This is a genomic window from Devosia submarina, from assembly GCF_003056345.1.
Taxonomy (GTDB): Bacteria; Pseudomonadota; Alphaproteobacteria; order Rhizobiales; family Devosiaceae; genus Devosia; species Devosia submarina.
The window spans coordinates 53458-167384 of record NZ_PYWB01000007.1; the positions used below are offsets into that span (position 1 = coordinate 53458).

The window sequence follows — 113927 nt, forward strand, 5'->3', positions numbered from 1 at the left end:
GGTCAGGAAATCTCGCAAAGGACGGAAACACCATGATTCCTATCCTCGATACCCACCTTCACCTCGTTTATCCCGACCGTTTCCAATACCCTTGGCTCGCCAATGCGCCGGCCATCAGCCGGCCCTGGACGGCCGAAAGCTATTGGGAAGAAGCCCGCCCCCTCGGTATCCAGGCTGCCCTCCATATGGAAGTGGACGTCGCAGAAGCCGACATGCTTGCGGAAACCCGCTACGTGCTTGAACTCCCCGGCATCCGCGGCGCAATAGCGGCCGCGCGACCGGAAAACCTTGATTTCCCCGCCCATCTTGAAGAACTCGCGACCATGGGCGGGGTCAAAGGCGTGCGCCGCATCCTGCATGAAGCGCCCGATGATCTCAGCCAATCCGATCTCTTCCGCCAAAACATCCGTCGCCTCGCCGACTTCAACCTGCCCTTCGATCTCTGCGTGCGCCACGACCAACTGCCGATCGGCCGGGAACTCGTCGCCCAGGCGCCCGAGGTGACGTTCATCCTTGATCACTGCGGCGTTCCCGACGTGCTCGGCGCCGGGCTCGATCCCTGGCGGGACAACATCCGCGCTATGGCCCAGATGCCCAACGTCAACGCCAAGATCTCCGGCATCGTCGCCTATTCTGGTCCCGATTGGACTACCGAGACGATCCGCCCCTATGTCGAGCACATCATCGAGTGCTTCGGCTGGGATCGCATTGTCTGGGGCTCGGACCATCCCGTAGTGACGCTCACAGGTTCGCTCACCCGTTGGGTCGATGCCACCCGCCAGATCATCGCCCGCGCCAGCGAAGATGAGCAATCGCGGCTTCTTCACCGCAATGCCGCACGCCTATACGGCCTTTAAGCCCCGCTATTAAAGGAGAAAACCATGCAGCGTTACGGCTCGGTAATTGGCCTCGATCCCGCTCAGATGGAAGAATACAAGCGCATCCATGCCGCCGTCTGGCCCGACGTGCTCAAGCAGATTCGCGCCAGCAACGTCCGCAACTATTCCATCTTCCTGCGCGAGCCGGAGAAATTGCTGTTCAGCTACTACGAATATGTCGGCACCGACCATGACGCCGACATGGCCCGCATGGCCCAAGACCCCCGCACCCAGGAATGGTGGGCCATCTGCAAACCCATGCAAAGACCCCTCGACAGCCGTGCCGAAGGCGAATGGTGGGCCAGCGCGGAAGAAGTTTTCCACGTCGACTGACCCAGGCGCATTCTAGAGCCACCGGAGGCATCATGAACGCCTCCGGTCCAAAATCTTTCCCCATCCCCAAGAAACAGCCACGCAGAACGACCTTTGCCAGCGTTCACAGCGTCGGCCTCTTGCCACCAACACTCGCATGTGAAAAGATTATTCAAATAAGAATGGCACATGGGAGGCTGCCTTGAGCATCGATTTGACCGGTCTGCGGCAAAGCTGGCCTCTGCCCAGCGCACCCAGACCCATCGTCATCATCGGCGCTGGCGGCATCGTCGACGACGCCCATCTGCCCGCCTATCGCATCGCCGGCTTTCCTGTCGCCGGCATCTACGACCTCAATGCCGAGCGCGCCCAAACCATTGCGGCAAAATGGGATATCCCAGCCTACGCGACCCTCTCCGAGGCCCTCGCAGTTCCCGGCGCGGTCTATGACCTGGCCCTGCCTCCCTCCGCCCACCTCTCCGTCCTGCCGCAATTGCCCCAAGGCTCTGCGGTGCTCATGCAGAAACCCATGGGCAGCGACCTCGCCGAAGCCACAGGCATTCTCAAGCTTTGCCGCGAATGTAACCTCGTCGCTGCCGTCAACTTCCAGCTCCGCTTTGCCCCTATGATGCTTGCGGTCCGTGACGCCATGGACTGTGGCTATCTGGGCAAGCTGATCGACACCGAAGTCCATCTAAACCTTGTCACTCCCTGGGAATTGTTCCCTTTTCTCAAGGGCATGCCACGCGTCGAGATCGCCGTTCATTCCATCCACTATCTCGACCTCATCCGCGCTTTCCTGGGCAATCCCAGCGGCATACACGCCCGCACCATGGGTCACCCAACGACCGAACTGGCCCAGACCCGGACCAGCGCACTGATTGATTTCGAGGACGGTGTCCGTACCACCCTCTCGATCAACCACAACCACCATTTCGGCCGCCAATTCCAGGACGCGTCCTTCCGCTTTGAAGGCACTGACGGCGCCGCCATGATCAAGCTCGGCCTGCTCCTCAACTATCCCCAAGGCGAGCCCGATGAACTCTGGATCGCCAGCAAAGGCGAGCAATGGCAACAGGTTAATCTTCAAGGCGGCTGGTTCCCCCATGCCTTTATTGGCACCATGAGCAACCTCCAGCGCTTCGCCGCCGGCGAAGACGATGTGCTCGTCACCTCCGTTGAAGACGCCTGGCACACAATGGCCCTGGCCGAAGCCGCCTTCCGCTCCGCCGCCGCGCCGGCAACACCCCTCGACCGCAAGCCATGACCTTCGAAATGACTAATACTCCCCTCCTTGACGGCATTGTTGTAGTCGACCTGTGCCAGTTCCTTTCCGGCCCATATGCCAGCCTGCGCCTGCAGGATCTAGGCGCGCGCGTCATCAAGATCGAGCGCCCCGATGGCGGCGATCTCAGCCGCCGCCTTTACCTCAGCGACACTGAGATCGGCGGCGACAGCACCATTTTCCACGCCATCAACCGCTCCAAGGAAAGCCTGGCGCTAGACCTCAAGAATCCCGAAGATCTAAAGGCTCTCAAGACCTTGCTGGCGCGCGCCGACGTGGTCCTGCAGAACTTCCGCCCCGGCGTCATCTCGCGGCTCGGCCTTGACTACGAAGCCGTAAAGACCATCAATCCCGACATCATCTATGCCTCGATCACCGGCTACGGCAACGAAGGTCCCTGGGTCGACCGCCCAGGCCAGGACCTGCTCGCCCAGGCCCGATCCGGCGTGATGTGGCTCAATGGCGACGACAACCAGGGCCCGGTCCCCTTCGGCCTCGCCATCGCTGACATGCTGGCCGGCGCCGCCGTTGCACAAGGCATTCTCGCGGCCCTCGTACGCCGCGGCATCTCCGGCACCGGCGCCCATATCGAGACAAGCCTTTTGGAAGTCCTGGTCGATTTCCAGTTTGAAGTGCTCACAACCCATCTCAATGACGGCCGCCGCCCACCCAGACGTAGCAATTTCCGCTCCGCCCACGCCTATCTCTCGGCCCCTTACGGCGTTTACCCCACGCGCGACGGCCATATCGCCATCGCCATGACGCCCCTGCCTAGGCTCGAAATCCTTTTGGAATTGCCTGAACTTGGCCGCTTCAGCGACCCCAAAACCTGGTTCGCCCATCGCGACGAAATCAAGCAGATCATCGCCACTCAGATCGCCACCCGCAGCACCGAGGATTGGCTCGCTATCCTTGAGCCCGCCGACATCTGGTGCGCCAAGGTTCTGAGCTGGGCCGAGCTGATGGAAAGCGAAGGCTTCAAGGCCCTCGACCTGCTGCAGACCGTAACCCGTGAAGACGACGTAGAGATCACAACCACCCGCTCGCCCCTGCGCATCAATGGCGCTCGCGCCCGCACCAATCGCGCCGCGCCCCTTGTCGGCGAGCACAGCGCGGCCATTCGCGAGGAGTTCGGCCTATGAGGCGTACCCTCAAGGGCATGACCTGGAGCCATCCGCGCGGCTACGACCCAATGGTCGCAACCTCCCGCGTCTGGAAAGAAAAGACCGGCACAGAAATCACCTGGGACAAGCGCAGCCTCCAGGATTTCGAGAGCTTTCCCGTCGAGGAACTGGCGCGCCAATACGATTTTATCGTCATTGACCATCCCCATGTCGGGCAGATTACCAAGGAGCAATGCCTCCTCCCGCTTGATGTGCCCGGACGCGACGCCGAACGCGCTGAGATGAGCGCGCACAGCGTCGGCGGCTCCTATCTCAGCTACCAGTGGAACAGCCGCCAATGGGCCTTCCCGATCGATGCCGCCGCGCAGGTCCAAGCCTTCCGCCCGGACTTGCTCGCCGCTCCCGTCCGCAACTGGAACGAGGTGATCGAGCTAGCGCAAGCCGGCCGCGTCATCCTGCCCATGCGCCCACCACATGGCCTGATGAGCTTTTTCACCCTAGCCGCCAATATCGGCACGCCCTGCGCTACGACCGGCCCTGGCCCGCTGATCGCTCCGGAAGTCGGCGCCCAGGTCATAGCGCTCCTGCGCGCAGTCACCGACCACATCGATCCCACCCAGTTCGAGATGGACCCGATCGCCGCTTCGGAAGCCATGGCGCAGCCCGACAGCCCTTATGCCATTATGCCGCTGGGCTATGGCTATCTCAGCTATGCGCTGCAGGATTTCCGCCCCAGGCGTCTCAAATTCTCCGACATTCCTTCTGCTGGCGAGAATGGCGCGGTTGGCTCAGCCGTGGGCGGCACAGGCATTGCAGTATCGGCCTTCACCAAGCATCCGGAAGCAGCAATCGACTACGCCTATTGGGTTGCCTCTGCTGAGGTGCAGAAATCCATTTACGCCCAGGCCGGCGGCCAGCCCGGCCACGGCATTGCCTGGGACGACGAAGCCGTAAACGCCCCCGTCGACAATTTCTACCGCGACACCCGCCACACTCTGGAGCACGGTTATATTCGTCCTCGCCACGACGGCTACATGGCCTTCCAGGACGCCGCTTCCCAGCGCCTCAATGTCGGTCTAAAGACCCGCGAGCCCGCCGAGAAAATCGTCGCAGACCTCAACACCCTTTTTGCGGAGAGCTTCTGATGGAACGCCCACGCTATTTCGAAGACTACGAGCTGGGCGAAACCCGTAAGACGTATGGCCGCACCATTACCGAAACCGATTTCGTGGTGCATGCCGGCCATACCGGCGATTTCTTTCCCCACCACATGGATGCCGAGGCGATGAAGGATACCCCTTGGGGACAACGCATCGCCCACGGCACCATGACTTTCGCCATCGGCATCGGGCTCACCGCCAGCGAGATCAACCCCCTCGCCTTTTCCTACGGCTATGAGCGCCTGCGCTTCCCCAAGCCTGTCTTTATCGGCGACACCATCCACACCGAACTCTCGATCACCGCCCTCGAGCCCGACCCGAAGCGCCCCGACCATGGCCGGATCGTTGAACAGGTGCGCGTCATCAATCAGCGCGGCGAAACCGTCCTCGCTTGTGACCACGTTTATCTGGCCAAGCGAAGGGCAGCATAGCCGGCTAATGTCTGTGGTGGGCTAGAGCACGTAGACTCCCACTCTGGGTGCAAGATCGCCTTCGTGGAGGTGCGAGCCTTTCTATCCCGAAGCGGACAAATTCTGGTACTTCTCCCCTCAGGAGCGACTCCCACCATTATGGGCGCCGCGGCTATCGAGGAATCTTAGTGTCTGAACAGGTTTTGGGGCAGGCCAGCAGCGGCCGGGAATATGTGCAGCCGGTGATGGCCGGGGCGCTGGCGGCGGTGGTGGGCTATGCTAGTACGTTCACGCTGGTGCTGGCAGCGCTCACAGCATCAGGAGCTTCCCCGCAGCAGGCGGGTTCGGGCCTGATGACCGTTTGCATCGCAATCGGGTTGCTCAATATTGCAGTGAGTGCGCGCGTGCGGCTGCCGGTGAGCTTTGCGTGGTCCACGCCTGCGGCCGCTTTCCTGCTGACGGCAGGGGAGCCGGTGGGCGGTTTTCCGGCCGTCGCCGGCGCGTTTCTCGTCGCCGCCTTGTTGATTCTCCTTACCGGACTGATCAGGCCATTGGCGCGCCTTGTTGCAGCTATTCCGGCGCCTATCGCCAACGCCATGCTGGCCGGCATGCTGCTGCCTCTTTGTCTTGCGCCAATAACAGCAGTCAGTGAAGTGCCGGCCCTGGCGCTCCCAATCCTTCTTGCGTGGGTCCTGGGGCTGCGCTTTGCGCGGCGCTATGCCGTGCCCATCGCTGTGGTGGTGACGGGCATTGTGCTGGCGCTCACCACGCATTTGCCGGCCGGCGCGCTCGATGGCAGCTGGCCGGCATTTGTTCCAGTGATGCCGATCTTTACCGTGGATGCAATTACCAGGATCGGCTTGCCGATCTATGTGGTGACCATGGCATCGCAGAACCTGCCTGGCCTCGCCGTCCTGCGCGCCAATGGCTTCGAACCAAAACCGGGACCCTTGTTTGTGCTGACGGGCTTGGCAAGCGGAGCATCGGCATTGCTGGGCGGGCACACCAGCAATCTTGCTGCGATAACGGCGGCTATTTGCGCAGGGCCGGAAGCGCATCCCGATCCGGGCAGGCGCTGGCCAGCGCCCATTTCGGCGGGCGCGGTTTACCTTCTGCTCGCAGGCGGAGCGAGTCTCGCAGCAGCCTTTATTGCCGCATCGCCGCCAGTGCTGATCCAGGCGGTGGCAGGCTTGGCGCTATTGTCCAGTCTTGCCGGAGCACTCTCGGGCGCCTTGGCCGACGAAGAGACGCGTTTGCCTGCCGTTTTCACATTTGTCACGACGGCTTCGGGAATCAGTGTGCTGGCAATCGGCGCACCGTTCTGGGGATTACTGGGCGGCATTGCCATTTTGTTGCTGTTGCGCAGCGACAAGGCCACGTCACGCTGATGAATCCTATCCATGCTGTTGTTCTTGCTGGAGGCGAAGGGCGGCGGCTCGGAGGGGTACGCAAGGCGGATCTGCGTGTTGGCGGCGTGCCGCTGATTGAAAGGGTCGCTCGAGTGCTCGGGGGAGTGGAGCACCCGCTGCTGATATCAACCGGTCCTCTCGGTCGCGAATGGGATTTTCCTTCTGGCCGGGTGGGTGTCAGCGATCTTGCCGGAAGCGGCGGCGGGCCTTTGGCCGGTGTTGTTGCTGCCGTTGCGGCACTCCAAAGCCGCGGCATTATCGAAGGATCTTTGGTGTCAGTGGCGGTGGATACGCCTTTTCTGCCCAATGACTTCGTCCAGCGGTTGGTAGAAGAACTCGGCCCCGCTCCTGCTGCCTATGCGAGCTGGAATGAGGCGTTTTATCCAACGAACGCTATCTGGCGCCTCGAGGCTATTGGTGCCCTGCCTGAGCAGACCAGAGAAATCGGCAGCCTTAAATTCCTTCTCACGAGTCTCGATGCCAAGCGAGTCGCCTGGGACGAGCTCCCGGAAGACCCGTTTGCCAACATCAACACGCCGCAGGACCTGCTTGCGATGGAAACAAGAGCCAAGCGGCAGGTGGACTTGTGAGGAGTTATTCACATGACATCCACTTTGGGCTTGGCAAAGCAAATCAAGTTGGGTACATGGACCTCGCCTTCGGTTCGAGGGCGCCCGATAAGTGTTCCGCGATAGCTCAGTTGGTAGAGCGTTCGACTGTTAATCGAATGGTCGCTGGTTCGAGTCCAGCTCGCGGAGCCAATCGGATTTTTCCCGAAATCCCCCCAAGATTTACCTGCCCTTGCTTCGGCAAGGCTTGCGGGTTAGGGGTGCGGCTGTTTCCAGTTTTTCGGATTTCCCCCTGATGGATACGGTATCCAGCAAGGCTGCCCCAGCCGTGCAACGCACTTCGCTCGTCATCATTCTGGCTGTCAGTGCTTCGCACCTGATCAACGATTTGATGCAGTTCCTCCTGCCGGCACTCTATCCGCTGCTCAAAGAGGCCTATGGGCTCGACTATGTGCAGATCGGGTTGATCACGCTGGCGCAGCAGATGACCGCGTCGATCCTGCAGCCGGTGGTTGGTTTTTATACCGATCGCAAGCCCAAGCCTTATGCGCTGGCCATTTCGATGGTCTTCGCCGTCGTCGGTGTTACCTTGCTCGCGACAGCGAACAGTTTTGGCTTGTTGGTGCTGGCGGCAATGGTAGGCGGCGTGGGCTCGGCCATTTTCCACCCTGAAGCTTCGCGCGTTGCGCGATTGGCTTCTGGCGGACGACTGGGGTTCGCGCAATCGCTGTTCCAGGTGGGTGGCAATCTTGGCACGTCGATCGGGCCGTTGGCTGCTGCCTATTTCCTGTTGCCGCGTGGCCAAGGAAGCTCTGCCTGGTTCGCCATCGTTGCGGTGACTGCGCTGGTCATTCTGTCCGCGGTCGGGCGGTGGTATGCGGCTCATCAGCGGGCCCATTCTGGAAAGCCGGTGATCAAGGCGGCGCAGCAGATCTTGTCGCGCAAGCGGCTGACCATCGCCTTTCTGGTGATTGGGGCACTGCTGCTCAGCAAATACGTCTATATCTCCTCCATCACGAGCTATTATAGCTTCTTCCTGATCGAGAAGTTCGGGCTGACTGCCCAGGAAGCTCAGCTTTACCTGTTCCTGTTTCTCGGAGCGATCGCCGCTGGCACCTTCATCGGTGGGCCGGTGGGAGACCGGTTCGGCCGCCTGACAGTGATCTGGGTGTCCATCGTCGGGGCTCTGCCCTTCACGCTGCTGCTGCCACACATGAACCTGACCGGCACCGCTATCGTGAGCATCGCCGTCGGCTTAATTCTATCCTCCGCATTCTCTGCCATTGTGGTTTATGCGCAGGAGCTAGTGCCCGGCAAAGTGGGCATGATCGCCGGCTTCGTGTTCGGCTTTGCGTTCGGCATCGGGGCGATTGGCGCAGCGGTGATCGGGGCGCTGGCCGACATCACCGGCATTGTCTATGTTTTCAATTTGACTGCGTTGCTGCCGTTCCTGGGCTTTCTGACCATCTTCCTGCCCCGGGCACGTGAATTGCACCCAACCTTTGAGGAGCCAGCATGAGCGACGGCACCGGACTTGATGGCGAAAGCCAGATCACCCTCACGCGAACCATCAACGCGCATGTCGATGATGTGTTTGCCGCTTGGACCGATCCTGCCTTGATCGAGCAATGGCAGGCCGACGAAGCCGAACTCGACGCGTTCGAGGGCGGGGAATACCGGTTCACCACCTTCGGCGATGAAGAGGATGCTGAAGATCATACGGTCAGCGGAGAAATCCTGCAGTTCGTTGAGAATCAGAAGCTCGTCATGTCCTGGGTGCACAAGGACCAGGAAACCGATGAGGACGATCTGATTTTCGTTCTGGAGATCTTGTTCAAGGCTCTGGATGATCGCACGCAGATTACCCTCACCGAGCGTGGGCTCGCCCATGCCGATCCGGAATCACGCATTTTCTCCATGGAAGCCTGGAGCGCCGCGCTGGAAAATCTGGCTGAGGTAATTGAATAGGACAAATCGCCTTGGGGAATCATATTCTCCGGTGCCCTGAGCAGCGCAGTAGGTTTGCTTTGGCAGCGGCCACGGAGAAATGGTGTGCCTGACTAGCCGGTTGAGGCTTGCTGACAGCATCTGTGGCACCTAGGTTCACACTCTCTCCGAATAAAAAGAATGATCCATGTCAAAGCACCAAGATCTCCTGTCCGCCATCGGCAATACGCCGCTGATCCGGCTCAATCGCGTCTCCGAACTTACGGGCTGCGAGATCTGGGGCAAGGCGGAGTTTCTAAATCCTGGCCAGTCGGTGAAAGACCGCGCGGCGCTTTTCATCATCCATGACGCTGTGAAATCGGGCGCCCTGAAGCCAGGTGGCACCATTGTTGAGGGTACGGCTGGCAATACGGGCATCGGGCTGACGCTGGTGGCCAATGCTCTTGGGTTCAAGTCGGTGATCGTCATTCCCGAAACCCAGAGCCAGGAGAAAAAGGACGCCTTGCGCCTTTATGGAGCCGAACTGATCGAGGTTCCAGCCAGGCCCTACCGAAATCCAAACAACTACATCAAGATCTCTGGCCGCCTGGCGGAAAAGCTCAACCAGGAACTGCCCGGCGGCGCCATCTGGGCGAACCAGTTCGACAATGTGTCCAACAGGCGCGCGCATGTGGAAACCACAGGACCTGAAATCTGGCAGCAAACCAATGGCCGGATCGATGGCTTTATCTGCGCCGTTGGTTCAGGAGGAACGCTGGCTGGCGTGGCCGAGGCCCTGCGGGCGCGCAGCGCGGACGTGAAGATCGGCCTGGCCGATCCGGAAGGGGCAGCGCTCTACAATTTCTATGCAAATGGCGAGCTGAAATCGTCCGGCGATTCCATCACCGAGGGCATCGGGCAAGGCCGCATAACAGCGAACCTTGAAGGGTTGACGATCGATCACCCCTACCAGATCTCCGACGCTGAGGCCCTGCCCTATATCTTCGACCTGCTGGAGCATGAAGGCCTGTGCCTGGGCGGCTCGAGCGCCATCAATATCGCAGGTGCGGTCCGCATGGCACAAGAAATGGGTCCGGGCAAAACCATCGTCACCATCCTGTGCGACTATGGCAATCGCTATGCCAGCAAGATCTATAATCCGGAGTTTCTCCGGGCCAAGGGTCTGCCAACACCACGTTGGATGGAGAATCGTTCGCCGCTCGATATTTCCAGCGTGATCGAAGCCGAGGCAAGCTAAGCCGAACGCTTTCGAGGCCATTGTGACACGGCCGCGGCCTGATATGGTGCGCGCCTGTCCAACGAGGCCAAAGCATTGATCGGCATAAGCGATATCCTTGAGACTGTGATCGCAGACTTCAGCGTGCTGGCCGCGCTGACGGGTCTGGTCTACTTGCTTGCGGCCGTGTGTGCGGTGCGCGAAATCATGATTTCGCGAACGTCGCAAGGGTCTATCGCGTGGTTGCTTTCGCTCGCCTTGCTTCCTTTTCCCACCGCCTTCCTGTACCTCATCTTCGGCTGGAAAGCGTTCGACGACTATGCAACCGACCGAATCCGCAACGGCCGAGCGGCGCGCCCCCTCAGGGCCAAGGACCTGGCGCTGATCGACCGTGAGACCAGCCATCTCTGGCCGGTCCAGGTCAAGGTTTCAGAAGTGCCGTTTTTGAACGGCAACGAGGTGGAGATCCTTGTTGATGGGCAGGCGACCTTCGACTCCATCTTCGAAGGCATAGCCCAGGCGAAACGCTATTTGCTGGTGCAGTTCTATATCGTGCGCGACGACGCCCTGGGCAAGGAGCTGGCCGAGCGCCTGATCGAGCGGGCCAATGCGGGCGTCCAGGTCTATCTGCTTTATGATGATGTCGGCAGCACGGGCATGCCCAAGCGCTACCGAAAGCAATTGCGCGATGCGGGAGTAAAGGTTGCCGGGTTCAACCAGCGCCACAAATTCCTGCGCGTCTATGGACCCACTCGGATCAACTATCGCAATCACCGCAAGATCGTCGTGGTGGATGGCGAGCACGCCTGGGTAGGCGGGCACAATGTAGGCATGGAATATCTCGGCGCAGATCCGAAATATGGTCGCTGGCGTGATACTCATGTTCGTATTTCAGGGCCCGCGACCCTCAGCTGTGCCCTGTTGTTCCGTGAGGACTGGGAATGGGCCACGGGCGAAACGCTGCCGGCAACTCCGCCGGAGACGGTAGCTACCCCGGGGGATCAGTCCGTTCTGGTGATGGGTAGCGGCCCGGCAGATAAACTCGAGGAATGCGCCATCGCCTTTACCGACATCATCGGGCGGGCACGAGAGCGGCTCTGGATCGTCAGCCCCTATTTTGTTCCTGATACAGATATCCGCACGGCGCTGTTTGCCGCCAAGCTGCGCGGCGTGGACGTGCGCATCATGTTGCCGGATCGGCCGGACCATATGATAGTCTGGCTCGCCAGCATTGCCCATGCGGACAGCATGGTTGAGCACAATGTCGATGTGTACCGCTACGTCGATGGCTTCCTGCACCAGAAGGTCGTTCTTATGGACGATCAAATTGCCACTATTGGCAGCGTCAATTTCGACAACCGCTCATTCGCCATCAATTTCGAAATCACGCTCTGGTTCACCGACAAGAAGACCATTGATGGCGTGGAAGCTATGTTGGTGGACGATTTCAAGATGTGCCGACAAGTGGGCGCCGATGAAGTCAAACAACGCGCGTTGCCCATGCGCTTCCTGACACAGGCCGCGCGCCTATTTTCGCCCCTGCTATGAGACCTGCGCCATGACCGACTTCCTGTTTCGCCAAGACAGCTATCTCCAAGCAAGTCCAGCCATCGTGACGGCTGTGACAGAGGATGGCGGATTGGTGCTGGATCGAACCGTGCTGTATGCTGCATCGGGCGGACAGCCGGGCGATATGGGTGAGATTGAGCTAGCAAATGGATCAATCATCTCGATCGTCGACAGTGTGCATCCCGGTGGCGACAAGACGCAGATCGTTCATGTGCCAAGTCCTGGGTCGGCTTCGGTGCGTGTCGGTGAGCAGGTGGTCGTGCGTGTAGATTGGGAGCGGCGCTATAGGCTGATGCGCATGCACACAGCGCTTCACCTGCTTTCAGTGGTCCTTCCCTTTCCGGTTACCGGCGGCTCCATTGGTGATGGCAAGGGGCGACTGGATTTCAGCATGCCGGAGGCGCCTGGTGATCCCGAAGCGCTCCAGGCGATGCTAAACAGCATGGTGACTGACGCGCATCCTGTTACGGAAGAATGGATCACCGACGAGCAGATGCAGCTCAATCCCGATCTGATCAAGACCATGAACGTACGGCCGCCTATGGGGCAAGATCGCGTACGGCTGATCCGCATCGGCTCGGTAGATCTGCAGCCATGCGGCGGCACGCATGTGCGTAAGACCAGCGAAATCGGTAGGCTGGCCCTTGGCAAGATCGAGAACAAGGGCAAGCAGAATAGGCGAGTGAACTTGCTGCTTGCGGACTAATCAGGCGCTGTTGGCCTCATCAGCGCACGGGCGGCGCATAGAGCAGCCCGCCATTCGTCCAAAGGGCATTTTGCCCACGTAACAGAGCCGCCCCGGTTTGTGGACCGAAGTGCCGATCATAGAGCTCGGCATAATTGCCGGCTGCACGGATTGCATCAGCCATGAAGCTGCGCTTTAGGCCAAGGGGAGAGCCGAAGTCGCCTTCTACCCCCAGGATGCGCCTGATCGCCGGATTCCGCGAGGCAGAGAGCGATTCGATGTTGAGCGAGGTTACGCCAACTTCTTCCGCGTTGATCAGGGCAAACAAGGTCCAGCGCACGATGCTGAACCATTGCTGATCGCCTTCCCGAACCAAGGGACCGAGCAGTTCCTTGGAGATGCGCTCGGGCAGGATACGGTGAGCATTGGGATCGGGCAGCCCCCGGCGAATAGCCTGCAGGTTCCGGCCCGATGCTGAAACGACTTGGCAAAGGCCATTCTGATAGGCCACGGAAAGATCGCTGACCTCTTCATATGGCACTTCGGTGTAGAGAGCCTGATTGGCGAAGAAGAATTCCTGGATGCGTTCCAGCTCTTCGCCAGCGTCGAGCACGCAGACGCTGATGTCCTCGAGTTCGAAGGCCGAAACCATGCCGAGTGACTGCGGGACCAGGAAGGACTGCCCGTCAAAGAAGGCAGTGCCGACATAGGTGGCGCCATAGAGTGTGTCGCGACGTTCGGTCCACGGGCCACTGCGCGTCAGAACGTCGACCATCCCGGTTTGCAGTGGGGCAAAGCGCGTTTCCCCGCGAAGTGAGCGAAACTCGATGAGATTCGGATCGCCCAACGCAGCGGCGGCGAGGGCGCGGCAGAAATCGACGTCGAAGCCAACCCAGCGCCCGTCAGCATCCTGTTGCGCGAAGCCTGGCGTTGGATCCGACGCGCCACAGATCAGGAAGCCACGTTCGCGCACAGTCTCCAAAGTCGACTGCGCCATTGCTGGCACGGCGAGAGCCAGCACAATCGCAATGATCGCAGCAAGGCGATCCAGCACTGTCCGTTTCAAAATCAATCAGCAATCATCCCGTTAGCCGCGCCATATTGGACAGCGTGGCTACAGGGTCAAGGCAAAGCATTGTGTGCGCCGCTGGCGGGGCAGAACGAGGCCGTTTCAGTGCAGGATCTGGCTGAGGAACAGCTTGGTGCGCTCATGCTGGGGATTGGAGAAGAAGTTGTCGGGATCATTTTGCTCGACGATCTGGCCCTGATCCATGAAGATCACGCGGTTGGCCACTTGGCGGGCAAAGCCCATTTCGTGGGTCACGCAGATCATGGTCATGCCTTCCTCGGCAAGGCTGATCATAACTTCGAGCACTTCCTTGACCATCTCGGGGTCCAGGGCCGACGTCGGTTCGTCGAACAGCATGATGCGCGGCTGCATGCAAAGTGAGCGAGCGATAGCTACGCGCTGCTGCTGCCCGCCGGACAATTGGCCGGGGAACTTGTTGGCCTGTTCGGGAATTTTCACGCGCTCAAGATAGTGCATCGCGGTCGCTTCGGCTTCAGCCTTGGGGATGCCGCGTACCCAGATGGGCGCCAAGGTCAGGTTCTGCAGGATCGTTAGATGTGGGAACAGGTTGAAGTGCTGGAATACCATGCCCACTTCGCGGCGGACTTCGTCGATACGCTTGAGATCGGCCGTCAACTCGGTTCCGTTGACTATGATTTGCCCCTCCTGATGCTCTTCGAGGCGATTAACGCACCTGATCAGAGTGGATTTTCCGGAGCCTGAGGGACCGGCAATGACGATGCGCTCGCCCCGCATGACCCGCAGATTGATGTCGCGCAGCACGTGAAAATCGCCGTACCATTTGTGCATACCGATTACGTCGATGGCGACATCGGTCTTGGAAATTTGCATGCCGGAATGGCGCGTAGGTGTCTCGGCCGTGGTTTCGCTCATTTGACTCATAACTTACCTCTTGTGCCCCGTGTCCAGACGCCGCTCCATCCAAAGGGAGTAGCGGGACATGGCAAAACAGAAAATCCAGAACATGAAGCCCGCAAAGACGTAGCCCGTCACCGCCTGGGTCGGAGATGCCCAATTTATGTCGGAGCTGGCAGCCTGCACGGTATTGAGCAGATCGAAGATGCCGACGATGGACACGAGCGAGGTATCTTTGAACAAGGCGATGAAATTGTTCACGATGCCTGGAATGACGTGCTTGATAGCCTGTGGCAGGATGATGAAATAGGTGCGTTGCCAGTACCCCAGCCCGAGCGAAGCGCCAGCTTCATATTGCCCCCGAGGCAAGGCTTGCAGGCCACCACGCACCGTTTCAGCCAGATAGGCCGAGGAGAAGAGCGTAACGCCAACCAGGGCGCGCAGGAGCTTGTCAACATTCGTGCCTGTAGGCATGAACAGCGGAAGCATGATCGAGGCCATAAACAGCACGGTTATCAAAGGCACGGCGCGCCATAGTTCGATGAACATGACGCACAAGGTCTTGATGATCGGCAGATTGGACTGCCGTCCCAGGGCAAGCAATATTCCAAGGGGAATAGAGCAAATGATACCCACCAGCGCAATGATCAGCGTGACCATGAGGCCGCCCCATTGCTCGGTTGGCACTTGGCGCAGGCCAAACACGCCCCCATTCAGCAGATAGAAGCTGACGAGCGGGAAGACCACGAAGAACAGAGCCGCATTGATGCGCTTGAACGGGGCGGACGGCACCAACAGGGGAAGGATGAGGGCAGCCCCCAGAGCAAAGACGATGTTGGGCCGCCAGTACTGATCTATCGGGTAGAAGCCATAGATGAAGAAGTTGAAGCGCGCTGCGATATAAGCCCAACAGGCCCCCGCCCCCTCGGCGCGACACTCCTCAACCGTGCCGCCGGGAAATACGGCATGCCCCACAATGAAGTTGTAGAGGGGCGGGATGGCCCAAAGGAGGAAAAGGATCCCAAGGATGGTCAGAACGGCGTCCGTTGGCGTGGCAAAAAGATTCTTGCGCAGCCAGACGATCGGCCCGTCCGTTCTGCCGGGCGCCGGCTTGGCGGGTACGAACTCGTTGCGAATAAAAGCGGTATCTGTTGTCATGGCTCTACCGCTCCACCAGGGCCACGCGGCCGTTGTACCAGTTCATGAAGGCTGAGGTGAGCAGGGAGAAGGTCAGATAAACTGCCATCGTCAGCGCAATGACCTCGATTGCCTTGCCCGTTTGGTTGAGCGTGGTGCCGGTGAACACATTCACCAGCTCTGGATAGCCGATTGCTGCACCAAGAGACGAGTTCTTGGTGAGGTTTAGGTATTGGCTGGTCAAGGGTGGCACAATCACGCGCATGGCCTGAGGAATAATCACGAGCCGCAGGCGGTCACCTTCCTTAAGACCAAGCGACTGTGCGGCTTCGGTCTGGCCATGGCTTACAGCGCGAATGCCGCCACGCACATTTTCCCCGATAAAGGCTGCCGTATAAACGGTTAGGCCAAAGACCAGGGCCACCAGCTCCGGCGGCAGCTGGACGCCACCGCGAAAGTTGAAGCGCTCAAGAACCGGCACTTCAAAGGCGAGTTGCGCTCCTGTTGCCCAATATACGAAAGCCGGAATGCCGACGGCAATCAATACGAGGAGCGGCAGAGGAAAACGTCCCTCGCTGGGCGGGCGCTCGGCTGTGCGCTCAAAGGAAATCCAGGCCATGGCAAGACCCGCCAAAGCTGACCCGGCAGCCACCAACAATGGCGGCACATCCGGGAACATTGCTGTGAGCAGTGCGTAGAGAATGGTCAGGCCGAACACAAAGGCGACGGCTGCGCGAGAAAACGGCGCAAGGCGCGTTACAGATAGAATGGCCACCAAGATGGCAGCACCGAAAATTACAGCACCAGACACGCCGGAGATCATGTTGCCTAGCAGGGTGAAGGCCAGGAGCGCAACCAGGAAGCTTACAATCGCATCGGCGACCTTGGAGGCCAACACCACGGCAGAAGGATAGCGACCAGTCGCGGTGCGGACCCGCGTGGCCCAGATTCCAACGGCAATGGTGGCGATGACCGAAAATCCAATGGCAACCAGGACCCAGGTAAACTCATGGTCAGGCATAGGCCGCGGCACCATCAATCCGCGCTGGTTGATGAAAATGTCGAGTGGCAGTTCGAACGATTGGCGTACTGCCGGCATCGCCTTCAGCACTGCGAAGTACCAAAAGAACAGCTGCAGCAGCAGCGGCAGGTTGCGGATGGTCTCGATATAGACTGTGGCGACCCGCGCGATGAGCCAATTGGAAGACAGGCGCGCAATACCAAGGGTGAAACCAAGAAGGGTCGCGAAAAAGATGCCGATAGCGGCGACCAGCAATGTGTTCAGCAGGCCCGCCAAGAACGCTTCCCAATAAAGCGACGTGCGGCTCCATGGGAACAGCGTGAAGCTGATGTCGAAACCGGCTGTGCGGAACAGGAAATCAAAGCCTGTTGTCTTGTTTTGCGCGGCCAAATTCTGAGCCGTGTTCAGCACGATCCAGCTAATAAACGCGACGACGGCACCAGCCACCAACACCTGATAAACGATGCCTCGAATTACGGGATCGTTAAGCAGGGATGCCCTTGGGGCTCTTGCGCCCATGTTGTCTTGCACTGCCATTGGGCATGCGTTCCTTAAATGCGAACCGGAGCCATCAATGCTTCACAGGCGGTACGCCGCGTCGCGCGCGCCAGCTTAGCCATTGAAGAGCAGCCGGTTGCTGCCCCTGTGTTTTGTCCACCTCAACCAAAACCGGCGCTCCTTTTGGAGGAGCGCCGGCTTTTGAACGAAGGTGTTAGCGGATCGGCGGCGCGTACTGCAGGCCGCCATTGCTCCACAAGGCGTTCAGGCCACGCTCCAGGCCAATCGGGGTGGAGGGACCAACGTTGCGCTCAAACGATTCGCCGTAGTTACCGACGTGCTTGATGATCTGGTATGCCCAGTCCTTGGTGAGACCAATCGGCGTGCCGAAATCGCCTTCCACGCCCAGCAGACGCTTGACGGCAGGATTGTCGGAGCCGAGCATTTCGTCGACGTTAGCCGAGGTTACGCCAAGCTCTTCAGCCTCCAGAAGGGCATTGTAGACCCAGCGGTTGATCTTGAACCACTGATCGTCGCCCTGGCGAACCACGGGACCAAGGGGCTCCTTGGAGATGATCTCGGGCAGGATGATGTGATCGTCTGGAACTGCGAACTTGGAACGCTCTGCAGCCAGAGCCGAAGCGTCGGTGGTGTAGACGTCGCAGCGGCCGTCTTCATAGGCCTTAACAACTTCGTCCTGATCAACGAAAACGACCGTGTTGAACTCGAGGCCGTTGGCGGCGAAATAGTCAGCGGCGTTGAGCTCGGTCGTCGTGCCAGATTCAATGCAGATAGCGGCGCCAGACAGGTCAAGGGCAGAGGCGATCTCGTCCGCCTTGCGGACCATGAAGCCCTGGCCATCGTAGTACATCGTGCCGATGAAGCTGATACCTAGGTCGGTATCGCGGCTCATTGTCCAAGTGGTGGTGCGGGACAGGATGTCGATTTCACCAGCGGACAGTGCTGCGAAGCGCTCCTGGCTGGTCAGCGGCGTGTAGCGGACCTTGCCAGCATCGTTGAAGATGGCGGCAGCGACTGCGCGACAGAAATCTACCTCCAGACCGGTCCAAACGTTATTGGCGTCGGGCGCGGAGAAGCCGGCAACACCGCCGGTAACACCGCACTGTACGTAGTCCTTAGCCTTTACGTCGTCGAGTGTTGCTGCCTGTGCAGCCGTCGCAACAAGGCCGAGAGAGGCCGCTGCTGCGAAGGTTACGAGCATTTTTTTCATTGATATTGCCTTCTTGTTTCCTGACCATGTGTCCCGAAGCTCATAAGGCTTTGCCCTCGTCCCCGGTGGCACCTCCGTCTTTGTTTGACGGTAATGATGCTGCTAAGCATGCAAGCGTCAATTAAACCGCGCGTCAAGGGCGTTGGCGGCTTGGGACAGCAAAGCTGTCGTTTATTTAGCCATGCCGGACATCTTGATGTGAAATTAAGCAGAGAGCCTAATATGAATGACGAGAAAAGCAGCACGTCGGGGCCTTCGATCGAAACCATACTGACCCACGGTGGGCGGACACCCGAGGAGCAGTTCGGATTCGTCAATACGCCGGTTTATCGTGGCTCCACCGTGCTGTTCAAAACGCTGGATGATCTGGAGGCGCAGCAACAGCGCTACCTTTATGGGCGCGCGGGCAACCCGACGACCGAGAGCGTGGAGACCATCGTCACACAATTAGAGGGCGCCTATCGCACGCGGCTCCTGCCCTCTGGGCTTGCTGCGATAACGGTGGCTCTCATGTCATGCCTGCAGAGCGGCGACGACCTGCTGATCTCAGACAGCGCTTATGAACCAGGGCGTGTCTTTGCCAACAAGTTCCTGGCGCGCATGGGCATCAGCGTTCGGTATTATGATCCGCGCATCGGCGCAGGGCTTGCCGACTTGATGCTGCCGAATACGCGCGCTGTTTTGGCGGAAAGCCCTGGCTCGCTCACTTTCGAGGTACAGGATATTCCGGCCCTCGCAGCCGCTGCCCATGCTGGGGGCGCCCGACTGATCGTCGACAATAGCTGGGCAAGCCCTTTGTTTTTGCAGCCGATCGCCCTTGGGGCTGACCTTGTGGTGCATGCTGGGACCAAGATGTTTGTGGGCCACTCCGATGCCTTTGCGGGTACGATCTCAGCAACGGAGGAGGCGTGGGCGGATGTGGAAGCCAACCGCGCAGCCCTGGGCTTTTTCACCTCGGGTGATGACGCCTTTCTTGTGGCGCGTGGACTTCGAACGCTGGCCATCCGGATCAAGGAGCATAATGAGCGCAGCGTCGCCATGGCAAGCTGGCTCGAACAGCAGCCACTTGTGCGCAGGGTGCTGCACCCTGCCCTTCCCAGCCATCCCGACCATCATTTGTTCAAGCGTGACTTCAAGGGTTCGGGAAGTCTCTTCGGCGTCGTTCTGGAGCCCGCGCCACGCGAATCGATTGCAGCTTTCCTGGATCACTTGCGTGTTTTCACCATGGGTTATTCCTGGGGCGGGTACGAGAGCCTGTGCCTGCCCGTAAAGCTGAGCAAGAACCGGACGGCGAAGCCGTGGACGGAGGAAGGCAATTTGTTCCGCCTACACATAGGCTTCGAGGGCATGGATGACCTTAAATCGGATCTGGCGGATGCTTTGGAGCGTTATGCCCGGGCACGTTGACGTCCGAAGGCAACGGTTGGGCAATGGCTTCGCTGCAATCTTGGTTCATCAACATAAATCCTTCCAGAGTGCACTTGCCCTTTGTAGCGGGACGCGCTAACGAAGCGCCTGTGATCTCGGAGTGTAGCTCAGCCTGGTAGAGCACCGGTTTTGGGAACCGGGGGTCCAAAGTTCGAATCTTTGTACTCCGACCATCACAGTTTGCTGCGTAGCGCATCGTGTCGAGGTTTTTGCATGACCGCCCGGATCTATCGCCCTGCCCGCAACGCCATGCAATCGGGCAAAGGCAAGTCCAAGAACTGGGTCTTGGTCCACGAACCTGCAGCCCCCCGCGACATCGAGCCCTTGATGGGCTATACCGGGTCGGGCGACATGCGCCAGCAGATCAAACTGTCATTCGACTCGCTGGAAGCAGCAGAAGCCTATGCCCAGAGGTATGGCATCGCATATACCGTGCAGCCGGCACACGAGCCGACGCCGAAGCGCCAGAGCTATACTGACAATTTTCGGGCCGATCGGAAGACACCCTGGACGCACTGATAAAGCTCAGCGAACGATCTCTCTTGCTTCCTCCTTTGCTTGCTTGAACTCCATAGCTTTGGAAAGTTGAACCTTTTGGTGCAGATTGGGTCGGAGGAGATCCGATATGCGCTCACCAGCTCTTTGTTTAGTTAGCCTACTAATTTGCGCTTTGGCGACAACGCCGTCGATCGCCGCTCCTGCGATGTGGGAAGTGCGCGATGGCGATAGCGCCCTCTGGCTGTTTGGATCATTTCATGTGCTGCCTGAATCCGTCGAATGGCGCACACCCTTGTTCGATGACACGCTGGCCCAGGCGGAAGCTGTTGTTTTTGAAGCGGATGTGCGGCCAGCAGCCATGATGGCCATTGGGGCGGAAGCATTCGCCCGCGGCATCTACACAGACGGGCGCCTCCTTACCGATTCCATCAACAGCGAGACCGAGCGCAAGCTCCGTGATGTGGCAGCGGACCTGAGTCTACCAGTGGGGAGCCTCCTAGCGATGCGGCCGTGGTTCGCGGCGCTGACTATTACCACCGGCGCAACAGCAGCCATCGGCTACACCTTCGAGGGCGTTGAATACATCCTGCAGCCGGAACTGCCGGCCGAAAAGCAGGTGTATTTGGAAACCGGCGCCGAGCAGCTTGATGTTCTTGCGGCTGCACCAGACGACGAACAAATTGCTCTATTCGAAGCCACGCTGAACGAAGTCGGCGGCATGGCTAAGGTCCTCGACAAGATGGTTTCTAACTGGGCTGCAGGCACGCCAGAGCGATTGGCCGATCTTTTTGTGGCAGAGACAGGCGCCTATAGTGGTGCGTTCGTGGAACGGCTGATCTATGCGCGCAACCGCAACTGGTTGCCAAAGCTCGAGACCATGCTAGCCGACAACAGCGAGGCGCTGGTGATCGTTGGTGCTGGTCACCTGATCGGCGAAGGTAGCGTGATCAACCTGCTGCAAGAAGCGGGCTACCGCGTTGTGCGCATTCAGTAGCGAAAACGCGAAAGCCCCAGCAAGTGGCCGGGGCTTCCATCTCCTTATCTGTCCAAGCCTAGACCTCGCTGAGCTTGGTCCATTTGCCGTCGTTCCTGCTCGATTCAACTGACGCGATGATAAACTGCATGCCCTCAACGCCATCGGCGAGAGTTGGCAGCAAGCCTTCATACTCAGCGCCCTCGCCGCGGATTACGGCAGCGAACTGGGAATACAAGGTGGCGAACGCTTCCAGATATCCTTCCGGATGCCCCGAGGGAATGCGTATGTTCATGGTGGAAGCTGCATTTCCGGAAATCGCGCCGCCTCGGGTCAGCAACTGCCTGGGCTTACCGAATTCGGTGAACCACATGTAGTTGGGATTGTCCTGGCGCCATTCGAGCCCGCCCTTGTCGCCATAAACGCGCAACTGCAAGCCGTTCTCGCAGCCAACCGCGACCTGGCTGGCCCAGAGCATCCCCTTCGCGCCACCTTCGAAGCGCAGCATGATGTGGACGTTATCGTCGAGTTGACGGCCTTCCACGAAGCTGTCGAGGTCAGCAGAGACGGAGTCCGTCTTCAAGCAGGTTACGAAGCGTGCCAGATTGTAGGCGTGGGTCCCAATGTCACCGATAGCTCCGCCTGCGCCTGAGCGGGCCGGATCCGTGCGCCAGGAGGCCTGCTTGTTCTCTTCAGTAGTGGCTTCGGTGAGCCAATCCTGCGGATATTCGGCCTGAACTACGCGAATATTGCCCAAGGCACCAGACGCAACGAGTTCACGCGCCTGGCGGATCAGCGGATAGCCCGTATAGTTGTGCGTGAGGAGGAACTTGGCGCCGTTCTTGGGCTGAATGGAAGCGAGCTTGCGCGCATCTTCCAGCGTCGAGGTGAGCGGCTTGTCGCAGATCACGTGAATGCCAGCTTCGAGGAAAGCCTTGGCGGGGCCGTAGTGCATGTGATTGGGTGTGACGATCGACACCGCTTCGATGCCGTCGGGACGCGCTGCTTCTGCCTGCGCCATTTCCTCGTACGATGTATAGATGCGGTCTTCGGCCAAGCCGATGTTGCGGCCGGACTCCTTGGCGACTTCTGGACGAGACGACAGCGCCCCCGCAACCAAATCATAATCACCATCGATGCGGGCAGCGATGCGGTGAACATAGCCGATAAAGGCTCCCGTGCCGCCGCCAACCATACCCAGGCGAATGCGCCTTGCGCCAGCTTCTGCCATTTTCGTTGCTCCTTAGCTCAGACCGAGGATTTTGCGGTTGGCAGCCAGATCGGTACCGGATGAGGCAAAATCGTCGAAGGCGTGTTCCGTCACACGAATGATGTGGTTCTTGATGAACTCAGCGCCTTCGCGTGCACCATCTTCGGGGTGCTTGATAGCGCATTCCCATTCCAGCACGGCCCAGCCGGCAAAGTCGTACTGCGCCATCTTGGAGAAAATGGAGGCGAAATCTACCTGGCCATCACCGAGCGAGCGGAAGCGCCCTGCCCGGTTGATCCAGCTCTGATAGCCCGAATAGACGCCCTGGCGGCCGGTCGGGTTGAACTCGGCATCCTTGACGTGGAACATCTTGATCCGCTCATGGTAGATGTCGATGTAGTCGAGATAGTCGAGCTGCTGCAGCACGAAGTGGCTGGGATCATAAAGCAGATTGGCGCGGGGATGATTGTTCACCCGCTCAAGGAACATCTCGTAGGTGATGCCGTCGTGCAGGTCTTCGCCCGGGTGGATTTCGTAACAGAGGTCTACGCCATTTTCGTCCATGGCATTGAGGATCGGCGTCCAGCGACGGGCCAGTTCATCGAAGGCTTCCTCGATCAGGCCGGCCGGGCGCTGAGGGAACGGATAAAGGAACGGCCAGGCGAGCGCGCCCGAGAAGGTCGCATGTTCGGTAAGACCCAAATTCTGCGATGCCTTTGCGGCCCAATGAAGCTGCTGCACAGCCCATTCCTGGCGCGCCTTAGGATTACCATGGACCGAAGCCGGCGCGAAACCATCCAGCATTGTGTCGTAAACAGGATGGGCAGCAACAAGCTGGCCCTGCAAATGGGTTGATAGCTCGGTAATTTCCAAGCCGTGCTTGGCAACGATGCCCTCGAGCTCATCGGCGTAGGTCTTTGACGTAGCCGCTTTTTCAAGATCGATCAGGCTGCCGACCCATGTGGGAATCTGCACACCCTTGTAGCCGTAATTGGCCGCCCAACCACAAATCGCATCGAGTGAATTGAATGGTGCTGCGTCGCCGGCGAACTGCGCCAGGAAAATAGCGGGCCCTTTGATGGTGCGCATGAATTGCTCCTCTGTAACGCTTTACGCGCCTTGTATTTGCTGGTTCGGACAGAAACAGGCGGCGAAGGCCGCCGCCGGCTTCCCATTCATCATACTTTTGACTGGCAGATGGGGCCTGTCAATGAGGTACGCACCTCTTACTTCAGTAGCGCCTGAGCATCCTCTGGTGTTAGAGGCAGCGGCCGCTCGCAAGTGGTGGAGAGCGTCAGCACCTGACCGCTCTCACCCGCCTTGAGCAGGCTCGTCATGACGTCAACGGCATGCAGCGCAACATCCAGGCCACACCGAGCGCGATAACCAGCGTCGATCGACTGCATCATGTCAGCGAGGCCAGCCGTGCGGTAATTGGCACGCGGAGTGGGCTTGTCGAGATCCTGATTGGCTTTCCCGAAGGGGTGATTCCATGGCGTAACGGTTTGGCGCTCCCCATTAAGGCCTGCCGTTACCAGATCACCGCCAAAGAAGTTCGGATCTGGCACGAAGATGGATCCATCCGTGCCATAGAGCTCAATGTTATGGTGTCCGTGAGCCGCAACGTCCCAGCTGGCGCCGATGGTGATGATGGCGCCCGAAACGAATTCCAGCACACCATGGATCGTGGTGGGAGTACCAACCTTGACGAAGGTGCCCTTGTAGGGGCCCTCGGCTGTCACCTCACGTTCCGTGCGCGCCATGTTGGTGAAGGCCGAGAGGCGCTTCACCGGGCCAAGCAGGTGAATTAGCTCGGTTACGTAGTAAGGGCCAAGATCAAGGATCGGCCCCGCACCTGGCTGGAAGAAGAATTCGGGATTTGGGTGCCAATGTTCCATGCCCCGGCTCATCACGTGCGTTGTACCGCTCATGATCTTGCCTAGCTGGCCGCTATCGATGATCTGGCGAGCCTGCTGATGAGCGCCGCCGAGGAATGTATCTGGAGCGCTGCCGACACGAAGGCCCCGATCGTCGGCTGCCTTCTTGAGCGCCATGCCTTCTTCGAGGGAAAGCACGAAAGGCTTTTCGGAATAGGCGTGCTTACCGGCCGAGATGATGTCCATCGAGACTGAATAATGCGTAGCTGGGATCGTCAAGTTGACGATCACGTCCAGTTCGCTGTTCTTAAGCAGTTCGTCGGGTGTTTGAGCCTTAACGCCAAACTCCTCAGCCCGCTTTCGGGCAGCCGCGGGAACGATGTCTGCAACGGCGCGAACCTCAAGGCCCTTGAACAGCGGAGCGAGCCGCAAATAGGCGCCCGAAATATTGCCGGCACCCATGATGCCGACGCCAAATGTCTTGGTCATCTGATCTTACTTCCAGTTCTTGGCGGCAGCGATCGAGCGGGTGGCAAAACGCACCGCATCAGATGGCTTGTCGTGTTCGGCAACGAAGTACTGAGCCTTGGTCTTGCTCTGCACCTTGGTGATTAGGTCATCCCAGTTCAGGACGCCCTGCCCCACGTCAGCCCAACCGTCTTCGTCGGCTGCTTCCCCCGCTGGAGCAATGTCTTTGACGTGAACAGCGGTAATACGGTCACCATACTTCTCGAACCATGCTACGGGGTCTGCATTGCCACGCGCGATCCAAGCAACGTCTGCTTCCCACTCGATGCTTGGCGCTGTTTCGAGGATGATCTCCATGGGCGTACGGCCCGAGGTCGTTGCCTTGAACTCGAAGTCATGGTTGTGCCAGCCGAAGCCGTAACCTTCCTTCGTGTATGTCTCGCCAGCCTTGGCGAGCATCTCAGCTAGTTCCAGCCATTTGGACTCGTCTTCGCTGCGGCCTTCAGGTCCGATATGAGGGCAGTAGATGCGCTTGATGCCAAGGGTTTCGGCGGTTTTGAGGGTCGTTTCCACATCCTGCACCTGAGCGGGACCGAAATGGCCGGTCGGCATGGTGAGGCCATTTTTCTGAAGTTCGGCGGCAAGGCCGGCTGCGTCGGCATAAAGCCCGCCATAACCTTCTACCTGCGTGTAGCCCAGCGAACTCAACTTGGCGAGAAAGTCAGGCAGCGATGGCACGTTACGGGCGCTGTAGAGCTGGAATGACAGTTCAGTCATTTGGGCCTCTTGAAATGTAGATGATTGGACGTCGCATCACGTAGATGCGTTGATATCTGATAGCGGGCGATGAATCTGGCGGGGTGAGCAGACGCAGCAGCCGAAAAGTAAGAAGGAAGAGAGATGCCGGGCACCACAATGCCCGGCTGTATCATTGCATGTTAGACCCGGTTCGTCGTTTCGGCATTGAACAGTGAGCCGCGGGCCGGATCGAAACCAACGAACAATTTCTGTCCAACGGTCAGCACAACATCGCTGTCGGCACGGAACGTAACGGAATGGCCGGCGATCTTTGTCCAGGCGAGGGTATCCGAGCCCATGGGCTCGACGATTTCGATCTCGACTTCGGTGCTGAAGGGCATGCGCTGAGCGTCTTCGCCGAGCACGATGTGCTCGGGGCGAACGCCAAGCACAGCCTTGATCTGGCCCGAGGACGGAGCAGTGAACTTGTAGTTCCCGACAGGGATCACGGTACCATCTTCTGCCGTGAAGCTGGTGCCGCTCAGGGTTCCCTGCAGGAAGTTCATCGATGGTGAGCCGATGAAGCCAGCTACGTAAAGATTGACTGGATTGTTGTAGATTGTGTGGGGATCGCTCAGCTGCTGGATTTCGCCGTTCTTCATGATGGCGATGCGGTCAGCCAGGGTCAGAGCTTCAATCTGATCGTGGGTCACGTAGATCATGGTGTTCTTGAGCCGCTGATGGAGCCGCTTGATCTCGACGCGCAGATCCGAGCGGAGCTTGGCGTCAAGGTTCGATAATGGCTCGTCGAACAGGAAGACGTCCACATCGCGCACCAAGGCACGACCAATGGCGACACGCTGGCGCTGGCCGCCGGACAAATTGGCCGGCTTACGCTGCAGGAAGGGCTCAAGCTGGAGGATTTCGGCAGCCCGCTTGACGCGGGCGTTGACTTCTTCCTTAGCCATGCCCGCCACACGCAGACCGAACGACAGGTTCTTCTCGACTGTCATCTGCGGGTAAAGCGCATAGGACTGGAACACCATGCCGATGCCACGGTCCTTGGGCTCAGCCCACGTAACGTTCTTGCCGCCGATGAATATCTGCCCGCCGGAGACGTCAAGCAGACCGGCGATGCAGTTCAGAAGGGTGGACTTGCCGCATCCTGAAGGTCCCAGCAGAACGATGAACTCGCCCTGCCCGACTTCGAGATTGAGATTGCGCAGCACCTGCACGTTGCCGAAATTGAGGGACACGTCCCGGATGGAAACACTGCTTTGCATTGGTTTAACCCTTCACCGCGCCAGCGGCGATGCCGCGCACGAACCATTTGCCGGAAACGAAGTAGACGATCAGCGGTACAGCTGCAGTCAGGATCGTGGCGGCCATGTTGACGTTGTATTCCCGCACGCCTTGCGTGGAGTTGACGATGTTGTTGAGCTGCACCGTCATGGGATAGTTCTGGGTGCCGGCGAAGACCACGCCGAACAGGAAGTCGTTCCAGATACCGGTGACCTGCAGGATAATCGCCACCGCAAAGATCGGCAGCGACATCGGCACCATGATTTGGAAGAAAATCCGCCAGAAACCAGCACCATCAACACGAGCAGCCTTGAACAATTCCTGTGGCAAAGACGCAAAGTAGTTGCGGAACAGGAGCACCAGGATGGGCATGCCGAAAACGGTGTGCACAAGGATAACAGCCCAAAGCGTGCCGAAGATCTTGAGCTGCGCCGTAATCATCACCATGGGATAGAGCATCACCTGATAGGGGATGAACGAGCCCAGCAGCAGGCAGGTGAAGAAGAACTCGGAACCCTTAAAGCGCCAATTGACGAGAGCGTAACCGCTCACTGCTGCAACCAGTACTGAAATGATTGTGGACGGCACAGTGATCTTGACCGAGTTCCAGAAACCGGGGGCAAGACCATTACAGGTCAGGCCGGTACAGGCGCTGGTCCAGGCTTTGACCCACGGCTCTATCGTGATGATTTCGAGCGGCGGAGCGAAGATATTGCCCAGCCGAATCTCCGGCAGCCCCTTGAGTGACGTTGTAATCATCACATAGAGCGGCAGAAGGTAGTACATGGCGGCAACAATGATGATGCCGTAGATGATGATACGCTTAGGGTTGAACCCCTTGCTTGGACGAGGCCCGGAGGGCTCGCCGACCGCTGAAACATTGGCCATGAGTTCCTCCTAATGAGCCTTCTTGGGACCGAATTCGATGATCATCCACGGGATAAGGATGACGAAAACGGCTAGCAGCATGACCGTGGAAGCAGCCAGGGCCTGCCCCAGATTGCCGGCGGTGAACATGTAGTTGATGACGTACTTGGCAGGCACTTCCGAGGAGAGGCCGGGACCGCCATTTGTTAGCGCCACGACGAGGTCATAGGTGCGGACGATGCCTGAACCAACGATGACGAGGGTTGTCACTATGACCCCGCGCATCATGGGAAGTACGATCTGAAGATAGGTGCGCCAGGTTGGAATGCCGTCAACGCGGGCAGCCTTCCAGATTTCCCCGTCAATGCTGCGCAAACCGGCAAGCATCAACACCATCACGAACCCCGTGCCATGCCATGTGCCCGCTATCAGCAGAGCATAGAGCACCATGTCAGTGTTGGTGATCCAGTCAAAGGTAAAGCTGGTCCAGCCCAAGCCGCGGATGGTGGACTGAAGGCCCAAGGTTGGGTTCATGATCCACTGCCAGACAAGACCGGTCACGATGCCGGACAGGGCGAATGGATACAGGAAAATGGTCCGGAAACCGTCTTCGAAGCGGAGCTTCTGGTCCATCAGCACCGCAAGCAGAAAGCCGACGACCATTGTGAAGACAAGGGAGAAGATGCCGTAGGTAAGAAGATTCGTTGCCGAAATCTTCCAGCGCCGGGCAGAGAACAGGCGCTCATACTGAGCCCAGCCCACGAAATCACCGTTCGGCAAGGAACGTGAGTCGGTGAACGAAAACCAGACGCTCCACAGCGTACAGCCGATGAACACGATCAGGACAATCGCCACCATGGGTGACGCGGCGATCTTGGCCGTAATATTCCTGACAAAAATATTGTATAGCAGACCAGGTGGCTTATCTGCTTCCACCGGCCGACTCACAGCGCCGGAGCGCCCAATGTCGGTCATTGCGCTTCCTTTGAAGAATACATGCGCCAGATGGGCAGTTGCTCACCGCCAACTTAAACGCGAATTGGGGGCCGCCGAAGCGGCCCCCGTGTTTTTCAAGCCTATGGCTTAGTCGGCCGACTCGATGATCGCAGCGTACTCTTCGATGTAGTCATCAACCGAGTAGCTCTTGTCAGCGAAGAATTCCTGGTTGAGGTCGTCCAGCTGCTGCTGGGTGTCGCTCGAGTTCAGGGTTTCGCCGGATGGCAGCAGGCCTTCTGGGCTTTCCAGAATGGTGATAGCCTTCTTCATGCAATCGTTTGCTGTGGACAGGTCGATGTCCGTACGGATCGGCATGGAGCCCTTCTTCAGGTTGAATGCAACCTGGGCTTCCTTGCTGACCAGCAGCTTGGCAAGGGTGGTCTGCGCATCGAGCACGTCCTGCGCGGTGCCTTCTGGCAGCACGGGGAAGTAGAAGGCGTCGCCGCCACCTTCGATGCGGTCAGTCAGGCCCAGGCCCGGCAAGCAGTCGTATTCGACCCCCGGAGTTGCACCAGCAACTGCAAATTCACCCTGGATCCAGTCGCCGTGGATGTTGCCAGCAGCTTCGCCAGCAAGCAGCTGGTTCGCCACGTCGCCGAACTGCGGCACGACTTCAGCAGGATCCACCACGTCGCGCAGAGCTGCCCAAGCTTCGGCAACCTTGCGGAATTCGGGGCTACGGACGGCCTCTGCGTCATGATCCTTGTTGATCTTCATGTAGAGATCAGGACCACCAACGTCGGCCAGCAGAACGCCCGGAATACCGTTCAATGCCCAGCCAGCAGCCAGACCGAAGGGAACCACACCAGCTTCACGCAGGGCAGGCCAGGAAGCTACGTATTCGTTCCAATCCTTCGGAACGGGCTGACCAATCTTTTCGTAAGCGCCGGTCGAGAGCCAGAGCCAGTGCCACGAGTGGATGTTGACCGGCACGCAGTAAATCTTGCCGTCATAGGTGCAAGCATCGAACAGGCCTGGATCGGCGTAGAAGTCCTTCCAGCCCTCTTCTTCAGCAAGCGGGGTCAGGTCACGAATGAGACCGGCCTGAATGAGACCTTCCGCATCGCGGCCGGTGTTCATCTGGGTGGCACCCATAGGGTCGCCGCCAAGGATGCGGCTGATGATAACCGGGTTTGCACCGGTGCCCGAGCCAGCCAGGGCGCTATCCACCCAGGTATTGCCGGTTTCGTTGAACAGGCGAGCGAATTCGGCAACAGCGGCCGACTCACCGCCAGAAGTCCACCAGTGGGTGACTTCAAGTTCTGCTGCCATAGCAGCGGTCGAGCTCATCATGGCAGCAGCCATCGCGGCCACTACGGTAAACTTTTTCATATATATGTCCTCCCAACGATCACCTGGAGCGAATTGCTCCCGCGAAGCGGCCAGCTGCAAGGTTGCCTTCTTGTGAAGCATCCCGAGCTAGCTGCATGTAATCGATTGCAAGACGATCGTCGAAAAATCTATGCAATCGATTGCATTACTTTCACCTAGCTCTTGCGGGCCTGTCAAGATCGTTTTAGACAGAAGGTGCAACTAAGGGTTAAGGGGGCGCTGTTGGAGCGGGAAACAGCCGAGAAAGCGCCAACAATCCAAGACGTTGCGCGAATTGCACAGGTCTCTGCAGCAACAGTTAGCCGGGCTCTGTCGCGGCCTGAACGAGTCACAGACGCGACCCGCAACAGGGTGTCCGAGGCTGTTCGGATCACCGGATATACGCTGAACCAATCTGCGCGTTCGCTCCGCTTGCGAGCAGCTAGAGCCATCCTTGTTGCGCTGCCAGATATCGGCAATCCGTTCTTTTCCACAGTGCTCGATGCCATCGAGCGCGAGGCCGCGCGACGCGGCTATGGCGTTCTGGTCGCAAATAGGTTCGCTCGCGATAACACCGATGCTCTGCGAGATTATTTTCTTTCCAATCGAGCGGACGGGCTCTTGCTGCTGGATGGATCAGTCGATGCCGAGCAATTAGCAGCCTTCACGCGAGCGCCAATCAACTTGCCGCTGATCGTGGCGTGTGAGTCAATTCCCGGCGCTCCTTTTCACACCGTCATCACCGACAATTTCTACGCCGCAAAACAGGCTGCGCTCTATTTGCTGCAGTCTGGACATACCCGAATCGGACACATTAAAGGCCCGAAAGGAAATGTTCTAAGCAGCGAAAGAGAGGCGGGCTTCCTCGCCGGTCTGGCGAGCGCTAGCGCCGAGAGAAGGGAAGATTGGATGTTTACCGGTGGGTTCAGCATGGATGATGGCGCCCGGGCAGCCAAAGCCCTGATCGCGCTCAAGATTCGCCCGACGGCGGTCTTTGCGGCCAACGACGAAGCCGCGATTGGCTTTATATCTGAGATCAGCCGCCTCGGTCTCAAATGCCCGGACGATGTATCCGTGATGGGGTTCGATGATCTTGAGATTGCAGCCCATTTTCAGCCTCCGCTGACTACGATGCGGCAGCCGCGCGAGGCAGTCGGGCGCCTAGCGGCGGAGGCGTTGATCGATCTTATTGAAGGTGCCCCAGGCAAGATCGTGCCAAAGCAGTTTGTCCTGAGCTCCGAACTGATTGTCCGCAAAAGCACGGCCCCTCCCCCCAGCTTGCGATCATGACTGATTTTGCAAAAGCCGGTTCCCTTCCCGCCAAAATGCGCTAAATAAAAACTGCCTGTGCAGGTCCCGTAGCTCAGCTGGATAGAGCAGCAGCCTTCTAAGCTGTTGGTCGGAGGTTCGAGTCCTCCCGGGATCGCCAGGTGGAATCATGAGGGATCAGCGTGCGCCCTCATTCATCCAGCAATTGCTTGATCATTGGCAGCACGCCTCGGACCATGGTCTGGACCCCGCGCGCGTTTGGGTGAATCCCGTCAGGCTGGTTTAGTGTAGAGTCCAGCGCCACGCCTTCAAGGAAGAAGGGGTAGAGCGGAACGCCGAACTCTGCTGCGAGCGTTGGAAAGGCATGATCGAATTCTTCTACATAATCCTCGCCCAAGCTGGGGCTGGCGCGCATTCCAAGAAGCAGCACCGGGATTTGCTGTTCTTGCAGGCGCACAAGGATAGCGCGCAGGTTTTCGCTCATCTGGGCCGGTGAAAGTCCACGCAACATATCGTTTCCACCGAGACCCAGCAGAACAGCGTCCGGCCTCTCCGATAAACTCCAGTCAATGCGCGCGAGTGCTGCGGCGGATGTATCTCCCGAAACACTAGCGTTGACGATTTTCACCTCGTAGCCATCCGCCTCAAGGCTCTTTTTGAGCTGCGCCGCGAAGGCATCTTGGTCGGGCAAGCCATACCCCGCCATCAGGGAGTCGCCAAAGAGCATCAGCGTCTTAGGGGCCGCTTGCGTCGGAAGAACAGCGCTGGTTAGCATTGCGCCAAAGAGTGTGAATTGCAGTGTCTCACGCAGAATTTTGCCTATCATTGCTTTTCTTTTCCATAGCGCCGCTTAACGTATCGAGCCGCTGCCAAACCAATGAGCCGTTATGGATAGCCCCGTTGTTCAAACCCAACGCATGAACCTGCATTTGCGGTCCGGCAAAACGCCACTTCATATCCTGAAGGATATTGATCTCAGCATCGCTGCCGGCGAAGTAGTTGCTGTGATTGGACCATCGGGAAGCGGCAAAACCTCGCTCCTGATGGTACTGGGCGGGCTGGAAAGCGCTACCGACGGTTCGGTGATTGTAGCGGGAACAAACTTGTCAGGGATGGGCGAGGATGAGCTGGCCGTCTTTAGACGGCAGCATCTTGGCATACTTTTCCAGAACTTTCACCTCATCCCGTCCATGACGGCACTCGAGAATGTGGCGCTAACGCTTGAGATTGCGGAGAGCAAGCAGCTGCCCCGAGAGATCACCGCGCAAGCGGCATCCGCTTTGCAGGCTGTTGGTCTCGGACAAAGACTTGATCATCGGCCCAGCGCGCTTTCAGGTGGGGAACAACAGCGGGTCGGGCTGGCGCGTGCCATTGTCATGCGCCCTAAACTGCTGCTGGCCGATGAGCCTACAGGCAATCTCGATCAGGACACAGGCGCTCGGGTCATCGACATGATGTTCGGCCTCGCACGCGACAATAATACAGCGGTTTTCCTGATCACGCATGATCCGGCGCTCGCCGCAAGGGCAGACCGGGTATTGTTTATGAATCATGGGCAACTCACGTCCTCCAACGCGAGTGTTCCGGTTTGAACAGGACTATCGGATGGTGGCGTGTTGCTCTCATCGACCTGCGGGGGGATGTGCGGCGCTTTGCGGTGCTGCTCGCCTGCCTTGCTCTTGGAGTTGGTGTGATAGCTGCAGTTTCATCTGTGGGCGCCGCCCTAAAGGGAGCAGTTGATCGCGACGCACGGGCGATCCTGGGTGGAGATATGGAGGTGCGCAGCAATGGGCATGATGTGACGCCCGATCAGCGCGCGTTTATTGAGAAGATAGGGCAGACCGTCCGTGTTGTTGATCTGAATACTCGTGCCAATGCGGGCGAGCGCAGCACCTTGCTGAGTTTGCGGGCGGTGGGCCCAAGCTATCCCCTGCTGGGCGCGGTTGAGTTCAAAGCTGATGAGCAGGACTTGAACCTCCTGCTTGCACGTGCGGACGGTCGCCCCGGTGTGGTGATCGACGCTCAAGCTCTGACGCGACTCGGGATTGAAGTAGGAGGCGTCATCGAGATTGGCATCGAAGATTTCGTGGTGCGCGGAAGATTGGAGGCTCTTCCCGACCAAGCCGCGCAAGGTTTTACACTGGGCCTTCCGGCCATCGTTTCGGACACAGCGCTCGCTGATGCAGGTCTCGATCAAAGCGGCTCACTCAGCCGCTACAGCTACAAGATTGTGCTCCCCAACAGTGATGTGGACGCCGCAACAGAGCGTTTGTCCGCAATGTTTCCAGATGCGGATTGGGACATCCGACTACCGCGGGATGCCACAGCTAATCTAGCGCGCTTTTTTGACCTGTTTTCACGCTTCCTCACCTTGGTTGGCTTGTCTTCCCTATTGGTGGGGGGCGTTGGGGTATCCAATGCCGTTACAGCCTATGTCACGGAGCGGCAGGCTTCCATCGCGACGATGCGGAGCTTGGGAGCAACCAGTGCTCGGATCATGGTGCATTTCCTAAGCCAGATCATGGTGCTGAACATCGTTGGCGTGCTGCTGGGCATGGTCCTCGGCGCCTGCACCACTTTGCTGGCGCTTCCTCTGCTTTCCGACATGCTGGCGATAAAGCTTCCACCGTCCATCGACTTACCCTCATTGTTCACTGCGGGTGCATTTGGGCTGCTTATCGGGTTCGCCTTCGCGCTCCTGCCCCTGCGCGGCGCGCAGAAGCTAAAACCGGCGAGCCTGTTTCGTGCTGCAGGAGCACGCGAGCATGGGCTTGGCTGGCGAGAAATAGTCGCGCCACGTACCTCCGGGCCTCTACTCTTAGCTCTTGGCGCGATTGCCGCGCTAGCGAGCTTAACGACGGGTGAGCCACGCCTGGTGCTGTGGTATGCTGCAGGGACAACAGGAGCCTTTTTGCTGCTCCGTTCTGTAACTTGGCTGTTGCAGGCCATGTTACGCGCCCTGCCCCCGGCGCCCAATGCAATTGTTCGGCAGGCAATCAAGGCCGTTTACCGGCCGGGAACCCCTGCTCCAATCGTGGTACTTTCGCTAGGTCTGGGCCTTGCGCTGCTGCTGATGATCACTCTTCTGGATCAAAGCCTGCGTACGCAGATCAATGGGGCTGTAGCAGAGGAAACTCCAAGCTTCATCCTGCTGGATGTGGATCGGGAACAACTGCCGCAGCTTGATGCCTTTGCTGCAGCACGCCCCGACATCACCGAGTTTCAAGCCACTGCAATGTTGCGAGGCGTGATCCAGTCGATTGGCGGGACACAAGCCGATGCGCTAGGGCCAGTGCCGGATGATATTTCATCGATGTTCGAAGGCGATACGACCATGAGCTGGTCGCGCGAGCTACCGGCAGGGTCGATCATCAAAGAGGGTGAGTGGTGGCCTAGCGACTATGTCGGACCGCCTCTTGTGTCACTCAGTACCGAATTGCAGCGCGCGCTTGGGCTCGGACTGGGCGATGAGCTGACCATGTCGGTGGCCGGACGTCCAATTACGGCGACTATAGCAAGCTTTCGGGATATCGACTGGCGCGGAAACGGCCTCAGTTTCCGCATCCTGTTTTCGCCTGGGCTTATCGAAGGCGCTCCGCAGACCTTTATGAGCAGCATCAAGACTGCGCAGGGCTCGGAAGATGCGGTTGAGTTAGCACTGAGCCGCGACTTTCCAACGCTGACTTTCTTGCCGGTAGGCGACGCAATTGCAAGGATATCCTCTCTTCTTTCGAGCCTCGCCAATGCCGTTGCGCTGGTGGGGAGCCTGGCCGTGGTTTCCGGCGTTCTGGTTCTGGCCGGAGCAATGAGCGTGGGGCGCCGGCAGCGAGAGGCAGATGCGGTCGTCATGAAGGTACTTGGCGCGACCCGTTCGGATGTTATCAAGGCGTTTGTTGCCGAATATAGTGTGCTTGGCGCCTTGGCAGCATTAATGGGTGCCGGTCTGGGTACGGCGGGTGCCTGGGCGATCCTGACCTTTGTGCTGGAAATTCCATTTGCCATGAGGTGGAGCACGATTGCGGGCGTCAGCGTAGGTGCTATTGCCATCACGATCGGGACAGGCGTTGTGACCACATGGTCTGCTATGTCGGTGCGACCGGCACAGCAGTTGCGGGCTGAGACATTGTAGCAATCAGAAATCGAATCCGATCTGCGAGGCAGATGGCGCGCTCGTCTTCGGACGAACGGTATTTGCCTGCGCCTCCGTCCGCATCGACTTTGTAGGTTCTGCCTGCTTTACCGAGGCGACAGCCTTGAGCCACGCGCTAGCTGGCTCCAGCCGCTTGACGTGCAGCCGGTACATGTTTTCCCGCCCCGTCTTCTTTTCAGTAATCAGCTTAGCGCGCTTCAGGACACGCAGATGTCGTGAGATGGCGGGACGGCTGATCGTAAAGCTCGACGCCAGAACATGCACGGGTTGTGGGCCTTGGCGAAGGAGTTCGACAATGCGGCACCTTGTAGGATCCGCAAGCGCTTCAAAGATGGAGATGGGCGGCATTGTATGTCCGGTGTTTGGATTAGCCCCTAGTAACGATGGCTTTACAGGTCAATGCCGGCCATCCTGAGCAACGAGTTGTCACCGGAAACGTTGGACATAGGACAGCCCGCCTGACCCAGCAAGGAACCCCGATGACCACCCAACAGCCAAACTATTCCTGGTGGAGCCGCGAACAGCGACCGTACACGAGGCTGGAAATGGTTGTGGACGGCATGGTTCACGTGGTCGGCCTGCTGGTGGCGCTGGTGGCGGGTTCATTCCTGCTCAGCTATGCGATCATGGAAACCGCGCCTGAGGCGGCGCCTGCCCTTACCGTCTACCTCGTGTCGTTCGTTGCGCTGTTCGTTATATCCATGGCTTATAATCTATGGCCAGTTTCGCCGATCAAGATGCACCTTGCCCGTCTTGATCAGGCGGCGATTTTTCTCTTTATCGCGGGCACTTATACCCCGTTCCTGACGCTTATAGGCAACACGCCGGCGGGCATGATCATGACAAGTTTCGTGTGGGGCGCGTCGCTGATCGGCGTTGCGCTAAAGCTTATTGTGCCGGAGCGGTTTGGACGCTTGGCGATAGCGCTTTATCTGGCAATTGGCTGGAGCGGGTTGCTTGTATTCCAGTCACTGTCTCAAACCCTGCCAGACTCCACCCTGATGCTGATCCTGGCAGGCGGTGTGACTTATTCCCTGGGCATCTTCTTCCACCTTTGGGAAAAGCTGCACTTCCAAAATGCGCTGTGGCACATCTTTGTGGTCTGCGGCGCCAGCTTGCACCTCTGGGCCGTGATCGACTGCATGGTCATACAGCGGCTTTAACCGGCAGGTGCGGCCACCCGATCATGATCCATCTTGTCACCCGGCTTGAGCCCAATCTCGACGGAGCGCCCGCCCGGAATCTCCAGCACAAACTGTACCGGCACTTGTGAAGGAATGGACGTTGGATCCTGCGGACGCGCGTTGACGTGGATCGTGTCCACGATTCCGTCTGCTCCAACAAAGATCATGTCCAGTGGGATAAGCGTGTTCTGCATCCAGAACGAGACTTCGCGCTCTTCCTTGAAGTCGAAGAGCATGCCCGCATCGTCTGCGAGCTCGGTCCGGAACATCAAGCCTTGGGCGCGTGTCTCGGCCGTATCCACAACCTCAACATTGAAGCGGTACTCGCCGGTAGCGGTGTGCAGCGTCAATTCATTGTCGGCGGCGTACGCAGTCGCCGTACCTGCTGAGACCAAGGCGATTGTAAAAGCTGCAAAGCAGATGGCCGAGGCCAAACCCTTGGTCGAATACATGAGGTGTTCCTAGTGAGAGGACGGTGCGTCGCCCCAACCCTCTGGCCTGATTTCGGCGACCATAAGGCCCTTAGGGCCGTTTCCATAGCGTACCAGGACAAACTGGCCTGGCCGTAGTTCGGTGATGCCAAAGCGGCGCAGCGTTTCCATGTGGACAAAAATGTCCGGAGTCCCCTCACCAGCTGAAAGGAAGCCGAAGCCGCGAATGCGATTGAACCATTTCACCTCGAGCCGCACCATTCCCGATGTTGGCTCAACCACAACATGTGTGCGGGGTGGAGGAAGCTGCGACGGATGACGGGCTGTCGACTCGTCCATGGAAACGATCCGGAACGCCTGCAAACCACCGGGGCGGTTCAGCGCCTCGACAACGATTCGGGCGCCCTCATAAGCTGTCTGATAGCCGTCCCGGCGCAGGCACGTTACGTGCAAAAGCACATCTGGCATGCCGTTGTCAGGTACAATGAAGCCGAACCCCTTGCCCGCGTCGAACCATTTGATGGATCCGGAGATTTCAATCGTATCGAAGCACGCGTCCTTGCTGCCGTCAGCACTGGGAGCGGCAGCCGCTTCACGCGCTTGGCTCATCGGCTCGTCGCCATCTCCGCCTAATTTGGCCCCCATCTACTTTCAAGCCCTTTTACTCGACCCGCCGCCGCGAGCTACTGCACACCATTGTTGCACTCTGTCCGATTCAGGCTGCGTTGTTAAGCATGTCTTAGCAATTTGTTGCAGGCGCGGCAGGTTGTCCGCAGGGGCGCACCTTGCTAGGCCAAGCGTGACAACACCCGGAGAACAGCAATGAAATATCTGCACACAATGGTGCGCGTGACCGACATCGATGCAAGCCTGCGCTTTTACTGCGAGGGGCTGGGCCTTGAAGAAGTCAAGCGCACCGACAACGAGAAAGGCCGCTACACGCTGATCTTCCTGCGCGCGCCGGGCGATCAGGGCGGTGAAGTGGAACTCACCTATAACTGGGATCCCGAAACCTATGGAGAGGGCCGGAACTTCGGGCATCTGGCCTATCGGGTAAAGGACATCTACGCGCTTTGCCAGCACCTCAGTGACATGGGCGTGGTGATCAACCGGCCACCGCGCGACGGGCACATGGCTTTTGTCCGATCACCCGACAATATTTCCATCGAGCTCATTCAGGACGGCACCCTGCCCCCGCAGGAGCCTTGGGTCTCCATGCCAAATACCGGCAAGTGGTAAGAAGCTCTGACTAACTGTTCGCTAACCGTAGCGCTTAGGCGCCGGTTAGCGAAACGGATCGTATTTTAGCGATCTCTCGAAATTGGTCCCGTGTGTTGCTCCAGGGCAACATAGGTTGATCGGAGATCGCCATGATCACAGCACTTCGCACCCTCGCCACTGCCGGCATTTGCCTCACCATGCTTTCGGCATGCGTACCCATGGCCATGTTTGCCAATTCCAGTGGCGCAGCTTACGCGGGCAAACGCAACGATTGGGGCACGATCGTAGCGAGTCGCGAGGTGAATGCCTTTTGCATCTCTCCCAAGCTGCGATTCTTGATCTGGGAATTCGAAGGGCATTTTGGCCGCAAGGTAATCATGCACTCGGGCTATCGGGACCGGCAGCATAATACGGCCGCAGGCGGCGCGGACAATTCTTATCATACCAAATGCATGGCAGCCGACTTCTACATTCCGGGCGTAGACAAGCGGGAACTGATTGCCTTTGCCATGCGGACCAGCAGTGTCGGAGGACTCGGGTGCTATCCAGGTCGGCCGTTCATTCATGTCGATGTGCGGGACCGTCCGCGCGGGTATAATCGCCCCGTGACATTCTCCGGCTGTTAAAAAAACAAAGGAATAGCGCGAAGGGGGTTGCACAACTTCCCAGCCCCAACTATACGACCACCAGCGCTTAGGCGCCCTTCGTCTATCGGTTAGGACGGCACCCTTTCACGGTGCAGAGAGGGGTTCGATTCCCCTAGGGCGTACCATTCCTTTCTTCTCGGGAATGAAGTAAATAGGCGTTATTCCTCTGGTCCGCGCCCATCGTCTATCGGTTAGGACGGCACCCTCTCACGGTGCAGAGCGGGGTTCGATTCCCCGTGGGCGTACCAAGGACTGCTTCTATACATTGCTTTGGGGCTTGCTTCTGTTGATGGTTGCCGTTTTTGCTGCGCAAGACGGCTGACATGCGCAAAGCAGTCGATGTATGCGGTAGCAATGAGCGATCAGCAAAGCGGCCAGCCGCTATATCCATCAGAGGCGATTAATCCGAACGAGCTGCTCGTGCGGATTGCCGAGAATCAAGACCGAATGGCGCTTGCCGAGTTGTTCAATCTGTTCGGACCTCGCGTGAAATCGATGATGCTGAAACTGGGGACCAGTGACGCCCTGGCTGAAGATCTGGTCCAGGAAACGTTTTTGTCCGTATGGCGAAAGGCGGCGCTCTTCTCCAGCCAGCGCGGTGCCGCCAGTACGTGGATATTCACAATCGCCCGCAATTTGCGAATCGACCAGCTCCGCCGACAGTCCAACAAGCCGTACGATGACCTGGCGGAAATGGATCTTGCCAGCGACATGCCGATCGGGAGCTTTCTGGTTGAGCAAAGCCAAGTAATCGACCGTGTTGCTGCTGCCTTGAAGAACCTGTCGCCGGAACAGCAGGAGGTGGTCCGGCTGAGCTTTATACATGATCTGCCGCATGCAGAGATTGCCGTGCGAGTTGGTATCCCTCTTGGGACGGTCAAATCCCGACTGCGCCTAGCATATGAACGGCTCCGGCCCATGCTGGAGGATCTGCAATGACCGTAAAGCACCATCCCGACATCTCAACGCTGATGGCGTTCAGCGCTGGAACGCTGGACGAGCCGTATACCACTGTTATTGCCACGCACCTTGCCATGTCTGAGCAAGGGCGGGAGATCATGCACAGACTCAACGCGATTGGTGGCGCCTTGCTTGAGAGCGAGCCGGAAGCTGAAATCAAAGAGGGTGCTGTTGATCGGCTGCTTGGCTCTTTAACCGGAGAGGGGGTCCAGCCCCTGCCCCATCGCGAGCCTGCCTCCGTTCCTGCTCCGTTGCGTCCCTATCTGCCATTGGGCCTTGAAGGGGTGCGGTGGAAGTGGACTGGCCCGGGTGTCGCTGCGGCGGACCTGGCCGTTGGCAAGGATGGGAAATCCAGACTGATGCTGATGCGGGTTGCCGGCGGGCGCAGTGTGCCGGAGCATAGTCATGGCGGACAGGAACTCACGCTGATCCTGCGGGGCGCCTACAGGGATCGCTTTGGTGTGTTCGAGGTCGGCGATATTTCGGACCATGATGAGGATGTGGAGCATCAGCCTATTGCGGAACCTGGCGAGGACTGCATTTGTCTTGTTGCCGTGAACGCGCCGCTAAGCTTCCGTAGCCGTTTGGTGCGGGCGCTACAGCCGCTGTTCGGACTGTGACGCTCCAGCCTGGCGTGGCCTGGATCATTGGCGGTGGCTCGGGGATAGGGGCTGCTGTTGCGCGGCTGCTTGCTGAACAGGGGTGGATTGTCGCCATATCGGGGCGTCGGAGCGACAAGCTGGCGGAGGTAGCGGCTCGCAACGACGGTATCCGGACCTACCGGCTAGACGTGACGGATAAAGAAGCGGTCCAAGCGACCATACAGCGAATTGTGCGTGAGTTGGGGCGCATTGACCTCTTCATCTTTGGCGCTGTTGCCTCGCAGCCTATGGAAGCAGGCGACTACGATTTTACGCCGTTCCAAGCTATCGTGGATACGAATTTTCTGAGTCTGGTGCGTGCCGCCAATCCGGTGATCGCGCAGATGGAGCGACAGGGTGGCGGGCACTTCGCGGCGATCGCTTCCGTCGCAGGCTATTTCGGGTTGCCGCGTGCGGCTGCGTATTCGTCCACCAAGGCGGCCATGATCAGCCTGCTTGAAACGATGCGCACCGAACTAGCGGCGCGGAACATCAAGGTTCGGATGATCGCGCCCGGATTTGTGAAGTCGGAGCTGACCGACAGAAACGAATTCCAGATGCCGTTCCTGATGGAAACGGACGAGGCCGCGCGACGGATCGTTGATCGCTTGACCCGGACCGATGCCTTCGAGATCGCTTTTCCCCGGCGGATGGTCTGGACCATGAAAGCTCTGCGCCTGCTGCCTTATCCTCTCTTTTTCCGGATAACGGACATGATGCTGCGCAGAAGCGGGAAGTGAGTTTTATTCGGGTCGGCGATATTGATAAATACCGACATCGATGCAGCCTTCGGCAAAGCCGGCTTCGCAGTAGCTGAGATAGTAGACCCATTTACGCCTGAAGTTTTCATCGTATCCAAGCGGAGCGATCACGGGCCAGCGCTCCAGGAAGCGTTCGCGCCACAGGCGGAGCGTTTTGGCATAGGATAGGCCGAAGTTTTCGACGTTCTCGAGTACGAGGCCGTACTTTTCGCCAAACTCGCGCATCACGGTTTTGGTCAGGAGCATTCCGCCGGGGAAGATATAGCGCTGGATGAAATCCGGTCCGCTCCTATAACCATCAAAATCGCGTTCAGCGATAGTAATAGCCTGGATGGCAGCGGTACCGCCGGGCTTGAGCCGATCATGAATGGTCTGGAAATAGCTCGGCCAGTTCTCTTCACCCACTGCCTCGATCATCTCGATGGATGCGATGTGGTCAAACTGCCCCTCGGTGTGACGGTAGTCCTCGAACACCAGCTTGGCGAAATTGTCTAGTCCTTGGCGGGACATGCGTTCTCGGGCAAAGCGGAGTTGCTCGGCCGAAAGAGTTATGCCGCGCAGATTGGCCTTGTACTCGCGAGCCACTGTCTCGGCGAAGCCGCCCCAGCCGCAGCCGATTTCAAGAACGGTTGAACCTTCGGTGATTCCGGCCATGTCGGCGACACGACGGTACTTGGTGCGTTGTGCATCTTCTAGGCTCTGGTCGCCAGACTGGAACAGGGCCGAGGAATAGGTCATGGAAGGGTCGAGCCACTGACCATAGAAGTCATTGCCGAGGTCATAATGCTCGGCGATGTTCTTTCTGGAGCCTTCCAGCGTGTTGCGGCGGGACAAATGATACTGCAGATCGGCAGCTGCCTTGCGGAAGAACCCGGGATTGGCCTTGTCGAGTGTGTCGCGGTTCTGCAGGAAGAAGCGGATCAGCCCCGTAAGGTCGTCGACCTCGATGTCGCCGTTCATATAAGCCGCGGCAAATCCGACAGTGCCCCGCTGCATGGCTTCGCTCAGGACGCGGAAATTCTTGAGACGCAGAGTTGCGTGTTGGCCAGTGGACGGGTTGCCGATCGTGCGCGTGCGGCCATTAGGCAGGATCACCGTAACGCTGCCGTGCTGGGGCTGGCCCAGCAATTTCATCCCGGCAAATTCGAGGGTCCAGGAGGCAAAACGAGTCCATAGCGTAACGCCGGTAATGGTCTCTTCTACTACGGTTTTATTCATGGGGCTGCAGAGTCCAGCTATTCGCCTGAAGCGTCGTGGGCACACCCTTGAGCCACAAAAACAGCGCTTTCCAATGTATGCCCAGCGCCACTTTAACTGCCATAAAGCGAGATGCAAGCTGCACTTTTGGCCGTTTTGAGTCGATCGGGCGCGCAGAAATAGCGTCCACCTGTCAAAAATTCGGTTCCCTCAAGTGCTTGGTTTAGCCAAGTCGGTCAGGCGAAATTGCACCTGTTCCCGTCCTTGATAGTGGTCGATGGAAAGTGAGCCAGCGAAGTGGAAGGCGCTATCGGGGTTCCGGAGCAAGGCTTGGCCAATGGGAGTATTGGCAGCGCGGAAAGCGATGGCTTTCAGACGCGCGCCATCTTCCGAGGTAAGCGTGAAGCTCACGTGCCCGCCTTTTCCAACGATTTGGACGAACTTCGCGCGGTGTGCCGGAAAGGCAAAGATTGGAAGCGGATTCCCTGAGCCATAGGGTCCTGCCCGCTCAAGATCATGTACAAGATCAAGGGTTGCTCCACGTGCGGTTAACGCCGCATCGATCGGCAGGGCTGTTTTGGCTCGAGCCGAGCTGACCTGATTCAGCAAAGCATCTCCTAGAAAGGTTCTGAATGGCCCCAATTGCCCAGGCTTGATGGTGACGCCAGCAGCCATGGCATGGCCGCCGCCCTTGGCAATCAGCCCCCGTTCTACGGCCTCGATGACGGCACGACCGAGGTCTACGCCGGGCATGGACCGGCCTGAGCCGGTGCCGGTGCCATCGGGATGCAACGCAATGGCGAAGACCGGCCGTTCGAAGCGCTCGCGCAGCCTTGCGGCGATCAGACCGGCAACGCCGGGGTGCCAATTCGCCGAGGCAAGGACCAGAACGGGCGGCCCCTCCCCCGATCCGATTTCGAGCTCCGCAACCGCGGCGGCTTCCTCCACCGCCTCCACCTCAATGCGCTGCCGCTCGGCATTGAGCTCGTCCAGACGCGCGGCTATGGCAAGCGCATGGTGCTCGTTGTCGACCGTCAGGAGCTCGGTTCCCAGTGCGGCATTGCCGATACGTCCGCCAGCGTTGATGCGAGGCCCAATCAGGAAGCCAAGGTGGTACGGGTTGATCGGCCCTGACAGGCGCGCTGCCAGCGCCAACGCCTGTATGCCGTGATTGTCGCCGCGGCGGGCAATCTCAAGGCCGCGCACCACGAAGGCACGATTCAGGCCGACCAGGGGAACCACGTCACAGATGGTGGCGAGCGCAACCAGATCGAGCAGCTTGAGCAGATCTGGCAGGCCCGGAACATTCTGCTGCCGGAGTGCGCGGTTCACGGCCACCATGACCATGAAGGTCACCCCTGCAGCGCATAGATAGCCAAGGCCTGATATGTCATCCGCACGGTTGGGATTCACCAAGGCATTGGCCTTGGGTAGTTCATGGTCAGACAGGTGATGGTCGATCACCAGGACCTCGGCGCCCCTGCCCCGCGCATAGGCAATGGGATCATCGCTGGTGGTGCCGCAGTCAAGCGTGATGATCAGGCTGGCGCCGCTGTCGATCAGCTTGTCGATGGCCGCATTGTTGGGCCCATAGCCTTCAAAGATGCGATCGGGGATGTGAACCTGCGGTTCGATGCCAAAATGGCGGAGATAGCGCACCATGAGCGCGCAGGAGCAGGCGCCATCAACATCGTAGTCGCCGAAAAGGGCAATTGCCTCATTGTCGACAATGGCGCGGGCAAGGCGGTCGGCCAGTCCATCCATCGCAGTCATGGTGGATGGGTCGGGCATCAGCCCACGTATGGTGGGCTCAAGATATTTTTCGGCGTCGTCCAGGGTCACGCCGCGCGCCGCAATTACGCGGGCCAAAATCTCGGAGATATTGCTGCGCTGGGCGATGGCAGCAGCGGTGCGCCCGGTGGCAATATCGAGTCGATTGGTCCAGGTTCTGCCTGTAAGCGAATGATGGACATCAAGAAAAGGTCTGACGGCGTCCGGCATGCCACAGACCTAGGTGATTTGAATGGAATGGTCGAGAGCGATCATCAACGCGCGTGTTGCGCCTTGATCCAGCGGATAGTCTGGCTCCAGGAGCGCATAACGATCGTGCTGGTCTCGACCGAATTGCGGCGCAGCTTGATGCCGTCCAGCAGCGTGCCGTCGGTTATGCCGGTGGCGGCCACCAGAACGTCGCCCGAGGCGAGTTGGGATACGTCATAAACGCGGTTTGGATCCTTGATACCCATTGAGTACGCCCGTTCGCGCTTCGCCTGAGTATCGAGAATGAGCTTGCCCTGCATCTGCCCGCCTATGCAACGCAGTGCCGCTGCCGCAAGAACGCCCTCCGGGGCGCCACCGGAGCCGAGATAGATATCGATGCCGGTGTCTTCCGTGTTGACCGCGTGAATGACGCCAGCAATGTCTCCGTCGCTGATCAGTTTAACGGCCACACCTGTTGTTCTTAGCTCCTCAATCAAGGCTGCATGACGCGGCCGGTCGAGCACTATGGCGGCAATTTCCGAGAGGGGGACATTTTTGGCCTTGGCGAGTGCCCGGACGTTCTCGCTTGCAGTCCAGTCGATATGCACAGTGCCTGGTGGGTAATCGGCACCGATGGCGATCTTGTGCATGTAGACGTTGCGAGCAACGTTCAGCAGCCCGCCGCGCTCCGCCATGGCGAGGACCACAATGGAATCAGGCTGGTTCTTGGCGCAAAGGGTAACGCCTTCGAGTGGATCAACGGCAATATCGACTTCGGGTCCTGCGCCGGAGCCCACCGCTTCCCCGATAAAGAGGTGTTCGCATTCGTTGGGTTCGCCCTCGCCAATAACGATGCGGCCCGAGATGGCGACGCGAGCAAGCTCGCTTTTCATTGCCATAACGGCCGCCTCGTCGGCAGCCTGCTCGTTCCCCTTGCCGCGCCATTCGGCTGCCGCGATGGCGGCCCGCTCTGTGACGCGGACCAGTTCGAGGGTGAGGGTGCGATGAAGATTGGCAGGGCCTTTTGCGTCTTCGACCTTGCTCAGCTTCATAATACCTCCTCAACTGATCGGCCGGAGGCGGCCGTCAGAGCGTTTCGATCCGGATCAATTGCGGCTCACCAACGATAAACCCATCGGCAGCGATCTGCGCAAGCGATTCACGCACGGACGCTTCCAGAGTCTGCTGGGTAATCATCACCACCGTCCGGGTCGGTGATCCATCAGGCGCAACAGCTTTAGCGCTCAAATCAGACCGCTGAATGACAGAGTCTATCGAAATACCGCGCTCACCCATGCGGGTGGCGATGGCGGCAAGAGCGCCGGGCACGTCCTTGGCGCTGAGGCGGATGTAGTAGCCGCCATCATGGGCGCGCAATGGCGCTTGCCGGTAGGGCAGCAGTTCGTCGCTTGGAACGCCCAAGGGCGGAACACGCGTGCCACGGGCTATATCGAGAATGTCGGAGAGCACCGAGGAAGCGGTGGGCGGGCCGCCGGCGCCTGGACCGGCCAGGAGCAGTTCATGCACGTGGTCGGTTTCGAGCGCCACAGCGTTCATGACGCCGTCCACGCCGGCAATTGCCGAACCCTTCGGAACGAAAGTGGGGTGCACGCGCTGCTCGATTCCGTCTTCGGTGCGCTGGGCAATGCCCAGGAGCTTGATCTTGTAACCCAGTTCCGCTGCGACCTTGATGTCGTGCTGGCTGATGCTGGAAATGCCTTCGACCCGGATCTTGTCGGGCGCGATCTCGTAGCCGAAGCAGAGCGTGGAGAGAATCGAGAGCTTGTGGGCGGTATCGAAACCTTCGACGTCGAAGGTCGGGTCGGCTTCCGCGTATCCGAGCGCCTGCGCATCCTTGAGGCAATCGGCAAAGCTGATGTCCTCATTGCCCATGCGGGTAAGGATGTAATTGCAGGTGCCATTCATGATCCCGAATACCTTGGCGATGCTGGCAGAGCCGAGGCCCTCGCGCAGGGTCTTGATAACGGGGATACCGCCGGCGACGGCGGCTTCGAAACCAAGTTGAGCGCCTGATTCCTCGGCCATCTTTGCGAGGGCCACGCCATGCTTGGCCAGCAAGGCCTTGTTGGCAGTGACTACTGGGCGACCCATCTCAAGAGCTGCCTTGACGGCTGCAAATGCAGGGCCGTCCTCGCCACCGATTAGTTCAACGAAGAGGTCAATGCCTTCGGACTTGGCGAGGGCCACCGGATCATCGAACCAATCCAGGCCTGAGATATCGATGCCGCGGTCGCGGGAGCGGGATCGGGCGGCAACGGCGGTGACGACAAGCTGGCGGCCAAGCTTCTTGGTGAGTTCGGGCCCATCTTTTTGCAGGATGCGCACAAGGGTTGCCCCGACATTGCCCAGGCCTGCCACGCCAACGCGCAAGGGGGCATGGGTTTCGCCATCGTCGAAATCCTGCATGGCCCGAAGGATGCGCGTGCGGGTATCGGAGCGGGGCTCGCGCCCTTCGCGCAGGTCAAAGACGAACAGCGGATCGCCCGCAACAGTGCGGCCGAACCGGGTGGGCGTCCAGCCGCGCGCGGAGATAAAAGATTCAACGGCCTGGCGGAAAGATTGTATGTCACTCATGGTGGCGCCATGTGCATAGGATTTCGCCTAGTCGTCAATAGGAGTTGCGGTTCCTCCGCATCTAAAAGCTTAGGATGGATGGGGAGAAATTGCATTGGCCGGGTCTTGCACCGAGCGCAAAGGATGACAATCTGTTTCGTATGAACCAGACCCAACTCGACCGCCCTCGCCTGCCTGATCCGGAAAGCTCGCCCGAGTTGTTCGATAGCCTGCTGACGCGGCGGTCAATCGCTTTTGTGATTGACCTGGTCGTTATCGGCGCCTTGATCCTAGGCTTTAGCATTCTTGGCGCTATTGCGGGCTTTTTCACCTTGGGCCTTGCATGGCTCGGTCTGTTTATTGTGGTTCCGGCCAGTGTTGTCTTTTACTATTGCGTTACCCTGGGGTCTGCTGCGCGCGCGACCTTGGGCATGCGCATGATGGATATTGTTTTGACACCCGCACGCGGACAGCCGCTTGATGGCTGGATGGCGCTGATCCATGCGGGGCTGTTCTGGGTCACGGCATGGATCTCGCTGCCATTGTCGCTCCTGTTCGTGCTGTTCACGCCGCGGCGGCAGATGCTGCATGATCTTGTAACGGGTACGCTGATGGTGCGGCGCTCGCCCATGGTGCGGCACTGGCGGGCGCAGAACCTGCGGACCCGTGGCGCTTTTTGACCAATTGCCGCCCGTGTCCCTTGGGGGTACATTGGGTTAATTGTAGCTAAGGGTTGGGGATGACCGACCAGACGCCTGAAACAACGCAGCTGTTTTTGACCGCAGCCATGCCGTGCCCCTATTTGCCGGGCAAGCAGGAGCGAAAGCTGTTTACGCACCTTACCGGTCGGCGTGCCGCGAACCTGCATCATCTGCTGAGCGAGAATGGTTTCAGGCGCAGCCAGAACCTGATTTATCGCCCGGCTTGCGAAGGCTGCAATGCCTGCCAGTCCGTGCGGATCGTGGCGGGGGAATTTGCGCCCTCGGGCCGCTTCCAGCGCGTTGCCAGGAAAAATGAAGACCTGCTGGTTGAAGTGCGCCCGACCGTGGCGACGGGCGAGCAATATGATCTGTTCAAGCGCTATCTGGAGTTTCGCCATGCCGGCGGCGGCATGAACCAGATGAGCTTCGTGGATTATGAATACATGGTCGAGGATACGCCGGTACAGTCCGTGCTGGTGGAATATCGACTGCGCGATGACGCCAACCACAGGCTTGTGGCCGTGGCGCTTACCGACGTCATGCCGGACGGGCTGTCCATGGTGTATTCCTTTTACGATCCAGACCTTGCGCACCGCAGCCTTGGGACTTTCCTTATTCTTGACCACATCGAACAGGTTCGTTCAGCGGCCCTAGAATATGTCTATCTCGGCTACTGGGTAAAAGATTCGCCCAAGATGGCGTACAAAGCTCAGTTCCGGCCGCTGGAAGTGCAAAGAGGTACGCTCGGCTGGTGTCCGCTCGACTAGCGGCGCAGCTCAGATCTTCATGTCAAAGACGATGATGCCTTCGCGGCCGCCTTCGAGGGCTGCGAACAGCTGGCCGCCCGCTTCCTTGTGCCGGGGATCATCGAGGTAGCGATCGCGGGCGGCTTCGTCCGCCAGGTCCATGGTGAACCCGTCATTGAAGCCGTGCGACAGCCCTTCAGGCGAAACATTGGGGCCGAAGTTCGCGGACAAGAGGCCGTCGATCTGACCCACTAATGCGCTGAGGCCAGCATAAATCTCGGCGCGCTCCTCGGCACTGATTTCTGAGCGGAACTTCACAAAGACGCAGTGGCGGATCATCCGATGAACCTGTTGTTGCGGGGGAAACCATTGGGCGGTTGACGGCCGGCCGTGGCCCGGTCGCCGACCCAGTCGGTCAGTTCTTCCATGGGCTTGGTGAAGGTGCGACCCGATGAATCGGTCCAGGTGAGGCCATCAGCGGCATAGAAGGTCTTGAGGTCGGAAATCTTGCCGTCCTTGTAGCGCTGGAGGCGCACGCCCTTGCCGCGGCTCATTTCAGCAAGCTGCGTCAGGGGGAACACGAGGAGCTTGCGATTTTGCCCAATGACGGCTACCCGATCGCCGGCCACTGGCACAAGGAGGCGCGCTTCCTCGGTGGCAGGGACGTTGAGAATCTGCTTGCCTTTGCGGGTGTTGGCGATCATCTCGTCCTCGGCGACGATGAAGCCGTAGCCGGCCGATGACGCAATGATGCGCTTCTGGCCTGGGCGGTAAATAAAGAGATCGACGATATCCTGGCCTTCTTCGATGTCGACCATGATGCGCACCGGCTCGCCCTGCCCGCGGCCGCCAGGCAATTTGTCGCCCGCCAGCGTATAAACCTTGCCGCCCGTGGTCAGCATGAGGAGCTTGTCGGTCGTCTCGCACTTGATGGACAGCTTGAGCCGATCACCTGCCTTGAAGCCCTTTTCGTCGCTGACATCCACGGCATGGCCGCGTGGCGCACGGATCCAGCCTTTTTCGGAAAGGATGACCGTGATTGGCTCGCGCTCGATGAACGCTTCGGTGACTTCGGCGAGGTCGACGGTGGAAACTGTGCCCAGAACCGTCCGGCGCGCGCCAAGGGGGTGTGGCGTGCCATCGGGGTTGGTAAACGGATAAGCCTTCTTGAGCGCCTCGACTTCCTTGCTGATGGAGCGCCATTGCCGCTTGTCGGAGGCCAGCAGGGTCTGCAACTCGCCCTGCTCCTTAGTCAATTCCGCATGCTCCTTACGCAACTCAATTTCCTCGAGCTTGCGCAGGGACCGCAGGCGCATGTTGAGGATGGCTTCGGCCTGTACATCGGTGAGTTCAAAGGTCGCCATGAGCGAGGCCTTGGCATCGTCCTCTTCGCGGATGATGCGGATCACCTCATCAAGATTGAGATAGGCGATAATGTAGCCGGCGAGCACTTCCAGGCGGTGCGCGATTTGGTCGAGCCGGTGCTCGGAGCGGCGCACCAGCACTTCCTTGCGGTGCTCGAGCCACGCTTTCAGTGCCTGGGGCAGGCTCATCACTTTGGGGACGGCACCCTTGTCAAGCACGTTGAGGTTGAGCGGGAAGCGGGTTTCAAGGTCGGTAACCTTGAACAACTGTTCCATCAGGATTGCCGCGTCGACGGTGCGAGCCCGCGGCTCGAGGACGAGGCGGATGTCGTCCGAGCTTTCGTCGCGGACATCCTTGAGGAGCGGCAGCTTCTTGGCGAGCAGCAGTTCAGCGATCTTTTCGACAAGCCGTGACTTCTGGATGCCATAGGGAATTTCAGTGACGACGATGAGGTAAACGCCGCGGCCGGTTTCCTCCACCTCCCATTTGGAGCGCAAACGGAAGGAGCCACGGCCAGTCGCATAGGAATGGGCGATGGATTCAGGCGATTCCACCATGATGCCGCCTGTGGGGAAGTCAGGACCTTTCACGAACTGAGTCAAATCCTTGGCGGAAGCATCTGGATTTACATTGATAAGGTGCAATGCGGCGTCGCAAAGCTCAGCCACGTTATGGGGCGGAATGGAGGTCGCCATGCCAACCGCGATGCCGGTGGAACCATTGGCTAGAAGATTTGGAAAGTTGGACGGCAGAACGACGGGCTCTTCGTCTTCACCGTCATAGGTCGGTTTGAAGTCGATGGCATTCTCGTTCATGCCTTCAAGAAGGCGAACGGCCACATCGGTCATGCGAGACTCGGTGTAACGCATGGCGGCGGCGCCATCGCCGTCGATGTTGCCGAAGTTCCCCTGCCCATCGACCAAGGGGTAGCGGAGGGCAAAATCCTGTGCGAGACGCACGAGGGCATCATAGATGGATTGGTCGCCGTGGGGGTGGAACTTACCGATCACGTCGCCGACGATGCGGGCGGACTTCTTGTAGCCCTGGCCAGGGTCTAGCCGAAGGAGGCGCATGGCGTGGATTATGCGGCGATGGACAGGCTTGAGGCCATCGCGGGCATCGGGCAGAGCGCGCTGGGTGATGGTGGAGAGCGCATAGCTCAGATACCGCTCCTCAAGCGCCTGCTTGAGGTCGACAACACGCTGGTCATCGGCAGGCGGAAGGGAGTCGATTTCTGACATGGGATCAGCAACCTCAGGGAGAACGAATCAGGAAACCAATATAGCCATAAGCTTGGTTTGTGCAGGTTAATGCTTGCCAAACACGCGGTTTTGCACGGGTTTAGACGTGCGGAAGCGCCGCCCCGGGTGCGGTGATCAACAGCGTGCGAGTGGCGAGGCCCTGCCTCGGAGTAGTTTAGTGTGTGTGAGACAGAGCCTCGCCACTTGCGATGGGATTTTCCGGCGCGCGCGACTCTGGTCCCTGAGCCTCCCAGAGGCATTGGTGACACTTCCGCTTGCCTACGGGGATCACGAACATCCCCGCCCCATCTGCCCCTTCACAAGCCGGTTCGCGCGACCCGCTGGTTAGTGAAGGCAGTGAGGGGAGATTAGCGCAAGGCGGATGGTGGGGGGAGAACGGGAAGTAACGGGAGAGATTTGCGTGTGGGGAGAGGACCCCCACCTAGCCTCCCCTTGGGAGGGGGAGGGACTTCAGTTCAGTGGATTAGCCACACGCGCGATGTCATCCCGGGCTCGACCCGGGATCCATCCTGAGACGGTTAGGTGGTGGCGACCGTTCAACCCACCTTGCGGCTGGGGTGGGATCTTGAGATGGGCCCCGGGTCGAGTCCGGGGTGACATCGTGGGTGGGGTGGAATGGTGCCACACCTCCGATCGTCATCCTCGGGCTTGACCCGAGGAGACTGCACTTGCGGAGCAATGGTTGAGTACAGGGCCCTCGGGTCGAGCCCGAGGGTGACCTCTGAGTTGCAGGACTGACTCAACATCAGCTGAGTGGGCCCAAACCACTGGCCTTCATAACACCTCCCGCCCGAGAATCTCCGCCAGCAAATCCCGTGTCGGCGGTGCAGTGATATTGCGGGGGCCCCAGATTTGGGTCTGGAGGAAATGGCCGGTGAGGCGGAGGGCGTCGGTGATGTCGTGAGGGCCGGCATTGCCGCGGCTGGTAAGGAAGCTGGGGAGCGGCAGGAGGCGGTCGAGATAGGGGGCAGCGGCAGTGCGGGAGACGGCACGGCCGGTACGGGGGGAGACGTGGGTGAGGTCTCCGGTTTCGCCGGTGACGGCGCACGCGGTGAGGTCGAGTCCGTAGCCGAGGTCGTCGAGCACCGCGAGTTCGAAGCGGGCGAGTTCTGCGCCGTCGGGGGGATTGTCGATGAGGCGGAGGGCCATGCCAAGGAGGCGGTCGTACGGATCGCGCTCTGGAAGGAGGCGCAGATGTTCGCAAACGAGTTGGCTGAGATAAAGTTGGGTGCGATCATCGATCAGGCGGGCGGCGCGGGTCTGGAGCAGGTCGACTGTGAACAGGCCAAGCTGGTCTTCAAGGCGGGCGCGCCAGGTGAGCTGGAGGGAGTTGCCGGGCTGAAGAGCCGCGGCCAGGCGCCTTGTGCGGCCGCCGCGAACAAGGCCAAGATGGCGGCCGCGGCCCACGACCATGGCTTCAGCGATGATGCTGGTTTCCCCGTGACGGCGCACGCCGATCAGCAGGCCTTCTCCGGTCCATTCCATTAGAGGGCTACGCGAGGGAAGCGAGGTACCCCCCTCCTGGCCTCCCCCGCTAGGGGGGAGGTGGACGCAGCGCGTATAAACAGATGGTGCCACATGGACGGTGTCACCCTCCCCCTTGCGAAGAGGGCCAGGACGGGGGTCTCTAGCGGCTCATCAGCCCTTCCCATGTGGGAATTCCAGGCCCATTTCGCGATAGCGTTCCGGGTCTTCGCTCCACTTCTCGCGGACCTTGACGAAGAGAAAGAGGTGGATCGGCACCTCGTACATTTCCATCAATTCCTTGCGCGCTTCGGCGCCGATGGCCTTGATGGTCTGCCCGCCGGCGCCCAGCACGATCTTCTTGTGGCTCTCGCGCGAGAGGTAAATCACCTGGTCGATCTTGTAGGAGCCGTCCTTCTGGATTTTGAAGCTCTCAGTTTCCACCGTGGAATTGTAGGGGATTTCGTCGTGGACGCGCAGGAACAGCTTTTCGCGCGTGACCTCGGCCGCGGTGATTGCCATGGTGAGGTCAGTAAGATGGTCCTCGGGGAAGTGCCAGGGGCCAGGCGAAATGTGCTTGACGCACCAGTCGATGAAATCCTGCACGCCATAGCCCTTGAGGGCCGAGATCATGAAGGTTGCCTCGAAGCGCAGCTTCTCGTTGAGCGTCTTGCTAAGCTCCAGCAAGGCCTCGTTCTTGATGGTGTCGATCTTGTTGAGGATCAGTATCTTCGGGTGGTTGATGTTCGAAAGCCCCTCAAGAAGGGATTCAAGATCTGGAGTTATCCCCCTTTCGGCATCAACGATAAAGGCAACGAGATCGGCGTCCCCTGCCCCGCCCCACGCGCTTTCGACCATGGCGCGATCGAGCCGGCGCTTGGGCGCAAAAATGCCGGGGGTGTCGATAAACACCAGTTGCGCCTTGTCGAGCGTAACCACTCCGCGCACCTGACTACGGGTGGTCTGCGCCTTGTGGGTAACGATGGACACTTTGGTGCCGACCAGTGAGTTGAGCAGGGTCGACTTGCCGGCATTGGGCGCGCCTACAAGGGCGATGAAGCCGCATGAAGTATCGGTTGGTTCAAGGCTCATGCTCATGGCGTTTCCTTCCAGACCTGCTGCTTGATAAGGAAGAGTTCAGCGGCCTTGTGTTCGGCGATTTTCTTGGACGGACCTATGGCACTGAGCTTTTCGAAATTGCCGACGCTGACGGCGATGGTGAATTCGGGGGCATGATCGGGTCCGGTGCGTTCCTCGAGCGAATAGGTCGGCGGCTCGAGGCCACGAGCCTGCGCCCATTCCTGCAGTGTCGTCTTGGCGTCGGCCTTGTTGGCCTGCCCGTCAGCGAGAAATTCCTCGAACATGCGCTCGACGAACTCATAGGCCTTGCCCAAGCCGCCATCCAAATAGATAGCGCCGATGACCGCCTCGGTGACATCGCCCAGAATGGCTTCCTTTTGCGCGCCGCCGGTGCGGGCTTCGCTTTCACCAAGATTCAACTCACGCCCTAGATCGAGCGTGCGGGCGATGATGGCGCAGGTTTCCTTGCGCACCAGCGTGTTGAGCGTGCGGCTGAGCTCGCCTTCATTGGCCTTGGGATAGCGGCGATACAGCATATCCGCCACAACAAGGCCGAGCACCCGGTCGCCCAGAAACTCCAGCCGCTGGTAGGAGTTCTCGATGCGCTTGCTGGGCGAAACGGCGCTGGAGTGGGTCAGCGCGCGATCCAGCAGGTCCGGATCGGCAAAGCGATAGCCAAGGCGAAACTGCAGTTTTTCGTGGTTGCGCGGCGAGCGGCTCATCGATCAATGGTCTGGAACATGCGATCCCAGCGGACATTAGCCGGCCACTGCCAGATCTGCCACGGTGGGATATTGTCCTTGATGGAGAAGAAGCGCGCTTCGGCCTTGGCAATGAGGTTGATGGCGGGGACATAGCCCACCTGGCTCAGCACGCGACTATCGGCCGAACGGTCACGATTGTCGCCCATCATGAAGTAATGACCGGCAGGAACGACATATTCCTGCGTGTTGTCGAGCGGGCCGTTGTCGGAAATTTCCTGGATGGTGTGGACGCTGCCTTCGGGGAAGGTTTCGCGATAGACGGTGACTTCGCGGGTCTGTCCTTCGCTATCAGTGTCCTGCGTCTTGCCGATCTCCTCGCGTTCCACCATCGTGCCGTTGATGTAGAGGCGCCCTTCCCGGACCTGAATGCGATCACCCGGCAGGCCCACCACGCGCTTGATGTATTCAACGTTCTGCGGCACGGGACGGAACACGGCGATGTCGCCGCGATTGGGTTCGCGTCCGAAGATGCGGTTGTCGATCGGCAACTCGAAATCGAGCGCTGTGAAATTGCCGTAGCGACCGAGCGAGAAGGAATGCTTGCCGTAGCCCCAGACGAATTTGTTGGCGACGAAATAGTCGCCAATCATCAGCGTCTGCTGCATGGAAGCCGTCGGGATGGAGAACGGCTGATAAAGGAATGAGCGCAGCACGATCGCGATCAGCAGCGCCTCAACCACGACGACGATGGTTTCCCACCATTCGCTCGCGGCAGATTTTTGCATTGATTTATGGGCGGGCTGGCTCATGGATGTCCCCGGAAAGCGGTGGCGCAGCGTTAAGCGTTTGTCCCGTTTAGGTCAATCGGCAGCGCTTCGATGATGACGAACGCCTGGGCCAGCCCGGCGTCATCGGTGATGGTCAGGTGTATGTGGGCCTCATGGCCGGCCGGTACAAGCCGGGCCAGTGCCACGGCGGCACCATTGGTCAGCTTCATGGTCGGCTTGCCCGAAGGAAGGTTCACCACGCCCATGTCGCGCCAGTAAACGCCAAAACTAAGGCCAGTGCCCAAAGCCTTGGAACAAGCCTCCTTGGCGGCGAAGCGCTTGGCGTAGGACGCGGCCCGTTGCGCGCGCCGATCGGACTTGCGCTGCTCGATTTCGGTGAAGCAGCGTTGGGTGAACCGGTCGCCAAACCGTTCGAGGGTGTGCGCCACCCGGTCGATCTGGATGAGGTCGGAGCCCAGGCCGATAATCACTTGACCCCCTGGATGCCGCGGCTGCCCGGCTTGACTGGAGGAATGGCGGCGAGTTCGGGTGGAAGCTGGTCGGCGGGATAGGCCGGCACCTTGTATTGGATAAGGCTGACGAGCGGCACGCCGACGTCGGCTTCCCCGCCTGAGCGATCGATCAGGCAGGCGGCGGCAACGACATTGGCGCCGATGCCGCGCAGGGCTTCCACGCATTCGCGGATGGAAAGGCCGGTGGAGACGATGTCTTCAACGACGATCACCTTGTCGTCGGAAGCGATCTCAAAGCCGCGGCGGAGTTCGAACTTGCCATCCACGCGCTCGGTATAAAGGGCTGGCAGGCCCAGCTGGCGAGCTGTTTCATAGCCAGGGATGATGCCGCCGATCGCGGGGGACACAACCTTGGTAACGTTACCAAACCCTTCGGCGCGTACCTTGTCGGCCAGGGCGCGGCAGAGCTTTTCGGTCTGCGCTGCGTATTGGAAGACGTTGGCCTTCTGCAGGAACACGGGCGAGCGCAGGCCGGATGACAGAATGAAATGGCCCTCGAGCATTGCGCCGCATTCGCGGAAAATGGCCAGCACTTCATCTTTCGTCATCAATAAATCTCCTGTCGACCTGGCCGTCCCATTCCAGCGTCGAAATCATGGACGCCTCGCGGATGCCGGCGCGTTGAACGGCAGACAGGCCGGGACTGCGCTTGAGCGTTGCCAGAACATCGGTCAGTTGCGCAAGGTCGCGCACCTCGATTTCAAAGATCATCTGGTGAAAGTCGGGTGAAATCATCCGCATCACCAGATTATTGATGTTGGCGTCGCATGCGGCGATGGCCGAGGATATTTGCGCGAGCGATCCCGGCTTATTGACGCTCTCCATGGTGATGACGGTGGCATAGAGCTTTTCATCGCCATGCTTGATGTTCCAGCGCACGTCGACCCAAGCCACGTCGCTGTCGTGCATCTCCGTCAGGGCATCGGAGTGGATAGGGTAAACCACCATGGGGGTGTCTGGCTGCAATATGCCGACGAGCCGGTCACCGGGCACGACGCCTTCGGGAGACATGGTCACCGGCATGTGGAAGTCGAGCTGGGCCAGGGCGGAGGTTGCGCGCGGGCCCGATTTTTGCCCGCCGGGGACGCGGAAGCGGAAAATATCGGTGGCGCGCAGGGCGAACCAGCCATCGGCGGTGTCAGCGACGGGCAGATCGAGCTTGCGGCGGCGCTTGCGCAGGCCTTTTACCTTGGCGAGTTCCTCGCCAAGCGGCTCGGCACCGACCTTGCCCTCGCCCACAGCGATCAGCAACTCGCGCCTGCCGGGAAAGCTCAAGGCTTCGGCGAGCGCCTTGGCTTCGCTCTCATCCAGCATGACGCCTTCGCGCTCCAGCATCATGTTGAGCACGTTTTCGCCCAGGGCGAGCGCACGCTGGAGCGCGGCATGGCGCACCGAGCGGCGGATAGCGGCGCGGGCCTTGCCCGTTGCGGCAATGCCCAGCCAGTTCATCGGCGGCACATGATTGTGGTCGCGGATGATCTCCACTTCGTCGCCCGAGCGGAGCTGGGTGACGAGCGGCAGGATGGAGCCGTTTATCTTGGCACCGACGCAGGTGTCGCCAATGTCGGTGTGGAGGGCGTAGGCGAAATCAATTGGCGTCGCGCCACGGGGCAGCGCGATCAGTCGGCCTCGCGGGGTGAAGCAGAACACCTGATCCTGAAAAAGTTCAAGCTTGGTATATTCCAGGAAATCTTCGGTGGTGGAATTGCCGGTGGTGAGATGCGCGATCGTGGAGCGCAGGGAGCCGTAAGCCTGCGATTCGTTCTCGATGCGGGTGAGATCGGCGGATGCACCGTCCTTGTAGAGCGCATGGGCGGCAATGCCGAATTCAGCGACGCGGTCCATTTCTTCGGTACGGATCTGCAGTTCAGCGCGCTGGCGGCCCGGCCCCACAATGGTGGTGTGGATGGACTGATAATCATTGTGCTTGGGGACTGAAATATAATCCTTGAAGCGCCCAGGCACGACCTTCCACTTGGTGTGGACCACGCCAACCGTGTGGTAGCATTCATCGACGGAGCCGACGATGACACGAAAGCCGATCATGTCGGAGAGTTGCTCGAGCGCGATCGACTTGCGCTCGATCTTGCTGAAGATCGAATAAGGTGATTTCACCCGCGCCTTGACGCGCGCCGATATGCCGGCGGCGGCCAGGCGCTCGGTCAGTTCGGTTGAAATGGTTGAAATGGTTTCGCGATACGCCTCCTGCATCTCGTTGAGGCGGGTGACGATGGCGTTGTAGTGCTCGGGCTGCAGGATGCGGAAGGAAATATCCTCGAGCTCGTTGCGCATATCTTGCATGCCCATGCGCCCGGCCAGGGGCGCATAGATGTCCATGGTTTCCTGCGCGATGCGAACGCGCTTTTCCGCGGGCATGTATTGCAGGGTCCGCATGTTGTGCAGGCGGTCAGCGAGCTTGACCAGCAGCACGCGCACATCCTGGCTGATGGCCAGCAGCAGCTTGCGCAGATTTTCTGCCTGCGCTTCTTCGCGCGACACCAGATTTAGCCGCTCGATCTTGGTCAGGCCATCGACGATGGCGCCGATTTCAGCTCCGAACAGTTGATCGATCTCGGCGCGCGTGGCGTCGGTATCCTCGATCGTGTCATGGAGAAGGCCGACGGCGACCGACGCATCGTCAAGCTTCAGTTCCGTCAGGATTGCGGCGACTTCGAGCGGATGGTTGAAGTAAGGGTCGCCGGAGGCGCGCTTTTGCGAGCCATGCTTTTGCATGGCGTAAACATAGGCCTTGTTCAACAACTGCTCGTCGACGTTCGGGTTATAGGCCTGAACGCGTTCGACAAGCTCGTACTGACGCATCATTGGATTGGTCGCCGCTCGCTTAGGAAATCAGCTTAGCGCTTTGTATTGATTTGGGAAGGCGTAGATTTGGCCACGTGAAGAACCTCAATCACCCTCCAGGGAGACTAGGTGAAGTCCAGCAAGCTAAACCAAAACACCCCCAGCTTGCGCCGGGGGTGCTGATCAATCAGGCCTTGCGCGCCGATTAGTCGTCGCGGCGCTCTGGCGGGGCCAAGCTTTCGATACCGCGCAGAAGTTCTTCTTCGCTGATGGTATCGAAATTGAGCTGGTCGTCGTCGCCCGAGCTCTCGATGAGCGGCGCGGTGTGGCTTTCGGGCTCGTCGACCTCAACATATTTCTGCAGCGAGTGGATCAGATCCTCGCGCAGATCTTCGGGCGAGATGGCGCCGTCGCCGATTTCGCGCAAGGCAACAACGGGGTTCTTGTCGTTGTCGCGCGGAACAGTGATCTGGGCGCCGGACGAAATCATGCGCGCACGGTGCGCGGCCATGAGGACGAGATCGAAGCGGTTCTCGATCTTTTCGATGCAGTCTTCAACGGTGACGCGTGCCACAGACGTCTCCAAAAATTATGGAATGAAAGGTTACCTTACACGAGGCGTGTGCAGGATACAAGGTTTGCCGAGACTCTGGCGCGTCAGCCGCGCCCGCCCTCTTTCATGATGCGGGACTTGTCGCGGTTCCAGTCGCGGTTGCGCTCGGTTTCGCGCTTGTCATAGTTCTTCTTGCCTTTGCCCAGGCCGATCAGCACCTTTGCCCTGCCCTGGTCATTGAAGAACAGCTTGAGCGGCACGATGGTATTGCCAGCGCGGGAGACTTCCTGATCAAGGCGCGCCAATTGCTTGCGCGAAACCAGAAGCTTGCGAGGCCGCTTTTCTTCATGGTTGAAGCGATTGGCTTGGAGGTATTCAGGAATGTGCGCGTTGATCAGCCAGAGCTCGCCACGCTCGGGAGAGGCATAGGACTCGGTGATCTGCGCCTTGCCGAGCCGGAGGGACTTCACCTCGGTTCCGGTGAGGACAAGGCCGGCTTCAAGGGTTTCGCCGATCTCGTAATCATAGCGCGCGCGGCGGTTCTCAGCCACGACCCCGTGGCTGATCACACCGTTTTTCGATTTGTCGTTCTTGGCTGCCATGGCTCTTATATAAGGCCGGCATGGGCCAGTGCAAAGTCAACGGCTTCTTCTGTCGCCTTGCTGACGGGCACGAGCGGCAACCGCAACTCGTTGGTGCAAAGCCCAAGGCGATGGGCCGCGTATTTCACTGCAGTCGGATTGGGCTCGAGGAAGAGGTTCTTGTGCAAGTGCACGAGCTTGTCCTGGATCGTCAGGGCGCCCTTGAAGTCACCAGCCAGGGAAAGCTCCTGCATTTGGGCGCAAAGCTTGGGCGCGACATTGGAAGTGACTGAAATGCAGCCAGTGCCACCATGAGCATTGAAGCCAAGCGCAGTCATGTCCTCTCCTGATAGCAGGATGAAGTCGGGGCCAAGCTTGGCTCGCTGCAGGCTGGCACGCCCCATGTCGGCCGTCGCATCCTTGACGCCAATGATGTTGCTGTGCGCCTCGTGCAGGCGGGCAATGGTATCGACCGTGAGATCAACGATTGTGCGGCCTGGGACGCTATAAAGAATGACGGGAATGCCGACCGCGCTGGCCACAGCCGAGAAATGCTGGAACAGCCCTTCCTGATTGGGCTTGTTGTAGTAGGGCACGACGGATAGCACCGCATCGGCACCAGCCTTTTCAGCATACTTTGCAAGCGACACAGATTCTGCCGTTGCGTTCGACCCGGCACCCGCAATCACCGGCACACGGCCGTTGGCCACTTCGATGCAGATTTCAATCACACGATGGTGTTCCTCATGGCTCACAGTGGGGCTTTCCCCTGTAGTGCCCACGGGAACCAAGCCATGCGTGCCTTCGGCAATCTGCCAGTCAACAAAGCTCGCGAAGGCTTTCTCATCGACAGCCCCATCACGCATGGGGGTCATGAGTGCCGTTATCGATCCTCGCAGCATTTGTCGCAATGTCCTTGGTTGTTTGCCACAGTTCGGCCGTGGCGGGATGGCATAGGCCGCTTATGAGTGCGGTTTTGAACGAGCGGCACCATAAATACAACTGGCCACCGCGACAACGCTTTGTTGAACGGCGGCAGCCAGCAAGGATCATCCGGCGGCAATCCAATCTTTACCCTAACAAGGTAAAGCTTCGGTTTCTGCAAGGATGGGGGCGCCTTGCTGGAAATGTAGATGTGTACCAGCAGGACGGCAGATGAAGAACAGCTCTCGGGCAGTACTCCTTGCATCGGTTGTGGGTCTGACAGTGATTGCCCCCATCACCTACGCGGCCAAGGAAGTTATCGTTTTGGTTCGCTCCGGCGCTATAGACGGCGCGGCGACCCCGACGCCCGCAACGTCCGAGATCGCGCCCTTCTCCTTTTCCGATGTTGAACCGGTCGACATGGTTCAAACGGCATCCATTCCGGCGGCTCCGGCGCCCCTGGTTGCCAGTGTACGGCCTGTCCCATTGCGTGCTGAGACTTCGCCTCTGAAGAGCGTAGTGTCGGAGGAGGTTGCGCCCAAACCTGTCCAAGCGTCTGCAGAGTTCCTGAAGGCTCTCGAAACGCTGGGTGATGGTGACATCGCGGGGGCACTTGAGCAGGCTTCAGCGCTGAAAAGCGCGGTGGAGCGGCGGACCATTCAATGGGCTGCGATCCACTTCAATGCAGGCAAAGTCGACCATAACACCATCAAGGCGTTCATGGCAGAAGTGCCCGAATTTGCCAGCAGCGATGTTTTCCGGACGCGGCTCGAGCAATCCTTGGTCTGGTCCAATCTTTCGGCTGATGAATTCCTGACGGAATTGGGCGACCAACCTCAAACGATTGAAGGGCAGATCGTGCTCGCCAGGGCTCTTCTTGCCGATGGCGACAAGGCCGCTGCACAGGAACTGGTGCGAAAAATCTGGTCCGAGAACTTCCTCACGCGCAGCCAGGAAAAGCGCGTGCTGGACAGCTTCAGGAGCCTGCTGGACCGTGAAACGCACTGGCAGCGCGCCATGCATTTGATGATGCATGACCGCGCCAAGGGCAGCGAGCGGCTTTTGCCGTTCCTCTCCAAGGCGCAGGCTACGCTGGTCAAGGCGCGAGCTGCGGTTTCGCGCGATGAGGCGGACGCAAAGGCCCAGCTCGACAATGTCGATCCGAGCATGAAGACCAATCCGGTCTATATCTATTCACGCGTGCAGCGCGCGCGGCAATTCGAACTTTGGGAAAGTGCAGCCGAATGGCTGGCCAAGGCGCCGGCGGACGTGCCGGATGCGGCCGAATGGTGGTATGAGCGCCGTTCACTGATTCGCAAATTCATGGATCTCGGCGAGCATCGCCTCGCCTTCGAGGTAGCCGATGGCTATCGGGACGGACCCGAAGCGCGCATGGTGGAAGCCCATTTCCATGCGGGCTGGATCGCCCTCGCCTTTCTGGATGACGCCGAAGCGGCCAAGCGCCACTTCAGCGAGATGACCAAGCATACCACCCTGCCCGACAGCATCAGCCAGGCCAATTATTGGCTCGGGCGTGCCAACAGCAAGCTGGGCGACCTTGAAGGTGCACAGGCTGCGTTCGAGGCTGCCGCCAAGTTTAGCACGGTGTTCTATGGTCAGCTGGCGCTGGCTGAACTGGGTCATCACGGTGTGGATATCCGGCCCGAACCCGATGCGCGGGATCGCATGGCGCTGTTTGAAGGCAATTCCGTAGTTCAGGCCGTGCGCCTGCTGGCGGCAAGCAACAAGAAAAGCATGGCAACGACCCTGCTGCGCCAATACAGCAATGGCCTGCAGCATGGTGGCGAGTTTCTGCTTGCCTCCAAACTGGCGCAGGAATTGGACGCGCCGCAGCTGTCGATTGCAATTGCAGCCACCGCCGAAGGCAATGGCGTTCCGCTTGATAGCCTGGCCTTTCCGCACAACGCTCTGCCCCCAAGCGCAAAACTAGGCACCGAACGGGCTGCTGTTTTCGCTGTAGCGCGTCAGGAATCGATGTTCCAGATCGACGCCGAGTCCCATGTCGGCGCGCGCGGGTTGATGCAGCTTATGCCTGGCACGGCCAAGGAAGTGGCGGAGGCTGTGGGCGTCGACTATTCGCCCGCGCGGCTGGTCAGCGACGCGTCCTATAATGCCCTGCTCGGCTCCACATACCTCGGCAAGCAGCTGGACCGCTATGACGGCTCGCTGGTGTTGGCGGCTGCCGCTTATAATGCAGGCGCTGGCAATGCCAACAAATGGATCAAGGCCTATGGCGATCCCCGTGACAGCGACGTGGATGCGGTGAGCTGGGTGGAGCGCATTCCGTTTCAGGAAACCCGGACCTATGTGAAGCGCGTGCTCGGCAATTACCTGGTTTATCGCGCGCAGATGGGCGATGCTCGCATGACCCTGAAACAGGCGTTGCGCACAATCGACGAATAGTGGTTGAGCGGGGCACGCGCTTCATCCTAGATAGCGCCAATGCCCCGCCCCAGAACTTTTCCCGTCGATCATCCGCCCTTTGCAGCTCTGCCGGTCGCGCCCGTCGCGTTGGCTAGTGGTCAGCGCGCCATGGTGCATGTGAGCGGGGAATGGTCGCGGCAAGCGCTCCCGCTAGTGTGTATCCCTGGCTATCAGCGGAACATGACGGACTTTGCCGATTTCGAGCAATATTTCCGCAGAGCAAGCGGTGGCGACTGGCCGATCGTGCTGGTCGATCTGCCTGGTCGAGGTCGTGCAGATAACCGCGAGAAGGCGGAAGATTATAGCTCCCTGGCGGATGCTCGTGATGTCGCTTCGGTGCTGGCTGCGCTCGGCGTCCCTCAGGCGATCTTTTTTGGCCAGGGACATGGCGGGCAGGTCAGCATGGCGCTGGCTGCCGAGCACCCACTTCTTGTTGCCGGAACGATCCTCCTCGACGCAGGGCCAGTGACCGACTCCCGCTGCATTGTGCGGCTGCGCAATAATGTGGCGCATGTGGAAGCGCTTCGCGGCAGGGCTGTGCTCGCAGGCTTCCGGCGCATCCTGGCTGGCGATTATCCCGAGTTGCCGCCGGGGCAGCTCGATAAACTTATCGGGCGAACGCATTTTATCGACAAGCACGGACGCGCTAAACCGCTTTACGACAAGCGTTTGATCAGCGCGCTCGCAAGCATCAATTTTGATGACGTCCTCGCGCCACAATGGCCGCTGTTCGATGCGCTGCGCTGCGCACCCTTGATGCTGATCCGCACGCAATTGACGGATCAGCTGCGGCGCCAGACTTTCGATGAAATGACCCGCCGCAGGCGCGGCGCTGCGATGCTGACGATTGAGGGACAAGGATCCCCTGCCCTGTTGAACAAGGCTGCCGAAGTCGAAGCAATTGCAGGCTTCGTCCGTGCGACCAGCAAGCGGCGATTCGCGGCCTAATTGGCAGGCTCTCAAAGCTCCGAAGCAATCTTGACGACGATCCGGCGGTTTAAAGCCTTTCCTTCCGGTGTCGTATTGTCGGCGATCGGATTGCTCTCACCATATCCCAGGGCATAAAGCCGTTCCGGCGCTACGCCGCGCTCAATGAGGGCGTTCACCACGGCCTCGGCTCGCGCAACGGACAAGGCAAGATTGAGCTGCTCGTCGCCATCGGCGTCGGTATGGCCTTCGACGTGAATGGCAGTAGCGGGACAGGCACCAAGATCAGCTGCTAGTTCATCCAAGGCAGGCGCTGAGTCTGGCGTGATCTGAGCGGCTCCAGAACGGAACAGGATGGCGTTACGCGCCGAAAATTCAGCGAGCGGCGCTTCGCAGGCGGCCAAACCTTCATTGTTCATCGGCGTTGGTGCTTCTACAGCAATTTGCTGCATTGGATCAGGCACGGCAATTAGGGCAATGTCCGTCTTCCATATTTTTTGCCTGCCTGACGCATCTAATGCATCTAGGACAGCCTCGCGCGACGGAGCGTCTCGCGCAGTCCCTGAAAGCGACCAAGTGCCTTGGGCAAAGGTCAAAGAACCTTCATCTAGCAGCATCAGCGCGCGCACACCTGCTTCTGCCTGCATGACGAAGTCGGCGGGAGCGCCACCGCTTATACTCACGGCATCAATATTGCCGCCGCTTATGGCCGCGAAAAAGCGAAGGGCGGGTTCGGCGGGAACCTGGCCACTAAAAATCATTGAGTCATCACCGGCCTTTGTAGCAGAAAATGCATATTCCGGATTAACAGCGGTGGGCTCGCTAAGTGGGGTATCGGCAGGCGCCGCCACCGCCAGTGACCATCCGGACGCGGCGAGTTGCTGCCGTTCGAAGTCCCTTTCAATGGCCGCTTTGTCGGCTCGGCTACTTGCGGTTCCAGACAGAACCCAAGCCTTACCATCAAAACTGACTTGTCCCTCCTCCAGTTCTTTCAGAAGGCTTATGCCGGTCCTGGCGGATGACGAAAACGCGTCGGGCTGGCCGGAGGCGAAACGGAACTGCGCCTTTGCAGTGGGACCAGCCGATGCGAGCAGGATCTTCTCGAGCGCGGGATCCGGCACCATGCCGCTGAGGATCACAGCTCCATCTGCGCTTTTTTGTGCCCGCCACTCGTAAGTGTCCGCAGCTGGCGCAAGAACTTCGAAGCTTGCGAGAACGAAACCGGAAGGCATGTCAGCGGCAACAGCTTTCGTTACTGCAACGAAATCATCCTCGCTGCTGGCCACGCCATTCACGGTGATAGCATTCTCGCGCAAGGCGAACCGGCCTTCGGCAAGCCGATCCAGAATGGCGAGGCCAAAGTCCAACGCCTCTGCATAATTATCAGGCGCTCCGCTTCCGAGCCGCATCCATTGCGTATCTACGTTTGAACGAGCTGCCAGTTCTGTTCTGAGGTTTTCGTCCGGCACATAGCCGTCAAAGATTGTAGCGCCGGCGGCTTGACGCGTCGCGGTGACCCAGTAATCCGCTACTTTGGGCAGTGGCAGTTCGGTGATCGAACCGGCCGAACGATCCTGAACTTGCTTCGTTTGGGCAAGACTCAAAGCAGGGTTCAATACGAGGAAACAGGAAAAGCATAGCGCCGGGATAAAGGATGTTCTTGCCGTCGTAACGTTCAGTTTCTTCGTAGTCATTTTTGTCCCGTTTGATGCCGCCGGGGAACACTAAAGAAGTTTGGCGCTGAACGGAAACGTTGCTGCGGCACGAAACTGGCTTTCCCGTGCAATATTTCCTTTGGAACAAGCGCCCAGAATAGCAAAAGGCCCGGCTTGCGCCGGGCCTTTCGTATGGGTCTTCGATCTAAGCTTATTCGAAGGTCTTGGCTGCCTTGAAGGTGACCTTGTAGGCTTCAGTGCTGTTGACTTCGCCACGAACGGACGAGGTGAAACCACCGCCAGGAGCCCAAGCCAGTTCGGCTGCACCGTAGATGATTTCTTCATCGACAGGAACGCCGCCCGAGCCTTCAACGGTGAAGTGGTCACCGAGGTAGGCACCGATTTCACCAGTTGCCTTGATGGTTTCGGTCAGAGCCGCAACGACCTGAACAGCCACCTGGGTGGTGTCGAAATCATTGAGGTCGTCGTGGAAATAACGAGCGGCCAAGTTGATGCTGACACCTTCGGTGACGCCAACGCCAACCGAGCCGCCGAAGCCATAGTCTGTCCAGTCAGCACCGAAATCGGTGTCGACGTCCGCAAACTCACCCGACAGGGCGAGCTTGAACAGGTCGAACGTGCCTTCCACAGAGAGCAAGCCGTTCAGCACGTTGCCAGCGCCCTGGCCCTTGATGCTGCTGCCGAACTTGTAGTTGTCCAGATAAGCGACTGCGCCGCGAACCTTGAACGCATCGAAGGTGCCGGTTGCGCCAGCATGGATCGCCCACGACTCCACGTCGCCGTCCAGGATGCCGAAAGCCAGACCGGTGACGTGAGCGGTGATGTTTTCGCCAGCATAGCCAACAACACCAACCAGGGTGCCGTGCTGCCAAGCAGGAGGAACTTCGCCACGAAGCAGGTCGCTATCGCCATTCAGGTCTTCGAGACCAAGACCGACATTGACGCCGTTGCCGAGGTCGGAAACGACCTGGATCGAGTGACCGCCGAGACGATCGTCATCACCGTCAACGCCAACGCCCTTGCCGTCGATGCCGTCGGAGGTGAAGAGGCCGAGAACGTTGAAGGGCGAGTCATCGCCGAGGTTAGCGATCGAGCCCTTCTTACCGGCCATGATTACGGTGGTGTCACCGATCGAGACATAAGCCTCGTCGATGAAGAGACCGTCTGGCTCGCCGTCGGAGTCGAAGTCGAACGGATCGACGTCGTCTTCCTGCGTACGGGTGAAGTCAACTTCCTTGATCTTGATCACGGCCTTGGCAGCGCCGAAATCGCTCGAAGCGGTGCCGACGAACTGCAGCCATGCTTCAACCTTGGAAGTCCAGTCACCGACGTCATCGCCGTACGAGGTACGACGGGTGCTGTCGAAGGTGCGAGCAACGTCGGCTTCAGGAGCGCGGTAGTCGCCCCAGTTGAATTCGTAGGAGACGCCGCCCGAGATCTGCAGGCAGTTGGTGTCGGACGAGATCGTCAGACCCGACAGACCCAGCTCGTCGCAAACGTCGAGCGAGGTGAGAACGCCCAGATCAGCAGCGAAGCCAGCGGTCGAGAGACCGGCAGCAGCAACAGAACCGAGGATAAGGCTCTTGAGTTTCATTGGTTGACCTCCAAAGTCAGTCATTCTTAGTGCCGGTTACCCAGCGGTTTGCCGTAACGCGACCACACTATTCGTGGTGCAGTGTGTTGCCGTCGCGTTGCGACCGGCAAACGATCCCATGCATGGATTCGCAAGACCCACTCTACGCATGGCGGGGAACTACGCAATCGTGCAAAAGCCCTTTTGGCCCCGCCACAATCTGGTTGCACTTGTGTTGTTGCAGATTCAGCACACCAGCGGAAAGGACCTGTTTACCTTGGTTAACAGAGTGTTAATTAACGGGTAATTGCAGTCACTTAGCGGCTTAATGCCGTGCGGACGAGCTCATCTCGGCTCATTCAGCGGGCCTTATTTCTCGGAGAGAGTTGTGATCGCAATGTGGCAGATGTGGCGCCGCTGGATTGCGCATGTTGCGCCGGTGGTCAGCAGGCGCTGAACACGGACTGGCCTGCAATCCAGGTGGAGGCGACTTCGTGCTGGCCAGTTAAATGGACAAAGCTCGCGACAGCGCCCGGTCGGAGGTGCCCGAATTCTGATTGCACGCCCAGCGCCTCGGCCGGGTAGAGCGATGCCATTCGAAGAGCATCAGCCAGAGGGACATCGATCCGGTCCACCAGGAAGCGAACAGCCTCGATCATGTCGAGATCGGCACCGGCGAGCGTTCCGTCGGCAAGGCGCAGGGCTCCATTGGAGCGAGTGATGGTGCGGCCGTTGAGTTGCAGCGTGGTGATATCTGTACCCGTTTGCGACATCGCATCGGTCACAAGGAACAGCCGCCCGGGACCGGTCTTGGCGCGGAGAGCGATCTGGATGGCGGCGGGATGAACGTGAATGCCGTCGGCAATCAGGCCCGCATGAACTTCCGACTTGGCGAGCGTGGCTCCGACAACGCCAGGTTCACGGCTGCCTAGCTGGCTCATCGCGTTGAAGAGGTGCGTGGCCATGCTTGCACCGGCATCAAACGCAGCAGCACTTACTTCATAGCCGGCGTCCGAATGACCAAGACTGACAACGATCCCGGCTCCTGAAAGAGCCGAAATTTGCTCGCGCGTTACTGTTTCCGGGGCGACGGTGACCAGGAGGTTGGGCAAATCGTTCCGCAGGGCCAAGAGGCGAGACAGGTCCGTTTCGTCCATTGCACGGATCAGCGAGGGGTCATGCGTGCCTTTGCGGGCGGTGGACAAATGCGGCCCTTCGAGATGAAGGCCCAGGAAGCCGGGAACGCCAATTTGAGCCGCCTCGCGCCCCGCCTGCATAGCAGCGAGATTCACTCCAACATTGTCGGTAATGAGCGTGGGCAAAAGCGCCGTAGTGCCAAATTGGGCGTGCGCGGCGCAAATAGCCCGGATGGCGGGGAGGCTTGGGTCATTGTTGAAGAGGACACCGCCTCCGCCATTGACCTGCAGATCAACAAAGCCGGGAGCCAGAAAACCGCCACCCAGATGAACAGTTTCCGAATGCTTTGGAATGTCGGATCTCGCGACAATACCGACGACATGGCCGAACTCAATCAACAGTGCAGCGTTCTCGTGCCAGTCAAAGGCATCGAAAATGCGCGGGGCTGTAATGGCGAGCAGATCACTCATATCGTTTCGGTGACCTTTCTAAGCATAGCTGGTGCGTCTGGGTTGAAGCCACGATGCAGCGCAAGGGCTTCAACAAAGCCGTAGAAGGATACGATCAGCGCCAACGGGTCAGTCAAGGGATGTCCAGTGAAGGCAAAGGGAAGCTTGAGGGCGGCACCGGGGCGATCGCTCGTGAGAAAGGCGAGCGCACCCTGCCCTGCCAATTTGTGCGCCATGTCGGCGACCGATGTCTCGGCGGCGTCGCGTGCGGCAAGCGCAAGAACGGGATAGCCGGGTGTTACAATCTGGACGGGACCGTGCATCACTTCGGCCGCACTATAGGCTTCGGCTTGGATGCCGCAGGTTTCCTTGAACTTGAGGGCTGCTTCGTTAGCAATCGCAAAGCCCGGACCGCGGCCAAGCACGTATAGGGCATTACGCCCGTCCAGCGCAGAGATCAGGGGTGACCAGTCGCAAGCAATTGCATTGCGCAAGGAATTGGGGAGATCGGCAACAGCTCTGCTTAGCGCCTTGTCGTCGCTCCATCGAGCGATCAGGGACAGGCCCGCAACAATGGACGCTGCAAAGGTCTTGGTGGCGGCAACGCTTTGTTCGAGCCCGGCATGGAGATCGATGGTGAAGTCGGCCGCTTGGTCAAGCGGCGAGCCACTTGTGTTGGTTATGACAATTGTCAGTCCGCCGGAGCGGCGAGCTGATTGCGTCATGCCGACTATGTCGGGGCTCTTGCCCGATTGGGAAATGGAAATTGAGGCGGCATGCCCCAGCTTGAGATCCTTGCCGTAGACCGAGGCGATAGACGGACCGATTGAAGCCACCGGGACCCCAAGCGTCAGTTCAATGGCATATTTGAGATAGGCGCAAGCATGATCCGATGAGCCGCGGGCTATGGTGGCAATAACAGCTGGATCACGATCTCGGAGCGCAGCTGCGGCGGCATCAAGAACGGGACCGCTTTCGCTGAGGAGATTTTCGACGACATCGGGAATTGCCTCGACCTCGCGGCGCATGTGGGTCTGACCAGTCATGCTTTGTCTCCGGACGCTGGAGAATCGCCGAGCCGCAGTTCAGCGACGAAATCGTAGGTGTCACCTCGGTAGACGGAGCGGGTGAATTCGATGACACGGCCAGAGGCGAGATAGGAGGTGCGCTCGATGTTGAGGCCGGCCGAGCCGACGGCGACTTGCAGTAATTGGGCGTCCTGCTCGTTGAGATTGGCGGCGCGAATGCGCTGGATGGCGCGGATAGGGCGATTGCCGGATTTGTCTAGGTGACGGTAGAGCGAGTCCCCAATAGCTTCGGGATCAGGAACTATCCGCGCGGAAAGGCTGGCGCGCTCAATGGCGAGGGGGGTGTCTCCGGTGAGCCGAAGGCGCGAAATGCGTGCGACCTGTTCGCCGGAGGACAGACCGAGGATCACTGTTTCCTCCGGCGATGGCAGATATAGCCCACGCTCGAGCCATTCTGCCCGCACCGCCATGCCACGCCGGGCCATGTCTTCAGTAAAGGATGTCAGTTGCGAGAGGGATTGTTCGACACGCGGGGCCTGCGGCGCGACAAAGGTGCCAGAGCCATGGCGCTGCACAAGAACGCCATCTTTGACCAGTTGCAGCACGGCTTTGCGCACGGTAACGCGAGACACGTCCACCTTGGCAGCCAGATCACGCTCCGAAGGCAGGGCGTCGCCGGCTTGGATGTCGCCACGACGGATAGCATCCTCGATCCAGCGCTTAAGCTGCAGGTAAAGCGGGCCGCCTTGGGGTAGGACGACGCGATCTTCGGCGAAAAAACCGCTGCTCACTTCAGCCAATGCTTCCCCCGTCCGACACGTGTCCAGCCGCAAATCCTGACCCTCGGTCAGGTTAAAGCCCACTCGGCTCGCTTTATAATACCAATAAAATACCATTGACCAAGTGCTATTTTGCTTGAAAGCACCTAGCGCGCTACCTTTTCAGGTATCAAACACCGAACCTAGACAAGTGGTATGATTTTGGCATTATCTCGCGACAGAGGAGAGCGTAATGACACCACGGCAGACGGAAATGCGCCATTCGCGGGCCCAAGGCTTTGATCTGCTTGCCCCGGAGGAGGCACTGATGATTCTTGCTCAGGCGCAAGCCGCGGCTGCCGACACCGTACAAACGGCCGTGCCGCAGATTGCCCAAGCGGCCGACGTCATGGCCCAGACAATCTCTGGAACAGGCCGCATCATCTATGCAGCGGCGGGCAGCTCAGGACTAATGGCTATGGCCGACGCATTGGAACTGCCCGGGACGTTCGGAATTGACCGCTCGCGCATCAAGATTTTGTTCGCCGGTGGCCTGAATGCGCTTGCGGCGCTGGAAGGCGGTCCAGAGGATGATATCGAAGCAGCGCGCCGGGATGTGGAGCAAGCCGGAGTAGGTCCGGGAGATTGCCTCCTTGCCTTAACCGCCAGCGGCTCGACGCCATATCCCTTGATGGCTGCGGAAACTGCTCGGCGCGCTGGAGCCCGGACGATCGGGATCAGCACCAATGCTGATGTGCCGCTGTTTAAGAAAGTAGACATCGCCATCTGCCTGCCGACGCCGCCGGAAGTCATCGCCGGCGCTACGCGCATGGGCGCAGGGACAGCGCAGAAAATCGCGCTCAACATGATGTCCACCTTGATGGCGGTACGCCTGGGCCATGTGCACGACGGTTTTATGGTCAATGTGGTCGCCGATAATATCAAGCTGCGCCAACGAGCCCAAGGCATTGTTGCTGCCATCTCCGGCGTAGACGAAGCCGCTGCGAGCGAGGCACTTGACGCGACCGGAGGCGCGGTAAAGCTAGCGGTGTTGATCGCTGCAGGAGCAGCGAGCGTGGAAGACGCCAGGGGGATGCTCAACCAAAGCGGCGGCCAATTGCGGCCAGCGCTTGATGCGCTTGCGCGTCTGGCGTGAAACGCAGCCTGTTGTCAGCGAGCTTCTAAATGCCAGGAGTCACGCCTCACCCAAGGCAACTGCGCCAAGAGCTGGGCGTTGACTGCTGAGGAGGATGCCGAACCCGCCATCCTCCTGCCCCGTTCCGGGGCATTGAGGAGGTTCACCATGGAAAAGCATAGTGAAGAGGCCATTCGGGAACGCGCGTATGCGCTATGGGTCGAAGCAGGCTCGCCCGAAGGCGACGATCAGCGCTTCTGGCATGAGGCCGAACGTCAACTGAGCCGCGGCAGTGAGCTCGATACATCTGACAATTCTACTGACACTGATACACCGCCGGTACAGGCTGGCCTGCCCAATCTCTAACAGCTATGGGCGGCGTCGGTGAGGCGCCGCTCGATTGCTCTATTTGTTTCATTTCTGGCGCCGTTGTTTCGCTTGTTCCACAACAAGTAGCTCGGGGCGGCCAGGCTCAGCTTCATCAAAGCCGATAAACAGCCGTCCTGAAGTACTTCATGGCGTTATCCAAGGCACGGCATCAAAGCTGTGGCGCCGTTACACAAGTGTCGCAAAGCTGTGATTTGTACCCCATCGCTGCGGCCTCGGGCCCGGCTTCCGCTTGCAAAAAGTTCCGGCTGGTAGTTAGCTTCGGTCCGGGAGAGCTCGACGGAAGATCGATGGAACCTGTCGGCCGCATTGGCGATCGGCGGAATACCCGTTCCAAGAGGACGGTTTGGGAGATACAAAATGAAACGGCGTGATTTTATGCTCGCTGCCGGCGCAACTGCCGGCGTGCTGATGATGCCCCGCATGTCTTTTGCAGCTGAGGGCGTGGTCGATATCTATTTCACCTCCGACCAGAACGTCATCGATTTCTGGACCAATGTGGTGAAGCCGAAATTCGAGGCTGCCAATGCCGGCGTGACCTTGAACCTGGTAGACGGCGGCGATGGTGCCGGCGTGTCAGCCATTGGCGACCGCGCGCTCGCGGCCCTGGCCAGCGGCACCGACCCCCAAGCTGACCTGTTTGAGGGCTTCGACAGCCGCGTGACGGTCGGCGGCATCGACAAGGGTCTCTACGTCAACTTCAAAGAGGCCAATCTCTCCAACTATTCAAAGATCAATCCGCAAGCCTTCGACATCGAAACCAACATGCCCTATCGCGGCTCGCAGGTTCTGCTGGCCTATGACACCGAAAAGCTTGATCCAGCCAATGCGCCAAAGACCTGGGATGATCTCGTCGCCTGGATCAAGGCCAACCCAGGACAGTTCATCTACAACCGTCCCAACAAGGGCGGCTCGGGCGGCAATTTCGTGCGTCGCGCCATCTATGCCGTCAACGGCAACGACCCGAGCAAGTTTACGGTCGACAACTACAGCCCCGAAGCCGATGCAGAGATGCTGACGCCTGCCTGGGAAGTGCTCAAGGATATTGCCCCTTCGCTGTTTGAAGGCGGCGCCTACACTTCGGGCAACACTCAATCGCTGCAACTGCTCGGTCAATCGGCCGTGACCATGATCCCGACCTGGTCGGATCAGGCTCTCTCGGCAATTGACCAGGGTGTGCTGCCCGAAACAACCGGCCTGGTACAGCTGACCGACCTTGGCCTGCCTGGCGGCTTCACGCGCCTTGCCGTTCTGAGCAACGGCACCAACAAGGACATCGCGCTTCAGCTCTGCGACTTCCTGCTCAGCGAGGAGATTCAGTCCGCCGTGCTGAGCGAACTGGGCGGCTTCCCTGCCGTATCCTGGGATTACATCTCGGCTGATCTGCGCGAGCGGTTTGCCGACATCATCCCGGAAACCATCCCGAACTTCCCAAGCGGAGACTGGGAAAAGGCCATCAATGATGGTTGGTATCGCGCCGTGGCTCCGAACGTGGATCCTGCCTCGTGACCACCATAGACTCGGGCCACATCGCGCCCGTCCAAGCAGAACGCAGGAGGCCATATGGCCTCCTGCTCGTCGCTGCCCCCGTCTTGCTTGTTGTTTGGCTGATCATCTGGCCGATCATCTCGGCTGTTATCACCACGCTTTGGGTCCAGACGCCGGAAGGATCCGAGTTCTCGACCGGCACCTACCAATTCTTTTTTTCCGACGGGTACAGCCTGTCGAACCTGTCCGTTACGCTCTGGACCACGGGCGTTTGTGCCATCCTGCTGCTCCTCATCTGCTTGCCGATCGCACTTTATCTGCGGTTTTCGGACAGCAAGGTGGCAGGCTATGTGCAGGGACTGGCGATCTTTCCCATGTTCGTGCCGTCCATCATCCTGAGCTTCGCCTTTATCCGCGTGCTGGGGCCCAACGGGACAGTTGACCTTCTTGCCAACGCCATGGGCCTGCCCAAGATTCGCTCGCCTTATCTTACCGCATGGGGTCCCGTGATTGGCCTCGTATGGGACAACATTCCGCTCACCGTGCTGATCCTTTTGTCCGGCCTGGGCAATGTGTCCAACCAGGCAATCGAGGCGGCGCGCGACGTTGGTGCGCGCAAGCTGCAGGTGCTCTGGTACATCATATTGCCGCGCATCGGAAATTCCGTGCTTGTGGCGATTTCATTTGCCGTACTCGGCATTTTCTCGTCGTTCACCCTGCCCTATGTATTGGGTCCGGCGGCGCCTGAAATGATGGGGCCCTTCATGCAGCGCACCTTCCGCGAGCTGTTCGATCCGCGCAATGCCATCACCCAGGCCGTGATCACCTTCGGGTTCTGCATCGTGTTTGGTCTCTTTTATGTGCGCTCTGTCGCCAAGAACAGGACGCCCTAGATGGCCACTCTTGTGCATCGTAAAACCGACTGGACCGGCATTGTCCTTGCCGTCGTCCTGACGCTGGTCATCGTCTTCCCCTTGATCGTGGTGGGCACCTGGGCCTTCACCAATGTGTGGCGGTATCCTTCGGTTATCCCGCAGGAGTTCGGGCTCAGATTTTGGTACCAGACCTTGGCGCGTGCCGATGTTTGGACCTCCATCACCACGAGCCTTACGCTGGCCACGACAGTGACCGGCATATCCGCCCTGATCTGCCTGCCGGCCGCTTATGCCTTCGCGCGCATGGACTTTCCCGGGCGAGATATCCTCTTCTTCTCGTTTCTGGCAGGTCACGCCTTTCCCAAGTTCGGGTTGCTAGTGGCGATTGCAGGCATTTTCCTGCAGCTCAACCTCATCGGTACGTTCTGGGGTGTGGTGCTAATCCAGCTCGTCGGCACGCTGCTCTTCATGATCTGGATCCCCGTAGCGGCCTTCCAGTCAGTTGACCGGCGCATGGAGGAAGCGGCGCGTGATGTGGGCGCCGGGCCGTTCCGGGTGTTCTGGTCGATCACCCTGCCACAGGCCGGGCCGACAATCGCAGCGGCTGTTCTCCTGAGTTTTGTGGGCACGTTCTACGAAACCGAAGGGGCCTGGCTGATCGGTGCGCCACAGGTGCGTACGCTGCCGGTGCTGATGATCTCCTTCATCAACAACCAGCCGGTGATCCAGTATGGAGCGGTGCTGTCCGTGCTCCTTTGGGTGCCCAGTTTTATTGCGCTGATGTTTGCGCGCCGGGTGGTGAACTCGGGTTCGTTTGCGCGCGGCTTTGGCGGCTAGGAAAAATCAATGTCTGTTCTCAAGATCAAAGACGTCTCCAAGATTTTCGCCAATGGCACCGTGCGGGCGGTGGACAATTTTTCGCTCGATGTGGCCGATGGCGAGCTGGTGTGCCTGCTGGGTCCATCAGGCTCAGGCAAATCCACCCTGTTGCGCATGGTCGGTGGGTTCGAAAGGCCCACTTCGGGCCTGATGATCATCAACGGCGAGGACATCACCCATGTGCCGCCCGAGAAGCGACCAACAGGCATGGTGTTCCAGAGCCACGCATTGTGGACGCACATGAACGTTTTCAAGAACCTCGCGTTTGGGCTCAAACTGCGCAAGGTTGCACCTGACGAGATCAAGCGGCGCGTCGAAGGCGTGCTCGATCTGGTGGGCCTTGGCGGCTATGGCACCCGTCATGTGGCCCAGCTTTCGGGCGGGCAACAGCAGCGCGTAGCGCTGGCACGCTCCCTCGTGCTCGAGCCCAAGATCCTCTTGCTCGACGAGCCTTTTGCGAGTCTTGACCAGCATTTACGCGAAAGACTTCGCGAAGAGGTTCGTGACATTCAGCAGCGCCTCAAGATTACGACGCTGTTCGTTACCCATGGACAGGATGAAGCGCTCTCCATGGCGGACCGTATCGTCGTGATGCGCGATGGCAAGACCGAGCAGATCGACCGGCCCGACATCGTCTACCGCGAGCCGCAGACTCCTTTTGTAGCTGGGTTCATCGGCACCATGAATTTGATCGAGGGCACGGTCTCGAACGGCATCTTCAGCAAGGCGGGGTATTCGACGCCCCTGCCCGTCAGCGATGGTCCCGCGATTTTGGCCGTGCGACCCGAAGCGCTCGATCTCACCGTCGCCAATGACAATGCACAGGGCAAGGTCCACCGCGTGACCGACTATGGCACGCACGGGCTGGTGGATCTGGAACTGCTCGATTCGACGCGCGTCAAGGCGATGGTGTCCCATCCCGATCTGTTCCGGGCCGGTCAAGGCGTTAGGCTCGCGCCCAAGGCGATCGCGGCCTATCGGGATAACGCGGTCATTCATCGCGCGTAACAACTACAGCATTAACAGACCTCATCCTGAGCCTGTCGAGGGACGAGGTCGTGGTACCATCAGGGCACGCCCTCGTGGTTCGACAGGCTCACCGTGAGGGCTACTCCATGACCGACCCCATCTTCATCGAACGCGATGGCCACCGCACCTGGCTCAAATGGCACCGAGCCCGGCGGCGGTCGGGCGACCCGGCATTTACCGGTGCGCGCATCCTGGAGGGCATGCGGCTCGGCGCCAGCGTCGAGGTGGATTTGGTGGTGCATGGCGACCGTGGCTTTGCGGTTCTGCATGATCTAACGGCTGATCGGGGCACTACCGGCACGGGGCGCATTGCCGAACTCAGCGCCGCACAGCTGCGCAGCTTCAAGCTGCGCGATCAGAACGGCACCGCGCTCGAGGAGTACGTCATGCTGCTGGAGGACCTCTGCGCCCTTCTCGCCCAAGGAGGCCTGCATCCTGACGCCCTCCTGCAGCTCGACTACAAGGAAGATTGGGGCGTGCTGGATGAGGCAGCGCTCGCCACCTTCCAGCAGGCAGTGGGGCCGGTCGCAAGGCACATGATCCTGTCCTCGGGCGACGCCGAGTCCGTGCGGCTCCTGACCAAGGACGTGCCCGGGATCAGGATTGGCTATGATCCCTGCCATGATGGGGCTTTAGAACGCCTGGCGCAAACGCGGAACTTTGCCGGTTTCGTCCGCGATGCCGTTGCGGCGTCACCCAATGCCGAGATGATCTATCTCGCCTATCCCATGGTGCTTGAAGCGCACCGGCTAGGGTTCGACATCGTTGCAGCCTTCCACACCCATGGTCGACGGATCGATGCCTATACCATCAACAAGGTCGACGCCCTGTCGCAGCCCAAGATCGAGGCGCTGCTGGCGCTCAAGGTCGATCAGATCACGACGGACGATCCGGAGGAGTTGAAGGCGCTGGTGGGGTGAAAACTCCCCGATTGTCACCCTCGCGTTTGGCCCGAGGGCACTGCACCTGAGGAACAACCAGCCAAATACAACACCCTTAGGTCTTCGCCCGAGGGTGACTATCAGCGCAGCCTTAGTGTGAACCGTCTTTTGGTTCTTTTCTCGGCGCGTCTTTGAGCTTGTCCAGCAAATAGGCATGAGTGGCCTTGTTAGCGACGATCACGCATCCCGTTTTTTCATAAAACTCGGGACCGCGTCCCCACCAGTCCGTTACCACGCCGCCTGCCTCCTCGACCAGCAGGACGCCCACGGCCCAGTCTACCAACCCAGATTCCTCGAAATACCCGGTGAGCCGACCCAAGGCGACATAGGCGCAGGAATTAGCCGAGCTACCGACGATACGAACGGAGCTGATCGGGGCGCGGATGGCGTCCAGGCGCTGGTAGAAGCCGGGATAGGTGAAGAGCCCGGGCGTGGCGAGACCCGTACCAACGTTCAGCAGGCCCGTTTCGGTTTGCGGCGATACGGTGAGCCTTTCGCCATTCATGAAGGCACCCTGCCCCTTGACGGCCGTGAACATCTCGTCGGCGACAGGGTTGTAGAGCGCCCCGCACACCGTTTCGTTCCCGCGCCTCAGGGCAATGGAGATGGTGTAGTGCATGCCATTAATGAAATTGGTCGTCCCATCGATGGGATCGACCAGCCAGCGATGTTCATTGTCCTGGTTGACGGGGTCAAATTCCTCGCCGGTGAAGCTCCAGTCGGGGTAGCGCTCGAACAGGAATTTGCGGATCAGCAGCTCGCTTTCCTTGTCCGCCTCGGAGACGAAGTCGGCCGGTCCCTTGATCCCGATCTCGAGCTCACGAAAACGCTTGAAATAGCCGAGCGTCAAGGCACCCGCCTCGCGTGCAACAGCAACCATGTCCGCAAGGACTGTTTCGTAGTTCATCCGTATCTCCGGATTTGTTTGAATTCGCGGTGCCAGGACGGCCTTCTGCAACGATGCAATTCTGGGCCAGGAATGTCCAGCCGATCTGCCCGTTTCACCAAGTTCAGACTACTAGCACCGGCAGGCGGACGCGGAAGCACGCGCCAGGCAAGGGGCTTTGCACCAGATCGAGCGAGCCATGCATGCGTTTCACGATCTGGCGCGAAATAGCAAGGCCCAGCCCTGCCCCGCCCTGGTCGGCGGCCGCCTGTGCCCCGCGCGAAAACTTCTCGAAAATCAACTTGCGCTCGCCTGTGGCAATGCCGGGGCCATTGTCCGCGATATCGACCAGATGGTGGCCAGCGCGTAGGCGCGTCGAAACACTGATCACCGGATTGGCAGTGTCGTTGTATTTGACGGCATTGCTGATCAGGTTGATGAAAACCTGGCAGAGCCGGTCGGGATCGCCCTCCACCAGCGCCGCGCCCGAACGCCTGCCCCATTCCACTGAAACATTGCGCTGGCGCAGCAGCGCTTCGCAAACATCGAGCGCCCGGTCCAGCGCACGCTCGGGATCAATCGGGGCATTGCGCCAGGTGCGCTCGCCGCGCTCAAGAGCGGAGAGGTCCAGGATCTCGTCGAGCAGCTTGGTCAGGCGCAGCGATTCCTGATGGATGGTCGACACGAACTTGCGACGCTGCTGCTGGTCGATATCGTCGGCATGAAGCAGGATTTCCGAGAAGGAGCGGATCGAGGTCATGGGGGTGCGCACTTCGTGGCTCACCTGGCTCAGGAACTCGTCCTTTTGCAAGTCGAGCTCGCGCAGCTGCGTATTGGCTTCTTCGAGCTTTTGCGCGGTGGAGCGCAGCTCGGCCGAGGTTTTTTCCAACTGCTGGGAATATTCGATGGCCTGCTGGGTTTCGTCGGCCATCTGCATCATTTCCTCGAGCGACACATCGCTGCCCGAAACGACCTTTGAGAGCATGACGTGAGCCGATGCAGCGCCTATGGAGCCTGCGAGTTCACGCTCCAGGCGGCCGATGAACTCGGGCGACGGCTCCAGCAGGTCTGGATCAACACCCGCATCGCGCGCTTCGGCCTCGAACAGGGCGGCGGCGCGGGTGTCGCCCAACACCCGCTCGACCACAAAGAAGAGATCGTTTGCCGTGGCCGAGCCCAGCACGAAATTGCCGCCGGAGGCTTGGTTGGTCCTGAACACGTCCAGGAAGACGCTCGCCTGCAGCCGCTCCAGTGCCGATTGGCTGGTGAGCAGCGAGCCTATGACCAGGGTCAGGACGTTGGCCGAGAGGCTCCAGAAGGCTGCGTGCGCCAGCGGGTCGAGGCCTTCGAGGCCAAACATGGCTTCTGGACGGAGCCAGGCGATCCCCCACGGCCCCTGTTCCAGCAGAAGCACAACTTGCGGGGAAACCGAAGCAAAGGACGGCAGGAAGCTGCACCAGAACCAGAACACAAAGCCTGTGGCGATTGCAGCCGTGGCTGCCCTGCGCGTTGCATCGCGCCAAAACAAGGCGGCGATCACTGCCGGAAAGAATTGGGCAATGCCGTTGAACGAGATGAGCCCGATCGGCGCCAATGCGTTGGAGTCGCGTGTGAAGAAGAAGTAGAAGAACCCCAGGGACAGGATCAGCACGATCGACAAGCGGCGGGCAAAGAGCAGCAGGCCGGTCACGCCGCCGCCATTGCGGCTCGCTGAGCCAAACCGAAGGATCAGCGGCATGATGATGTGGTTGGACACCATGATCGAAAGCGCGATCGACTCCAGGATGATCATGGAGGTGGCGGAGGAAAAGCCCCCAATGAAGGCGAGGAGCGCCAATGTTTCCTGCCCAAACGCCAAGGGAATGGTGAGGGCGAACATGTCAGGGTTGGAGCCCGCTGGCATCTTGGCGAGGCCGAAGACGGCGATCGGTAGGATGAAAAGGCTCATCAGCAGCATGTAGGCGGGAAAGGCCCAGGAGGCCGTGCGCAAATGGTTCTCATCGGAATTCTCGACCACCGTCACCTGGAATTGGCGCGGCAGACAGACGATAGCGGCCATGGACAGGGTCAGCGTGGTCAGCCAGCGGACGTCAAAGGTGTTTTCTGCGTCGACCCGAACTCCCGCTGCTGCAGCGTCACTGAAAATCTGCTCAAAGCCGCCGCCGATGAACACGACGAACATGCCTACTGCTAACAGAGCCGCGAGCTTGACCACGGCCTCAAAGGCTATGGCCGCAACGACGCCATGGTGCTGCTCCTTGGCATCGACGTGACGGGTGCCGAAGAGAATGGTGAACAGCGCCATGGCGGCCGCAACGCCCAGCGCGAGCCCCACGTCATCAATGCCGGTGAGGCTCCCCCGACCGAATTCAGAAGCGCCGGCCACCGCCTGGATCGAGGAGGTCACAGCCTTGAGCTGAAGCGCGATATAGGGCGCAATCCCGATCACCGCGATAATGGTGACAAGGACGGCAAGGCGGTTGGACTTGCCAAAGCGCGAGGACAGGAGGTCCGCAAGCGAGGTGATGCGTTGTTGGTGACTGATGCGGACCAGGCGCCGCAGGAGAAACCACCAGCCGACAAAAACCAGCGTCGGCCCGAGATAGATGGTCAAGAATTCAAGGCCTGAGCGCGCGGCATTGCCGACAGCGCCATAGAAGGTCCAGCTGGTGCAGTAAACCGAAATGGACAGCGTGTAGACCCATGGCGAATGAAGCCAGGAACGCTGGTTGGACCGGGCGCGCCTGTCTCCAAAATAGGCCAGTACGAACAGCAGGCCGACATAGGCAACAGCGGTCGCGATGACGAAATCCGCCGACAGCATCAATCTGCCTCGCTGTCGGAACCCGCCGGCTCGGGCGGCAGGAAGCGGTTGAGCAGTGCCGTGCCAGCGATCAAAACCAGCCAAAGGGCGAAAAGATAAAGCACCGTTTGAGGCAAGCCCCAATGCCTGAGGGGTTGGTTGAACACCAATACGAGCGGCGGCAGCATAAGGAGGGCACCAAGAAGTGTCAGCACCAGCATTGCGCTCTGCAGCTTACGCCGATCCACTGCCTTCCCCCAGCAACTGCCTAACCGCGCCAACAACCTCGGCATTGGCATAGGGCTTGGTTACAAAGGCGTCCGCGCCCAGTTCCTCCGCAATGCGCCGGTCCTGCTGCTGCCCCTTGGCGGTCAGGATCAGCACGGGCGTAGGTCGCATGTCGGTGTCAGCGCGAATGTGCTTGAGGACATCGAACCCGCTGCGCCTTGGCAGCATGACGTCGAGCACCAGGATGCGCGGACGGAGCCGGCGCACGGCCTCGAGCGCTGCATCGCCATCGGTAACGCAATGGATAGACCAGCCGGCGCGCCGCAGAATGAATTCGAGCGACTCCAGAATGCTCGGCTCATCCTCGGCAATAACAATGTCGGTTGCCAAATATCCCCCCTTTGAACCACCGGACATTCTTGCGTGTCCGGTTGGTTAAATCGAAACGCCCCTCAGACCTAGGTAGACCTCACCTGCCAGCCGCCTCAGTAGGCCTCATCCTGAGCCTGTCGAAGGACGAGGTCGTGGCATCCAATCCTCCACTTGCAAGCCCCATGGTTCGACAAGCTCACCATGAGGTCTCACGGACATCTTCCATAAGCCAGCAGTTCCTCCTCTGCCGGCAGCAATAGTTAAGCGCAATCACTTGATCTCGCCAAGCTCTAATCCATTGTTAACCAAAGGCGTGCGCGTGACCGAGCGTGGTCCGCCTGGGGAAAGGGCTTCCTCCTGGCGGCTCGCGCAATCACGGCGGGTGCATAGACGACATGATGGGCCGACAGGCGCATCGGCTGTGGCGTCTGACAGATCGAGACCACGGCCGTAAACAGTGCGGTCGGCATGAAGCACATCACAGGCTAGCATGACCGAGGACATGGTGGGCTGCTCGCCAAACGACGCAAGCCGGCGGTGCACCGTGCGCGCGAGAAACAGATAGCGCGAGCCATCGGAAAAGCGCACCACTTGCCGCATGAGAGCTTCCGGAGTGCGGAAAGCGCCATAGATCGCCCAGAGCGGACAGGCATGGCCGCTATTGGGCAGCAGGAGGCCCGGCAACGGAAAATGCTTGGTCAGCCGGCCAGCAGGGTCAGAGCGCAGAAAACCGAAGGGAACACCCTCAGCGCCGGGTCGACGGAGCGAGACGAGGCGGTGAGCAACCTGCTCGAAGCTGGCGTGGTAGTTCTGCCGGATATGATCGATGTCGTAGGCGCAGGCCTCGGCATCGTTGAGGAGGCTTTCATAGGGAAACACGATCGCGCCGGCCAGATAGGAGCCAACAGCGCGGGCAGCGAGCCGGCGCGCCGTGGGCGTGGTGAGTGCGGCACCGGCCAACGTGTCGGCGATCACGTCGCCTGCCGCGAGTTCACCAAAGAGGCGCGCGAGCTGGAACTGCCTTGTGGCGAGGGTACTCGCACCGTGGAACCACATAATGCGCTGGTCGGCATCAAAACGGTATTGCCCGGGGAAGTCCGGCAGCCCCGGTGAACCGCCAACCACAACTTGGACGTTGAACCGCAGGGCGAGCACGTCCATTAGAGTCGTCAGACCAAACCGACCATGTGCATCGAGTTCTGTGCGAAGGGACTGCGATGCCTCCTCAAGCTGTGGGAAATAGTTCCGGTTCTCGATCAGCAGATCATCGATCTCGCGTGCCGGGGAAACACTTCTTTGGCTTTCCCGCGCGGTTTCGAATTGGCCGATCAGATTGCGTGCCACATCGGTGAGAGCACGCGTTTCCCGGCTAATGGTGCGGAGGAACTGCCGGCGCTCAGCTTCATCGAGGTCAGGAACATCCTCAAGAATTTCGGCGCTGGAGCGAATAGCTGTAACGCCTGACAGGATTTGATGCAGCAATTGCCCCAGGAGTGGATCGGACCGTAGGCGATCGGCATAGGCATCGGCGTTAGCAAGTGCCGTGACATAAGCCCGGTGCATGCGCGCCAGGGCCATCGCGCTAGCTGGATATTGCGCCACCAGCTCGCGCCGCTCATCGGGGCGAAAGGGCAGCGACTCGGCCATCGGATCGGCAAAGGCCTCTTCAAGATCCTGCAGCAGCTTCTCCTCGGTACGGCCGGCAAGCTCGTCAATATCGATCGCAAGGCAACTCGCCACCCGGTTCAGCAGCGCGCCGCCGATGTCCCGTTTGTTGTTTTCGATAAGGTTCAAATAGCTGGGCGAAATACCGACAAGACGCGCCAATGCGGCCTGAGAAATCTTAAGCGATTTCCGCCTGTTGCTGATGCGAAAACCGATTGGTGCCCGCATGCTCCACTCCCCTTCCTTACCGCTTCTGTCAATGTTTTGACTTTTCTAGCAGCAGATAAGAACAAGTATTTACAGAATTGAGCTGGAGAAACAATGCGCTATTGCCCTCGTTTGCTGGGCTGGTGATTATCGGCACATGCGGTGAGTGGCTGGCTATGTACCAGCAGCCCCGCGCCAAAAGGAGGAAATCAATGACCATTTTGAAGCGCGGCTTTAGCCGCCGCCGGGTGTTGCAGACAGGCATGGCCGGCATTCTCGCCACCGGCATCACGCCGATGATCTTTTCCCGCGGTGCGTGGGCACAGGAGTTCTGCAACAACCCGACCGGCGACACGGTAACCTTCGGCCTTAACTTGCCGCTGACCGGCGCTTATGCCGAAGAAGGCGCGGACGAGCAGAAGGCCTATGAACTGGCCGTTCAGCACCTTAATGGCGAAGGCGATGGTGGCCTTCTGACCCTGCTGCAGCCGTCGGCCCTCAAGGGCAATGGTATATTGGGCAAGAAGGTCGCCTTTGTGACCTCGGACTCCCAGACCAAAGCCGATGTGGCACGTGCTGGCGCTACCCGCATGATCGAGCGCGACGGCGCCATCATGGTCACCGGCGGCTCGTCGTCCGCAGAAGCCATTGCAGTGCAGGGCTTGTGCCAGGAAATGGGTGTCATCTTCATGGCAGGCCTCACCCATTCCAACGATACGACCGGCAAGGACAAGCGCCGCTACGGTTTCCGCCACTTCTTTAACGCTTATCAGTCGGGCGTGGGCCTTGCCCCCTTGCTGGGCCAGGAATACGGCACTGACCGACGCGCTTACCACCTCACCGCCGACTACACTTGGGGCTGGACGCAGGAAGAATCCATCAAGAACGCCACCGAAGCCTTGGGCTGGGAAACCGTTCAGACCGTCCGCACCCCGCTCGGCACCACGGACTATTCGCAATACCTCACGCCGATCCTCAATTCAGGCGCCGACGTGTTGATCCTCAATCACTACGGCCTCGACATGGTCAACTCACTGCCGCAGGCCGTGCAGTTCGGGCTCCGCGATCGCCAGGCCAACGGCAAGGACTTCCAGGTGGTAACGCCGCTGATCTCCGAGCTCATGGCTAAGGGTGCCGGCGAAGCGGTCAAGGGCGTGTTCGGCACGTCGAACTGGCATTGGAATCTGCAGGATCCGGGCACCATCGCCTTCACCAAGTCGTTCGGCGCTGCCTATGGCTCCCCGCCGTCGCAGGCTGCCCACACCGCCTACGTCCAAGCTCTGCTTTATGCGGACGCCGTGGAACGCGCTGGCACCTTCTATCCGCCTGAGGTCATCAAGGCTCTGGAAGGCTTCGAGTTCGACGGCATGGGCAATGGCCCAACGCTGTATCGCGCAGAAGACCACCAGTGCATCAAGAACGTGCTGGTCGTGCGGGGCAATGAGTCCCCCACAAGCGAGTTCGACGTGCTCAACATCGTGCAGGAAACTCCGCGCGAAGCCGTTGCCTATGATCCCGCAATCTTTGGCGGCGATCTCGGTCCGGCAGAGCCAGCACCGATTTGTGCCTAGGGACGAGTGGAGCCAGGCTGATGTTCCAGCTCCACCGTCATTGCCCGGCTCGTCCGGGCAATCCAGCCCCTGCCGCAACATGCGATGGACCACCGGGACAAGCCCGGTGGTTACGGCAGTGGAGGATCGAGTGGCCTGCTCGACCATCCCGCTTGGGAGTACTCAATGTTTGACGTCATCTTTCTTCAATTTCTCAATGGACTCGACAAGGGCGCAGCCTATGCGCTGATCGCGCTGGGGCTAACGCTGGTGTTCGGAACGCTTGGCGTCGTCAATTTCGCGCATGGCGCCTTGTTCATGTTGGGTGCGTTCTGCGCCGTGGTGGTGCGCAAAGTTCTCACCATGGAAACAATCACCGTCGACCCCAACCAGCTTTCACCTTGGGGCACGCCGCTCGAGGTCCGCACGCCCTTGGTCCAGGCATGGCTGGGCGATTTTGGCGCGGTGCTGGTCAATTATTCCGTCCCCTTCTCCATTCTCCTGACCATTCCTGTCATGCTGGTCGTGGGCATCGCGCTCGAGCGTGGGATCATCAAGCATTTCTACCGCCGCCCCCACGCTGAACAAATCCTGGTGACCTTTGGCCTAGCCATTGTGGCGCAAGAGATCATCAAGTCCATCTTCGGACCGAATTCCATTCCCCAGCCCATGCCTACCGATCTGCGTGGTACGGCTGATATCGGAGCGTGGCTCGGCATGCAGGCGGGGGTCATCACCTACCCAATCTGGCGCCTGGTGTATTTCCTGTTTGCCGCCGTGGTGATTGGCGCCGTGTTCGCGTTCCTGCAGTTCACCACTTTCGGCATGGTGGTGCGCGCCGGCATGGCCGACCGCGAAACCGTGGGGCTGCTTGGCATCAATATCGATCGCCGCTTCACCATCATGTTTGGCCTGGCCGCCGTGGTCGCGGGCATGGCCGGCGTCATGTACACGCCCATTCTACCCCCCAACTACCACATCGGCATGGACTTCCTGGTGCTCAGCTTCGTGGTGGTTGTGGTGGGCGGCATGGGTTCGCTCCCCGGCGCCGTTGCCGCGGGGTTCCTCCTCGGCATCCTTCAGTCCTTCGCCTCCATGACCCAGGTCAAGGCGCTCGTTCCCGGCATCGACCAGATCATTATCTACCTTGTTGCCGTGGTTATTCTTCTGGTTCGTCCGCGTGGCCTATTCGGCCGGCGCGGTGTGATGGAGGCCTGATATGGCTGCCATGCCTCGCAATGATCTGCTGCTATTCGCCGGCTTTACCCTCGCGGTTCTCACCATGCCAATCTGGCTGGCGCCTTTTGGCGCCGCCTATCCCGATTTGCTGCAGCGCTTCATGATCTTCGGCATCTTCGCCGTGGGCTTCAATATTCTCTTCGGCCTCACCGGCTATCTCAGCTTCGGTCACGCGGCCTTCTTTGGCGTCGGCTCCTATGCCGCTGTCTGGTCGTTCAAGCTGCTTAGCCTGGACGTTATTCCGGCCATGATCTTCGCGATAATTGTGTCGGGCCTGTTCGCCTTAGTAATCGGCTATATCAGCCTGCGCCGGTCGGGCATCTATTTCTCCATCCTGACGCTCGCCTTCGCGCAGATGAGCTACAACATGGCTTATTCCGTGCTGACGCCCATCACCAATGGCGAAACTGGGCTGCAGCTGACGCAAAGCGATCCGCGTCACCTCGACAGCGCACTTGCGGCCACAGTAGTGGGTCAGCCGATCCCGACCCTTCTGGGTCAGTCGCTCGGGGGCTTTTCAGGCTTTTATTTCTGCGCCGGCTTCCTGATCATCGCTTTCTTCCTTGCCCAGCGCATAACCGGCTCGCCGTTCGGCATGATGCTCAAGGGCATCAAGACCAACCAGACGCGCATGCACTACACGGGCTTCAATACTAAGCCCTACACGCTCGCCGCCTTTGTGATCTCGGGCATGTATGCGGGCCTTGCCGGCGCTCTCCTTGCCGTCACCGACCCGCTGGCCGGCGCCGAGCGCATGCAGTGGACCGCCTCTGGCGAAGTGGTGCTGATGACCATTTTGGGCGGTGCCGGCACGCTGGTAGGCCCCGTTATCGGTGCCTGGCTGATCAAATATTTCGAGAACATCTTCTCAGCGATCAACGATGGTATCCTGCGCCGCTTCTTCGACTTCCTGCCCGATGGTGTCGATAGCGCGATGGTTACCGTCGCCAGCAAATTCGTGGGTGAAGGCTGGTTCCTTACCCTGGGCCTGGTGTTCGTAATCATCGTGATCTTCCTGCCAGGCGGCATCATGGAAGGGGTGCGGCGCATAGCGCACCTCTTCAACCGCGCGCCCAAGGCGCCCGGCAAAGCCAATCCGCAGCCGCAACCTGCCGAATAGGACGAAACCCATGTCTCAACCCAATGTCGTCCTGCATGTTGCCGACGTCCACAAGCGCTTCGGGGGCCTTCATGCCCTCGCCGATATTGATTTGCAGGTGGAAGAAGGTCAGACCCATGCCATTATCGGCCCCAATGGGGCAGGCAAGTCGACTCTGCTCAACGTCATCATCGGCAAGCTGCCGCCATCAAGCGGCCAGGTCGTGTTCGACGGCACCGTGCTGACCGGGCGCAAGCCTTATCAGATCAACCAGCTGGGCATAGCCCGCGTGTTCCAGACGCCGGAAATTTTCGGCGATCTCAGCGTGCTCCACAACGTGATGATCCCGGCTCTCGCCAAGCGCGACGGAGCGTTCAAGCTCAACATGTTCCGTTCGCTCGACAGCGAAACCGGCATTCGCGAGGAAGCCGAACACATGCTTGAAGATGTCGGCATGCTGGGCCGCCGCGAGATGGCCGCCGGCAGTCTTAGCCGCGGTGACAAACGCCGGATGGAGCTGGCCATGTGCCTGATCCAGCACCCGCGCCTGCTGCTCCTTGACGAGCCCACCGCCGGCATGTCGCGCCACGACACTAACACCACGATAGAGCTCCTCAAGAAGATCAAGAGCCGCGGCATGACCAAGGTCATCATCGAGCACGACATGCATGTAGTGTTCTCGCTTGCGGACAAGATATCGGTTCTGGCGCAAGGCCGCATCATCGCAGATGGCACGCCGGACCAGGTGCGCGGCAATCCAAAGGTGCAGGAAGCCTATTTGGGAGGGGCGCACTGATGAGCGCGATCGCAATGGAAACCCAGATTATCGGCAATAGCCAGGCTGCGAGCATGGAAACAACCCGCCCGTTCTTTTCGGTACGTGACGTGCACAGCTATTACGGCGAAAGCTATATCGTGCAGGGCGTGTCGCTTGATGTGCGCAAGGGTGAAATTCTGGCGCTATTGGGCCGTAACGGCGCCGGCAAGTCCTCGACGCTGCGCTCCATCGCGCGCACGAATGATCCGCAGATGCGGCAAGGCGAAATCTGGCTCGACGACCAGCCCATCCACAAGATGAAGAGCTTTGAAGCGGCGCGCGCCGGCATCCAGCTGGTGCCCGAAGACCGTCGCATCATCTCGGGGCTGACGGTGGAAGAGAACATCGCCCTCGCCAAGGTTGCCCCCGGCAATGGCTGGAGCCTCGATCAAATCTACCAGAGCTTTCCCCGTCTGGCGGAGCGCCGCAAACAGGAAGGCGTTACCCTTTCTGGCGGCGAGCAGCAGATGCTGGCCATTGCCCGTGCACTAGCGCGCGATCTGAAGCTGCTGTTGTTGGACGAACCTTATGAGGGCCTTGCACCCGTTATCGTGCACGAAATTGAGCGTATCCTTCATTCCATCAAGCCGTTGGGCATCACCACCATCATCGTCGAGCAGAACGCCGTGGCCGCACTCAAGCTCGCCGATCGGGCTGTGATCCTCGACACGGGCGAAGTTGCCTTCTCCGGTACGGCGCAGGAAGTGCTCGACAATGCCGAACTGCGCCACGAATACCTCGCCATCTGAGTTCTCGGCCTCCGGGCCGATTCAAGCTACCCTGGGCCTTTCGCCCAAAGGCATTCCGCCGATCTCACCCTCTCCCGCGAGAGGCCCAGGGTAATATTACGTTCAGGGTTACCTCATCCTGCCCTTGTTGAAGGACGAGTTCATGGCACGACTGGGATGCCCGTCCTCATGATTTGACAGGCTCACCGTGAGGCTCCGGAAGGCAGGGCTTCTGGGCGGTTCGAAGCTTAGGGCTTTGGGCTCTAGAAGAGTAGCCCCAAAGCTTTGCCACCTTCAGATTGCCTGTTCAGTAGTCGGGTCAAACAAGTGCACATGCTCGGGTGCAATGGTTAGGTCAACGCTGTCCCCTGCCCGAATGTTCATGCGACGCGTCTCGACGACGGTGAGTTCGGGTGTGGTGTTGGTCGTGACGTAGGTCATGGAGCCGGTGGATTCGACCACGGCTACGGGCAAGCGTAGCGTTGCCATACCCGGATCGGCGACCACGAGGTGTTCGGGGCGCAGCCCGACAATAACCTTGCGGCCGGTGTCAAGTGTGCGGTTCAGCGGTAGTGACAGGCTCCCGTTGATTTCGAGATTCACACTCCGGCTGTCGGCACCAATCGTGCCAGGCACGAAGTTCATCGCAGGTGAGCCGATGAACCCGGCGACAAACTTGCTGATCGGGTGATCATAGAGTTCAAGCGGAGAGCCCTGTTGCTCGATGACGCCGTCCCGCATGACAACCACATGATCGGCCATGGTCATGGCTTCGATCTGGTCGTGCGTCACATAGACCGAAGTAGCGCCCAGGCGGTCGTGAAGTGTTCGGATTTCCTTGCGCATGTGGACGCGGAGGGCCGCGTCGAGATTGGATAAGGGTTCGTCGAACAGGAACGCCTTGGGGTTGCGGATAATGGCGCGGCCCATCGCAACTCGTTGGCGCTGGCCGCCGGAGAGTTCACGGGGATAGCGCTTGAGCAGGGCGGACAAACCGGTAGTGGCGGCGACTTCGGCTGCCTTTTGCCGAGCTTCGGCTTTGTTCACGCCGTGAAGGCGCAGGGAATAGGTGAGGTTTTCTTCCACCGTCATGTGCGGATAGAGCGCGTAGCTCTGGAATACCATGGCAACGTCGCGCTTGCGCGGCGGCACCCCTGTCATGGTTTCCCCTGCGATCTTGAGCGTGCCGGAGGTGATTGTCTCAAGCCCCGCTATGGAGCGCAGCAGGGTGGACTTGCCGCAACCGGACGGCCCCACCAGGGCAACAAAGCTGCCTTTTTCGATGCTCAAGCTTACGTCCTTGAGCGCGTGGAAAACGCCATAGTGCTTGTCGATATGGCTCAGCTCGATTTGCGTGGTCATTTGAGAGCTCTCGAGGTGAGGCCGGAGACGATGCGGCGTTGGAGGAGGACGAAGACGGCCAGGATCGGCGTTACATAGATGGCCGAATAGGCCATGATGGAATTCCAGTCGGTTGAGTTGGGCCCAAGGAACCCGGAAAGGCCGACACTGGCTGGCTGGAGCGCCGTGTCCTGGATGATCGACTTGGAATAGATGTACTCGCCAAACGAGGACATGAAGGTGAGGATGGCGCAGACGAGAATGCCGTTGCGCGCCAGCGGCAGGACGATGGAGAAGAAGGCGCCGACGCGCGAATTGCCATCGACGAGGGCCGCTTCCTCCAGTTCGCGCGGCACGCTCATGAAGGTGGCGCGCACCAGCACCACGAAGAAGGGCATGGACTTGGCGGCCGCCGCCAGCACCACGGCAAAGCGTGGCGAGTTCAGGAGGCCGACCTGGTTGAACCCGACAAACAGCGGAGTAATCATCACCGATGCGGGCAACACCTGCAGCATCAGGATGGCGAAAAGGCCAATGTCGATCCAGACGCTGCGGTAACGGGCGAGCACATAGGCGCAGCCCGTGCCCAGGATCACCGTGAACGCGGTGACGCCGGAGGCAATAACCACCGAGTTCCACAGGAATGTCCCCATGGTGCGGCGGGCCCAAGTGCTTGGATAAATCTCCAGATTGGGCTCAGCCGGCCAGAAGCTTGGCGGGTTGGCGAAGATCTCCGAGCCCGTCTTGAGGCTGGTCACATACATCCAGTAGAGCGGAAAGAGGTAGATTGCAGCGAGCACCAGAGCGAGAAGCAGCAGCAGCCAGGGCACATAGGAACGGGTCATCCGCGCACCTCGTGGCGGGTGGAGCGCACATAGACGACCGAGGCAAACAGCACGAGGACGAACATCATCACCGAAATGGTCGCCCCCTTGGCAAAATCATAGAGTTGGAAGCTCATCTGCCAGGCCCAATAGCCCGCCACGTTCGATGTGTTAGCCGGGCCGCCTTCGGTTAGTGCGGGAAAAAGATCAAACTGTTGCAGGGTGCCAATGAGGCCTAGCGACAGCACAGCACCGATGGTGGAGCGCATCATGGGCAGTGTGATGGTCCAGAAGCGCTGGAAGGCGTTGGCGCCGTCCAACTCGGCCGCTTCGTAGAGGTCGCGTGGAATGGCGGCGAGGCCGACGGACAGCAGCAGCATGTTGAAGGCTAGGCCCAGCCAAATATTGGCGATCACCACGGCCCAAAGGGAGAAATTTGGGTCCGATTTCCAAAAGATGGTGGCCTGTGTGAGACCCAGCCCCTTGAGGATGGCGTTGAGCACGCCATAGTCCCCTGCCAGGATAAAGCTCCAGATGCCGCCGACGACAAGGCCTGGCATGACCCAGCTGACGAGGAACAGGCCGCGAATGGTGGAGGCGCCGGGAAAGTTCTGTGCGAAAAACAGCGCCAGTGCAAAGCCGATGATGAACTGGCCGGCCATGGAGGCAAAGACAAAGATCAGCGTGTTCTTGGTCACCAGCCAGAATTCTGGCTGCTGCACCACGGCGACATAGTTGGCAAAGCCAGCAAAGGGGCGCACCAGCGAGCCTAGGGTGAACATATCCACCTGCTGAAAGCTCATCACCACATTGTAGACTAGCGGCAAGCCCGCTAGCGCCAGAAGAAAAACCATGGCTGCGCCGACAAGGATCAGGTCGAACCCCTTGCCGTCGCGCATGCTGTTGAAAATTCGAGACATCGCACCGCCGCCTTGCTGATCAAGATGACCGGCCGGATTAATCCCGCCGGTCCAGTCTGGGAGGACTGATTAGCCGACGATTCCCTGGATGGTTGCCTGGGCCTGGTCGAGTGCGTCCTTGGCCGACATCTGGCCGGTCAAGGTTGCCTGCATGGCATCGTAGATGGCTTTCGAGATTTTCTGCCATTCCGGGTGCGGGCCACGAGGCTGGGCGTATTGCAGCTGTTCCTGGAACACCTTGAGGGCGGCGTCCTTCAGAGCAACGCCGGTTTCAGGCAGCGCGATATCGTTGCGCGCGGGAAGGCTCGAGAAATCGGGGAACAGGCGTTCATCTTGGCTGATGAAGAATTCCAGGACCTTGAAGGCGTCATCGGGGTTCTTGCTGTTGGCGAAGATGCCATAGTTGAAACCGCCAAGGGCCGAGGAGCGCGGACCGCCTTCGGTTTGGGTCGGCAGCAGCGCTACGCCCCAATCGAACTTGGCGTCTTCGGACATGCGATCAAGTTCCCAGGGCCCAGAAACGGCCATGGCGGCGTTGCCCGAGTTGAATGTGCCGGTGGAATCCCACTGGCCAAGGCTCAGCACATCCTGGCTTGCCGATTTGCTGTCGACCATGGCCTTCCAATACTCCAGGGCTTCAACAGCGCCGGGAACATTGACGTTCTCATAGCTGCCGCCGGCCATCTGGATCCAGGGCAGGAACTGAAACGTGCCCTCCTCGCCAGCGCGCGCCGAGAAGGTAATGCCGTAGGTGTTGGTTGAGGGATCGGTGAGCTTGGCGGCTGTGTCGACCAGTTCCGCCCAGGTCTTGGGTGGCTCAGCAATGCCGGCTTTCTCGAACAGGTCCTTGTTGTAGAACAGCCCGATGGTGTCGGTATATTTTGGCACGCCATAGAGCTTGCCGTCCCACATCACTGAATTGAGCGGGCCTTCAAAATAGTTCTCGGTTTTGATGATTTCCGAAGCTGCAACGCGATCGGTGATGTCGAGGAACGCTCCGCGGGACGAGAAGAGCGCGAAATCAGGATTGTCGAGCGAGACGATATCGGGGGCGTTGCCGGTCGCGAAGGCGCGCAGGGCTTCGTTGACGATGTCATCGAACGGCAGGATGCGGTATTCGATCTGAATATCGGTGTTCTGCTCGTTGAACTCCGCGCTCAGCGTATCGCCAATGCCGGGTGAATTCGCGCCGTCGATCGACCAGACCTTGATCACTGTCTGCGCCATGGTGGGCACGGCCATGCCCATTGCGCTCAGCGCGATGCCGGCCATCAGACCAAGAGTTCTCAGCTTCATTGTCGTTCCTCCCTTTTGCAGCGCTTGGCTGCCGTTGAAAATGGTGCAGAACCCTCCCCGGCCCTGCATCCGCATCTAGCCAGAGATGAAGTCGCCTCCCCGGCAATCCTTGAGATAGTTGAGGGCGCGGACCTGGCCGGTCATTTCGAGGTCGCCGCGGTAGACCGGGTCATGCCAGCCTTCGATGTCGATGGAGCCGCTGTAACCGGCGAGGCGCAGTTCGGAGATGATGTCGGTCCAGTTGCTGTCGCCAAAGCCGGGCGTGCGCATCCAGACGAACGGCTCCTTGCCGAGGATGCCGTGCTCACGGATGACTTCCCAGCGTATGGTGGCGTCCTTGCCATGCACGTGGAAGAATTTGTGCGCCCATTTGCGGATCTGCGGCAGCGGATCGATGAGGTAGACCATCTGGTGGCAGGGCTCCCATTCGAGCCCGATATTGTCGTCCGGCGTTTCGTTGAACATCAGCTCCCAGGCGTCGGGATTATGCGCGATGTTCCAGTCGCCCGTTGCCCAATTGCCGTCCATGGCGCAGTTTTCGAATGCAATCTTGACGCCCTTGTCCGCAGCGCGCTTGGCCAACGCAGACCAGACTTCGCGGTAGCGCGGCAGGGAATCGATCAGCTTCTGGTTGCGGATGCGGCCGGTGAAGCCGGCAACACAGGTGGCGCCGAAATGATGGGCGTTGTCGATGCAGTCCTTCCAGCCCTGCAGGGTCTGGCGGTCCATCTCGCCGTCTTCTAGCGGATTGCCGAACATGCCGATCGTGGAAATGGTGATGTCGCGGTCGCCAATGGCGTCGAGCGAGCGCTTGCCCAGTTCGGCGATGTCCTGCCCGTTTGTGGTCTGCCAGAAGAAGGGCTCGAAGCTTTCAAAGCCCAGATCGGCAATGGCTGCGATGTTCTCCGGCGCCTTGCCGGCGGTCGCCTGGATCATGGTGCCGATGCGGATGGCCTTGGCGGGGTTGGTCACGAGCGATTTTCCTTAAACTGCAATGGTGACGCGCTGGCGGGTCTCGGCGCTTTCAATGGCGGCAAAGACCATGGCGAGGCTTTTGATGTTGTCGCTGCCAGCCGTTTCCGGCTGGCGGCCAGTTTCGATGGCCTCTAGGAATTCCGCGATAACGCTAGCGTGGCCGTGAGTCTGGTCGGTGTCGGCGGACTCGGGGACTTCCAGGGGCGCCAAGTCGCGGAAGAAGCCCGTGACGCCAACAACGACATTGGTATCGAACTGGTCGGCGCCGTCCCAGAGGAGCGTGCCTTTGGTGCCGATGATGCGCCAGGCGCTTTCCCAGGAGGTGTTGGCCCCTTCGGCTGACCAGCTGCCGCGGTAGTTGAAGACCACATCATCCTCGAACTCGAAGATGGCATTGGCAGCCGCGCCGTGGCTGTACCAGGAGCCGCGGGGATTGGTTTCCAGGCAATAGACCGCACGAGGCGCTTTGGCGGCCATGAAGCGGGCGGCGTCAAGCGTGTGAATGGCCATGTCGAGCAGGAGGACATTTTGCATTTCTTCGCGGAAGCCGCCGAAATGGGCGCCCACGAAGAAGTCGCAATGAAGGGCCGTGAGCTCGCCCAGCGCGCCGCTTTGGAGCAATTGGCGGATGCGGCGCACGCCGGAAACGAAGCGGCGGTTCTGCACGACGGCATGAACCCGTCCGGCGGCAGCGGCCTGATCGATGAGGGTGCGGGCAGCGGCGAGACTCGTGGCCATCGGCTTTTCGCTGAGCACATGGCATTTGTGGCGCAGGCCCGTTTCCACCACGCCTTCGCGGGCGGAGGGAATAACGACATCGAAAAGCAGGTCCGGCCTGGTTTGGGCCAGCACGTCGTCGAGGTCCGTGCCGACGGTGATGTCAGAAAGGCCAAATTCACCGGCGCGAGCCTGCGCTGTGGGCAGGTGGAGATCCACGAGGCCGATTATGCGCACCCTGCCCTTCAGCAAGGGGTGTTCGGTCAGTGCCGACAACCAGCCCTTGGACATGCCTCCGCAACCCGCGAGAACGGCCGTGAACACCAAAGTGGATCCTCCCTGGGAGTTCGCAGCGCCCATCTGTGTGGGAGATCGTCTGCGCGTATCCCGAAAACGTTTACGAGAATAGGGGTGCGGCCATGATTGTCAAGCGAGTTCGTAAACGTTTCTGGAAGCCAAGTTCGGGCTGTGGATAGCTGCGCTTGCCAAGCGCCCTCCCCCTCGTCCATGACATAGGTCGAGGCGGGGTTTGGAGGTATCATGAAAGGCATAAGGCGGCTGGCGCAGGAGCTGGATATCTCGATTGGCACTGTGTCGCGGGCGCTGAATGGCAAGCCGGATGTCAACGAACAAACGCGCCAGCGCGTGCTCGAGGCGGCGGCAGCAATGGGATATATGCCGAACCAGGCCGGCCGCAGCCTGCGCCAGGGCAGCACCAAGGCCATCGGCTTCATGATGGAGTCGGGTGCCGACGCTGCCGGGAATGGCGATAATTTTTTCTTGGGCGTGTTCGACGGTGTGCAGGCGGTGTTCAGCCGCCACCACCTCGATCTGGTGGTGCTGCCCTGCTCTACCGAGGAAGATCCGACGCAATATCTGCAGCGCATGGTGGCGCGCGGCATGATCGATGCGCTGATCATTTCGGCCACGCATAGGCGGGACGAACGGATCGAATTGTTGAGCGCGGCGCGCCTGCCCTTTATTGCCCTGGGCCGCTCCGCCACGCCGGGCAATCATCCATGGATCGACCTTGATTTCGAAGGGGTGGCGAACCGGGCCGTGGATCGCCTTGTCAGCAAGGGTCATCGGCGCATCGGTGTTGGCCTGCCCAGCAACGACATTAATCTGGGATTTGTGTTTCTTGATGGCTACAAGGCAGCGCTTCAGCGGCACGGCATTCCCTTTGATCCATCCCTGGTGATCCGCGCCAAATCCACCGACCGCGGCGGCTATCAAATTGCCCATGAACTGCTGGCCCTGCCTGAGCGGCCAACAGCCGTGGTGCTGATCTATGAGCTCATGGCGATCGGGCTTTACCGGCGCCTCAATGAAGCTGGTCTGAGGCCCGGGCGCGATATTGCCGTGGTGGGCTTCCGTGAATCGCCCCAGTCGCGCTTTTTGTCGCCCACACTCACCTGCTTTCGCATGTCGCTGCGCGATCTTGGGATCGCTCTGGGCGAGTCCTTGCTGGCGTCCATGCCTGCATATGCGGACATTTATCCACAAGGCCTTGTTCGCCGAATATGGCCGCTGGAGCTTGTGCCTGGCGAAAGCGATGATTTCGAGATTGGGGCCGCAGCCTCCTTTCAATCAAGGTAAGGCCAGCGTCAGCCGAGCCATGTGCCTATTGTACCCGTCGCCGCGGTGTGGGGCATAAAGGGACGAAAAGCCTTACCGAGTGCGGATCTACACTGTTTGTGACAAATGCGCGGAGGTATTTTTCTGTGCGTCTTGAACGACTTTGCGAGGGGCGCAACCGGGAAAACCTCCCTGTTTTCGCGTTCGCAAGCAGTCACACATCGGCTGATCAGGTTAGCGCATTGTTACCGTTGAGGTGGCCGTGAAGCGGCTGGGGAGGCGCATTTGCGACGGCTCAAGCAATGTCGGCTGTTATCCGGTCGGGGTGGGTGAAGACTTCGAAGCCGTCCGCCCGCGCCACGGCGCAGAGGGTTATGCCGGCTTCGCGCGCGACGCGTATGGCAAGGTTGGTGGGCGCCGAGACTGCGACGACAATCGGCGCTCCGAGCACGGCAGCCTTTTGCACCATTTCGATGGAAACCCGGCTGGTCAGAAGCAGGGCCGAACGGTGGGGCTTGGCTTGGGCCGCGATGGCTGCGCCAACCAGCTTGTCCAGCGCATTGTGGCGGCCCACGTCCTCGCGCAGGAGAAGATGGCCATCATCGGCATTCCAGAGGGCCGCCGCATGAACGGCGTGGGTGACGGCGTTGAGCTTTTGGGCCGGATGGAGCTGAGCCATGGCGTAAAGAATTTCCGACTGCGCCATGCGTAACGATGCGGTTACGGCTCTTGTGGGCTTCACCGCCTCGGCAAGGCTTTCTATGCCACAAAGGCCGCAACCGGTGGGGCCGGCCATGGCACGGCGCCGGGCGGACAGAGTGCGCGCCAGGGGCTCGGTGAGCCAGAGCCGGGCTTCCATTCCTTCGTCATGCTCAACGATCTCGAAGCGTTCGATGTCATCGCGTTTGGCGATCAGCCCTTCGGTGAGGGCAAAGCCAAAGGCGAAATCCTCGAGATCGGCTGGGGTGGCCATCATCACGGCATGGGTGCCGCCATTAACGACTATGGCTATTGCGGTTTCGGCGGGCACATCCCGCTCGCTCTCCTGGCCCGTCCCACGCCAGCGCCAGGTCTGCGCCCGTTCATGGGAGAGCATCATCGCATGATCCGCACGGGAACCGATTTTGCTGCCGGCACCATGCTTTCCTCGGCGTGCTGCCAGAGGGGGATCAGCACATTGCATTCGGGATAATAGCCGGCGCAGCTGCCTTCCGGAATGTTGTACTTCACTACCCGCAACCCGCCCAGGGAGCGCTCGACATTGTCGTCCGTGGCTGTTGAGAGGCCTATGGTCTGGCCGTCGGCGATGCCGAAGCGTGCCATGTCCTTTTCGTTCATCAGCAAAACGTCGCGTGTGCCCTCTATGCCGCGGAAGCGATCGCTATAGCCGTAGACGGTGGTGTTGAACTGGTCATTGCTGCGCAATGTGATGAGCCGCAGCACATTGGGGTCGGTGCCATCATCGAAGCTGGCGTTGAGCGATTTGGGCAGTTTGAACAGCGCTTTGCCCGAAGGCGTTGCCCATTTGCGCGAGCTGGCGGCGATTGGCCGGCGGAAACCATGCGGCTCGTGCATCCGGCGATTAAAATCGGCAAATGTGTCGGGCCACGTCTTGGCGATCGCGTCGCGCACCAGCCCATAATCTCCGACCCATGCGTCCCATGGCACATTGGGATTGGGCGGCAGGGTCGCCTTGGCGATGCCGGCCACGATGCAGGGCTCGGAACGCAGATCGGGCGAGGCGGGTTCGGCCATGGCCTTGGACTTGCGGATAACGGCCGTGCTGTCCTCGATGGTGACGGTCTGCTCGCCACTTGCCTGCCGATCCTTTTCGATGCGCCCCAGACACGGCAGGAGAAACGCCGTCTTGCCATTGAAAAGGTGATTGCGGTTGAGCTTGGTCGCGATCTGGACGGTGAGCCGCATATTGGGCCAGGCCTTTTCCATGCGGGAATGATCAGGCACGGCTCGCAGGAAATTGCCGCCAAGACCGACAAATGCATCGATGCTGCCGTCGATTATCCCTTCGCAGGCTTCCACGGTGCTTGTTCCCTTCTCGCGCGGCGCCGTGAATTGGTAGAGTTCCTCGAGCTTGTCGAGCGGCACGAGTTCGGGTTTTTCTGCAATGCCCACAGTACGTTGACCCTGAACATTGGAGTGTCCCCGCACGGGGCAAATGCCAGCACCCAAGCGGCCTATATTGCCGCGCAACAGCAGCAAGTTCACAAGCATCTGGACCGCCTGGACGCCCAGCTTGTGCTGGGTAATGCCCATGCCATAGACCACCATGGCGGCCTTGGCAGATGCATAGATCTTGGCCGCGCCCTCAATGGACGCCCGGCTAAGGCCGGACTCGCGTTCGAGATCCACCCAGCTTTGTGCCATAACAAAGTCGCGGAACGCGTCCATTCCCTGTGTATGCTCGGCAAGGAAGGCGTGGTCGAGAACGCCCCCGCTCCTCCTATCTTCCTCGAATAGATAGCGGCACATGCCGATCACAACGGCAATATCGCCGCCAGGCCGAACCTGATGGTATTCCCGGCTGATCGTTGTTTCGCTGCCGGTCAGCATCTGAACCGGGTTTTGCGGATTGATGAACCGCTCAAGCCCGCGCTCGCACAGGGGATTGAAGCTGACAATGGTGGCGCCACGATCGCTGGCTTCCTGCAATTGATGCAGCATGCGGGGCGAGTTGGAGCCCACGTTCTGCCCAAAGAAGAACAAGGCGTCGGCGTGGTCGAAATCTTCCAGGGTGACCGTGCCGACGGGTACGCCGATGCTTTCCTTAAGCCCTACCGAAGTGGATTCGTGGCACATGTTGGAGCTGTCGGGCAGATTGTTGTTGCCGTAGAGCCGGGCCAGAAGCTGGAACATATAGGCCGTTTCAAGCGAGGCGCGGCCGGATGTGTAAAACACCACGCGCCTGGGATCCTGCTCGCGAATTTCGGCGAGTTCCCGGCCGATGGTTGCAAATGCCGTTTCCCAGCCCACCGCCTCGTATTTGTCGGTCGCGGGATTGTAGCGCATCGGCGTTGTCAGGCGGCCGGCATCTTCCAGATCATGGTCCGACCAGGATTGTAGTTCGGTGATTGTGTGCTCGGCGAAAAAAGCGGGCGTAGTCCGCTTGTTGGTGAGCTCCCAAAAAGTCGCCTTGGCGCCGTTTTCGCAGAACTCGGCGGTATGGGGTGGCACGGGCTTGGCCCAGGCGCAGCTGACGCAGGCAAAGCCATCGGGCTTGTTCTGCTTGGCAAGGATGGGTCCGCCCCGACCCATGACGCCCTGCTCCGCCATGTATTTGGTAACGGACTTGGCCGAGCCCCACCCGCCAGCCGGACCACTATAGGGCGCGATATGGGTGTGGCGGGGCATGGCACTCTCCGGGGCTTGGTCTGGATCCATAGACCTAACGACGCGAACGATTGCGCGTTCCGGCCGTTTGAGGGTGCTTGAACACTTTATCGCCAAACCAATGCTCAAGCTGGAGCGCAGGCGGAAAGTTGCTGCCAAGGGAGAAGCCGATTTCAAACGAAACCTACACATTGATGGGATTGGGCGTGGGGGCCATCCTCATTGTCTGGCTTGTCTTTTCCGTCTTCAAGAAGATCCTGGGATTGTTGTTTCTCGCGGCTCTCGCCTTCGGCGCCTGGGTCTTGTGGAACAATCCGGCCCTGCTGCAACGGCTGCTCAATTCCCTGCCGGTGCCATGATGATCATGGGCAAATGGCCAGGTTTTCGAACCTTAATGGGGCAAGGCAGTTCTAGGTGAGGGAGCGCCTCGGCTTGAGGCTGCGCTGTTTCGTAAAAGCCTAGCGGAGAATCAGCCCCTTGCAGCAGATCACGGAAATGCTCGCCTTGACGCGGCCAGTGCTGGATACGGCCATTCGCAGCACAGTTGCCTTTCTGCTCCTTGTGGCGCTCATCCGCATCGTCCCCAAGCGCAACACGGGAAGAATCTCCCCGAACGACATGTTGATCCTTATCATCGTCGGCACAATGGGCGCCGATGCCATCACGGGCGGCTCGGAGTCGGTGGGCGACCTGCTATTGATGACGGTGATGGTGCTGGCCTGGGGCTATATGCTCGACCTGCTCGAATTTCATTTTCCGTTCGTGCGGCGCCTGATGCGGCACGAACAAACCCTGCTGATCAAGGACGGCCGTTACCTCAGGAAAAACATGCGCCGGGAACTCGTCACCGAGGAAGAGATGCTCTCCGTAATGCGCACGGAAGGGATCAAATCGGTAAGCCAAGTCAGCGCTGCGGTTCTCGAAGCAGACGGCGAGATCAGCATTCTGAAAAGAGGCGGAGGCCCGGACGAGACTTTGCCGGGCGGCAGCGCTTAGGCGAGGCTCGCGCCAGTGTGGCTAGAAGTCATGGAAAATGGCGGAGAGGAAGGGATTCGAACCCTCGAGACAGTTCATCACCATCTGCGCCCTTAGCAGGGGCGTGCCTTCGACCACTCGGCCACCTCTCCGGCACGGGGTGGATAGCGGGGGGCGGAGGGGATGGCAAGCTGTTTTTGGGATGGCGCACAGGTGCATGCGTGGAAGCGGCGGCTTTGAGAGCAAAACAATTGCTTGCGCGACGAAATCGCCATGAGAATGTCGCATGGGCGGTGTTGGGTCGAATCAGAGGCCCTGGCCAGGAGAATGGCGCATGAGCGGAGGGATTGTTGCGCAGGCGCGGCTGCGCGGTGGTTTGGCCATTGGCTTGTGTGCGCTGGGCCTGCAGGGGATTGCCGCACAGGACGTCCTCTTGCCGCCGCCGCACCCGATCGAAGGGACTTGGCGAACCGTGCTCAATTCGGAAGTGACGATTGCCGCCTGCCCTGAGGGGTTTTGCGGCACGCTGAGCAATATTGTGGTGCCGAGCGAAGGGTTGACGGCCGAAGAGCTTGCGGCGGCGCAGGCCATGCCGCCCGAAAGCTTCACCGACCAGCGCAACAAGGACCCCAATCTGCGCAGCCGGCCGATGCTGGGGCTGCAGATCCTGACTTTGCGGCCCAGCGACGAGCCGCATGTGCTTGATGGGGATATCTATAACCCGCAGGACGGCAATACGTATTCGGGTTATGTGGAAATGCTTGGGCCGGACCAGGTGCGGCTCAATGGCTGTGTGCTGTTCAATGTCCTATGCCGCGGCGAGGACTGGGTCCGGGTGATTCCCGAACCCGAGGACGGCGCGGCGGCGCAATAGCTAGCGCTGGTTGAACAGGATCTTTTGAGCGTCCTTGTCCTTGCTCAGATCGCTTGATGGCGCATCCTTGCCCCATTGGAGGCCGCGCGCAACGGCAGGACGGCTGTTGAGGCGCTCGATCCAGGCGAGGACATTGGGATATTCCTCGCGCGTGATGCCGTAGCGCTCCCAAGACTGGGCCCAGCCGATGGAGGCTATGTCGGCGATGGAATATTCGCCGGCGATGTATTGGCGGCCTTCCAGCTGGGTGTTGAGGACGCGGAACAGGCGGTGGGTTTCGTCGCTGTAGCGCTTCTGGGCGTAGGGGATTTTCTCGGGGGCATAAACGTTGAAGTGGTTGTTCTGCCCCAGCATGGGGCCGAAGCCGCCGACCTGCCAGAACAGCCATTCATCGACCTTGACCTGGGTGCGCATGTCTGTGGGATAGAACTGGCCGAATTTGAGGCCGAGATATTTCAGGATCGCACCCGATTCAAAGATCGAGATGGGCTCGCCGCCAGGGCCTTCGGGATCGACGATGGCGGGGATCTTGTTGTTGGGCGAGATGGCCAGGAACTCGGGCTTGAACTGATCGCCCTTGCCGATATCGATGCGATGGTAGTTCCACGGCACGCCCAGTTCCTCGAGCATCATATGGACCTTTTGCCCATTTGGCGTGGGCAGGGAATAGGCTTCAATCGGCTTGGTCTGGCTGGTCATAATAATTGTCCACTGGTGAAACCGTCATCACCATATCGGTCGTTTACGATGAAGGGCAAGCCGCGCGGCCTGCCCTTCGTTGTTAGCCACGGCGGACAATCGTCTGCGGGCGGCCATTGCCACGCAGGGCCGGCGATACGCCCTGGGGGTCGACCGTTGCCACGACGCGATGCCGAAAGGCGGCGAACATGAAAGTGGGCGTGACATTGACCGGTTCGTCGAACTGGATGGTGAGCTTGAAGTGCTGCCCCGCCCCCAGCATCTGGACGCCTATCAGCACGCCCCTGAACGGCTGGTCGAGATAGGTGCCATGGACGTGCTGGCCCAATTGGAACGGGGCGACGACGCCATCGGGCAGGCTGGCGCGAGCGGTGTTCCAATCGCGAAAGCCATGCGCTTTGGCAATTGCTTCGAGGGCTTCTGAATGGGTGAGGGTTTCGCCAGCGGCAGAACGCTGTTCGCGCAGAGCCTTGGCTTCAGACTTCAGGGTCTGGACGGATTGTGTATCGAGTGAAAACGACATGTCAGGTCTCTCATTTGCATGAGGCGCCTCTTGCATGGGGCTCGCATTGCCATGACGCGCCTCGCAAAGATGAACCGATGTTCGTGTCTTTGGCTCGGGACTGACTTCACCATCGGATTGCTATCCGGCGAGCGGCAGGCGTCAGCGGCCCTGGCTCGGATATGATCGGCTAAGCGCCGATTGTCAATGCAGGGATCAATCGCGGTGATGGCGTGATCAGAGATATGTGTTGGGCGAAGCTGCCATGGCGGGCTATGGGCTGGTATCTCGGGATGCATTCCGGCGCGGGCCGGGATGACATTGTGGTTGGGGATTTCTGATGATTGAAGCGCTGTTCCTTCTTGTCGCGGGCCTTTTGGGCGGCGCGGTCAATTCGCTCGCGGGTGGGGGATCGTTTATCGTCTTTCCGGCGCTGCTCTTTGTTGGCGTGCCGCCGGTGATCGCCAATGCGTCTAATACCTATGCCGCCCTGCCCGGCTATGCGAGCGGTGCTGTCGGGTATTGGCACGCCATGGCCAAGTACAAGGACCGGCTGGTGCTCTACGGCATCATGGCGGCGGTGTTCGGCTATATCGGCGCGGAACTGCTGCTGGTGGTGACGGACGAGCAGTTTTCGCTCGTCGTACCATGGCTGATGCTGTTTGCCGTGTTGCTGTTTGCATTTGGCAACCAGATCAGTGCGTTTGTAGCCGCCAAGGGTGGTGGAAGCCGGGGCATGAAGGCTGCCGGATCAGCGCTGCTGCTCGCGTTTCTGGCGCTTGTCTGCATCTATGGCGGGTTCTTCAATGCGGGCCTTGGCATTTTGCTGCTGGCGTTTCTCGCGACGACCGGGATGAGCGACATCCATGCCATGAACGGGCTCAAGCTTTATGTGTCGGCCATTGTCGCGCTGGTTGCGGTGGCGCGCTTTGCCCTTAACGGATCCATCGACTGGTTCCATGGCTCGATAGCGCTGGCCGGCGTGGTGGTTGGAGGGTATCTGGCCGCCAAGAATGCGCATCTCATCCCTGCCAAGTGGATCCGGCTGGGCGTGATTGTGTATGGCGTGTTCATGACCGGGTATTTCTTTTGGGGGGCCTATCTTTGAAGGTAGGCGCAAGCTCGATCGTCACCCTTGGGTTGGACCCAAGGGCTCAAATTGATTCCCGCCAGGTAGGTACAGGGCGCTCGGATCAAGCCCTAAGGTGACGATCGGGGGGCGGCGGCGAGCTCAGGCCGGTAGTTCAGCCTTTCTGATCCACACTGCGGCGTCGTGGAAGGCGGCGCCGCCGAAGGGGGGCGCGGGGGTGGAATTGGTGAGGGCATTGATGCCCTTGCCGTTGCGGTGTGACTTGTTCTTGTGCAGGCCCTCTGCGATCAGCACGCCTGTGGGCAAGCCGGTGCGCACGTGGGCGGTGAGTTCCACTGAGCCGCGGCGATTGCCCAGGGTAACGGCGCTGCCATCTTCGATTTGAAGGCGTGCGGCGTCCTCGGGGTGAATGAAGACCGAGGGGACGCCTTCACGCTTTTGGCTGCCGGGTGTTTCATTGAAGCTTGAGTTGAGGAACCCGCGCGCCGGGCTGGTGGCGAGGCGGAAGGGATGCTCGTCGTCGGTTTCTTCGGTGATGGCCCAGTGGTCGGCGAAGCGGGGCATGTCCGAGGGATCGCACGTCCAGAGATAGCCCTTCTTGTCGGCGACATCTTGCCAGTTCGGCTTGAAGCGGAAGCGCTTGTCGGGCCAGCTAAACCCATCGGCAAAGCGCGCAACGGCATCGGGTCGCTCGCGATCGACGAAGCCGATTTTTTCGACCTCCTCCAGCGCGGGATAGTTGGAGCGGCGGAAGGTTTCGGCGATGAGGTCGCGGTCCCCTGCCCTGAAGCTCGGATCGTCAAGACCGAGCCGCAGCGCCAAGGCATTAATGACTTCATGGTTGGAGCGGGTTTCGCCAGGGCGTTCGACCACGGCGGGGCCATAGAGCACGCGCGTATGGCCCCCGCGGGTGTAGTAATCATTGTGCTCGAGGAACATGGTCGCGGGCAGGACGATATCGGCCAGTTCGGCTGTTTCCGTCATGAACTGCTCGTGCACCACGGTGAAGAGGTCCTCGCGCTCGAAGCCTTGGCGCGTCAGGTTCTGATCGGGCGCGACGGAGGCGGGATTGGTGTTCTGGATCAGCAAAGCCTTGACCGGACCGCCGCCTTTGAGCGCACGGCTGTCACCGGTCAGAACGGCCCCAATCTCGGACATGTCCAGCCAGCGCGGATCGCCCTTTTGCAGGCCGGGGCCGGTGATGGCCGATTTGTCGAGGCGCCAAGTGCCGGAGTTGGAATGAAAGGCACCGCCGCCGCGATGTTGCCAGGCGCCGGTCATCGCCGAAATGCACAGGGCCGCGTGCATGGCCGTTGCGCCGTTGCGCTGGCGGGTGAAGCCATAGCCCAAGCGGAAATAGGAGCGTGGCGTTGTTCCAACGAGATGGGCAAAGGCGGTAATTTCTTCGACCGTCAGCCCGGTGATTTGGGCAGCCCATTCAGGCGTTTTGCTTGCCAAATGTGCCTGGAAATCGCCATCGAAGTCCGTGTATTTGGCCACAAAGGCGCGGTCGGCGAGATTGTCGCGCAGGAGCACGTGCATGACGGCTGTGGCCAGGGCCCCGTCTGTGCCGGGGCGCAGGATCAGGCCCATGTCAGCCTGGGCCATGGTAGCGGTCTGGTAAATATCGACGACCACGACCTTGGCGCCACGGTCCTTGCGGGCCCGCATGGCGTGGGTCATAACATTGACCTGGGTGTGGACGGCATTGGTGCCCCAGATCACCACGCAATCGCTTTCGGCCATTTGTTCAGGGTTGACGCCGCCCAGCATGCCCGTGCCGGCGATATAACCGGGCCAGGAGGTTCCGGTGCAGATCGTGTCGTATTGACGGGAATAGCCTTTTGCCGCGCGCAGGCGCTCTATGCCGTCGCGCTGCACATGGCCCATGGTGCCGGCATAGAAATATGGCCAGATGGCTTCTGGTCCGTGCTCGGCTTCGATCTCGCGAAAACGCTGGGCGATTTCATCCAGCGCCTCGTCCCAGCTAATACGGATGAAGAGGCCACTGCCCTTGGGGCCGGAGCGACGCAGGGGATGGGTCAGGCGCTCTGGATGGTGGATGCGCTCGGCATAGCGAGCGACTTTTTCGCAGATCACGCCGGCTGTGTAGGGATCGTCCTTGGCGCCGCGCACGCGCCCGATGGTGGAAGCGTCGATGATGTCCACGTCGAGCGCACAGGCTGACGGGCAATCATGCGGGCACACGGAGCGGGCAGTGCGAAGGGCTACGGGCTTGTTCATGGGCCGAGATTATCTGAGCGGCCGGGTTGGCTCAAATGAATTGGGGTGATGGGGGGTATTCCGGGGCGCTATAGGCGTGCCGAAGCGCCCGCCTCGAATGCGGTTGTTCCAGCGTGCAAGTGGCGAGGCAATGCCTCGAAAGTGTTTAATGTGTGTGAGACAGAGCCTCGCCACCTGCGATGGGATTTTCCGGCGCGCGCGACTCTGGTCCCTGAGCCTCCCAGAGGCATTGGTGACACTTCCGCTTGCCTACGGGGATCACGAACATCCCCGCCCCATCTGACAACCACACTAGCCGGTTCGCGCGACCCGCTGGGTGATGTGGTTGGTGAGGGGAGGATAGCGCGGGTTTGGGGCGGGGGGAGAAGGGGGAGAAATTGGGGGTGGAAAAGCCCCCCTCCCTGGCCCTCCCCGCAAGGGGGAGGGTGAACCTAGTGGGTGGGTGGCCACCGATGCCACTCACAAGCGCGGTGTCATCCCGGGCTCGACCCGAGATCCATCCTGAGATGGTCGTTTTTGGAGGTGGTCGCTCGGTCAACCCTGCGGCTGCGGAAGGATCTCGAGATGGGCCCCGGGTCGGACCCGGGGTGACATCGTGGATGTGGCGGGCTGGTGCCCCCCCGATCGTCATCGCCAGCCTGACCCGAGGAGACTGTACTTGTGGAGCGTGGGTAAAGTGTAGAGCCCTCTAGTCAGGCCCAGGGTGACGATTGGAGGGTGGGGTAGATGAGGTTCAAGCAGTAGACCTCATGGTGAGCCTGTCGAACCAGGAGGCCTTCTTTGGATGAGGTGAGATGCCGCCACATCCCGGATCGTCATCCTTGGGCTTGACCCGAGGAGACCGTACGTGTGGGGCTGTCGTTAAGTGCAGAACCCTCGGGTCGAGCCCGAGGGTGACGATTGGTGGATGGTGAGCCTGTCAAACCGGGAGGGCGTGCTATCGAGCCTCCACTCGCTCGGCCTCGTGGTTCGACAGGCTCACCATGAGGCCTTTGAGGACGCGGGACTTGAGGAAATAGTGCCGCAACCCGGATCGTCATTCTGAGGCCTGAACCGAGGAGAGTGTACTTGCGGAGCGCTGGCAGAGTGCAGAGCCCTCGGGTCGAGCCCGAGGGTGACGAGTAGTGGCGGGTGGGGCGGGCAGCCGCCCTGCCCTACCCCTTACAAACCAGCAAAAGCCTTGGTGGAGGTTTCGGCGTTGCGGCGGGCGCGGTTGGTGGCGTGGATGGCCAGCTGGGCGGCGCCGGAGTGGAATTGGGAGAAAGTCACGCGCCGACGGTCGTGGGTGGCGATGGTGATGCCGCGCCAATTGGGACGGACGGAGCGGACGTCGGACCAGGCGAGTTTGGTTTCGCGGCCGAAAGCGGTCCGGTGTTCCAGCACGGAATTGTTCCAGCGCACTTTGGTGAAAAGGCCGCCAATGCCGATGCCCCATGCGCCTGCGGCGAGAAGGATGGAGGCGCTGAAGGTGGCGATCATCTGGGCGGGTTCGACGTGCCTTGTGCCGCCGATAAAGATCACGGCGGACATCAGGACCACCGAGAGCGCTGCGGCGCCATAGCAGGCGAAATATTCAACCATGGAGGGGCGAAGTTCGGACCAGCCGTCGATGTTGACGGCTTCTTCGTCCTGCACGAGGCGAAGCGCGAGGAAGGCGGCATAGCCAAAAGCGACGACGCCGGCGGCGCGTGCCAGGGGCAGCTCATGGGTGAGCGGCACATGCTTGAGCACGAGAAGGACTGAAATAATGAATAGTGGTACAGCCACTTCCTGCCAGCGCAAGGGCACTATTGCTCTCCAATGATGTTCGGGGGCCGGTTTGGTTACGCGGCATTCCATGTGGCAGGAATCTACCAGCGGCCCCCGATTTCACCATTAACAATTTCGAGAAACTGGCGCGGTGTTATGGAACCTTTGCTTTTTTGTCACACCTGCAAGGTTCAGAAGAACTCGCGAGGTGATTCAAGGCAAAGGCTCAAGCACCTGATCTAAGAAAGGAATTTCAGGCCGGCGATGCCCGCCACGATCAGGCCGATGCAGGCGAGACGGCCGGCAGTCGCTGGATCTCCAAAGAGGTACATGCCCAAGATGGCCGTGCCGACGGTGCCGATGCCGGTCCAGACGGCATAGCCAGTGCCCACGGGAAGGTCGCGCAAGGCAATGCCCAGCAGCGCAACGCTGATGACCATGGCGATGATGGTGAAGGTCGTGGGACCGAGGCGGGTGAAGCCTTCGGTGTATTTCAGGCCAATGGCCCAGCCCATTTCGAACAAGCCGGCGATAAACAGGTAAACCCATGCCATGGGATTTCTCCTTGAATGGCGGGCCGTCCCAGCCGAAATGTTTGGAAAGCGCCGGGTCGTCCCGACGCCCTTTATATAGGTGGGAAACCGCCGCAGGTGAAGCGCTGCGGCGGGCTATTTCTAGCCAGCGAGCGGAACGACGTTCCCTGCTCCGGTCTTTGCGCCCAGGAGCTTCTTGATGTTGCGGGCGGCCTGGCGGATGCGCTGCTCGTTTTCAACAAAGGCAAGGCGAATATATTGATCGCCATATTCGCCGAAGCCGACGCCCGGAGCGACACCGACACCGGTTTCCCGGATCAGCAGCTTGGCGAATTCGAGCGAACCCAGATGGGCGAACTGCGCGGGGATGGGCGCCCAGGCAAACATGGTGGCCTTGGGCACGGGGATCTCCCAGCCGGAGCGGGCAAAGCTTTCCACCATCACATCGCGGCGGTGCTTATACACCTTGCGAACTTCCTCGATCACGTCGTCGCGGCCATTGAGGGCTGCTGTTGCGGCGACCTGGATGGGCGTGAAGGCGCCATAGTCGAGATAGGATTTGACCCGGGCAAGGGCCGCGATGAGCCGCTCATTGCCGACGGCGAAACCGACACGCCAGCCGGGCATGGAATAGGTTTTGCTCATGGAGGTAAATTCGACGGCGATGTCGATGGCGCCGGGCACCTGCAGCACGGATGGGGGCGGCGCATCCTCGTCGAAATAGATCTCGGAATAGGCCAGATCGGAGAGGATGAAGATGTCGTGCTGCTTACAATATTTGACGACCTCGGTGTAGAAATCGAGATCAGCCGTATAGGCGGTGGGGTTGGCGGGGTAGTTGAGGACCAGTGCGATCGGCTTGGGGATCGAGTGCCGGACGGCACGATCGAGCGAGCGCATGAAATCTTCATTTGGGTCGGCCGGCATGGAGCGCACGACGCCGCCCGACATGATGAAGCCGAAGGAATGGATGGGATAGGTGGGGTTTGGCACCAGCACCACATCGCCCGGGGCGGTGATGGCGGAGGCCATGTTGGCAAAGCCCTCCTTGGAGCCAAGGGTCGCCACGACCTGCGTGTCTGGGTTGAGCTTCACGCCGAAGCGCCGGCCATAGTAGCTGGCCTGGGCCTTGCGCAGGCCGGGAATGCCGCGGGAAGTGGAATAGCGGTGGGTGCGCGGATCCTTAACGGTTTCCTGCAGCTTTTCAACGATGTGGGAGGGCGTCGGCATATCCGGATTGCCCATGCCCAGATCGATGATGTCGACGCCTTCGGCACGTGCCTTGGCCTTGATCGGGTCGATATGGGCAAACACGTAGGGTGGCAGGCGACGGATGCGATGGAATTCTTCGCTCATTTTTTCCTCAACGGCCCCGAAGGACCTGAACTGAACCGCGACGCGCTATATCCGAAGCGCCACGCCTCCCATTGAAGCGGTGATTATCGCGGAATTATGGTTGTGAACGGGTTAAGCGCCGCCATGTGGCGCCCTATCGATGTTCGGCTCTTCCCCACCCCATTGGGGCGATCGGGAAGAGCTAGCGGGCGTTCGCCCGCGCCACCGCGAATGCACCTGCAGACACCTGATTGCCGGCGAGCGAGGCTCCAACCCATGCAAATGTGTACAGCGACGGCATGTCTATTGCCCTTGATAAGCGATTTTTGTATGGAAACCAGCTAACGATCAGGCCGTTCATAAAACCAAGCTGTGGTATTGTAAATGGTCCGGAGGACGCCAACCTTCGTGACCAGAGCGGCGTAAGTGAGGTTTTGATTTTGAAGCGGATTGCCCTCGTCACGATCGGCACGCAAGGCGACGTTCAACCCTATCTGGCTCTTGCCATTGCTCTGAAGGACCGCGGATATTCCGTTGTCCTTGGCGCCTCGGAAGAATTCCAAGACATGGTGGAAGGCTACGGGATCGAGTTCCATACGCTGGGACCGTCGATCCGGGGCTTCCTGACGCAGCAACGATTCGAAAACGCGATGAGCCAATCCATGCTCATCAACGGCCCTTCCCTCCTGCGGCAGGGCCAGCAAATCGTCGATACCGCAGCGCGACACGCCTGGAACATGTGCCAGGGCGCGGACATGCTGATTCTCAACATGAACACGAGTTTCGGCATCGACATCGCCGAGGCTTTGCGCATTCCGGCAATCATGGTCGCCTTGCAGCCGCTGAACTCGACCAGCGAATTCCCGCTCTGCATGTATTACGGCGCCGATTTCGGGCCGGCTTTCAACAAGCTGACTTATACGGCCATGACGGTGCAGCAGATCTATTACAATCTGCCGCGCAACAAGCTGCGGCGTGAGCTGATGGGGCTCGATGCGCGCAAGAAGGGCGGGTTCTTCCGCAATACGGACGGCACGTCGCTGACAACGCTTTATGCCTATTCCGCCGTGGTTTCGCCGCGTCCGCGCGACTGGCCCAAGAGCGCGATCGTGACGGGCTATTGGCAGCTCAAGGATCGCACGGACTGGCAGCCCTCACCGGCCTTCGAGAAGTTCCTCTCGGAAGGCGAGGCGCCGGTTTATATCGGTTTTGGCTCCATGCCGTTTGGGGCGGAGCGCAATACGCGGATCCTCAAGGAAGCCGTTGCCATGTGGGGCGGGCGGGCCGTGGTGGCGCGGGGCTGGGGCGGGATCAATCCGCAGGATCTGCCCGAGACGATCTTTGCGATCGAGAAGGCGCCGCACGACAAGCTGTTTAAATATGTTTCGGCCGTGGTGCATCATGGCGGCGCCGGTACCACTTCGGCGGGCCTGCATCTGGGGCGGCCGACATTTGTGGTGCCGCAGACGGTGGATCAGCCCTATTGGGGTCGGCGGGTTTATGAGCTTGGTTGCGGGCCCAAGCCCGTACGGCTGCGCAAGCTGACCTCGGAGATTTTGGCCGGGGCCCTGGCGGATTTGAGCACCAATCCGGATTATCGCCGCAATGCGGGAGAGATCGCGGAGCAGCTGCATGGCGAGGATGGGACGGATCGGGCGATCAAGATCATCGAGCGCGTGATGGCGAGCTATGTGCCGCGCATGCCTGGCGAGAAGAAAGAGCGCAAGATCAAGCCGGTATTGAAGCTGGTGGGGTAAGGGGTGGCCCTTGATGCTCCACTCGCGCAACCTCGTGGTTCGACAAGCTCACCATGAGGTCTTTGGGGAGACGGTGTGGGTTCTACTTTGGGCGTCTGATCGGCAGTAGACCTCATCCTGAGCCTGTCGAAGCACGAGGCGTGGCAGCTAATTTGTAGTTCCGACAATAGAAAAGGGAGGCTTGCGCCTCCCTTTTTTATTGGTGTGCCCTGCCCTATTGCGCAGGTACGGCGTCGGGTACATCGAGCGTTTCGATGCTTTCACCGCGGTCGTAGACAGCCTGGTTCAGGATGCCCTGGCGCTTGGAGACGATGGTGGGGACCAGCGCCTGCCCGGCGACGTTGACGGCTGTGCGCCCCATATCGAGGATTGGGTCAACGGCGAGCAGCAGACCAACGCCTTCAAGGGGCAGACCCAGGGTGGAGAGCGTCAGGGTCAACATGACGGTGGCGCCGGTGAGCCCAGCCGTCGCCGCAGAGCCGATGACCGACACGAAGATGATCAGCAGGTATTCCTGTATGCCAAGTTGGATGCCGAAAAACTGCGCCACGAAGATCGCCGAGATGGCGGGATAGATCGCGGCGCAGCCGTCCATCTTGGTGGTGGCGCCAAGGGGCACAGCAAAGGCTGCGTATTCACGTGGCACGCCTAGATTCTCCTCGGTGACGCGCTCGGTAAGCGGCAAGGTGCCGATGGAAGAGCGGGAAACAAAGGCGAGCTGGATCGCGGGCCAGGCGCTCTGGAAATAGCGGATCGGGTTGAGCCCGTGCGCCTGCAGCAGCACGGGGTAGACCACGAACAGCACGAGTGCGAGGCCAATATAGATGGCGGCCGAGAACCAGCCGAGCTGGGCCAGTGCGTCCCAGCCATAAACCGCCACAGCATTGCCCAGCAGGCCAATGGTGCCGATCGGGGTCAGCCGGATCACCCACCAAAGCATCTTGTGGACAATCTTGAGGAAGGAGCGGTTGAAGGCGAGGAACGGGTCAGCGGCCGGGCCGACGCGCAGGGCGGCAACGCCCACTGCGATCGAGACGACCAGGATCTGCAGAACGTTGAAATTCAGGCTCGTCGTCGCAGAGCCATCCGTCACACGGGTAGAGGCCTGTAAGCCAAGAACATTTGCGGGGATGATGCCCTTGAGGAAATCGAGCCACGAGCCGGTGGAGGATGGTGCCCTGGCGGCAGTTTCGGCAACGGCCGTGTGGATGCCGGGCTGGATCACAAGGCCCAGCGTGATGCCAATGGCAACGGCGATCAGGGCCGTGATGGCGAACCATAGCAGCGTCTGCCAAACAAGCTTGGCGGCATTGTTGAGTTCGCGCAGATTGGCGATGGAAGCGACAATGGCGGTGAACACCAGCACTGGCACCAAGGCCCGCAAGAGCGACACGAAGGTGGAGCCGATGGTGGAAAGCGTTTGCGTCAGCCAGTTTGCATTGCCAGCCGCATCGGGACCCATCTGGCGAGCGATGTAGCCCAGGATGAGGCCAACGACCATGGCGGCGAGTACTTGGAAGCCGAAGCTGCGGTAAAACGGCTTGGGAGCACGAGGCGCCCGAGCAGCAGAAAGCGTGGTTGGGGACATGATGAACCTGCGAATGGAGGCAGGCGCCTGATAATTGAGCGCGCTGCCTCATGATTGCGCATAATTTACGCCCGACGGACGAGCTTTGCTGCGCACGGAATTGCTTTGTCACCGATGGGAGGAAAAAATCCTCCAGCGCGGCAGCGTTGCACGCAATAGCTATGCTGCCGAGGGAATCCGGGCTGCCAGGGTAGCAAGGGCGGCGAATGTTGCTGGGATGAAGAGCGCTGCAGCAAAGCTCAGGATCAGGGAACCGATGCCCAGGTCAAGCCAGGCTAGCGTCAACAGGGCTGCACCCGCAAAACCGTAGGCGAGGCCAGCAATGCGGTGGACGTTTTTCCAAGCTTTGTCGTTGGGGATGGGCCAGGGCATGCGCAGGCCGGCATAGGTGTTGCGCTCGGCTTCAAACAGCACCACGCCGAGCACGAGTAGGAGAATGCCAAGGCCGAAGCCGGTCAGGCGGATGAAATCGAGGTCCGAGCCGATGCCGGTCAGCAGCAAGCCGAGTTGGCAGGAAGCAACCACGAGCATGAGCAGGGTCAGGGCCGGATCAAGAATGTGCTGGCTTTTGGCAAACTGGTTTTTTGTGAAGGCGCGCCCAAGCACGAAGAAGGCGACAAGCAAGACGATCTGGAGGATGGGCGCAAAGGGGAGCGCAACATCGCGTGGCCACAGCCAATCTGCGGTGCTGCCGCTCCAA

107 protein-coding genes and 6 tRNA genes (2 of these 113 only partly in view) are annotated in these 113927 nt (G+C 59.8%); 53 read left to right on the forward strand and 60 right to left on the reverse strand.

All coding sequences use genetic code 11. From position 1 onward, the window contains the following. From DDE77_RS11515 to DDE77_RS11585, 15 genes are all read left to right on the forward strand, one after another. On the forward strand, positions 1–36 hold the end of the coding sequence (locus DDE77_RS11515) for an IclR family transcriptional regulator (RefSeq protein WP_342748569.1). The gene continues 732 nt to the left of window position 1, outside the view; the window shows 36 of its 768 coding nt (coding positions 733–768); its start codon lies beyond the left edge, outside the window; it ends in the stop codon at positions 34–36. Beyond that, positions 33–857 (forward strand): amidohydrolase family protein, encoded by an 825-nt coding sequence (locus DDE77_RS11520; protein WP_108397621.1) that lies wholly within the window; start codon positions 33–35, stop codon positions 855–857. The genes DDE77_RS11515 and DDE77_RS11520 overlap by 4 nt, the downstream gene beginning before the upstream one ends. Positions 858–881: 24 nt before the next feature. After that, entirely contained in the window at positions 882–1211 is a 330-nt protein-coding gene (locus DDE77_RS11525; protein WP_108397622.1) for an L-rhamnose mutarotase, read from the forward strand. 181 nt (positions 1212–1392) lie between these two features. Further along, positions 1393–2457, forward strand: a complete 1065-nt coding sequence (locus tag DDE77_RS11530; RefSeq protein ID WP_210204381.1) for a Gfo/Idh/MocA family protein — start codon at positions 1393–1395, stop codon at positions 2455–2457. Positions 2458–2465: 8 nt separating this feature from the next. After that, positions 2466–3617 (forward strand): CaiB/BaiF CoA transferase family protein, encoded by a 1152-nt coding sequence (locus tag DDE77_RS11535; RefSeq protein ID WP_108397824.1) that lies wholly within the window; start codon positions 2466–2468, stop codon positions 3615–3617. Beyond that, positions 3614–4744: an extracellular solute-binding protein gene (locus DDE77_RS11540; protein ID WP_108397623.1), complete on the forward strand. Its 1131-nt coding sequence runs from the start codon at positions 3614–3616 to the stop codon at positions 4742–4744. Before DDE77_RS11535 ends, DDE77_RS11540 begins: the two co-directional genes overlap by 4 nt. After that, on the forward strand, positions 4744–5190 hold the full coding sequence (locus DDE77_RS11545; protein WP_108397624.1) for a MaoC/PaaZ C-terminal domain-containing protein: 447 nt from the start codon (positions 4744–4746) through the stop codon (positions 5188–5190). The genes DDE77_RS11540 and DDE77_RS11545 overlap by 1 nt, the downstream gene beginning before the upstream one ends. 167 nt (positions 5191–5357) lie before the next feature. Next, positions 5358–6557, forward strand: coding sequence for a benzoate/H(+) symporter BenE family transporter (locus tag DDE77_RS11550; RefSeq protein ID WP_245895195.1), 1200 nt, complete (start codon positions 5358–5360; stop codon positions 6555–6557). After that, a complete protein-coding gene (mobA, locus tag DDE77_RS11555; protein ID WP_108397625.1) occupies positions 6557–7168 on the forward strand; it encodes a molybdenum cofactor guanylyltransferase in 612 nt (203 codons plus the stop codon). The genes DDE77_RS11550 and mobA overlap by 1 nt, the downstream gene beginning before the upstream one ends. A 95-nt stretch (positions 7169–7263) precedes the next feature. Beyond that, a tRNA-Asn gene (locus DDE77_RS11560) sits at positions 7264–7339 on the forward strand. 103 nt (positions 7340–7442) lie between these two features. Further along, the gene (locus tag DDE77_RS11565) at positions 7443–8666 is read left to right on the forward strand and encodes an MFS transporter (RefSeq protein WP_108397626.1); all 1224 of its coding nucleotides are present in this window, start codon (positions 7443–7445) and stop codon (positions 8664–8666) included. Next, positions 8663–9115, forward strand: a complete 453-nt coding sequence (locus tag DDE77_RS11570) for an SRPBCC family protein (RefSeq protein WP_108397627.1) — start codon at positions 8663–8665, stop codon at positions 9113–9115. Before DDE77_RS11565 ends, DDE77_RS11570 begins: the two co-directional genes overlap by 4 nt. Positions 9116–9281: 166 nt before the next feature. Further along, on the forward strand, positions 9282–10331 hold the full coding sequence (locus tag DDE77_RS11575) for a cysteine synthase A (RefSeq protein ID WP_108397628.1): 1050 nt from the start codon (positions 9282–9284) through the stop codon (positions 10329–10331). A 75-nt stretch (positions 10332–10406) separates the two neighbouring features. Then, positions 10407–11858: a cardiolipin synthase gene (gene cls / locus DDE77_RS11580; RefSeq protein WP_245895197.1), complete on the forward strand. Its 1452-nt coding sequence runs from the start codon at positions 10407–10409 to the stop codon at positions 11856–11858. 10 nt (positions 11859–11868) lie between these two features. Beyond that, positions 11869–12585, forward strand: coding sequence for an alanyl-tRNA editing protein (locus DDE77_RS11585; RefSeq protein WP_108397629.1), 717 nt, complete (start codon positions 11869–11871; stop codon positions 12583–12585). Between the two features lie 19 nt (positions 12586–12604). On the opposite strand, the gene DDE77_RS11590 is transcribed toward DDE77_RS11585, so the two are convergent. The 5 genes from DDE77_RS11590 to DDE77_RS11610 all read right to left on the reverse strand — a co-directional run bounded on the left by DDE77_RS11590 (position 12605) and on the right by DDE77_RS11610 (position 18396). Further along, complete coding sequence (locus tag DDE77_RS11590; protein ID WP_157959798.1) at positions 12605–13636, reverse strand: transporter substrate-binding domain-containing protein; 1032 nt, start codon at positions 13634–13636, stop codon at positions 12605–12607. Between the two features lie 99 nt (positions 13637–13735). Continuing rightward, on the reverse strand, positions 13736–14536 hold the full coding sequence (locus DDE77_RS11595; protein WP_281261302.1) for an amino acid ABC transporter ATP-binding protein: 801 nt from the start codon (positions 14534–14536) through the stop codon (positions 13736–13738). A 3-nt stretch (positions 14537–14539) separates the two neighbouring features. Next, positions 14540–15667, reverse strand: a complete 1128-nt coding sequence (locus DDE77_RS11600; protein WP_108397631.1) for an amino acid ABC transporter permease — start codon at positions 15665–15667, stop codon at positions 14540–14542. 4 nt (positions 15668–15671) lie between these two features. Then, on the reverse strand, positions 15672–17204 hold the full coding sequence (locus tag DDE77_RS19920) for an amino acid ABC transporter permease (protein ID WP_108397632.1): 1533 nt from the start codon (positions 17202–17204) through the stop codon (positions 15672–15674). Between the two features lie 175 nt (positions 17205–17379). After that, positions 17380–18396, reverse strand: a complete 1017-nt coding sequence (locus tag DDE77_RS11610) for an amino acid ABC transporter substrate-binding protein (protein WP_108397633.1) — start codon at positions 18394–18396, stop codon at positions 17380–17382. Between the two features lie 222 nt (positions 18397–18618). Here DDE77_RS11610 and metC point away from each other — a divergent pair, with 222 nt between their 5' ends. The 4 genes from metC to DDE77_RS11630 all read left to right on the forward strand — a co-directional run bounded on the left by metC (position 18619) and on the right by DDE77_RS11630 (position 21316). After that, positions 18619–19803 (forward strand): cystathionine beta-lyase, encoded by a 1185-nt coding sequence (gene metC / locus DDE77_RS11615; RefSeq protein WP_108397634.1) that lies wholly within the window; start codon positions 18619–18621, stop codon positions 19801–19803. Positions 19804–19920: 117 nt separating this feature from the next. After that, positions 19921–19997, forward strand: a tRNA-Pro gene (locus tag DDE77_RS11620). Between the two features lie 40 nt (positions 19998–20037). Further along, positions 20038–20343: an ETC complex I subunit gene (locus tag DDE77_RS11625; protein ID WP_108397635.1), complete on the forward strand. Its 306-nt coding sequence runs from the start codon at positions 20038–20040 to the stop codon at positions 20341–20343. 151 nt (positions 20344–20494) lie between these two features. Next, positions 20495–21316, forward strand: coding sequence for a TraB/GumN family protein (locus DDE77_RS11630; protein ID WP_157959799.1), 822 nt, complete (start codon positions 20495–20497; stop codon positions 21314–21316). A 58-nt stretch (positions 21317–21374) separates the two neighbouring features. On the opposite strand, the gene DDE77_RS11635 is transcribed toward DDE77_RS11630, so the two are convergent. From DDE77_RS11635 to DDE77_RS11670, 8 genes are all read right to left on the reverse strand, one after another. Further along, a complete protein-coding gene (locus tag DDE77_RS11635; RefSeq protein WP_108397637.1) occupies positions 21375–22526 on the reverse strand; it encodes a Gfo/Idh/MocA family protein in 1152 nt (383 codons plus the stop codon). A 12-nt stretch (positions 22527–22538) separates the two neighbouring features. Further along, positions 22539–23594 carry a sugar phosphate isomerase/epimerase family protein gene (locus DDE77_RS11640; protein WP_108397638.1) on the reverse strand — a complete coding sequence of 352 codons (1056 nt, stop codon included), beginning with the start codon at positions 23592–23594 and terminating at the stop codon, positions 22539–22541. Between the two features lie 137 nt (positions 23595–23731). Then, a complete protein-coding gene (locus DDE77_RS11645; protein WP_108397639.1) occupies positions 23732–24871 on the reverse strand; it encodes a Gfo/Idh/MocA family protein in 1140 nt (379 codons plus the stop codon). A 6-nt stretch (positions 24872–24877) separates the two neighbouring features. Beyond that, entirely contained in the window at positions 24878–25627 is a 750-nt protein-coding gene (locus tag DDE77_RS11650; protein ID WP_108397640.1) for a sugar phosphate isomerase/epimerase family protein, read from the reverse strand. Positions 25628–25788: 161 nt separating this feature from the next. Further along, the gene (locus DDE77_RS11655; protein WP_108397641.1) at positions 25789–26871 is read right to left on the reverse strand and encodes an ABC transporter ATP-binding protein; all 1083 of its coding nucleotides are present in this window, start codon (positions 26869–26871) and stop codon (positions 25789–25791) included. 4 nt (positions 26872–26875) lie between these two features. Continuing rightward, a complete protein-coding gene (locus DDE77_RS11660; RefSeq protein ID WP_108397642.1) occupies positions 26876–27778 on the reverse strand; it encodes a carbohydrate ABC transporter permease in 903 nt (300 codons plus the stop codon). Positions 27779–27787: 9 nt separating this feature from the next. Continuing rightward, positions 27788–28615 carry a carbohydrate ABC transporter permease gene (locus tag DDE77_RS11665; protein WP_245895233.1) on the reverse strand — a complete coding sequence of 276 codons (828 nt, stop codon included), beginning with the start codon at positions 28613–28615 and terminating at the stop codon, positions 27788–27790. Positions 28616–28840: 225 nt separating this feature from the next. Continuing rightward, the gene (locus DDE77_RS11670) at positions 28841–30085 is read right to left on the reverse strand and encodes an ABC transporter substrate-binding protein (RefSeq protein ID WP_170116513.1); all 1245 of its coding nucleotides are present in this window, start codon (positions 30083–30085) and stop codon (positions 28841–28843) included. Positions 30086–30307: 222 nt separating this feature from the next. Here DDE77_RS11670 and DDE77_RS11675 point away from each other — a divergent pair, with 222 nt between their 5' ends. Then, positions 30308–31354, forward strand: a complete 1047-nt coding sequence (locus tag DDE77_RS11675) for a LacI family DNA-binding transcriptional regulator (RefSeq protein ID WP_210204382.1) — start codon at positions 30308–30310, stop codon at positions 31352–31354. A 62-nt stretch (positions 31355–31416) separates the two neighbouring features. Beyond that, positions 31417–31493: transfer RNA gene (locus tag DDE77_RS11680), tRNA-Arg, on the forward strand. 30 nt (positions 31494–31523) lie between these two features. On the opposite strand, the gene DDE77_RS11685 is transcribed toward DDE77_RS11680, so the two are convergent. Continuing rightward, positions 31524–32159 (reverse strand): arylesterase, encoded by a 636-nt coding sequence (locus DDE77_RS11685; protein WP_245895199.1) that lies wholly within the window; start codon positions 32157–32159, stop codon positions 31524–31526. Between the two features lie 61 nt (positions 32160–32220). Here DDE77_RS11685 and DDE77_RS11690 point away from each other — a divergent pair, with 61 nt between their 5' ends. Together DDE77_RS11690 and DDE77_RS11695 are read left to right on the forward strand one after the other, a co-directional pair. Further along, entirely contained in the window at positions 32221–32925 is a 705-nt protein-coding gene (locus DDE77_RS11690; RefSeq protein WP_108397645.1) for an ABC transporter ATP-binding protein, read from the forward strand. After that, positions 32922–35462 carry an ABC transporter permease gene (locus DDE77_RS11695; protein WP_108397646.1) on the forward strand — a complete coding sequence of 847 codons (2541 nt, stop codon included), beginning with the start codon at positions 32922–32924 and terminating at the stop codon, positions 35460–35462. The genes DDE77_RS11690 and DDE77_RS11695 overlap by 4 nt, the downstream gene beginning before the upstream one ends. A 3-nt stretch (positions 35463–35465) precedes the next feature. Here the strand turns inward: DDE77_RS11695 and DDE77_RS11700 are convergent, their stop codons facing one another. Continuing rightward, complete coding sequence (locus tag DDE77_RS11700; RefSeq protein WP_108397647.1) at positions 35466–35831, reverse strand: ArsR/SmtB family transcription factor; 366 nt, start codon at positions 35829–35831, stop codon at positions 35466–35468. A gap of 131 nt (positions 35832–35962) precedes the next feature. Here DDE77_RS11700 and trhA point away from each other — a divergent pair, with 131 nt between their 5' ends. Beyond that, a complete protein-coding gene (trhA, locus tag DDE77_RS11705; RefSeq protein ID WP_108397648.1) occupies positions 35963–36646 on the forward strand; it encodes a PAQR family membrane homeostasis protein TrhA in 684 nt (227 codons plus the stop codon). On the opposite strand, the gene DDE77_RS11710 is transcribed toward trhA, so the two are convergent. Together DDE77_RS11710 and DDE77_RS11715 are read right to left on the reverse strand one after the other, a co-directional pair. Then, positions 36643–37119, reverse strand: coding sequence for a DUF192 domain-containing protein (locus DDE77_RS11710; RefSeq protein WP_108397649.1), 477 nt, complete (start codon positions 37117–37119; stop codon positions 36643–36645). The genes trhA and DDE77_RS11710 overlap by 4 nt on opposite strands. A 9-nt stretch (positions 37120–37128) precedes the next feature. Then, on the reverse strand, positions 37129–37707 hold the full coding sequence (locus DDE77_RS11715; RefSeq protein ID WP_245895201.1) for a cold-shock protein: 579 nt from the start codon (positions 37705–37707) through the stop codon (positions 37129–37131). Between the two features lie 213 nt (positions 37708–37920). On the opposite strand from DDE77_RS11715, the gene DDE77_RS11720 reads away from it, so the two are divergent. The 7 genes from DDE77_RS11720 (at position 37921) to DDE77_RS11750 (ending at position 41307) form a co-directional block, all read left to right on the forward strand. Beyond that, complete coding sequence (locus DDE77_RS11720; protein WP_108397651.1) at positions 37921–38337, forward strand: VOC family protein; 417 nt, start codon at positions 37921–37923, stop codon at positions 38335–38337. Positions 38338–38468: 131 nt separating this feature from the next. Continuing rightward, complete coding sequence (locus tag DDE77_RS11725; RefSeq protein ID WP_108397652.1) at positions 38469–38945, forward strand: YcbK family protein; 477 nt, start codon at positions 38469–38471, stop codon at positions 38943–38945. Positions 38946–39016: 71 nt separating this feature from the next. After that, positions 39017–39091 (forward strand) — tRNA-Glu (locus DDE77_RS11730). A gap of 48 nt (positions 39092–39139) precedes the next feature. Then, positions 39140–39214, forward strand: a tRNA-Glu gene (locus DDE77_RS11735). A 106-nt stretch (positions 39215–39320) separates the two neighbouring features. Then, positions 39321–39905, forward strand: coding sequence for a sigma-70 family RNA polymerase sigma factor (locus DDE77_RS11740; RefSeq protein ID WP_157959800.1), 585 nt, complete (start codon positions 39321–39323; stop codon positions 39903–39905). After that, positions 39902–40546, forward strand: coding sequence for a ChrR family anti-sigma-E factor (locus DDE77_RS11745; RefSeq protein WP_108397654.1), 645 nt, complete (start codon positions 39902–39904; stop codon positions 40544–40546). The genes DDE77_RS11740 and DDE77_RS11745 overlap by 4 nt, the downstream gene beginning before the upstream one ends. Further along, positions 40543–41307, forward strand: coding sequence for an SDR family NAD(P)-dependent oxidoreductase (locus DDE77_RS11750; RefSeq protein ID WP_108397655.1), 765 nt, complete (start codon positions 40543–40545; stop codon positions 41305–41307). Before DDE77_RS11745 ends, DDE77_RS11750 begins: the two co-directional genes overlap by 4 nt. Before the next feature lie 3 nt (positions 41308–41310). On the opposite strand, the gene DDE77_RS11755 is transcribed toward DDE77_RS11750, so the two are convergent. The 4 genes from DDE77_RS11755 to DDE77_RS11770 form a co-directional block, all read right to left on the reverse strand. After that, complete coding sequence (locus DDE77_RS11755; RefSeq protein WP_245895202.1) at positions 41311–42546, reverse strand: SAM-dependent methyltransferase; 1236 nt, start codon at positions 42544–42546, stop codon at positions 41311–41313. 189 nt (positions 42547–42735) lie between these two features. Further along, on the reverse strand, positions 42736–44526 hold the full coding sequence (gene recJ, locus DDE77_RS11760) for a single-stranded-DNA-specific exonuclease RecJ (protein ID WP_108397657.1): 1791 nt from the start codon (positions 44524–44526) through the stop codon (positions 42736–42738). A gap of 44 nt (positions 44527–44570) precedes the next feature. Next, entirely contained in the window at positions 44571–45557 is a 987-nt protein-coding gene (glpX, locus tag DDE77_RS11765) for a class II fructose-bisphosphatase (protein ID WP_108397658.1), read from the reverse strand. A gap of 34 nt (positions 45558–45591) precedes the next feature. Beyond that, the gene (locus DDE77_RS11770) at positions 45592–46932 is read right to left on the reverse strand and encodes a homoserine dehydrogenase (protein WP_245895235.1); all 1341 of its coding nucleotides are present in this window, start codon (positions 46930–46932) and stop codon (positions 45592–45594) included. A 308-nt stretch (positions 46933–47240) separates the two neighbouring features. Here DDE77_RS11770 and DDE77_RS11775 point away from each other — a divergent pair, with 308 nt between their 5' ends. Further along, entirely contained in the window at positions 47241–47759 is a 519-nt protein-coding gene (locus DDE77_RS11775; protein WP_157959801.1) for an RDD family protein, read from the forward strand. Positions 47760–47818: 59 nt separating this feature from the next. Next, positions 47819–48547: an arginyltransferase gene (locus DDE77_RS11780; protein WP_108397661.1), complete on the forward strand. Its 729-nt coding sequence runs from the start codon at positions 47819–47821 to the stop codon at positions 48545–48547. 9 nt (positions 48548–48556) lie between these two features. On the opposite strand, the gene DDE77_RS11785 is transcribed toward DDE77_RS11780, so the two are convergent. From DDE77_RS11785 to dapA, 12 genes are all read right to left on the reverse strand, one after another. Beyond that, positions 48557–48865, reverse strand: coding sequence for a Dabb family protein (locus DDE77_RS11785; protein WP_108397662.1), 309 nt, complete (start codon positions 48863–48865; stop codon positions 48557–48559). Continuing rightward, positions 48862–51132, reverse strand: coding sequence for a DNA topoisomerase IV subunit A (parC, locus tag DDE77_RS11790; RefSeq protein WP_108397663.1), 2271 nt, complete (start codon positions 51130–51132; stop codon positions 48862–48864). Before parC ends, DDE77_RS11785 begins: the two co-directional genes overlap by 4 nt. A gap of 795 nt (positions 51133–51927) precedes the next feature. Beyond that, the gene (gene recO, locus DDE77_RS11795; RefSeq protein ID WP_108397664.1) at positions 51928–52638 is read right to left on the reverse strand and encodes a DNA repair protein RecO; all 711 of its coding nucleotides are present in this window, start codon (positions 52636–52638) and stop codon (positions 51928–51930) included. 153 nt (positions 52639–52791) lie between these two features. Further along, entirely contained in the window at positions 52792–53715 is a 924-nt protein-coding gene (era, locus tag DDE77_RS11800; RefSeq protein ID WP_108397665.1) for a GTPase Era, read from the reverse strand. After that, on the reverse strand, positions 53712–54419 hold the full coding sequence (rnc, locus tag DDE77_RS11805; RefSeq protein WP_108397666.1) for a ribonuclease III: 708 nt from the start codon (positions 54417–54419) through the stop codon (positions 53712–53714). The genes era and rnc overlap by 4 nt, the downstream gene beginning before the upstream one ends. After that, positions 54416–55210 (reverse strand): signal peptidase I, encoded by a 795-nt coding sequence (gene lepB, locus DDE77_RS11810; protein ID WP_245895204.1) that lies wholly within the window; start codon positions 55208–55210, stop codon positions 54416–54418. Before lepB ends, rnc begins: the two co-directional genes overlap by 4 nt. A 29-nt stretch (positions 55211–55239) precedes the next feature. Then, entirely contained in the window at positions 55240–55659 is a 420-nt protein-coding gene (gene acpS / locus DDE77_RS11815) for a holo-ACP synthase (RefSeq protein WP_108397667.1), read from the reverse strand. Then, complete coding sequence (gene pyrE, locus DDE77_RS11820; protein WP_108397668.1) at positions 55656–56249, reverse strand: orotate phosphoribosyltransferase; 594 nt, start codon at positions 56247–56249, stop codon at positions 55656–55658. The genes acpS and pyrE overlap by 4 nt, the downstream gene beginning before the upstream one ends. After that, positions 56236–58524, reverse strand: a complete 2289-nt coding sequence (locus DDE77_RS11825; RefSeq protein WP_108397669.1) for a RelA/SpoT family protein — start codon at positions 58522–58524, stop codon at positions 56236–56238. Before DDE77_RS11825 ends, pyrE begins: the two co-directional genes overlap by 14 nt. Before the next feature lie 184 nt (positions 58525–58708). Continuing rightward, positions 58709–59077 (reverse strand): DNA-directed RNA polymerase subunit omega, encoded by a 369-nt coding sequence (gene rpoZ / locus DDE77_RS11830; protein WP_108397670.1) that lies wholly within the window; start codon positions 59075–59077, stop codon positions 58709–58711. Between the two features lie 83 nt (positions 59078–59160). Next, a complete protein-coding gene (gene smpB / locus DDE77_RS11835; protein ID WP_108397671.1) occupies positions 59161–59658 on the reverse strand; it encodes an SsrA-binding protein SmpB in 498 nt (165 codons plus the stop codon). Between the two features lie 5 nt (positions 59659–59663). Next, positions 59664–60539, reverse strand: a complete 876-nt coding sequence (dapA, locus tag DDE77_RS11840; protein WP_108397672.1) for a 4-hydroxy-tetrahydrodipicolinate synthase — start codon at positions 60537–60539, stop codon at positions 59664–59666. 253 nt (positions 60540–60792) lie between these two features. Between dapA and DDE77_RS11845 the strand changes: the two genes are divergently transcribed. Then, the gene (locus DDE77_RS11845) at positions 60793–62985 is read left to right on the forward strand and encodes a lytic transglycosylase domain-containing protein (RefSeq protein ID WP_157959802.1); all 2193 of its coding nucleotides are present in this window, start codon (positions 60793–60795) and stop codon (positions 62983–62985) included. 39 nt (positions 62986–63024) lie between these two features. Then, positions 63025–63954: an alpha/beta fold hydrolase gene (locus DDE77_RS11850; protein WP_108397674.1), complete on the forward strand. Its 930-nt coding sequence runs from the start codon at positions 63025–63027 to the stop codon at positions 63952–63954. Positions 63955–63965: 11 nt separating this feature from the next. On the opposite strand, the gene DDE77_RS11855 is transcribed toward DDE77_RS11850, so the two are convergent. From DDE77_RS11855 to DDE77_RS11875, 5 genes are all read right to left on the reverse strand, one after another. Next, positions 63966–65627, reverse strand: coding sequence for an OmpA family protein (locus DDE77_RS11855; protein ID WP_108397675.1), 1662 nt, complete (start codon positions 65625–65627; stop codon positions 63966–63968). Positions 65628–65799: 172 nt separating this feature from the next. Further along, positions 65800–67203, reverse strand: a complete 1404-nt coding sequence (locus DDE77_RS11860; protein ID WP_108397676.1) for a porin family protein — start codon at positions 67201–67203, stop codon at positions 65800–65802. Between the two features lie 422 nt (positions 67204–67625). Further along, positions 67626–68789, reverse strand: a complete 1164-nt coding sequence (nagA, locus tag DDE77_RS11865) for an N-acetylglucosamine-6-phosphate deacetylase (RefSeq protein WP_108397677.1) — start codon at positions 68787–68789, stop codon at positions 67626–67628. Next, positions 68786–69814: an SIS domain-containing protein gene (locus tag DDE77_RS11870; RefSeq protein ID WP_108397678.1), complete on the reverse strand. Its 1029-nt coding sequence runs from the start codon at positions 69812–69814 to the stop codon at positions 68786–68788. Before DDE77_RS11870 ends, nagA begins: the two co-directional genes overlap by 4 nt. Further along, a complete protein-coding gene (locus tag DDE77_RS11875; protein ID WP_425430747.1) occupies positions 69811–70596 on the reverse strand; it encodes a GntR family transcriptional regulator in 786 nt (261 codons plus the stop codon). The genes DDE77_RS11870 and DDE77_RS11875 overlap by 4 nt, the downstream gene beginning before the upstream one ends. 211 nt (positions 70597–70807) lie before the next feature. Between DDE77_RS11875 and DDE77_RS11880 the strand changes: the two genes are divergently transcribed. The 7 genes from DDE77_RS11880 to DDE77_RS11910 all read left to right on the forward strand — a co-directional run bounded on the left by DDE77_RS11880 (position 70808) and on the right by DDE77_RS11910 (position 77267). After that, complete coding sequence (locus DDE77_RS11880) at positions 70808–71710, forward strand: N-acetylmuramic acid 6-phosphate etherase (RefSeq protein WP_108397680.1); 903 nt, start codon at positions 70808–70810, stop codon at positions 71708–71710. A gap of 147 nt (positions 71711–71857) precedes the next feature. Beyond that, the gene (locus DDE77_RS11885) at positions 71858–72055 is read left to right on the forward strand and encodes a DUF2934 domain-containing protein (protein ID WP_108397681.1); all 198 of its coding nucleotides are present in this window, start codon (positions 71858–71860) and stop codon (positions 72053–72055) included. A 381-nt stretch (positions 72056–72436) separates the two neighbouring features. After that, a complete protein-coding gene (locus tag DDE77_RS11890; protein WP_108397682.1) occupies positions 72437–73585 on the forward strand; it encodes an extracellular solute-binding protein in 1149 nt (382 codons plus the stop codon). Then, a complete protein-coding gene (locus DDE77_RS11895; RefSeq protein WP_108397683.1) occupies positions 73582–74457 on the forward strand; it encodes an ABC transporter permease in 876 nt (291 codons plus the stop codon). The genes DDE77_RS11890 and DDE77_RS11895 overlap by 4 nt, the downstream gene beginning before the upstream one ends. After that, a complete protein-coding gene (locus tag DDE77_RS11900; protein ID WP_108397684.1) occupies positions 74458–75276 on the forward strand; it encodes an ABC transporter permease in 819 nt (272 codons plus the stop codon). 9 nt (positions 75277–75285) lie between these two features. Beyond that, positions 75286–76326 (forward strand): ABC transporter ATP-binding protein, encoded by a 1041-nt coding sequence (locus DDE77_RS11905; RefSeq protein ID WP_108397685.1) that lies wholly within the window; start codon positions 75286–75288, stop codon positions 76324–76326. 107 nt (positions 76327–76433) lie between these two features. Beyond that, a complete protein-coding gene (locus DDE77_RS11910; protein ID WP_108397686.1) occupies positions 76434–77267 on the forward strand; it encodes a glycerophosphodiester phosphodiesterase in 834 nt (277 codons plus the stop codon). Between the two features lie 112 nt (positions 77268–77379). Here the strand turns inward: DDE77_RS11910 and DDE77_RS11915 are convergent, their stop codons facing one another. From DDE77_RS11915 to DDE77_RS11935, 5 genes are all read right to left on the reverse strand, one after another. Beyond that, a complete protein-coding gene (locus DDE77_RS11915) occupies positions 77380–78195 on the reverse strand; it encodes an inositol monophosphatase family protein (protein WP_245895207.1) in 816 nt (271 codons plus the stop codon). Between the two features lie 103 nt (positions 78196–78298). Beyond that, positions 78299–80998 (reverse strand): sensor histidine kinase, encoded by a 2700-nt coding sequence (locus DDE77_RS11920; protein WP_108397687.1) that lies wholly within the window; start codon positions 80996–80998, stop codon positions 78299–78301. Then, positions 80998–81225 (reverse strand): hypothetical protein, encoded by a 228-nt coding sequence (locus DDE77_RS11925; protein WP_108397688.1) that lies wholly within the window; start codon positions 81223–81225, stop codon positions 80998–81000. The genes DDE77_RS11920 and DDE77_RS11925 overlap by 1 nt, the downstream gene beginning before the upstream one ends. After that, entirely contained in the window at positions 81212–81622 is a 411-nt protein-coding gene (locus tag DDE77_RS11930) for a response regulator transcription factor (RefSeq protein ID WP_245895209.1), read from the reverse strand. The genes DDE77_RS11925 and DDE77_RS11930 overlap by 14 nt, the downstream gene beginning before the upstream one ends. A 225-nt stretch (positions 81623–81847) precedes the next feature. Continuing rightward, positions 81848–83470, reverse strand: a complete 1623-nt coding sequence (locus DDE77_RS11935; RefSeq protein WP_108397689.1) for a helix-turn-helix domain-containing protein — start codon at positions 83468–83470, stop codon at positions 81848–81850. Between the two features lie 191 nt (positions 83471–83661). Here DDE77_RS11935 and DDE77_RS11940 point away from each other — a divergent pair, with 191 nt between their 5' ends. The 5 genes from DDE77_RS11940 (at position 83662) to DDE77_RS11960 (ending at position 88903) form a co-directional block, all read left to right on the forward strand. Further along, complete coding sequence (locus DDE77_RS11940; RefSeq protein WP_108397690.1) at positions 83662–85020, forward strand: substrate-binding protein; 1359 nt, start codon at positions 83662–83664, stop codon at positions 85018–85020. Positions 85021–85185: 165 nt separating this feature from the next. Next, on the forward strand, positions 85186–86217 hold the full coding sequence (locus tag DDE77_RS11945) for a branched-chain amino acid ABC transporter permease (protein ID WP_108397691.1): 1032 nt from the start codon (positions 85186–85188) through the stop codon (positions 86215–86217). Position 86218: 1 nt separating this feature from the next. After that, positions 86219–87358 (forward strand): ABC transporter permease subunit, encoded by a 1140-nt coding sequence (locus tag DDE77_RS11950; protein ID WP_108397692.1) that lies wholly within the window; start codon positions 86219–86221, stop codon positions 87356–87358. A gap of 10 nt (positions 87359–87368) precedes the next feature. Continuing rightward, positions 87369–88133: an ABC transporter ATP-binding protein gene (locus tag DDE77_RS11955; RefSeq protein ID WP_108397693.1), complete on the forward strand. Its 765-nt coding sequence runs from the start codon at positions 87369–87371 to the stop codon at positions 88131–88133. A 14-nt stretch (positions 88134–88147) separates the two neighbouring features. Next, entirely contained in the window at positions 88148–88903 is a 756-nt protein-coding gene (locus tag DDE77_RS11960; RefSeq protein ID WP_425430752.1) for an ABC transporter ATP-binding protein, read from the forward strand. Between the two features lie 273 nt (positions 88904–89176). Here DDE77_RS11960 and DDE77_RS11965 read toward each other — a convergent pair whose 3' ends face one another. From DDE77_RS11965 to DDE77_RS11990, 6 genes are all read right to left on the reverse strand, one after another. Beyond that, positions 89177–90244, reverse strand: a complete 1068-nt coding sequence (locus tag DDE77_RS11965) for an ABC transporter ATP-binding protein (protein WP_108397695.1) — start codon at positions 90242–90244, stop codon at positions 89177–89179. Next, on the reverse strand, positions 90241–91068 hold the full coding sequence (locus tag DDE77_RS11970; RefSeq protein WP_108397696.1) for a carbohydrate ABC transporter permease: 828 nt from the start codon (positions 91066–91068) through the stop codon (positions 90241–90243). Before DDE77_RS11970 ends, DDE77_RS11965 begins: the two co-directional genes overlap by 4 nt. Continuing rightward, the gene (locus DDE77_RS11975) at positions 91065–91967 is read right to left on the reverse strand and encodes a carbohydrate ABC transporter permease (protein WP_108397697.1); all 903 of its coding nucleotides are present in this window, start codon (positions 91965–91967) and stop codon (positions 91065–91067) included. The genes DDE77_RS11970 and DDE77_RS11975 overlap by 4 nt, the downstream gene beginning before the upstream one ends. Positions 91968–92036: 69 nt before the next feature. Further along, positions 92037–93263, reverse strand: a complete 1227-nt coding sequence (locus DDE77_RS11980) for an ABC transporter substrate-binding protein (protein ID WP_108397833.1) — start codon at positions 93261–93263, stop codon at positions 92037–92039. Between the two features lie 75 nt (positions 93264–93338). Next, positions 93339–94235, reverse strand: coding sequence for a sugar phosphate isomerase/epimerase family protein (locus tag DDE77_RS11985; RefSeq protein ID WP_108397698.1), 897 nt, complete (start codon positions 94233–94235; stop codon positions 93339–93341). 12 nt (positions 94236–94247) lie between these two features. Continuing rightward, positions 94248–95282, reverse strand: a complete 1035-nt coding sequence (locus DDE77_RS11990) for a Gfo/Idh/MocA family protein (protein ID WP_281261303.1) — start codon at positions 95280–95282, stop codon at positions 94248–94250. 213 nt (positions 95283–95495) lie between these two features. Between DDE77_RS11990 and DDE77_RS11995 the strand changes: the two genes are divergently transcribed. Further along, on the forward strand, positions 95496–96554 hold the full coding sequence (locus tag DDE77_RS11995) for a substrate-binding domain-containing protein (protein ID WP_108397700.1): 1059 nt from the start codon (positions 95496–95498) through the stop codon (positions 96552–96554). Between the two features lie 274 nt (positions 96555–96828). On the opposite strand, the gene fdhD is transcribed toward DDE77_RS11995, so the two are convergent. Together fdhD and DDE77_RS12005 are read right to left on the reverse strand one after the other, a co-directional pair. Beyond that, positions 96829–97632 carry a formate dehydrogenase accessory sulfurtransferase FdhD gene (fdhD, locus tag DDE77_RS12000; RefSeq protein ID WP_425430748.1) on the reverse strand — a complete coding sequence of 268 codons (804 nt, stop codon included), beginning with the start codon at positions 97630–97632 and terminating at the stop codon, positions 96829–96831. After that, positions 97629–99902, reverse strand: coding sequence for an FdhF/YdeP family oxidoreductase (locus DDE77_RS12005; protein WP_108397835.1), 2274 nt, complete (start codon positions 99900–99902; stop codon positions 97629–97631). The genes fdhD and DDE77_RS12005 overlap by 4 nt, the downstream gene beginning before the upstream one ends. 185 nt (positions 99903–100087) lie before the next feature. Between DDE77_RS12005 and DDE77_RS19485 the strand changes: the two genes are divergently transcribed. Continuing rightward, a complete protein-coding gene (locus tag DDE77_RS19485) occupies positions 100088–100240 on the forward strand; it encodes a hypothetical protein (RefSeq protein ID WP_157959803.1) in 153 nt (50 codons plus the stop codon). 118 nt (positions 100241–100358) lie between these two features. After that, complete coding sequence (locus DDE77_RS12010; RefSeq protein ID WP_210204383.1) at positions 100359–100877, forward strand: DUF421 domain-containing protein; 519 nt, start codon at positions 100359–100361, stop codon at positions 100875–100877. Positions 100878–100915: 38 nt separating this feature from the next. Here DDE77_RS12010 and DDE77_RS12015 read toward each other — a convergent pair. After that, positions 100916–101008 (reverse strand) — tRNA-Ser (locus DDE77_RS12015). A gap of 182 nt (positions 101009–101190) precedes the next feature. Between DDE77_RS12015 and DDE77_RS12020 the strand changes: the two genes are divergently transcribed. After that, positions 101191–101730, forward strand: coding sequence for a DUF2147 domain-containing protein (locus tag DDE77_RS12020; RefSeq protein ID WP_157959804.1), 540 nt, complete (start codon positions 101191–101193; stop codon positions 101728–101730). Here the strand turns inward: DDE77_RS12020 and DDE77_RS12025 are convergent, their stop codons facing one another. Both DDE77_RS12025 and DDE77_RS12030 read right to left on the reverse strand, forming a co-directional pair. Next, positions 101731–102429, reverse strand: coding sequence for a glutathione S-transferase N-terminal domain-containing protein (locus tag DDE77_RS12025; protein ID WP_108397702.1), 699 nt, complete (start codon positions 102427–102429; stop codon positions 101731–101733). An 82-nt stretch (positions 102430–102511) separates the two neighbouring features. Continuing rightward, a complete protein-coding gene (locus DDE77_RS12030) occupies positions 102512–102952 on the reverse strand; it encodes a glyoxalase superfamily protein (RefSeq protein WP_108397703.1) in 441 nt (146 codons plus the stop codon). 319 nt (positions 102953–103271) lie between these two features. Between DDE77_RS12030 and DDE77_RS12035 the strand changes: the two genes are divergently transcribed. Then, the gene (locus DDE77_RS12035) at positions 103272–104039 is read left to right on the forward strand and encodes a sulfite exporter TauE/SafE family protein (protein WP_108397704.1); all 768 of its coding nucleotides are present in this window, start codon (positions 103272–103274) and stop codon (positions 104037–104039) included. Positions 104040–104162: 123 nt separating this feature from the next. Here the strand turns inward: DDE77_RS12035 and DDE77_RS12040 are convergent, their stop codons facing one another. The 4 genes from DDE77_RS12040 to DDE77_RS12055 form a co-directional block, all read right to left on the reverse strand. After that, positions 104163–106265, reverse strand: coding sequence for a molybdopterin-containing oxidoreductase family protein (locus DDE77_RS12040; protein WP_108397705.1), 2103 nt, complete (start codon positions 106263–106265; stop codon positions 104163–104165). Between the two features lie 1161 nt (positions 106266–107426). Continuing rightward, complete coding sequence (locus DDE77_RS12045; RefSeq protein ID WP_157959805.1) at positions 107427–108053, reverse strand: hypothetical protein; 627 nt, start codon at positions 108051–108053, stop codon at positions 107427–107429. A 200-nt stretch (positions 108054–108253) separates the two neighbouring features. Further along, positions 108254–108568, reverse strand: coding sequence for a quaternary ammonium compound efflux SMR transporter SugE (gene sugE / locus DDE77_RS12050; RefSeq protein WP_108397707.1), 315 nt, complete (start codon positions 108566–108568; stop codon positions 108254–108256). Positions 108569–108688: 120 nt separating this feature from the next. Further along, the gene (locus tag DDE77_RS12055) at positions 108689–109903 is read right to left on the reverse strand and encodes an LL-diaminopimelate aminotransferase (RefSeq protein WP_108397708.1); all 1215 of its coding nucleotides are present in this window, start codon (positions 109901–109903) and stop codon (positions 108689–108691) included. Positions 109904–110322: 419 nt separating this feature from the next. On the opposite strand from DDE77_RS12055, the gene DDE77_RS12060 reads away from it, so the two are divergent. Beyond that, on the forward strand, positions 110323–111639 hold the full coding sequence (locus DDE77_RS12060) for a glycosyltransferase (RefSeq protein WP_170116514.1): 1317 nt from the start codon (positions 110323–110325) through the stop codon (positions 111637–111639). 214 nt (positions 111640–111853) lie between these two features. Here the strand turns inward: DDE77_RS12060 and DDE77_RS12065 are convergent, their stop codons facing one another. Beyond that, positions 111854–113227 (reverse strand): dicarboxylate/amino acid:cation symporter, encoded by a 1374-nt coding sequence (locus DDE77_RS12065; protein WP_108397710.1) that lies wholly within the window; start codon positions 113225–113227, stop codon positions 111854–111856. A 159-nt stretch (positions 113228–113386) separates the two neighbouring features. Then, a protein-coding gene (locus DDE77_RS12070; protein ID WP_108397711.1) for an SdpI family protein crosses the window boundary here: on the reverse strand, positions 113387–113927 show its 3' portion. 107 nt of this gene lie beyond the right edge of the window; 541 of the gene's 648 nt are visible here — the last part of the coding sequence; its start codon lies off the right edge, out of view; its stop codon occupies positions 113387–113389.

Bases quoted from the DNA above. Each gene is read 5' to 3' on its own strand.
- DDE77_RS11955 (WP_108397693.1), top strand. From the start codon at position 87,369: ATGTCTCAACCCAATGTCGTCCTGCATGTTGCCGACGTCCACAAGCGC.
- DDE77_RS12030 (WP_108397703.1), bottom strand. From the start codon at position 102,952: ATGTCGTTTTCACTCGATACACAATCCGTCCAGACCCTGAAGTCTGAA.
- DDE77_RS11995 (WP_108397700.1), top strand. From the start codon at position 95,496: ATGAAAGGCATAAGGCGGCTGGCGCAGGAGCTGGATATCTCGATTGGC.
- DDE77_RS11920 (WP_108397687.1), bottom strand. From the start codon at position 80,998: ATGCTGTCGGCGGATTTCGTCATCGCGACCGCTGTTGCCTATGTCGGC.
- DDE77_RS11770 (WP_245895235.1), bottom strand. From the start codon at position 46,932: ATGCAGGATTTCGACGATGGCGAAACCCATGCCCCCTTGCGCGTTGGC.
- DDE77_RS11650 (WP_108397640.1), bottom strand. From the start codon at position 25,627: ATGACTGAACTGTCATTCCAGCTCTACAGCGCCCGTAACGTGCCATCG.
- DDE77_RS11570 (WP_108397627.1), top strand. From the start codon at position 8,663: ATGAGCGACGGCACCGGACTTGATGGCGAAAGCCAGATCACCCTCACG.
- DDE77_RS11910 (WP_108397686.1), top strand. From the start codon at position 76,434: ATGACCGACCCCATCTTCATCGAACGCGATGGCCACCGCACCTGGCTC.
- era (WP_108397665.1), bottom strand. From the start codon at position 53,715: ATGAGCATGAGCCTTGAACCAACCGATACTTCATGCGGCTTCATCGCC.
- trhA (WP_108397648.1), top strand. From the start codon at position 35,963: ATGACCACCCAACAGCCAAACTATTCCTGGTGGAGCCGCGAACAGCGA.
- DDE77_RS11640 (WP_108397638.1), bottom strand. From the start codon at position 23,594: ATGCGCACCATCAAAGGGCCCGCTATTTTCCTGGCGCAGTTCGCCGGC.
- DDE77_RS11585 (WP_108397629.1), top strand. From the start codon at position 11,869: ATGACCGACTTCCTGTTTCGCCAAGACAGCTATCTCCAAGCAAGTCCA.
- dapA (WP_108397672.1), bottom strand. From the start codon at position 60,539: ATGCTGCGAGGATCGATAACGGCACTCATGACCCCCATGCGTGATGGG.
- DDE77_RS11870 (WP_108397678.1), bottom strand. From the start codon at position 69,814: ATGACTGGTCAGACCCACATGCGCCGCGAGGTCGAGGCAATTCCCGAT.
- DDE77_RS11935 (WP_108397689.1), bottom strand. From the start codon at position 83,470: ATGCGGGCACCAATCGGTTTTCGCATCAGCAACAGGCGGAAATCGCTT.
- DDE77_RS11710 (WP_108397649.1), bottom strand. From the start codon at position 37,119: ATGTATTCGACCAAGGGTTTGGCCTCGGCCATCTGCTTTGCAGCTTTT.
- DDE77_RS11690 (WP_108397645.1), top strand. From the start codon at position 32,221: ATGGATAGCCCCGTTGTTCAAACCCAACGCATGAACCTGCATTTGCGG.
- DDE77_RS11520 (WP_108397621.1), top strand. From the start codon at position 33: ATGATTCCTATCCTCGATACCCACCTTCACCTCGTTTATCCCGACCGT.
- DDE77_RS11930 (WP_245895209.1), bottom strand. From the start codon at position 81,622: ATGTCCGGTGGTTCAAAGGGGGGATATTTGGCAACCGACATTGTTATT.
- DDE77_RS11890 (WP_108397682.1), top strand. From the start codon at position 72,437: ATGAAACGGCGTGATTTTATGCTCGCTGCCGGCGCAACTGCCGGCGTG.
- DDE77_RS11625 (WP_108397635.1), top strand. From the start codon at position 20,038: ATGACCGCCCGGATCTATCGCCCTGCCCGCAACGCCATGCAATCGGGC.
- DDE77_RS11915 (WP_245895207.1), bottom strand. From the start codon at position 78,195: ATGAACTACGAAACAGTCCTTGCGGACATGGTTGCTGTTGCACGCGAG.
- parC (WP_108397663.1), bottom strand. From the start codon at position 51,132: ATGTCAGAAATCGACTCCCTTCCGCCTGCCGATGACCAGCGTGTTGTC.
- DDE77_RS11775 (WP_157959801.1), top strand. From the start codon at position 47,241: ATGAACCAGACCCAACTCGACCGCCCTCGCCTGCCTGATCCGGAAAGC.
- DDE77_RS11655 (WP_108397641.1), bottom strand. From the start codon at position 26,871: ATGCAAAGCAGTGTTTCCATCCGGGACGTGTCCCTCAATTTCGGCAAC.
- recO (WP_108397664.1), bottom strand. From the start codon at position 52,638: ATGGAATGGACCGGAGAAGGCCTGCTGATCGGCGTGCGCCGTCACGGG.
- DDE77_RS11860 (WP_108397676.1), bottom strand. From the start codon at position 67,203: ATGAAACTCAAGAGCCTTATCCTCGGTTCTGTTGCTGCTGCCGGTCTC.
- DDE77_RS12025 (WP_108397702.1), bottom strand. From the start codon at position 102,429: ATGACCAGCCAGACCAAGCCGATTGAAGCCTATTCCCTGCCCACGCCA.
- metC (WP_108397634.1), top strand. From the start codon at position 18,619: ATGAATGACGAGAAAAGCAGCACGTCGGGGCCTTCGATCGAAACCATA.
- DDE77_RS11525 (WP_108397622.1), top strand. From the start codon at position 882: ATGCAGCGTTACGGCTCGGTAATTGGCCTCGATCCCGCTCAGATGGAA.
- DDE77_RS11685 (WP_245895199.1), bottom strand. From the start codon at position 32,159: ATGATAGGCAAAATTCTGCGTGAGACACTGCAATTCACACTCTTTGGC.
- DDE77_RS11965 (WP_108397695.1), bottom strand. From the start codon at position 90,244: ATGACCACGCAAATCGAGCTGAGCCATATCGACAAGCACTATGGCGTT.
- DDE77_RS11540 (WP_108397623.1), top strand. From the start codon at position 3,614: ATGAGGCGTACCCTCAAGGGCATGACCTGGAGCCATCCGCGCGGCTAC.
- DDE77_RS11715 (WP_245895201.1), bottom strand. From the start codon at position 37,707: ATGAGCCAAGCGCGTGAAGCGGCTGCCGCTCCCAGTGCTGACGGCAGC.
- DDE77_RS11645 (WP_108397639.1), bottom strand. From the start codon at position 24,871: ATGACCAAGACATTTGGCGTCGGCATCATGGGTGCCGGCAATATTTCG.
- DDE77_RS12055 (WP_108397708.1), bottom strand. From the start codon at position 109,903: ATGAGCGAAGAATTCCATCGCATCCGTCGCCTGCCACCCTACGTGTTT.
- DDE77_RS11855 (WP_108397675.1), bottom strand. From the start codon at position 65,627: ATGACTACGAAGAAACTGAACGTTACGACGGCAAGAACATCCTTTATC.
- DDE77_RS11670 (WP_170116513.1), bottom strand. From the start codon at position 30,085: ATGAAAAAGTTTACCGTAGTGGCCGCGATGGCTGCTGCCATGATGAGC.
- DDE77_RS11745 (WP_108397654.1), top strand. From the start codon at position 39,902: ATGACCGTAAAGCACCATCCCGACATCTCAACGCTGATGGCGTTCAGC.
- DDE77_RS12035 (WP_108397704.1), top strand. From the start codon at position 103,272: ATGATTGAAGCGCTGTTCCTTCTTGTCGCGGGCCTTTTGGGCGGCGCG.
- DDE77_RS11785 (WP_108397662.1), bottom strand. From the start codon at position 48,865: ATGATCCGCCACTGCGTCTTTGTGAAGTTCCGCTCAGAAATCAGTGCC.
- DDE77_RS11575 (WP_108397628.1), top strand. From the start codon at position 9,282: ATGTCAAAGCACCAAGATCTCCTGTCCGCCATCGGCAATACGCCGCTG.
- DDE77_RS11940 (WP_108397690.1), top strand. From the start codon at position 83,662: ATGACCATTTTGAAGCGCGGCTTTAGCCGCCGCCGGGTGTTGCAGACA.
- DDE77_RS11720 (WP_108397651.1), top strand. From the start codon at position 37,921: ATGAAATATCTGCACACAATGGTGCGCGTGACCGACATCGATGCAAGC.
- pyrE (WP_108397668.1), bottom strand. From the start codon at position 56,249: ATGACGAAAGATGAAGTGCTGGCCATTTTCCGCGAATGCGGCGCAATG.
- smpB (WP_108397671.1), bottom strand. From the start codon at position 59,658: ATGGCAGCCAAGAACGACAAATCGAAAAACGGTGTGATCAGCCACGGG.
- glpX (WP_108397658.1), bottom strand. From the start codon at position 45,557: ATGAAGCTGAGCAAGGTCGAAGACGCAAAAGGCCCTGCCAATCTTCAT.
- sugE (WP_108397707.1), bottom strand. From the start codon at position 108,568: ATGGCATGGGTTTACCTGTTTATCGCCGGCTTGTTCGAAATGGGCTGG.
- lepB (WP_245895204.1), bottom strand. From the start codon at position 55,210: ATGAGCCAGCCCGCCCATAAATCAATGCAAAAATCTGCCGCGAGCGAA.
- DDE77_RS11545 (WP_108397624.1), top strand. From the start codon at position 4,744: ATGGAACGCCCACGCTATTTCGAAGACTACGAGCTGGGCGAAACCCGT.
- DDE77_RS11600 (WP_108397631.1), bottom strand. From the start codon at position 15,667: ATGACAACAGATACCGCTTTTATTCGCAACGAGTTCGTACCCGCCAAG.
- DDE77_RS11700 (WP_108397647.1), bottom strand. From the start codon at position 35,831: ATGCCGCCCATCTCCATCTTTGAAGCGCTTGCGGATCCTACAAGGTGC.
- DDE77_RS11900 (WP_108397684.1), top strand. From the start codon at position 74,458: ATGGCCACTCTTGTGCATCGTAAAACCGACTGGACCGGCATTGTCCTT.
- DDE77_RS11975 (WP_108397697.1), bottom strand. From the start codon at position 91,967: ATGTCTCGAATTTTCAACAGCATGCGCGACGGCAAGGGGTTCGACCTG.
- DDE77_RS11905 (WP_108397685.1), top strand. From the start codon at position 75,286: ATGTCTGTTCTCAAGATCAAAGACGTCTCCAAGATTTTCGCCAATGGC.
- DDE77_RS11945 (WP_108397691.1), top strand. From the start codon at position 85,186: ATGTTTGACGTCATCTTTCTTCAATTTCTCAATGGACTCGACAAGGGC.
- recJ (WP_108397657.1), bottom strand. From the start codon at position 44,526: ATGCCGGACGCCGTCAGACCTTTTCTTGATGTCCATCATTCGCTTACA.
- DDE77_RS11595 (WP_281261302.1), bottom strand. From the start codon at position 14,536: ATGAGTCAAATGAGCGAAACCACGGCCGAGACACCTACGCGCCATTCC.
- mobA (WP_108397625.1), top strand. From the start codon at position 6,557: ATGAATCCTATCCATGCTGTTGTTCTTGCTGGAGGCGAAGGGCGGCGG.
- DDE77_RS11950 (WP_108397692.1), top strand. From the start codon at position 86,219: ATGGCTGCCATGCCTCGCAATGATCTGCTGCTATTCGCCGGCTTTACC.
- nagA (WP_108397677.1), bottom strand. From the start codon at position 68,789: ATGAGTGATCTGCTCGCCATTACAGCCCCGCGCATTTTCGATGCCTTT.
- DDE77_RS11960 (WP_425430752.1), top strand. From the start codon at position 88,148: ATGGAAACCCAGATTATCGGCAATAGCCAGGCTGCGAGCATGGAAACA.
- DDE77_RS11850 (WP_108397674.1), top strand. From the start codon at position 63,025: ATGCCCCGCCCCAGAACTTTTCCCGTCGATCATCCGCCCTTTGCAGCT.
- DDE77_RS11970 (WP_108397696.1), bottom strand. From the start codon at position 91,068: ATGACCCGTTCCTATGTGCCCTGGCTGCTGCTGCTTCTCGCTCTGGTG.
- DDE77_RS11665 (WP_245895233.1), bottom strand. From the start codon at position 28,615: ATGGTGGCGATTGTCCTGATCGTGTTCATCGGCTGTACGCTGTGGAGC.
- DDE77_RS11880 (WP_108397680.1), top strand. From the start codon at position 70,808: ATGACACCACGGCAGACGGAAATGCGCCATTCGCGGGCCCAAGGCTTT.
- DDE77_RS11565 (WP_108397626.1), top strand. From the start codon at position 7,443: ATGGATACGGTATCCAGCAAGGCTGCCCCAGCCGTGCAACGCACTTCG.
- DDE77_RS11755 (WP_245895202.1), bottom strand. From the start codon at position 42,546: ATGAATAAAACCGTAGTAGAAGAGACCATTACCGGCGTTACGCTATGG.
- DDE77_RS19920 (WP_108397632.1), bottom strand. From the start codon at position 17,204: ATGGCAGTGCAAGACAACATGGGCGCAAGAGCCCCAAGGGCATCCCTG.
- DDE77_RS11725 (WP_108397652.1), top strand. From the start codon at position 38,469: ATGATCACAGCACTTCGCACCCTCGCCACTGCCGGCATTTGCCTCACC.
- DDE77_RS11885 (WP_108397681.1), top strand. From the start codon at position 71,858: ATGGAAAAGCATAGTGAAGAGGCCATTCGGGAACGCGCGTATGCGCTA.
- fdhD (WP_425430748.1), bottom strand. From the start codon at position 97,632: ATGATGCTCTCCCATGAACGGGCGCAGACCTGGCGCTGGCGTGGGACG.
- DDE77_RS11845 (WP_157959802.1), top strand. From the start codon at position 60,793: ATGAAGAACAGCTCTCGGGCAGTACTCCTTGCATCGGTTGTGGGTCTG.
- DDE77_RS11780 (WP_108397661.1), top strand. From the start codon at position 47,819: ATGACCGACCAGACGCCTGAAACAACGCAGCTGTTTTTGACCGCAGCC.
- rnc (WP_108397666.1), bottom strand. From the start codon at position 54,419: ATGAGCCGCTCGCCGCGCAACCACGAAAAACTGCAGTTTCGCCTTGGC.
- DDE77_RS11610 (WP_108397633.1), bottom strand. From the start codon at position 18,396: ATGAAAAAAATGCTCGTAACCTTCGCAGCAGCGGCCTCTCTCGGCCTT.
- DDE77_RS11660 (WP_108397642.1), bottom strand. From the start codon at position 27,778: ATGGCCAATGTTTCAGCGGTCGGCGAGCCCTCCGGGCCTCGTCCAAGC.
- DDE77_RS12005 (WP_108397835.1), bottom strand. From the start codon at position 99,902: ATGCCCCGCCACACCCATATCGCGCCCTATAGTGGTCCGGCTGGCGGG.
- DDE77_RS12020 (WP_157959804.1), top strand. From the start codon at position 101,191: ATGAGCGGAGGGATTGTTGCGCAGGCGCGGCTGCGCGGTGGTTTGGCC.
- DDE77_RS12040 (WP_108397705.1), bottom strand. From the start codon at position 106,265: ATGAACAAGCCCGTAGCCCTTCGCACTGCCCGCTCCGTGTGCCCGCAT.
- DDE77_RS11980 (WP_108397833.1), bottom strand. From the start codon at position 93,263: ATGAAGCTGAGAACTCTTGGTCTGATGGCCGGCATCGCGCTGAGCGCA.
- DDE77_RS11825 (WP_108397669.1), bottom strand. From the start codon at position 58,524: ATGATGCGTCAGTACGAGCTTGTCGAACGCGTTCAGGCCTATAACCCG.
- DDE77_RS12065 (WP_108397710.1), bottom strand. From the start codon at position 113,227: ATGTCCCCAACCACGCTTTCTGCTGCTCGGGCGCCTCGTGCTCCCAAG.
- DDE77_RS11635 (WP_108397637.1), bottom strand. From the start codon at position 22,526: ATGGCAGAAGCTGGCGCAAGGCGCATTCGCCTGGGTATGGTTGGCGGC.
- DDE77_RS11740 (WP_157959800.1), top strand. From the start codon at position 39,321: ATGAGCGATCAGCAAAGCGGCCAGCCGCTATATCCATCAGAGGCGATT.
- DDE77_RS11535 (WP_108397824.1), top strand. From the start codon at position 2,466: ATGACTAATACTCCCCTCCTTGACGGCATTGTTGTAGTCGACCTGTGC.